Annotated in this window: 123 protein-coding genes, 3 pseudogenes and 1 CRISPR repeat array (2 of these 127 running past the window's edge); of the genes and pseudogenes, 36 read left to right on the forward strand and 90 right to left on the reverse strand. The window is 31.2% G+C overall.

Annotated elements, in window-relative coordinates; translation table 11 throughout:
- On the forward strand, positions 1 to 362 hold the 3' portion of the coding sequence (locus MSM_RS00580) for a hypothetical protein (RefSeq protein WP_011953695.1). Its footprint begins 40 nt before the window's first position; 362 of the gene's 402 nt are visible here — the last part of the coding sequence; the start codon falls outside the window, past its left edge; the stop codon is at positions 360 to 362.
- A gap of 38 nt (positions 363 to 400) precedes the next feature.
- Here MSM_RS00580 and MSM_RS00585 read toward each other — a convergent pair whose 3' ends face one another.
- The 8 genes from MSM_RS00585 to MSM_RS00620 all read right to left on the reverse strand — a co-directional run bounded on the left by MSM_RS00585 (position 401) and on the right by MSM_RS00620 (position 9,725).
- The gene (locus MSM_RS00585) at positions 401 to 3,154 is read right to left on the reverse strand and encodes an AAA family ATPase (RefSeq protein WP_011953696.1); all 2,754 of its coding nucleotides are present in this window, start codon (positions 3,152 to 3,154) and stop codon (positions 401 to 403) included.
- Complete coding sequence (locus MSM_RS00590) at positions 3,151 to 4,374, reverse strand: metallophosphoesterase family protein (protein WP_011953697.1); 1,224 nt, start codon at positions 4,372 to 4,374, stop codon at positions 3,151 to 3,153. Before MSM_RS00590 ends, MSM_RS00585 begins: the two co-directional genes overlap by 4 nt.
- 129 nt (positions 4,375 to 4,503) lie before the next feature.
- The gene (locus MSM_RS00595; protein WP_011953698.1) at positions 4,504 to 6,015 is read right to left on the reverse strand and encodes a helicase HerA-like domain-containing protein; all 1,512 of its coding nucleotides are present in this window, start codon (positions 6,013 to 6,015) and stop codon (positions 4,504 to 4,506) included.
- A gap of 18 nt (positions 6,016 to 6,033) precedes the next feature.
- Positions 6,034 to 7,092 carry a DNA double-strand break repair nuclease NurA gene (locus MSM_RS00600; protein ID WP_011953699.1) on the reverse strand — a complete coding sequence of 353 codons (1,059 nt, stop codon included), beginning with the start codon at positions 7,090 to 7,092 and terminating at the stop codon, positions 6,034 to 6,036.
- A 61-nt stretch (positions 7,093 to 7,153) separates the two neighbouring features.
- On the reverse strand, positions 7,154 to 7,906 hold the full coding sequence (locus MSM_RS00605) for a phosphoglycerol geranylgeranyltransferase (protein ID WP_011953700.1): 753 nt from the start codon (positions 7,904 to 7,906) through the stop codon (positions 7,154 to 7,156).
- A 197-nt stretch (positions 7,907 to 8,103) separates the two neighbouring features.
- The gene (locus MSM_RS00610; protein ID WP_004034072.1) at positions 8,104 to 8,250 is read right to left on the reverse strand and encodes a 50S ribosomal protein L40e; all 147 of its coding nucleotides are present in this window, start codon (positions 8,248 to 8,250) and stop codon (positions 8,104 to 8,106) included.
- 284 nt (positions 8,251 to 8,534) lie between these two features.
- On the reverse strand, positions 8,535 to 9,050 hold the full coding sequence (locus tag MSM_RS00615; protein WP_004034082.1) for a DUF367 family protein: 516 nt from the start codon (positions 9,048 to 9,050) through the stop codon (positions 8,535 to 8,537).
- On the reverse strand, positions 9,051 to 9,725 hold the full coding sequence (locus MSM_RS00620) for a hypothetical protein (RefSeq protein WP_011953701.1): 675 nt from the start codon (positions 9,723 to 9,725) through the stop codon (positions 9,051 to 9,053). It abuts the gene before it with no gap.
- 131 nt (positions 9,726 to 9,856) lie between these two features.
- Here MSM_RS00620 and MSM_RS00625 point away from each other — a divergent pair, with 131 nt between their 5' ends.
- From MSM_RS00625 to tsaA, 5 genes are all read left to right on the forward strand, one after another.
- Positions 9,857 to 10,573: a hypothetical protein gene (locus tag MSM_RS00625; protein ID WP_011953702.1), complete on the forward strand. Its 717-nt coding sequence runs from the start codon at positions 9,857 to 9,859 to the stop codon at positions 10,571 to 10,573.
- Between the two features lie 5 nt (positions 10,574 to 10,578).
- Entirely contained in the window at positions 10,579 to 11,118 is a 540-nt protein-coding gene (locus MSM_RS00630) for a nicotinamide-nucleotide adenylyltransferase (protein WP_004034971.1), read from the forward strand.
- A gap of 3 nt (positions 11,119 to 11,121) precedes the next feature.
- A complete protein-coding gene (locus tag MSM_RS00635; RefSeq protein ID WP_004034088.1) occupies positions 11,122 to 11,559 on the forward strand; it encodes a molybdenum cofactor biosynthesis protein MoaE in 438 nt (145 codons plus the stop codon).
- A gap of 350 nt (positions 11,560 to 11,909) precedes the next feature.
- Positions 11,910 to 12,119, forward strand: a complete 210-nt coding sequence (locus MSM_RS00640) for a TOBE domain-containing protein (protein WP_004034969.1) — start codon at positions 11,910 to 11,912, stop codon at positions 12,117 to 12,119.
- 134 nt (positions 12,120 to 12,253) lie between these two features.
- Entirely contained in the window at positions 12,254 to 12,739 is a 486-nt protein-coding gene (gene tsaA, locus MSM_RS00645) for a tRNA (N6-threonylcarbamoyladenosine(37)-N6)-methyltransferase TrmO (RefSeq protein WP_004034090.1), read from the forward strand.
- Here tsaA and MSM_RS00650 read toward each other — a convergent pair whose 3' ends face one another.
- From MSM_RS00650 to MSM_RS00660, 3 genes are all read right to left on the reverse strand, one after another.
- Positions 12,740 to 13,159: an acyl-CoA thioesterase gene (locus MSM_RS00650; protein ID WP_011953703.1), complete on the reverse strand. Its 420-nt coding sequence runs from the start codon at positions 13,157 to 13,159 to the stop codon at positions 12,740 to 12,742. It lies immediately after the preceding gene.
- Between the two features lie 34 nt (positions 13,160 to 13,193).
- A complete protein-coding gene (locus MSM_RS00655) occupies positions 13,194 to 14,225 on the reverse strand; it encodes a M42 family metallopeptidase (protein ID WP_004034092.1) in 1,032 nt (343 codons plus the stop codon).
- Between the two features lie 67 nt (positions 14,226 to 14,292).
- On the reverse strand, positions 14,293 to 15,372 hold the full coding sequence (locus MSM_RS00660; protein ID WP_011953704.1) for a Coenzyme F420 hydrogenase/dehydrogenase, beta subunit C-terminal domain: 1,080 nt from the start codon (positions 15,370 to 15,372) through the stop codon (positions 14,293 to 14,295).
- A gap of 247 nt (positions 15,373 to 15,619) precedes the next feature.
- On the opposite strand from MSM_RS00660, the gene MSM_RS00665 reads away from it, so the two are divergent.
- Complete coding sequence (locus MSM_RS00665; protein WP_011953705.1) at positions 15,620 to 16,396, forward strand: 4Fe-4S binding protein; 777 nt, start codon at positions 15,620 to 15,622, stop codon at positions 16,394 to 16,396.
- 24 nt (positions 16,397 to 16,420) lie between these two features.
- Here MSM_RS00665 and MSM_RS00670 read toward each other — a convergent pair whose 3' ends face one another.
- Complete coding sequence (locus MSM_RS00670; RefSeq protein WP_011953706.1) at positions 16,421 to 17,944, reverse strand: hypothetical protein; 1,524 nt, start codon at positions 17,942 to 17,944, stop codon at positions 16,421 to 16,423.
- 76 nt (positions 17,945 to 18,020) lie between these two features.
- On the reverse strand, positions 18,021 to 19,076 hold the full coding sequence (locus MSM_RS00675) for a ribonuclease H-like domain-containing protein (RefSeq protein WP_011953707.1): 1,056 nt from the start codon (positions 19,074 to 19,076) through the stop codon (positions 18,021 to 18,023).
- A gap of 352 nt (positions 19,077 to 19,428) precedes the next feature.
- Between MSM_RS00675 and MSM_RS00680 the strand changes: the two genes are divergently transcribed.
- Genes MSM_RS00680 through MSM_RS00690 form a run of 3 tightly spaced genes read left to right on the forward strand, consistent with a single transcriptional unit; the run spans position 19,429 to position 21,117 of the window.
- Positions 19,429 to 19,812: a hypothetical protein gene (locus MSM_RS00680; RefSeq protein ID WP_011953708.1), complete on the forward strand. Its 384-nt coding sequence runs from the start codon at positions 19,429 to 19,431 to the stop codon at positions 19,810 to 19,812.
- A 12-nt stretch (positions 19,813 to 19,824) separates the two neighbouring features.
- Positions 19,825 to 20,559, forward strand: a complete 735-nt coding sequence (locus tag MSM_RS00685) for a 4-phosphopantoate--beta-alanine ligase (RefSeq protein ID WP_004034100.1) — start codon at positions 19,825 to 19,827, stop codon at positions 20,557 to 20,559.
- 15 nt (positions 20,560 to 20,574) lie between these two features.
- Entirely contained in the window at positions 20,575 to 21,117 is a 543-nt protein-coding gene (locus tag MSM_RS00690; protein ID WP_004034953.1) for a nucleoside monophosphate kinase, read from the forward strand.
- A 2-nt stretch (positions 21,118 to 21,119) separates the two neighbouring features.
- Here the strand turns inward: MSM_RS00690 and MSM_RS00695 are convergent, their stop codons facing one another.
- The 17 genes and pseudogenes from MSM_RS00695 to MSM_RS09385 form a co-directional block, all read right to left on the reverse strand.
- Positions 21,120 to 21,800, reverse strand: a complete 681-nt coding sequence (locus tag MSM_RS00695; protein WP_004034951.1) for a diphthine--ammonia ligase — start codon at positions 21,798 to 21,800, stop codon at positions 21,120 to 21,122.
- A 6-nt stretch (positions 21,801 to 21,806) separates the two neighbouring features.
- Positions 21,807 to 22,613 carry a hypothetical protein gene (locus tag MSM_RS00700; protein ID WP_011953709.1) on the reverse strand — a complete coding sequence of 269 codons (807 nt, stop codon included), beginning with the start codon at positions 22,611 to 22,613 and terminating at the stop codon, positions 21,807 to 21,809.
- Positions 22,614 to 22,729: 116 nt separating this feature from the next.
- Complete coding sequence (locus tag MSM_RS00705) at positions 22,730 to 23,479, reverse strand: SseB family protein (protein WP_004034131.1); 750 nt, start codon at positions 23,477 to 23,479, stop codon at positions 22,730 to 22,732.
- A gap of 28 nt (positions 23,480 to 23,507) precedes the next feature.
- Positions 23,508 to 23,936: a class III signal peptide-containing protein gene (locus MSM_RS00710; RefSeq protein WP_011953710.1), complete on the reverse strand. Its 429-nt coding sequence runs from the start codon at positions 23,934 to 23,936 to the stop codon at positions 23,508 to 23,510.
- A gap of 1 nt (position 23,937) precedes the next feature.
- Positions 23,938 to 24,255: a hypothetical protein gene (locus tag MSM_RS09285; protein ID WP_048058661.1), complete on the reverse strand. Its 318-nt coding sequence runs from the start codon at positions 24,253 to 24,255 to the stop codon at positions 23,938 to 23,940.
- Positions 24,256 to 24,477: 222 nt separating this feature from the next.
- Positions 24,478 to 24,807 (reverse strand): annotated as a pseudogene (locus MSM_RS09290) (prepilin peptidase); the annotation flags it as partial.
- A gap of 85 nt (positions 24,808 to 24,892) precedes the next feature.
- Complete coding sequence (locus tag MSM_RS00725) at positions 24,893 to 26,509, reverse strand: CTP synthase (protein WP_004034139.1); 1,617 nt, start codon at positions 26,507 to 26,509, stop codon at positions 24,893 to 24,895.
- Positions 26,510 to 26,780: 271 nt separating this feature from the next.
- Positions 26,781 to 27,911 (reverse strand): aldo/keto reductase, encoded by a 1,131-nt coding sequence (locus tag MSM_RS00730; RefSeq protein WP_011953712.1) that lies wholly within the window; start codon positions 27,909 to 27,911, stop codon positions 26,781 to 26,783.
- 15 nt (positions 27,912 to 27,926) lie between these two features.
- The gene (locus MSM_RS00735; RefSeq protein WP_011953713.1) at positions 27,927 to 28,718 is read right to left on the reverse strand and encodes an alpha/beta hydrolase; all 792 of its coding nucleotides are present in this window, start codon (positions 28,716 to 28,718) and stop codon (positions 27,927 to 27,929) included.
- Positions 28,719 to 29,287: 569 nt separating this feature from the next.
- Entirely contained in the window at positions 29,288 to 29,419 is a 132-nt protein-coding gene (locus MSM_RS09375) for a hypothetical protein (RefSeq protein WP_011953715.1), read from the reverse strand.
- 78 nt (positions 29,420 to 29,497) lie between these two features.
- The gene (locus MSM_RS00745) at positions 29,498 to 30,862 is read right to left on the reverse strand and encodes an MATE family efflux transporter (protein ID WP_011953716.1); all 1,365 of its coding nucleotides are present in this window, start codon (positions 30,860 to 30,862) and stop codon (positions 29,498 to 29,500) included.
- Between the two features lie 124 nt (positions 30,863 to 30,986).
- Positions 30,987 to 32,219, reverse strand: coding sequence for a cofactor-independent phosphoglycerate mutase (locus tag MSM_RS00750; protein ID WP_011953717.1), 1,233 nt, complete (start codon positions 32,217 to 32,219; stop codon positions 30,987 to 30,989).
- A 27-nt stretch (positions 32,220 to 32,246) separates the two neighbouring features.
- Entirely contained in the window at positions 32,247 to 33,266 is a 1,020-nt protein-coding gene (locus MSM_RS00755) for a homoserine dehydrogenase (protein ID WP_011953718.1), read from the reverse strand.
- 7 nt (positions 33,267 to 33,273) lie between these two features.
- Positions 33,274 to 33,759, reverse strand: a complete 486-nt coding sequence (locus MSM_RS00760; protein WP_004034160.1) for an amino acid-binding protein — start codon at positions 33,757 to 33,759, stop codon at positions 33,274 to 33,276.
- Between the two features lie 11 nt (positions 33,760 to 33,770).
- Positions 33,771 to 33,986: an Asp-tRNA(Asn) amidotransferase subunit GatC gene (gatC, locus tag MSM_RS00765; protein WP_004034161.1), complete on the reverse strand. Its 216-nt coding sequence runs from the start codon at positions 33,984 to 33,986 to the stop codon at positions 33,771 to 33,773.
- Between the two features lie 17 nt (positions 33,987 to 34,003).
- Positions 34,004 to 34,444 (reverse strand): restriction endonuclease subunit S, encoded by a 441-nt coding sequence (locus MSM_RS09380; RefSeq protein WP_080513216.1) that lies wholly within the window; start codon positions 34,442 to 34,444, stop codon positions 34,004 to 34,006.
- 8 nt (positions 34,445 to 34,452) lie between these two features.
- On the reverse strand, positions 34,453 to 35,214 hold the full coding sequence (locus tag MSM_RS09385) for a restriction endonuclease subunit S (protein WP_080513217.1): 762 nt from the start codon (positions 35,212 to 35,214) through the stop codon (positions 34,453 to 34,455).
- On the opposite strand from MSM_RS09385, the pseudogene MSM_RS09025 reads away from it, so the two are divergent.
- Positions 35,207 to 35,491 (forward strand): annotated as a pseudogene (locus MSM_RS09025) (lectin like domain-containing protein); the annotation flags it as partial. The gene MSM_RS09385 and the pseudogene MSM_RS09025 overlap by 8 nt on opposite strands.
- Before the next feature lie 119 nt (positions 35,492 to 35,610).
- Here MSM_RS09025 and MSM_RS00785 read toward each other — a convergent pair.
- The 8 genes from MSM_RS00785 to cas8a1 all read right to left on the reverse strand — a co-directional run bounded on the left by MSM_RS00785 (position 35,611) and on the right by cas8a1 (position 47,329).
- Positions 35,611 to 37,038, reverse strand: a complete 1,428-nt coding sequence (locus tag MSM_RS00785; RefSeq protein WP_011953722.1) for a DUF7411 family protein — start codon at positions 37,036 to 37,038, stop codon at positions 35,611 to 35,613.
- Positions 37,039 to 37,159: 121 nt separating this feature from the next.
- Positions 37,160 to 40,047: direct repeats of the CRISPR family, unit length 31 nt; unit sequence ATTTCAATCCTATTATAGTCTTATTTTTAAC.
- 342 nt (positions 40,048 to 40,389) lie between these two features.
- Positions 40,390 to 40,653, reverse strand: coding sequence for a CRISPR-associated endonuclease Cas2 (gene cas2 / locus MSM_RS00790; RefSeq protein WP_011953725.1), 264 nt, complete (start codon positions 40,651 to 40,653; stop codon positions 40,390 to 40,392).
- Between the two features lie 4 nt (positions 40,654 to 40,657).
- Positions 40,658 to 41,626 carry a type I-B CRISPR-associated endonuclease Cas1b gene (gene cas1b / locus MSM_RS00795; RefSeq protein ID WP_011953726.1) on the reverse strand — a complete coding sequence of 323 codons (969 nt, stop codon included), beginning with the start codon at positions 41,624 to 41,626 and terminating at the stop codon, positions 40,658 to 40,660.
- A gap of 14 nt (positions 41,627 to 41,640) precedes the next feature.
- Positions 41,641 to 42,147, reverse strand: a complete 507-nt coding sequence (cas4, locus tag MSM_RS00800; protein WP_011953727.1) for a CRISPR-associated protein Cas4 — start codon at positions 42,145 to 42,147, stop codon at positions 41,641 to 41,643.
- Positions 42,148 to 44,352: a CRISPR-associated helicase/endonuclease Cas3 gene (locus MSM_RS00805; RefSeq protein ID WP_011953728.1), complete on the reverse strand. Its 2,205-nt coding sequence runs from the start codon at positions 44,350 to 44,352 to the stop codon at positions 42,148 to 42,150.
- An 8-nt stretch (positions 44,353 to 44,360) separates the two neighbouring features.
- The gene (gene cas5b / locus MSM_RS00810) at positions 44,361 to 44,981 is read right to left on the reverse strand and encodes a type I-B CRISPR-associated protein Cas5b (RefSeq protein ID WP_011953729.1); all 621 of its coding nucleotides are present in this window, start codon (positions 44,979 to 44,981) and stop codon (positions 44,361 to 44,363) included.
- Positions 44,982 to 45,968, reverse strand: a complete 987-nt coding sequence (cas7i, locus tag MSM_RS00815) for a type I-B CRISPR-associated protein Cas7/Cst2/DevR (protein ID WP_011953730.1) — start codon at positions 45,966 to 45,968, stop codon at positions 44,982 to 44,984.
- 2 nt (positions 45,969 to 45,970) lie between these two features.
- On the reverse strand, positions 45,971 to 47,329 hold the full coding sequence (gene cas8a1 / locus MSM_RS00820) for a type I-B CRISPR-associated protein Cas8b1/Cst1 (protein WP_011953731.1): 1,359 nt from the start codon (positions 47,327 to 47,329) through the stop codon (positions 45,971 to 45,973).
- Between the two features lie 334 nt (positions 47,330 to 47,663).
- On the opposite strand from cas8a1, the gene cas6 reads away from it, so the two are divergent.
- Entirely contained in the window at positions 47,664 to 48,392 is a 729-nt protein-coding gene (cas6, locus tag MSM_RS00825; RefSeq protein WP_011953732.1) for a CRISPR-associated endoribonuclease Cas6, read from the forward strand.
- Positions 48,393 to 48,432: 40 nt separating this feature from the next.
- Here cas6 and MSM_RS00830 read toward each other — a convergent pair whose 3' ends face one another.
- On the reverse strand, positions 48,433 to 50,745 hold the full coding sequence (locus MSM_RS00830; RefSeq protein ID WP_011953733.1) for an Ig-like domain-containing protein: 2,313 nt from the start codon (positions 50,743 to 50,745) through the stop codon (positions 48,433 to 48,435).
- A 311-nt stretch (positions 50,746 to 51,056) separates the two neighbouring features.
- On the opposite strand from MSM_RS00830, the gene MSM_RS00835 reads away from it, so the two are divergent.
- Positions 51,057 to 51,305: a hypothetical protein gene (locus MSM_RS00835; RefSeq protein WP_048058594.1), complete on the forward strand. Its 249-nt coding sequence runs from the start codon at positions 51,057 to 51,059 to the stop codon at positions 51,303 to 51,305.
- A 230-nt stretch (positions 51,306 to 51,535) separates the two neighbouring features.
- Here MSM_RS00835 and MSM_RS00840 read toward each other — a convergent pair whose 3' ends face one another.
- Positions 51,536 to 60,133: a DUF11 domain-containing protein gene (locus MSM_RS00840; protein ID WP_048058595.1), complete on the reverse strand. Its 8,598-nt coding sequence runs from the start codon at positions 60,131 to 60,133 to the stop codon at positions 51,536 to 51,538.
- Between the two features lie 442 nt (positions 60,134 to 60,575).
- Here MSM_RS00840 and MSM_RS00845 point away from each other — a divergent pair, with 442 nt between their 5' ends.
- On the forward strand, positions 60,576 to 61,862 hold the full coding sequence (locus MSM_RS00845; RefSeq protein ID WP_011953736.1) for an O-acetylhomoserine aminocarboxypropyltransferase/cysteine synthase family protein: 1,287 nt from the start codon (positions 60,576 to 60,578) through the stop codon (positions 61,860 to 61,862).
- Positions 61,863 to 61,879: 17 nt separating this feature from the next.
- Here MSM_RS00845 and metX read toward each other — a convergent pair whose 3' ends face one another.
- Together metX and rnc are read right to left on the reverse strand one after the other, a co-directional pair.
- The gene (gene metX, locus MSM_RS00850) at positions 61,880 to 63,355 is read right to left on the reverse strand and encodes a homoserine O-acetyltransferase MetX (protein WP_011953737.1); all 1,476 of its coding nucleotides are present in this window, start codon (positions 63,353 to 63,355) and stop codon (positions 61,880 to 61,882) included.
- A gap of 9 nt (positions 63,356 to 63,364) precedes the next feature.
- Entirely contained in the window at positions 63,365 to 64,036 is a 672-nt protein-coding gene (gene rnc / locus MSM_RS00855; RefSeq protein WP_011953738.1) for a ribonuclease III, read from the reverse strand.
- 181 nt (positions 64,037 to 64,217) lie between these two features.
- On the opposite strand from rnc, the gene MSM_RS00860 reads away from it, so the two are divergent.
- Entirely contained in the window at positions 64,218 to 64,568 is a 351-nt protein-coding gene (locus tag MSM_RS00860) for a hypothetical protein (protein WP_011953739.1), read from the forward strand.
- A 5-nt stretch (positions 64,569 to 64,573) separates the two neighbouring features.
- Here the strand turns inward: MSM_RS00860 and MSM_RS09440 are convergent, their stop codons facing one another.
- The 7 genes from MSM_RS09440 to MSM_RS00885 all read right to left on the reverse strand — a co-directional run bounded on the left by MSM_RS09440 (position 64,574) and on the right by MSM_RS00885 (position 66,873).
- Positions 64,574 to 64,717, reverse strand: coding sequence for a hypothetical protein (locus tag MSM_RS09440; RefSeq protein WP_372581960.1), 144 nt, complete (start codon positions 64,715 to 64,717; stop codon positions 64,574 to 64,576).
- Positions 64,718 to 64,762: 45 nt separating this feature from the next.
- Positions 64,763 to 65,176, reverse strand: a complete 414-nt coding sequence (locus MSM_RS09300; protein ID WP_011953740.1) for a hypothetical protein — start codon at positions 65,174 to 65,176, stop codon at positions 64,763 to 64,765.
- Positions 65,128 to 65,331 (reverse strand): flavodoxin domain-containing protein, encoded by a 204-nt coding sequence (locus MSM_RS09305; protein WP_233144487.1) that lies wholly within the window; start codon positions 65,329 to 65,331, stop codon positions 65,128 to 65,130. Before MSM_RS09305 ends, MSM_RS09300 begins: the two co-directional genes overlap by 49 nt.
- Position 65,332: 1 nt before the next feature.
- Entirely contained in the window at positions 65,333 to 65,725 is a 393-nt protein-coding gene (locus MSM_RS00870; protein ID WP_004034917.1) for a hypothetical protein, read from the reverse strand.
- A gap of 13 nt (positions 65,726 to 65,738) precedes the next feature.
- A complete protein-coding gene (locus tag MSM_RS00875) occupies positions 65,739 to 66,149 on the reverse strand; it encodes a hypothetical protein (protein ID WP_048058596.1) in 411 nt (136 codons plus the stop codon).
- A 246-nt stretch (positions 66,150 to 66,395) separates the two neighbouring features.
- Positions 66,396 to 66,584: a 50S ribosomal protein L37e gene (locus MSM_RS00880; RefSeq protein WP_004034195.1), complete on the reverse strand. Its 189-nt coding sequence runs from the start codon at positions 66,582 to 66,584 to the stop codon at positions 66,396 to 66,398.
- Between the two features lie 58 nt (positions 66,585 to 66,642).
- Positions 66,643 to 66,873 (reverse strand): LSm family protein, encoded by a 231-nt coding sequence (locus MSM_RS00885; protein WP_004034197.1) that lies wholly within the window; start codon positions 66,871 to 66,873, stop codon positions 66,643 to 66,645.
- A gap of 524 nt (positions 66,874 to 67,397) precedes the next feature.
- Here MSM_RS00885 and MSM_RS00890 point away from each other — a divergent pair.
- Positions 67,398 to 67,880 carry an RNA-binding protein gene (locus MSM_RS00890; protein WP_004034201.1) on the forward strand — a complete coding sequence of 161 codons (483 nt, stop codon included), beginning with the start codon at positions 67,398 to 67,400 and terminating at the stop codon, positions 67,878 to 67,880.
- Between the two features lie 13 nt (positions 67,881 to 67,893).
- A complete protein-coding gene (arfB, locus tag MSM_RS00895) occupies positions 67,894 to 68,586 on the forward strand; it encodes a 2-amino-5-formylamino-6-ribosylaminopyrimidin-4(3H)-one 5'-monophosphate deformylase (protein ID WP_004034909.1) in 693 nt (230 codons plus the stop codon).
- Between the two features lie 13 nt (positions 68,587 to 68,599).
- On the opposite strand, the gene MSM_RS00900 is transcribed toward arfB, so the two are convergent.
- Positions 68,600 to 68,968 carry a hypothetical protein gene (locus MSM_RS00900; protein ID WP_048058597.1) on the reverse strand — a complete coding sequence of 123 codons (369 nt, stop codon included), beginning with the start codon at positions 68,966 to 68,968 and terminating at the stop codon, positions 68,600 to 68,602.
- A gap of 73 nt (positions 68,969 to 69,041) precedes the next feature.
- Between MSM_RS00900 and MSM_RS00905 the strand changes: the two genes are divergently transcribed.
- Positions 69,042 to 69,644 (forward strand): YigZ family protein, encoded by a 603-nt coding sequence (locus tag MSM_RS00905; protein ID WP_011953744.1) that lies wholly within the window; start codon positions 69,042 to 69,044, stop codon positions 69,642 to 69,644.
- 11 nt (positions 69,645 to 69,655) lie between these two features.
- Here MSM_RS00905 and MSM_RS00910 read toward each other — a convergent pair whose 3' ends face one another.
- The 3 genes from MSM_RS00910 to MSM_RS00920 form a co-directional block, all read right to left on the reverse strand.
- Positions 69,656 to 69,775: a rubredoxin gene (locus MSM_RS00910; RefSeq protein WP_004034206.1), complete on the reverse strand. Its 120-nt coding sequence runs from the start codon at positions 69,773 to 69,775 to the stop codon at positions 69,656 to 69,658.
- 47 nt (positions 69,776 to 69,822) lie between these two features.
- Entirely contained in the window at positions 69,823 to 69,981 is a 159-nt protein-coding gene (locus MSM_RS00915) for a rubredoxin (protein WP_004034213.1), read from the reverse strand.
- A gap of 111 nt (positions 69,982 to 70,092) precedes the next feature.
- The gene (locus MSM_RS00920) at positions 70,093 to 70,707 is read right to left on the reverse strand and encodes an acyltransferase (RefSeq protein WP_011953745.1); all 615 of its coding nucleotides are present in this window, start codon (positions 70,705 to 70,707) and stop codon (positions 70,093 to 70,095) included.
- A gap of 109 nt (positions 70,708 to 70,816) precedes the next feature.
- Between MSM_RS00920 and MSM_RS00925 the strand changes: the two genes are divergently transcribed.
- Together MSM_RS00925 and MSM_RS00930 are read left to right on the forward strand one after the other, a co-directional pair.
- Complete coding sequence (locus MSM_RS00925; RefSeq protein WP_004034903.1) at positions 70,817 to 71,848, forward strand: ATPase; 1,032 nt, start codon at positions 70,817 to 70,819, stop codon at positions 71,846 to 71,848.
- 20 nt (positions 71,849 to 71,868) lie between these two features.
- Positions 71,869 to 72,090, forward strand: coding sequence for an eL43 family ribosomal protein (locus tag MSM_RS00930; protein ID WP_011953746.1), 222 nt, complete (start codon positions 71,869 to 71,871; stop codon positions 72,088 to 72,090).
- Here the strand turns inward: MSM_RS00930 and argH are convergent.
- The 15 genes from argH to rpl7ae form a co-directional block, all read right to left on the reverse strand.
- Positions 72,087 to 73,505 (reverse strand): argininosuccinate lyase, encoded by a 1,419-nt coding sequence (gene argH / locus MSM_RS00935; RefSeq protein ID WP_004034217.1) that lies wholly within the window; start codon positions 73,503 to 73,505, stop codon positions 72,087 to 72,089. The genes MSM_RS00930 and argH overlap by 4 nt on opposite strands.
- Before the next feature lie 56 nt (positions 73,506 to 73,561).
- Positions 73,562 to 73,717 carry a 30S ribosomal protein S27ae gene (locus MSM_RS00940; RefSeq protein WP_004034219.1) on the reverse strand — a complete coding sequence of 52 codons (156 nt, stop codon included), beginning with the start codon at positions 73,715 to 73,717 and terminating at the stop codon, positions 73,562 to 73,564.
- 10 nt (positions 73,718 to 73,727) lie between these two features.
- Positions 73,728 to 74,036, reverse strand: coding sequence for a 30S ribosomal protein S24e (locus tag MSM_RS00945; RefSeq protein ID WP_011953748.1), 309 nt, complete (start codon positions 74,034 to 74,036; stop codon positions 73,728 to 73,730).
- Between the two features lie 13 nt (positions 74,037 to 74,049).
- Entirely contained in the window at positions 74,050 to 74,559 is a 510-nt protein-coding gene (locus MSM_RS00950) for a GTP-dependent dephospho-CoA kinase family protein (RefSeq protein ID WP_011953749.1), read from the reverse strand.
- 11 nt (positions 74,560 to 74,570) lie between these two features.
- Positions 74,571 to 74,747, reverse strand: coding sequence for a transcription elongation factor subunit Spt4 (spt4, locus tag MSM_RS00955; RefSeq protein ID WP_004034223.1), 177 nt, complete (start codon positions 74,745 to 74,747; stop codon positions 74,571 to 74,573).
- Positions 74,744 to 75,301: a DNA-directed RNA polymerase gene (locus tag MSM_RS00960; RefSeq protein WP_004034225.1), complete on the reverse strand. Its 558-nt coding sequence runs from the start codon at positions 75,299 to 75,301 to the stop codon at positions 74,744 to 74,746. Before MSM_RS00960 ends, spt4 begins: the two co-directional genes overlap by 4 nt.
- A gap of 19 nt (positions 75,302 to 75,320) precedes the next feature.
- Positions 75,321 to 75,848, reverse strand: a complete 528-nt coding sequence (locus MSM_RS00965) for an inorganic diphosphatase (protein ID WP_004034228.1) — start codon at positions 75,846 to 75,848, stop codon at positions 75,321 to 75,323.
- A 47-nt stretch (positions 75,849 to 75,895) separates the two neighbouring features.
- Positions 75,896 to 76,288: a type II toxin-antitoxin system VapC family toxin gene (locus tag MSM_RS00970; protein ID WP_004034229.1), complete on the reverse strand. Its 393-nt coding sequence runs from the start codon at positions 76,286 to 76,288 to the stop codon at positions 75,896 to 75,898.
- A 9-nt stretch (positions 76,289 to 76,297) separates the two neighbouring features.
- The gene (locus MSM_RS00975; protein WP_004034230.1) at positions 76,298 to 77,512 is read right to left on the reverse strand and encodes a translation initiation factor IF-2 subunit gamma; all 1,215 of its coding nucleotides are present in this window, start codon (positions 77,510 to 77,512) and stop codon (positions 76,298 to 76,300) included.
- Between the two features lie 66 nt (positions 77,513 to 77,578).
- A complete protein-coding gene (locus MSM_RS00980; RefSeq protein WP_004034233.1) occupies positions 77,579 to 77,965 on the reverse strand; it encodes a 30S ribosomal protein S6e in 387 nt (128 codons plus the stop codon).
- 41 nt (positions 77,966 to 78,006) lie between these two features.
- Positions 78,007 to 79,797: a translation initiation factor IF-2 gene (infB, locus tag MSM_RS00985; protein ID WP_011953751.1), complete on the reverse strand. Its 1,791-nt coding sequence runs from the start codon at positions 79,795 to 79,797 to the stop codon at positions 78,007 to 78,009.
- A gap of 17 nt (positions 79,798 to 79,814) precedes the next feature.
- Positions 79,815 to 80,267, reverse strand: a complete 453-nt coding sequence (ndk, locus tag MSM_RS00990) for a nucleoside-diphosphate kinase (RefSeq protein WP_004034886.1) — start codon at positions 80,265 to 80,267, stop codon at positions 79,815 to 79,817.
- Positions 80,264 to 80,425, reverse strand: coding sequence for a 50S ribosomal protein L24e (locus MSM_RS00995; protein WP_004034240.1), 162 nt, complete (start codon positions 80,423 to 80,425; stop codon positions 80,264 to 80,266). The genes ndk and MSM_RS00995 overlap by 4 nt, the downstream gene beginning before the upstream one ends.
- Before the next feature lie 14 nt (positions 80,426 to 80,439).
- Entirely contained in the window at positions 80,440 to 80,646 is a 207-nt protein-coding gene (locus MSM_RS01000) for a 30S ribosomal protein S28e (RefSeq protein WP_004034241.1), read from the reverse strand.
- Between the two features lie 32 nt (positions 80,647 to 80,678).
- Positions 80,679 to 81,050 carry a 50S ribosomal protein L7Ae gene (rpl7ae, locus tag MSM_RS01005; protein ID WP_011953752.1) on the reverse strand — a complete coding sequence of 124 codons (372 nt, stop codon included), beginning with the start codon at positions 81,048 to 81,050 and terminating at the stop codon, positions 80,679 to 80,681.
- Between the two features lie 565 nt (positions 81,051 to 81,615).
- Here rpl7ae and MSM_RS01010 point away from each other — a divergent pair.
- The 4 genes and pseudogenes from MSM_RS01010 to MSM_RS01025 all read left to right on the forward strand — a co-directional run bounded on the left by MSM_RS01010 (position 81,616) and on the right by MSM_RS01025 (position 83,139).
- Positions 81,616 to 82,140 carry a DUF134 domain-containing protein gene (locus MSM_RS01010; RefSeq protein WP_004034243.1) on the forward strand — a complete coding sequence of 175 codons (525 nt, stop codon included), beginning with the start codon at positions 81,616 to 81,618 and terminating at the stop codon, positions 82,138 to 82,140.
- 13 nt (positions 82,141 to 82,153) lie between these two features.
- A complete protein-coding gene (locus MSM_RS01015; protein ID WP_011953753.1) occupies positions 82,154 to 82,441 on the forward strand; it encodes a DNA-binding protein in 288 nt (95 codons plus the stop codon).
- A gap of 32 nt (positions 82,442 to 82,473) precedes the next feature.
- Positions 82,474 to 82,653: a 4Fe-4S binding protein gene (locus MSM_RS01020; RefSeq protein WP_011953754.1), complete on the forward strand. Its 180-nt coding sequence runs from the start codon at positions 82,474 to 82,476 to the stop codon at positions 82,651 to 82,653.
- 134 nt (positions 82,654 to 82,787) lie between these two features.
- Positions 82,788 to 83,139: pseudogene (locus MSM_RS01025) on the forward strand (hypothetical protein).
- Between the two features lie 219 nt (positions 83,140 to 83,358).
- Here the strand turns inward: MSM_RS01025 and MSM_RS01030 are convergent.
- The 9 genes from MSM_RS01030 to thsA form a co-directional block, all read right to left on the reverse strand.
- Entirely contained in the window at positions 83,359 to 84,273 is a 915-nt protein-coding gene (locus MSM_RS01030; protein WP_011953757.1) for a hypothetical protein, read from the reverse strand.
- Positions 84,274 to 84,621: 348 nt separating this feature from the next.
- Positions 84,622 to 84,819 (reverse strand): histone family protein, encoded by a 198-nt coding sequence (locus tag MSM_RS01035; RefSeq protein ID WP_004034256.1) that lies wholly within the window; start codon positions 84,817 to 84,819, stop codon positions 84,622 to 84,624.
- Between the two features lie 258 nt (positions 84,820 to 85,077).
- Entirely contained in the window at positions 85,078 to 86,274 is a 1,197-nt protein-coding gene (thrC, locus tag MSM_RS01040; RefSeq protein WP_011953758.1) for a threonine synthase, read from the reverse strand.
- 44 nt (positions 86,275 to 86,318) lie between these two features.
- A complete protein-coding gene (locus tag MSM_RS01045; protein WP_004034260.1) occupies positions 86,319 to 86,978 on the reverse strand; it encodes a stage II sporulation protein M in 660 nt (219 codons plus the stop codon).
- Complete coding sequence (locus MSM_RS01050) at positions 86,978 to 88,066, reverse strand: tryptophan--tRNA ligase (protein ID WP_048058598.1); 1,089 nt, start codon at positions 88,064 to 88,066, stop codon at positions 86,978 to 86,980. Before MSM_RS01050 ends, MSM_RS01045 begins: the two co-directional genes overlap by 1 nt.
- Positions 88,067 to 88,174: 108 nt before the next feature.
- A complete protein-coding gene (gene endA, locus MSM_RS01055; protein WP_004034880.1) occupies positions 88,175 to 88,690 on the reverse strand; it encodes a tRNA-intron lyase in 516 nt (171 codons plus the stop codon).
- Between the two features lie 92 nt (positions 88,691 to 88,782).
- Entirely contained in the window at positions 88,783 to 89,493 is a 711-nt protein-coding gene (locus MSM_RS01060; protein ID WP_004034266.1) for a metal-dependent transcriptional regulator, read from the reverse strand.
- A gap of 128 nt (positions 89,494 to 89,621) precedes the next feature.
- Entirely contained in the window at positions 89,622 to 94,133 is a 4,512-nt protein-coding gene (locus MSM_RS01065; RefSeq protein ID WP_048058599.1) for a pseudomurein-binding repeat-containing protein, read from the reverse strand.
- A 408-nt stretch (positions 94,134 to 94,541) separates the two neighbouring features.
- A complete protein-coding gene (thsA, locus tag MSM_RS01070; protein WP_004034270.1) occupies positions 94,542 to 96,197 on the reverse strand; it encodes a thermosome subunit alpha in 1,656 nt (551 codons plus the stop codon).
- A gap of 190 nt (positions 96,198 to 96,387) precedes the next feature.
- On the opposite strand from thsA, the gene MSM_RS01075 reads away from it, so the two are divergent.
- Positions 96,388 to 97,398 carry an adhesin gene (locus tag MSM_RS01075; RefSeq protein WP_011953761.1) on the forward strand — a complete coding sequence of 337 codons (1,011 nt, stop codon included), beginning with the start codon at positions 96,388 to 96,390 and terminating at the stop codon, positions 97,396 to 97,398.
- An 87-nt stretch (positions 97,399 to 97,485) separates the two neighbouring features.
- Here MSM_RS01075 and MSM_RS01080 read toward each other — a convergent pair whose 3' ends face one another.
- On the reverse strand, positions 97,486 to 98,709 hold the full coding sequence (locus MSM_RS01080) for an FprA family A-type flavoprotein (RefSeq protein ID WP_011953762.1): 1,224 nt from the start codon (positions 98,707 to 98,709) through the stop codon (positions 97,486 to 97,488).
- Between the two features lie 206 nt (positions 98,710 to 98,915).
- On the opposite strand from MSM_RS01080, the gene MSM_RS09190 reads away from it, so the two are divergent.
- From MSM_RS09190 to MSM_RS01090, 3 genes are read left to right on the forward strand one after another with little or no spacing between them, the layout of a single operon-like run.
- Positions 98,916 to 99,071, forward strand: coding sequence for a hypothetical protein (locus MSM_RS09190; RefSeq protein ID WP_004034277.1), 156 nt, complete (start codon positions 98,916 to 98,918; stop codon positions 99,069 to 99,071).
- Positions 99,072 to 99,114: 43 nt separating this feature from the next.
- A complete protein-coding gene (locus tag MSM_RS01085; RefSeq protein ID WP_048058600.1) occupies positions 99,115 to 99,567 on the forward strand; it encodes a hypothetical protein in 453 nt (150 codons plus the stop codon).
- Between the two features lie 6 nt (positions 99,568 to 99,573).
- Positions 99,574 to 100,215 (forward strand): DUF116 domain-containing protein, encoded by a 642-nt coding sequence (locus MSM_RS01090; RefSeq protein ID WP_011953764.1) that lies wholly within the window; start codon positions 99,574 to 99,576, stop codon positions 100,213 to 100,215.
- Here MSM_RS01090 and MSM_RS01095 read toward each other — a convergent pair.
- From MSM_RS01095 to MSM_RS01115, 5 genes are all read right to left on the reverse strand, one after another.
- Positions 100,212 to 100,412 carry a hypothetical protein gene (locus tag MSM_RS01095; protein WP_011953765.1) on the reverse strand — a complete coding sequence of 67 codons (201 nt, stop codon included), beginning with the start codon at positions 100,410 to 100,412 and terminating at the stop codon, positions 100,212 to 100,214. The genes MSM_RS01090 and MSM_RS01095 overlap by 4 nt on opposite strands.
- A 1-nt stretch (position 100,413) precedes the next feature.
- Positions 100,414 to 101,616, reverse strand: coding sequence for a hydroxymethylglutaryl-CoA reductase (NADPH) (gene hmgA / locus MSM_RS01100; protein WP_011953766.1), 1,203 nt, complete (start codon positions 101,614 to 101,616; stop codon positions 100,414 to 100,416).
- On the reverse strand, positions 101,617 to 102,477 hold the full coding sequence (sucD, locus tag MSM_RS01105) for a succinate--CoA ligase subunit alpha (protein WP_004034866.1): 861 nt from the start codon (positions 102,475 to 102,477) through the stop codon (positions 101,617 to 101,619).
- A 15-nt stretch (positions 102,478 to 102,492) separates the two neighbouring features.
- Complete coding sequence (locus tag MSM_RS01110; protein ID WP_011953767.1) at positions 102,493 to 103,218, reverse strand: hypothetical protein; 726 nt, start codon at positions 103,216 to 103,218, stop codon at positions 102,493 to 102,495.
- Between the two features lie 109 nt (positions 103,219 to 103,327).
- Complete coding sequence (locus MSM_RS01115; protein WP_011953768.1) at positions 103,328 to 104,545, reverse strand: DDE-type integrase/transposase/recombinase; 1,218 nt, start codon at positions 104,543 to 104,545, stop codon at positions 103,328 to 103,330.
- Positions 104,546 to 104,732: 187 nt separating this feature from the next.
- On the opposite strand from MSM_RS01115, the gene aroD reads away from it, so the two are divergent.
- Together aroD and MSM_RS01125 are read left to right on the forward strand one after the other, a co-directional pair.
- Complete coding sequence (gene aroD / locus MSM_RS01120; protein WP_004034290.1) at positions 104,733 to 105,407, forward strand: type I 3-dehydroquinate dehydratase; 675 nt, start codon at positions 104,733 to 104,735, stop codon at positions 105,405 to 105,407.
- A 9-nt stretch (positions 105,408 to 105,416) separates the two neighbouring features.
- Positions 105,417 to 106,031: a S24/S26 family peptidase gene (locus tag MSM_RS01125; RefSeq protein WP_011953769.1), complete on the forward strand. Its 615-nt coding sequence runs from the start codon at positions 105,417 to 105,419 to the stop codon at positions 106,029 to 106,031.
- 31 nt (positions 106,032 to 106,062) lie between these two features.
- On the opposite strand, the gene MSM_RS01130 is transcribed toward MSM_RS01125, so the two are convergent.
- Positions 106,063 to 106,401: a P-II family nitrogen regulator gene (locus MSM_RS01130; protein WP_011953770.1), complete on the reverse strand. Its 339-nt coding sequence runs from the start codon at positions 106,399 to 106,401 to the stop codon at positions 106,063 to 106,065.
- A gap of 11 nt (positions 106,402 to 106,412) precedes the next feature.
- Positions 106,413 to 107,630: an ammonium transporter gene (locus MSM_RS01135; RefSeq protein WP_011953771.1), complete on the reverse strand. Its 1,218-nt coding sequence runs from the start codon at positions 107,628 to 107,630 to the stop codon at positions 106,413 to 106,415.
- Positions 107,631 to 107,932: 302 nt separating this feature from the next.
- Here MSM_RS01135 and MSM_RS01140 point away from each other — a divergent pair, with 302 nt between their 5' ends.
- From MSM_RS01140 to MSM_RS01165, 6 genes are read left to right on the forward strand one after another with little or no spacing between them, the layout of a single operon-like run.
- Positions 107,933 to 108,247: a hypothetical protein gene (locus tag MSM_RS01140; RefSeq protein WP_011953772.1), complete on the forward strand. Its 315-nt coding sequence runs from the start codon at positions 107,933 to 107,935 to the stop codon at positions 108,245 to 108,247.
- 5 nt (positions 108,248 to 108,252) lie between these two features.
- The gene (locus MSM_RS01145; protein WP_011953773.1) at positions 108,253 to 109,479 is read left to right on the forward strand and encodes an HD domain-containing protein; all 1,227 of its coding nucleotides are present in this window, start codon (positions 108,253 to 108,255) and stop codon (positions 109,477 to 109,479) included.
- A 9-nt stretch (positions 109,480 to 109,488) separates the two neighbouring features.
- The gene (locus MSM_RS01150; RefSeq protein WP_011953774.1) at positions 109,489 to 110,037 is read left to right on the forward strand and encodes a UbiX family flavin prenyltransferase; all 549 of its coding nucleotides are present in this window, start codon (positions 109,489 to 109,491) and stop codon (positions 110,035 to 110,037) included.
- Positions 110,038 to 110,601, forward strand: coding sequence for a precorrin-6Y C5,15-methyltransferase (decarboxylating) subunit CbiT (gene cbiT, locus MSM_RS01155; RefSeq protein WP_004034305.1), 564 nt, complete (start codon positions 110,038 to 110,040; stop codon positions 110,599 to 110,601). It abuts the gene before it with no gap.
- Between the two features lie 21 nt (positions 110,602 to 110,622).
- Positions 110,623 to 111,378 (forward strand): hypothetical protein, encoded by a 756-nt coding sequence (locus tag MSM_RS01160; RefSeq protein WP_004034307.1) that lies wholly within the window; start codon positions 110,623 to 110,625, stop codon positions 111,376 to 111,378.
- A gap of 11 nt (positions 111,379 to 111,389) precedes the next feature.
- A complete protein-coding gene (locus MSM_RS01165; RefSeq protein ID WP_011953775.1) occupies positions 111,390 to 112,004 on the forward strand; it encodes a molybdenum cofactor guanylyltransferase in 615 nt (204 codons plus the stop codon).
- Here the strand turns inward: MSM_RS01165 and rrp42 are convergent.
- The 5 genes in view from rrp42 to psmA are tightly spaced (at most 30 nt apart) and all read right to left on the reverse strand, a layout consistent with a single transcriptional unit that may run on beyond the window.
- Positions 112,001 to 112,789: an exosome complex protein Rrp42 gene (rrp42, locus tag MSM_RS01170; RefSeq protein WP_011953776.1), complete on the reverse strand. Its 789-nt coding sequence runs from the start codon at positions 112,787 to 112,789 to the stop codon at positions 112,001 to 112,003. The genes MSM_RS01165 and rrp42 overlap by 4 nt on opposite strands.
- A gap of 1 nt (position 112,790) precedes the next feature.
- Entirely contained in the window at positions 112,791 to 113,495 is a 705-nt protein-coding gene (gene rrp41 / locus MSM_RS01175) for an exosome complex exonuclease Rrp41 (protein WP_011953777.1), read from the reverse strand.
- A 24-nt stretch (positions 113,496 to 113,519) separates the two neighbouring features.
- Positions 113,520 to 114,416, reverse strand: a complete 897-nt coding sequence (gene rrp4 / locus MSM_RS01180; protein WP_011953778.1) for an exosome complex RNA-binding protein Rrp4 — start codon at positions 114,414 to 114,416, stop codon at positions 113,520 to 113,522.
- A gap of 30 nt (positions 114,417 to 114,446) precedes the next feature.
- Complete coding sequence (locus MSM_RS01185) at positions 114,447 to 115,148, reverse strand: ribosome assembly factor SBDS (protein ID WP_011953779.1); 702 nt, start codon at positions 115,146 to 115,148, stop codon at positions 114,447 to 114,449.
- 27 nt (positions 115,149 to 115,175) lie between these two features.
- Positions 115,176 to 115,343: the 3' end of an archaeal proteasome endopeptidase complex subunit alpha gene (gene psmA / locus MSM_RS01190; protein ID WP_004034323.1), read on the reverse strand. It continues 585 nt past the right edge of the window; the window shows 168 of its 753 coding nt (coding positions 586-753); its start codon lies off the right edge, out of view; it ends in the stop codon at positions 115,176 to 115,178.

Below are 115,343 nucleotides of genomic sequence, written 5' to 3' on the forward strand. Positions count from 1 at the left end.
TCATCACTAACGGCTATGACAAAAACAGAGAATATGCAAAATTTACCGAGCAAATATATTCTAAAACTGATTTTTTATGGAAAGAATCCATTTCCGGGTCTTATTCAACAGCCAATAAAGAATTTTTTGAAAAAATAGATGTTATAATCCTCTTAGCAGGTTTGTATAACAATAATAAGGAAAATTTTAATGATTTAATTGAAGCTAGTAAAAACTTTGATATTCCAATAGTTCTTGTAAGACCTCACGGACTTGAAGAAGTTCCTGAAAGTTTAGAAAAAGAAGCATCAACAATTGTAGGATGGAATGCAAACTGTATTGTAGATGCAATAAAAAATGCTGAGGAAATGGGCAGAATCTAAATCCCAACATTAATCACTTAAAAAAAAATAAAAAGTATCTAATTAGATACTTTTGAAATACCATTATTTTTTTCTACTTTAACCAAATTATCTGCAGCATTTTCAAGCTGGCTTTCATGAGTTACAATAATCATTTGCGGTAAAACAGTCATATCTTTTAACAAATTAATTAGCTCATGTCTTCTAAAGCTGTCTAAATGTATTGTAGGCTCGTCTAAAAGAATAGTTTCCAAATCACCTTTTGCCTTAGCCTTAGTAATACCTAATCTTAAAGCAAGAGCAATAGCTATTTTTTCACCACCACTTACCATACTCATTGAAGCTTCACCTTCAGGACCGAATACAGTTACTTCATAGTCCTCATCCAATGTTAAATCAGAATAATTAAAGTTAAATTCATCAAAGAAGTCTTTAGTGTATTTCTGAATTACCGGCCTTGAACGGTTCCTCAATTCTTTTTGTATACCATTTTTAGAATACAATGTTCTGATATGATTTAATAAATCAATATAATCAGTAGTGTTTTTGTATTCCTGCTGGAATTTATAGTTAGTTAATATTTTTTCTGCCAAAACATTAACATTAGCTATTAATTCTTTAGCCTGACCTTTAATTTCTGAAAGCTCACCTGCAAATTCATCATATCTTCTTTCATAGACTTCATAGAAGTAGATTACTTTTTCGTATTTTTCTTTATCATAAACAGAAGCTTCTATTTTATTTTTCAGGATTTCAATCTGATTTAATGAAACACCAATATCATCTTTTTTAGAGATTAATTGAGATTCAAGAGCCTTTTTATTTTGAACAAAACCTTTAAGCTGATTAAATTCTTCTTCTTTATTTTTTAAATCAGTAATACGTGCCTGCAAATCAGCAGTACTCATATCCCCACTTAAATGAGGGTCCTGATCAATAGCTAATTTAATGTTTTTAACATGGACATCAACTTCATTATTAACCTGATTTAACTTATATTGAAGTTCAGTTTTACTGCTTAAAACATCAAGAGCTCCTTTTGATTTTATGTATGCATCATAATCCTCTTTATTTTCTTCACGTCCAACTTTCTCTTTAGAGATATCCAATATAAGTTCGCCTAATTTAGTATTGGTGTACTCTTTAGATTCCAGTCCGTCATCAATTTCATTAAGCCTAACCAGATCTTTTTCTAAATTATCAAATTTGTTTTTATATCCTATGATATCTTTAGATAATTCCTGGAGTCTGTTGTATTTTTCTTCAAAACTATCTTTATTTTTATTTAAAAGACGGATATTTTCCTTATTTTCCTCAATAGATTTTTCATTAATCTTAATTTCATTATTATAAGAATCAATCAATTCATTTTTCTTTTGAGGATTGATATCCGACTGACAGACAGGACATTTATTTTCAACATCTCCCAATTCATCTAAAGGTTTTTGTGCTGTTTCAATAGCCTGTTTAAATTTGACAATTTCCTCATTTTTAGAAATAATCTCAAGACTTAAATCCTTAACTTTATTGGAAACTTCTTCACTAAAGTTGTCAGTAACCTCTTCCAACTGAGTGAAATTATCAACATCTGTCAGAATATCCTGAGACAAACCGTTATCATACAGATTATCCTTAGTTACAGAAAAGAACCTTTCAATTTCATTTCTATTTCCTTCAATTGATTTGAGAAGTTGCTTTTTATCTTTTTCAAGCTGGGTAAGAGTAGCCAATTCTTTTTCCAGATTGATTTTTTGATTGTTTAATTTTTCAATCTGCTCATCAGCTGCTAAAAATTTATTATATCCCTCTTTTTTAGTTGCTAAAAGTTCTTCCTGTGTTGCAATTGAATCCAAATCTTTTTCAATTTTTTGTTTATCAAGCTCTAACTGTTGAATGCTTGTAACAGACTTTTCAAAGTCAAGATACAGGGGCAATTTCTTAACAAATTTTTCCAATCTTGCAATTTGCTCTTCAGCTTTTTTTATTTCATCCAAATTATCTTGAAGTGTTCTTTTATCATTTTCAAGAGACTCCAATCTTTTTTTCTCAGCATCCAAATTGTTATTGAAGTTATCAAAGATTTCCTTTTCCCTTTCCATATTGGTTTTTTCATTTTGCTTTTCAGCTTTCATCTCTTTGACTTCTTCAATTTGTTTTTCTAAATCAAGTCCTTTTTCTTTAAGACTGCCTAACAATGCTTTTTTATGATCATATTCCTCTTTTAATTCTTCAGATGAAAATAACTTACCTTTAAGTTCTGACTGGGTTTTTTCATAGTTGCTGATAATTGGCTGCAAGTTTTTCCATGCTTTTTCAAGGGAATCCAAACCTAATAATTTTCCGATTAACTGCTTTTTCTCAGATGAGGTTTTATCAACTAGTTCTGCAATTTCCCCCTGTCTTATGTATATTGCATTTAAAAACAAATCAGAATCAATATCCAAAATAGATTGGATTTCATTAGCTACCTCTTTATCTCCAGCACATGATGGGATAAATTGGCCTTTAGAAGTAGTTTTTTTAAGAAGTGTTGATTTCAAACCTGATTTGGTTTTTTCACGATGAATTTTATATTCTTTACCATTGGAAACAAATTCCAAATCAACATACATATTTTCATCACTGCCATTTCTTACCAGATCATCAATTTTTTTAGCAGTATGCTGTTTAAATAATGCGAAACTAATAGCTTCTAAAATAGTAGATTTTCCAGCACCATTTTCCCCTACAATAACTGTAATCCCATCACCAAACTTAATAACTTCATGACCATAGGATTTGAAATTGTTTAATGTTAATTTTGTAAAAATCATTGAATAGCCCCACTAAATCTTACCTGACCGTCTTCAGCTTTGTTTTCAGTTATTTCCTCACCGGAATCATCACGTATAATATTGTATTTTTCATTGAAAAACTGCCTAATCAAGTCCTCAGATTCCTCTGTTTTATTTTTTGAAAGCAAATCATATAATTCAACAGCTAAATTATTAACGTCTTCACTGTCATATTCCTTTAATTCATCGATTAAAAGCTCTTTAGGACGTAAAGCATTTTCATCATTAATTATGGCATCAACATCCACTTCCCTATCAAGTACATTGAATGTAGGTCTAATCATTAATGCCAAATCACCAAGTTCCCTATTAATGAATTCATAGATTTCACCTAGGTTTGAATCTATATTGTTAATTTTAAGATTTAAAATAGGCCGTTTATCAAAATCTTTTATTGTATTTTTAATGGAATCTATTTCAGCGCCTAAATTTCTATAATCAATTGTTTTTACAATAAATTCACGGGGAATATCCATAGCAACTCTTTTAACATTCATTTTCGGTCCGTCTAAATCAACTACAATAAAACCTTTACCATTCTTTTTAAGGTCTATTAACTCACTAACATTCCAGGTTTCAGTTGAACCTGGATAAACGAGTTTTCCATTACCAAAATCATCACAGATATAATTATGAATGTGGCCTAATGCATAATAATCAAAATTATCGGGAATATCACCAATTTCCAATTCATACTGTAGATTAAAATATTTGTCAATTCCCTGATGTAAAACAAGAATAGATTTTTCGTGATTTTCTGCTTTTTTAGATAATTCATCTAATTTGCTTTTAAGATTTTTGTTTTGGGAAGCAGGATAAAAAGGCAGTCCTGCAATAAAAACATCATCATGCATATAATTTGTATTAATAGGGCTTATTAACTTTAAACCAAATTTTTTAAATAAAACTTGAGGAGGTATAGCTCCGTTACGGTTTACAATATCATGATTTCCTGCAATTGCATACATTGGTATTCCTGCACCTTTCAGTTTAAGCAAACCTTTTTGAAAAGCTAAAAGAGCACTTGGTGACGGTCTTGCTGAATCAAATAAATCTCCACTATGTATTACAAAATCGACCTTTTCTTCGATTATTTTATCTATAATTTTATCAAATACTTCATAAAAGTCTTTTTCCCGTTCAAGCAATCCGAACTGTCTATAACCTAAATGAGTATCTGCCAAATGTGCAAATTTCATTATATTACCTTTTAAAATTTTTATATAACCAATAAACACTCTAAAATTAAAGCATTTAACAATTAATTATATAGTTAATAATATATTTAATACTATGGTAGCATTAGAAAAGTAATATGGAAAAAGGAATCAATAGTCATAACCTAAATTAAAACTGTCTTCTTCCTGTTTTTTGATTTCTTCAGCTTCATCTTCTTTAAAATTAGCTAATATAGACACAACATCCAAGTCTCCACCATGTCTGCGGCCTTTAAATTCATCAATTTTAACCAGTGTTGGAACATTTGTCATAAGTCCTGTTAAAATAGCTTCACCGACATTTAGAGAAGGTAACTGCTTTACCAAATCTCCAGACAGGCTTTCACTAGCTGACTGTACATGTCTTTGGTCTTCAGGTTCCACCAATCTTAAAATAATCATGTTATTCATCTGGGACAATGCGTCATGGTCCACTGTCTTTGGAGATTGACTTACCAAACATAACCCTAAACCAAATTTACGTCCTTCCCTGGCTACTCTTTGAATCCAGAATTTAGAGTTTGAATCCCTTTTGTTAGGAGCTAAAATATGTGCTTCTTCAAGAATATAAAATACCGGAAAATCAAGTGTTTTATTGCTTGTCTTATGAACTGCGTTTTTCCTATACTGAAGGGAATTTCTCATAATGTGACTTACAAGAACTTCAGCAATTGATTCATCAGCCTGACTTAAATCCAAAACATTAGCTTTGCCTATCTGAATAGTTCCTAAAATATTACCCTTATTTATATTGAAAAGATTATCATATTTTTCCCTTAAATCTTCAACCTTATTCATAACATCCATAATTTTATTTTTCTCGTTGGAGCTGCGTGTTTCATCATTGTACCATCCTTCTAAAATTACAAATATAATTTCTAAAAAGTCTCTGGAGCTAGATCCGCCACTGCTTATAACCTCACGGGCTTCCTTAAATGCTTTTCTGAAGTATCTTTCCTGAATGTGGGCTGAACCTTTAATATTAGCTAAATTTTTAATTTCTGAAAAGGACATATATATTGGATTTATTACAGGTTCAATAACGTTTACTTCACCATTTGTAAATGTGGCATCCACATATTCCCCATGCATATCAAAAACAAAAACAGGAGCATTATATTTTAATAATCCGTCAATTAAAACAGATACTGTATTTGATTTACCTGCTCCAGTCATAGCTAAAATAGCTAAATGCCTGTTCATAATAGAGTTTACATCAACATTAACTTCAACATCACTCTGGTTAACTAATGTTCCTAATTTAAGGGGATTTTTTAAATTAAAGACTTTTTTTAGAATTTCATCATCGGCTTTTGTTATAGGTGTTCCAGGAGGTGCTGGGATTCTTGGCAGCTTTAAATTATCCTCTACATCACCAAGTAAACGAACTTTTCCTTTAACATACAAATCATTTCCGCTGACCTGAGTTATTGTTTCAATGTCATCCACATCATATATTTCACTATTTAATGCTACATTACCTCTAACCAAGTTTTCAATCATTCCCAATACATTTTTTCCATCATATCTAATAGAAACATATTCTCCAACCTGAGGCATTGAATTTGAAATAAAATCTACTTCCAATAATGAAATTTCCCCTATACATCTTCCTATAATCATAAATATCACATCTTTAATTTATAACATTTCCCTGCCGGATTTTTCACGAACTTTAGCTATATTAATAAGCTCTTTTATGTTTTTATCTGAAATAACCACATCATTATGTGCTTTTTTAAGCAGATATGGATATCCATTTGTTGAAAACTTTTTAAGTTTGGTGGCAATTTCCTCAATTTCTGCCATAGAAGCCTCATAAGGCAGTTCCACTTTCAATACATTTTTATAATCAGCTAATCTTAAATAAAAAATTGTAAATTTCAAATCTTTAAAAAATTCATCAAAAACCGGAAAAGTGGTGTTGATGTCTTTTGATACTTTTTTACGAATTACCTTTGAAATACCTTCCTTTTGAGTGTATTTATCAAAAATAGCTATATCCGGCATATTACTATGAAAAATATCATTATTTGAAGAACTTTTAGAAATAGCTATCATTTTTCTGGAATTTTTTAAAATTTCTTTCAAGACCACCAATCTTTCGATAGTTGTTAAATACAAAGTGTAGGGATATTTATGCTCCTGATAAATTTTAAAATATTTATTGAATAACTTTGGAGAATAAACACTTTTATCAGACGGATTTTTAACCATTTCTTCAAAATCATTTAATGTAGCAGATATTAAATCTTTTTTGGCTTTGGCAGATGTTTCAACACCTTTTGGAAACGGATTTTGCAAATCACCATAAATAGATCCGTCAATCAAATAATAATCTACATTATATTCTTCAAGAGAGCTTAAACAGCATTTAAGCTCAAAAATAGACATGTAATTACTTAAAAATTCATCCAAATATGGCAAATACGGAAATCTGTCAATGTCGCTTTGCTCAATTGTTTTAAGCTGTCCGTCAAAAATTAATGATTCTGCAGCTACTGCATAAAAGTTGAATCCTAAAAATTTCTTTTTATTGAAACTGCCATCACCTGCACCTATTGAAAACTCATCATCACTGCTTGTAATGTTTTTTTCGCTCCAGTTATCTGAAACAATGGAATTTCCTTCAAGTTCAGGTATGATTTCCTTAATGGATCCCCTTTTACTGGCTGCTTTAATATACAATGAATTTAACATAATCTCTAATAAAAAATAAGTTAGTTAAATAATAAAAAAATTAGCTAAGAGTATTTGAAAACTATTCTATTGAAGCTTTTCTAATAGCTGCTGTAATTTCTTCAATTTTACCCCTAACATCATTGGTTTCTTCTACAACTGTTCCGGTAACAATTATATCCCCGCCAGCTTTTGCTGCTGTATATGCAGCTTCACCATCACGGATACCTCCACCAACAATAATTACCATATCTTCAGTAGCTTTTTTAGTATATCCTACCATTTCTGGTGGAATCGGTTTATCTGCTCCGGAACCTGCTTCAATGTAGAAAAATCTCATTCCTAAAAGTTCAGCAGACATCGCATAAGCTGCAGGTATTTTTGGTTTGTTTCTAGGTACTAATTTGGCATCTCCCACCCATCCAACAGTTCCTCCAGGCTGAACAACCATATAGCCCATTGGTAAAACTTCAATTCCAGCTTGCCTTACAATTGGTGCAGCTAATGCCTGAGCACCATAAATCCAATAAGGATTGGTAGAATTTAAATAGCTCATAAAGAAAATTGCATCTGCATATTTACTTACACTATTAATATTTCCAGGGAATAAAATAATTGGAACTTCTATATTCTCAGATAATATTTTACAAGTTTCATCAACTTCATCATTATTAACAGTTGACCCTCCAATCATAATTCCGTCAGTTCCACCAAGAATAGCTTCTTCAGCTATTTCTAAAGCTTCCTGTGGTGTTTGTTCATCAGGATCAATTAAAGTAAAATGAATTTTCCTATTTTTTAATATACCTTTAATATGTTCTTCGACCATTTCCATAAAAATCCCTATATAAATATCTTAATACAGTTATTTGTGTAAACAATATTATATTAAATTAATGTTTATAGAACTCTTAAATTTAATGTAAAAACAATGAAAACAGATTAAAAATCAAATTAAAATAATAAAATAGCTTATTAAAAAGTACTGAAATAAATTTTATAAAAAAAGAAATTGAAGTAAAGAGAATAAGATTATCCTCTTGGTTCTTTTGCTTTGAACCTTAAACCTGTGTAACCACATTTTCTACAAGTGGTTGCAGCAGCAGGGTTACGAGCATTACATTTTAAACAGATTTTAACATTAAACATTCTGTTTTCTGCTTCTTCAAATCTTGCCATTGATAACTCCTCCTTATAATCATGAAAAACGTAATTTTAATTAAAGAAAATATGTTATGAAACAAAATAAGAATTTTAATTATCATAACTATTAATAAATTATTTTGTTTTAATAGTATTTAAATGTTTAGTTAAAACCCTTTTTATTTCCGGAATTTATAACTCCCATATAAAATCAAACCTACAACAGCAATAACAAAAATCAAATCATGAATATGGAAATAATCAGTAAGAATAAAGCGATTTTACACCTAAATAAATAATAAAAAGAAAGAATCCAAAAATTATTCTTTAGATTCTAAAAATTCATTTTGAACCCTGACAACATCCTTACTAGTATCAGCTTCACTGTAAGCTTCTAAAAGATCATGATTTAATTCCAAAAATGTATGACCCCATTTAAAACCATCCAAAATATCTTTTGCCTCATCTTTAAAACGGGTGATATATAAAGTAGCTGAAACAGCTTCAACTGTAGATAAAATACATGGCTTTCCGTAATTAACAGGATTGGTGGCTATTAAAAAGGGAAGGGATCTGTGATATTTGGATAAAGAGAAGAATTTTTTAGAACTTGACACTTCGTTCCAGGAACAGTCAAGCCCTACAACTCCCCTTCTGTGAACATATCTGTAATCCTCATATGAAACAGCTTTTTGGGCAAACGGGTTTAACACAACAGCTCCACTAGGTATTTTATTAATATTATATACCAATTTACATTTACCTAATTTTTCCATTTTGATAGAAGTGCACTTCTTTCTATCACATTCATTTGCATGAAAAACTGTAACTTTCATTTAAACACTGCCTTCCAATACAGAAGTATTTCCTGCTTCATATTGACGTATCAAATCAATTTGATGGTTAAATTCATCCTGAGACAAACCGAACTGTTCAGCTACAGATGGAACATCCTTACTTTCTTTTAAACTAATAGTTTTGAGCAACGGTTCTACATAATTAATATATGAATCACCATAAGTGTTTTTAGTAAAGTTAACATCTGAATTATTTCCAAAGATTATATTGATTACATAACCCTGGTTTTCTTTTTGAACTTCACAGATGATAATTCCCATTGTACTTTTAGAGTTAGTAGAATTATTATTATCTCCATTATTGGGAACAGCTTCACCAAAGTAAATATTCCATTCCTGACCGTTGAAAGTTCTTTTTTCAGGACCTTCAATACCCTGGAATTCATAAATTTCCATTAATGCAGATGCATTGTCCATTGTAGTAATATTATATTCTATATCATGAGCCTTATCTTTATAAGAATGAACATACTCCAGAGAATCATTTTCCAAAGAAACATTACCTACAAAACTACCTGCCATAAAAGGAGTAGAAAATGAGGTTGATTCTTTGGATGAATCATCAAAGCTACCAGAAATAAAAATAAAACCTGCAACAACTACAACAGCTAAAATAACAACTGCAGCTATTATTATCATATTCTTTTTTTCCATTATGAAAACTCCATTAATCAAGTTTACTATACTTTAATTATTAATCAACCTGTTTTATATAATTTTACAAAAACTTTTATTATACTAAAAATAAAATAAATAACTGAACAAATAATTTTAAGTTGTTAATTATGAATAAAAAAGCAAAGTACGAATTAATTCTAATCATTCTAATAGGTGTTGTGCTGATAAACACTGCAATTGTTATCAGTCACCCTGAAAAGAAGAGTGATAGTGAAAACTGCTATAATATGACAACTGTTGGAAGTAATGAAAACGGGACTGTTTATAAAATTATAGCCGGGAACAATTCTTCCAATGATACTGTCGGGGTAATCCTTGGAGTTCATCCTAGAGAACATGAAATCCACGAAGAAGTAAATAAAACGATTGCCAATATTACAGGAGAAAACGGAACCAATAACTTAACTAAAAAATTCGTAATTTACTATGTTGTTACAAATGATAATTTAACTTCACGTGACGACACAAGACCTGCAGGTGAAAATCTGGCACATGACTTTATTGTCCCTAATATAAAAGCAGACAATCCATTTGTTGTAATTGATGTTCATGAAATTGATCCGAAGTATGAATATTCCAATTTTATTTACTCAATATCAAACAATAGTGCAAAAACAAATGGATATGCCCAAATAATAGCGGATAATTTAAGTATTGAGAATTTTAACTTTACAGAAGGTACAAGCCCCCATAAAGTTACAGAGCCAATAGCTGCTCAGGGAATAAACACCTTATTAATGGAAACATGTATTACAAATTCCATACAAGAAAAGCATGATACTGCAGAAAAATTAATTTACACACTAGACAATTTGAAAAAGTGATTAATATGGAAAAAGTTCGTGGAATATTAATTGGTAGAATGCAGCCAGTCCATAATGGCCATATTGAAGTCATTAAAAAAACGCTAGAAGAAGTGGATGAAATTGTAATAGGAATCGGCAGTGCTCAAAAAAGTCATGAGTTAAAAGATCCATTTACTGCAGGAGAACGTGTAGTGATGTTAACCCAGGCCCTAATTGAAAATAACATAGACCCTGGTAGCTATTACATCATACCTATGGAAGATATTAATTTCAATGCAATATGGGTTGCTCATGTTAAAATGATGACACCTCCGTTTTCTGTTGTTTATTCCGGAAATTCATTAGTAAAACAGTTGTTTTATGAAGAAGGATTTGAAGTCAGAAATCCGCCCCTTTATGACAGAATGAACCTGTCAGGAACAGAAATTAGAAGAAGAATGCTTGAAGATGAAAACTGGCAGGAACTTGTTCCGCAAGCTACAATAGATGTTATAGAAGAAATAAATGGTGTTGAAAGATTAAAAAATTTAGCTATAAAAGAAATAAGTGAAATTGGAGATTAAAAAATGGTTGTTAGAGTTATTGAAGCAAAAGAAGACAAAGTAACAATGGCTGATTTAATAGCAGACTTGAAAAAGTCCAACAAGGTGGATTATTCCGGAGCTATCTTTACTTTTGAAGGTATTGTCCGTGGAAAGGAAGAAAATATGAACCTTGAAAAGCTCATATTAACTACTCCAGATAAAGAAAAAACCTTAAAAGACATTGAAAATATTATTGAAGATGCAAAAATCAAATTTAATGTTTTTGAAATATCTGTAATACATTATATCGGAGAATTTTACACTGGAGACAGTCTGTTTTTAGTTGCAGTATTAGGTGGACACAGGGGAGAGTCACTTGATGCACTAAGAGAAGTAATTGAAAAAGTAAAATATGATGTTGAGTTTAAAAAAGAAGAAATTTCAGATAATGGAACTAAAACCATATTGGCAGGAGGTTGATTTTCATACCTCTAATTTTTTTTATTAAACTAATAATCCTGTTTTTAGTTATTTACTTAATAGTAAAGAACTTTAAGTTTATTTTTGTTGTTCTGGCACTGATTTTCCTATTTTTCGCACTTCAAACAGTCTTTGGATATGATGCAACAGCTATTTTAACTCAAGTATTTTCATACAATTAAATTCATTTTTTTAAAGTTTTTAAATTTTTATTTATATCAATACTTCAAATAGCGATATGTAAAAAAATATGTAATCGATGCAAAAACCTTTAATATTCCCTAAAACGAAAGATTTATATGCAATTCGATACTGATATATTATTAAAAATATTCTAAGGAGATTTTAAAATGGAAATTAGTGCTAGAAATAAAATGAATGGAAAAATAACTGACATTAAAACTGGTGGAGTTATGGCTAGTGTTAAAATCCAAGTTGAAGAACCTGGTGAAATTACAGCTTTAATTACCAAAGAATCCGTTGAAAAGCTCGGTTTAAAAGAAGGAGATGATGCAACAGCTATCATCAAATCAACTGAAATTATTGTAGGTAAAGAATAATTACCTACTAACTTATTTTTTTTAATCAAAATCCACCACCTACCACCAACGTTATAGAAGAACCTACTATTCCCAATATATTTTATATCAAATATTCGATTGTTTTAAATAAATTAAAATTTAAATTAAAAAATATGAAAATCGAACTAGAATCTATCGGAACTATACATACCGAGTTTAAAGATATTGAAGGTATGCCAATACAACCAACAGGTGCAAAAGGCGTTGAAGGAAAAATAGTACTTGATGAAAAATATGCTGCAGGTTTAAAGGATTTAGAAGATTTCTCCCACATTCATTTGCTTTACTTACTTCATAAAGTTGAAGGATACCTGTTAGAAGTAAAACCTTTTATGGACAACAACACACACGGAGTTTTCGCAACAAGATCTCCAAAAAGACCAAACCGCATAGGTTCTTCTGTAGTAAAATTAGATAAAATCGAGGAAAATACCATATACATCTCAAATATTGATGTTCTAGACGGCACACCATTACTGGACATTAAGCCTTATGTTCCCCAATTATATGAAGATACAATTGACGAGTTAAAAATAGGTTGGTTTGAGAGTAACCATAAAAAGGCTAAATCTCAAAAATCTGATGACAGATTTAAATAATTATTCTTTTCCAAATTCATCTGCAGGAATTAAGTGTTCTTCAAGCTGTAATCTGATATCATCAGGTATTGAAACTGATTTCTGTTCCATGAAATCAAAATGAACAAGAACACATGTTCCTTTAACTTTTAACTGACCGTCCTGCCATGCTTCCTGACCTAACGTAAAGGAACTATTTCCTATTTTTAAAATATGAGTTCTTATTTCAACATCCTGACCTAAAAAAATTTGTTTTAAGTAATCATAATCATTATGAACTAAAATTAATTTCCAGTGTTCATAATCAACTTTTAAATCAGGGGTAAAAATTCTGAACAATTCATTTCTTCCTGTTTCAAACCAATCCCCTAATGTATTATTGTTAATATGCCTTAAACCATCAAGATCTCCAAATTTTGGTGTGACAATAGTTCTAAACATTTTTTCATAATCTCCAAAAAAAATTAAAAAAAAGCTATAATGAATTTATAGCTTCTGTAATTAATTGAATAGTTGATTCAACATCTTTCATACTGCAAACACTTACAGTAGTGTGTATATATCTGGTTGGAACTGATAAAACTCCAGTTGGAATTCCTTCCCTTGTTAAGTGAATAGCTGTACCGTCAGTTGTTCCGCCGTCACTTACTTCAAGCTGGTAATCAATTTCATTTTCATCACCTGCTTTAATAAGCAAGTCTTTAATTGACTGCTGAGTAAGAATTCCGCGTCCACTTGCATCAGCTAAAATTATAGCCGGACCTTTACCCATTACTACTGGTGCCTCTTCAGGTTTAATTCCCGGATGGTCACCAGATAAGGTAACATCTAATGCAATAGCCATGTCTGGATTTAATTTAAATGCAGAAGTTTTTGCTCCTTTAAGACCTACTTCTTCCTGTACAGTACCTACACCGTAAACAGTAGCTCTTGTATTTACTCTTTTTAAAACTTCCATCATTACATAACAGCCAACACGATTATCTAATGCTTTACCCATAATCAAATCGTTTGGATATTCTTCAAACCAAGCTCTGAAACTTATTTTGTCTCCAATACGAATCATTTTTTCTGCATCTTCCTGGTCTTTTGCACCGATATCAATAAACATGTCATCTGCTTTTACAACTTTGTTTCTTTCTTCAGGTTTTGTAACATGAGGTGGTTTTGAGCCAATAACCCCCGGAACATCTTCTCCAATGCTGCTGTGAATAATTACAGACTGATTCATTAACATTTGGTCATTAATTCCACCAATTGTTGAGAATTTGACATATCCTTTTTCATCAATATATCTGACCATCAATCCGATTTCATCCATATGGGAAGCTAACATTACAGTAGGTGCTTTTTTCTCACCTTTTTTAGTAGCTATTACATTACCCATACTGTCTTCTTCAATAGAATCAGCGACATCTTTTAATTCTCTTTTAATAATGTTTGCTATTTTTTCTTCAGATCCAGAAACACCTGGAGTTAAAGATAGCTCTTTCATTAATTCCATCATATCACCATTAAATAAATGTATTTTTTATATTATAAATAGTTTAAAAAATAAGTAAAAACAAGAAGATTTACTTCTTATTTGTTAATGCTTTAAATCCAATTGTTGTAGTACTGTATTTAGTTCCAGCAGCTTTAATAACATCCTGGATTTTAGATGTAAGATAAGATTCAGGTCTCCAAGGCGCATCCTTATCTTCACCGACAACAGAAACTTCATCAACAATATTGTTTTCAAGCAGATATACTAAAATAGCTGATACTACACCACCATCTTGTCCCATAATGGAATCTGCTTTTACAGAGTAAATTTCAAGGTATTCGCCTAATGGCTGTTCATCAATTCCTTCAGGATATATTGCATCACTGATAAATGTTCTAGGACATGCAAAGTAACATGCATGACAGTCTTCTTCACATTCTTTTACTGATACAGGTTTTCTGTTGTTTATCTGAACAGCATCAATCGGACAGACATATTCGCAGGCACCGCATAAAACACATGACCCTACACTGATTACATCATTTTGCAGGTTGTCAAACTGACATTTGCCGCATTCATCATAGAATTCTTCTTCGGATATTTGTCTTTTTGATAAAACAGGTCTTCCAATAGCTTCCCTTTTCTTATAGATTCTTGTATTTTTGCTGATTTTTTGATTAGCTATTTTTTCCAGCAAATCCTGACCTTTTCTGGAAATCGCTTCAGCTTCAATATATCCTTCAGCTATACATGCATCAATTATCTGCTTACCTTTTTGGCTTCTTACAATAACTGTTGAGTGATATTTCGGAGAACCGACAGATCCAACAGAAATGTCTGAAACATCAGAAGTATAATCAGTACAAATATGGCAATTTTTACGAGTAAAAGGTTCGGTTTCAGCTATCGGTATTTTAAATACATTACCATCTATCAGATATGCAACAAATTGTCCTTTTTCTATTCTAAATTCCTTAACTTCAAACAATTCAATATCGCGACTTTTCAAATATCTTTTAAGATATTGGTATGAGAAGTTTTCCATACAAAACAAACCTATTTTAACATCAATAGGAGAACCGCCGGTTTTTTCTTCGTATCTGTTAATTTTTGTAGCTGCTAATATTTGGCAAGGTGTTCCCACCATAGCTGTTTTCTTGTTACTCATATTTTTCACCTCTTATGCTAACATAATCATATTAATATAATATATGTGATGTAATATCATTTAAAGTTTTTTATCAAACTAAACAAATCCCTTTAAAAACAAAATAAAACAAAAATTTGTTTAGATAATCTAATTTATTCCAAATAAAACTATACAAAAATACAATTGCAATAAAAAATATTAAAAAATATTTAAACAACACATTTAAATATACATAATAATTAACTAATAAAACAAAGGTGAGAGTATGAAAACATTTACAAAAATTGCTAAAATCTATTTTAGCCCATCAAGTACAACAAGGAAAATAGTAGATGAAATAGCCAATAAATTTGAAGGCACACAGGAAGAATACGACTTATTAAATGTAGCTGGTGGAAATTCTCCAAAAGAGTTTGATGATGACACATTAGTAATTGTAGGAATGCCTATTTTTGCAGGAAGACTTCCGAAAACAGCCAGTACAAAATTAATGAACTTTAAAGGAGAAAATATCCCTGCAATAGCTGTCGTAAACTACGGAAACATAAATATCGGAGATGCACTCATTGAGTTAAACGACATATTAAAAGAAAACGGATTTACCATCGTAGGAACCGGTGCAACAGTCAGCCAGCACTCAATAGTAACAGATGTTGCAGCAGACAGACCGGATGAAAAAGATTTGGAAAAGCTTAATGAATTTGTAGAAAAATGCAGGGAAAAATTAGATTCTGAAGAATTTGAAGACATTGAAGTTCCGGGCAATAAACCGTACTGCGAATATAAAAAAGTTCAATTAACTCCAATCTGTGACGAATCATTATGTACATACTGCTATGAGTGTGTTTCATCTTGCCCTGAAGAAGCTATTCCTGATATGGACCCTGGACAGACAGATGCTGATCTTTGCAGTGCATGTACTGCCTGCATATATACATGCCCTGAAGATGCAAGATACTTTACCGGAGACTTATTTGAAAGAATGAAAGAAAGATTCCTAACTAACTTCAACCAAAGAAAAGAAAGTGAATTTTATTTATAGAAAATAGCCATGCTATTTTCTTTTTTAAATTCTGTTTTTTGCAACGCTTCTTACATATTCGTTTTCATCACTTGCAGCAACTTCTTTTAAAACTTTCTTATTTGAAATATTTTTAACAGCCGCTTCACGAATTCTCCAGGAAGGTTCATTTTTAATCAATTCAATTAAAGGCTTTTGTGTTTTTACTTTAGAAACAGCTCTTACAGACAGCTCTTCTGAAATATTGGCTTCATAAACTTTAAGTAAAATATCCTCATCATCTATTTTATTCAAAGCTTTTAGAGAAAATTCAGCATCTTCATTTTCTTTAATTATTTCAATTAATACTTTGATATCATCAATATGAGATAAAGTCTCTTTTCTAACTTCTTCCAGTTTGGCATTGTGTAAAATCTGAATAAATGAAGATTCATTCTCAATATGTTCAATAGCTTCATCAGCAGTCTCTTTAAAAGGAGTGTTTATAGCTATTTCAACAAAGCACTCTTCATCAGCCAAACTGGGATTGTTGATTGCATGTTCTCTTACAAACTGGTCTTCATCTTCAAGAGCTACAGCAACCAGTGTTTCCTGAGAAGTAAGTTTTTTAACGGCACTCTGGCGGGCTAAGCGGTCTGCTTCAGTTTTAGCTATTTTAGTTAAAATCTCTTCATTATCAAGTTTTTTAATAGCTTCTGTTCTAACAACAGTATCATTATCCTCCAAAGCTATTTTTTCAAGCAAATCCTCATTATCCAACCTTTTTACCAAGTCCAGACGAATATCTGCAGTTTGAGAAGTAAGTGCAATTTCCTCCAGCAATTCAGGATTTACAATTTTACTTAAAAGAACATTTCTCACTTTTGTATTTTCCTCATTTTTAGCTATTTCAACCAGTTTGGATTCATCATTGATTTTATTTACAGCAGCTATTCGCACACCGTCATCCCTATCTTCAACAGCTACCTTCTGAAGTACATCCTCATTATAAAAGTTGCCTTTATTGACTGCCATTTTTCTAATTTCATTATCCTTAGCCTCAAATGCAATGCTTTCCAGTATTTCCTGAGTGTCAATTTTTTCCAATGCCAATTTTCTGAATTTCCTGTCAACGGCACTGACAGCTATATCCTTTAAGGTTTCTTCATCCTCTATTTTTTCAAAGATTTCAGTTACATGCTGGTTTTTCTTTTGATTAATAACAATTTCAGCTATTGACTTATTGTTTTCACCTAATCTTTCATAAGCGAAGCTTCTGACATCATAAAACTCGGCATTTTCAGCTGCATCCCATAAAAGGTCTTCATCCTGAATTTTATTTGCAGCTATTAATCTTATAGCTCTGTCAGTTACATGTTTAGCTATATCCAATGCTACATACTGATTTGTAATTGAATCTGTAGCCTGTGCTCTTTCATGTCTGTTTTTACTGTTAACAGCTATTTCTCTTAAAACTAACTGGGATTCTTCAATGTCCGGCTGTTTATCAATTGCTTTTCTTTTTCTTTCAACCCTTTTTACCTTTTTATTGGCGTTTTTGTTCTTTTTAAATCTATCAAAAAATCCCATTGTAATTCCTCATTTGATAATTATTATATTTTATAATAAAAATAGTTTATTTTACAAACATATCCTGTAAAAATCATCAGCTTTCATTTACTATATCATACATTTTCATCAAAAAGCTGGCCAGGGAAACAATATCCTGTCTGTTGTGTTCTATAATTGGAACTATCGGCCCTATATTCCTTTCAGTCAAGTATGTTTGATAATATCCCGGAATGTACTGGCCTGGAACGTCATCTTTTCTTTCAATTCCAAAGATTTCTTTTTCAATTGTTTGAAGTTGACAGTTAGGCAGAGTATTTTTCCACAGATTTCTTGCAAAATACAATAAATCAAGATGAGGCAAATCCAGCTGAGGATTCATTCTGTAATAGCTGCACCTATTTTTAATAAAGGGAACATCAAACATTGATCCGTTGAAGGTTACATGAATAGAATCATCATCCAAATGAGACAGATAAGCTTCCAAAACTGCAGGTTCCTCATAAATGTCTCTTAAGAAATATTGTGAAGAGGTTATTTTGTTGTTTTTGATTTCAGCTACACCAATCAGAATAACCGGAACATTTGATAAACCCAATGTTTCGATATCCATAAATTTAAAGTTTTCCGCATCAGGAATACTTGCATACTTTATTAGATTGTCCCTGCACTTTTTGCCGTACTTGTTTTTGTTCAGCAGTCTTAAAACATCCCTAAATGACATCTCATCAATACTGGCCATGAATCTGTCAGCATATGATCCGTATCTGTCATGAGCAGTAAGTGATTCAATGGTGTCGTATCCTGCATTTTTAAGGTTCTGTTCTGTTTTAATGCCTATTTTCGGAAGCAGTTTAAGGTTGTGGTTCATTTGTTGTTTAAAATTATTTTCAGCTAATTTGAAGTTTATTTTTTCACTTTCAGTTATACATAATGTTTCACCTGCATCAGTATCAATTATTTTACTTCCGCTAATATCTGACAGCTTTTTATTTTCATATTTAACCAGAAGATTTTCTTCCAATGCCTTAAAATAAGATGGTGAATTTTTCCTAGCTTTTTCTTTAGCTTTTTCAGAAGGATTATCTGAAGATATTGAATCTGACAATATCGCTTCCAACAAATACCTTTCGTGTTCTTCTCTTTGTGTCATTTACATTAATTTAGTCATTTATTGTATATATTATTAATTAAAGTATAATTGAATTTTAATAAAATATAAATAAGTTTATATAGTAGATTGATACAATATTAAATTGACTACTAATAAACTCAGCAATTATTAGTAGTCAGAGATAGATAAAAAAACAGCCAATTTTAAAATTCATTTCTCTAAAAAACTTGTAAAAACAAACACATTATAAGGCAAGGATAAAACTCTCAAATGCTTGCCTTATAATCCCAAAATACTATTTTTAAAAAAAAAAAATTCTTTAGAAAACTATAATAATATTTTAAAACTAATATTAAAATTAGTCAATATATAAAATATTAAGGTTGCAATAATGAAGCTAAAATTAGGTATAATCTATGGAATTTTAATATGGTTTTTTGTATATCTAATTACAGTAATATTTAGCCCATTGATAACCGACAACATTCCATACATCAATATTGTTGCTCCAATAGCTATTATCACAGTAACTGGTTTTTTTGGAATCCTCTACATCAGAGACATCAATGAAAATGAAGTTATTGAAGGATTTAAAATTGGAACAATATTTATTTTGATGGATGTTATTTGTGATTTTGTATTTTTTGTAATTCGCAAGAAAACAAATATCCTGATTGATGATTATCCAATTCATGTAATTTCTATGATTATATTAACTCTTATTACAACTACCTTACTTGGCTATCTAGCACAAATGGAAATAGATTTAAAATAAAGAGGTTTGAATATGATACCTAAATCACATCCACGTTATGAATCATTAGTTTTAAGAGACAAAATAGTTAAAGCCCAAAAAGAAGGATATTTAGCAGAATCTGCAATGATTGCACACGGCAGAGGAGAAGCATTTGACTACCTTCTTGGTGAAAAAACAACATTTCCTGCTAAAAGAGCAATGTATGCAGCAGTAGCTACCATATTATTATCCGAAAATCCGGTTATATCAGTAAATGGAAATACAACAGCTTTAGCTATTGATGAAGTAATTCAATTTGCAAAAACCGTAAATGCCAAAATAGAAATCAATTTATTTTACAGAACTGATGAAAGAGTAGAAAAAATAACCGAACTCTACAAGAAACATGGATACAGCCAGATACTTGGAACAAAAGACGATGACATCAAATACCTGAAAAGCATTAAAAATGAAAGAGCATCAGCCAGCAAAACAGGTATCTATTCAGCAGACACCGTTCTTGTACCTTTAGAAGATGGAGACAGAGCAGAAATTCTAAGTAAAACAGGCAAAAAAACAATCACAATTGATTTAAATCCTTTATCCAGAACTTCACAAACTTCAGACATTTCAATTGTAGATAATGTTGTACGTGCATTTCCATTTATGACAGAAATTGCTAAAGACCTGAAAACTCAGGACAAACAACTTTTAATAAATATGATAAACGACTTTGACAACAGAAAAAACCTTAAAGAAGCACTGAAACTATTTAAAAATAAATAAAACGAGGAATATAAAATGGAAGTAATGGGAATATCAGGACTACCTGGATCTGGAAAAAGTTTAGTTTCTGAAATTGCAGCTAAGAAAGGAGCAGCAGTTGTAAGTATGGGAGACATAATACGTGAAGAAGCTAAAAAAAGAGGAGAAAGCTCAAAAGAAACTGCAACTAACCTTAGAAAAGAACACGGAAAATATATTGTAGCCAAGCTAACTATTGAAAAAATCAAAAAGATGATTGAAGACAAATTAGCTACAACAATCATCGTAGAAGGAATCAGAAGTCCTTTTGAAGTAAATATGTTTAAAGAAAACTTTGATGATTTTATAATTCTTTCCATTTTTGCAAATCCTGCAATACGCTTTAAAAGATTGCAGCAAAGAAACAGAGAAGATGACTCTGAAAATTACGAAGACTTCCTGAAAAGAGACCAGATGGAATTGGATTTTGGTATTGGAACTGTAATCTCATTATCCGATAAAATCATTATCAATGAAAAGGATTTGGAAAGCTATGAAAAAGAAATAAATGAATTTTTAAAAGAAAACACCACCCTCTAAATTCATTTATCTTCCAATTCTGCTTCTTCAATAATATACAAACCACTATCCAAATGCCATGTTTTTTTATCTTTTAAAATATTGATTCTTTTTTTGAAAATTGGACCGTCAACAGCTAGTGTTTCTGCTTCTCCACCTTCAAAAGCTAAATTAATACCAACTTTTTTGTTGATTTCAACCAGTTCATCAATAGCTTTATCATCGATTTTTCTGCCCAGCCATGATTCATCTAAACCATAAGCAAAAACACCACTTATTATAACTTCAAAACCTAATGAAACAATCTCTTTCATATATTCAAGTTCATCCACATGCCAGTAAGGAGATATGATTTCCAGTCCAACTTCATCACCTAATTTTTCAATCCTTGATTTTTGATAAACTGAATAAAGTGCACCGGTATATATGGCTTCAACACCTAAATCTTTAAGTTTTATAAAAGCCATTTTTAAATCTTCAAGTTCCTCTTCTTTAATGCCCTGAGTCTGTGCAGTAATGATTGGAATATTTAATGCTTCTGCAAGCAAATCAGTTATATGAATATTCGGAACATGAAACATGTAAGATTCATCATTAACAGATTTCATAGAAAGAAGATATTTAACATCTTCTCCTGTTTCTAAAGCATTATATAATGCCATAGTACTGTCTTTTCCTCCAGAAAATAAAACAGCTACCTTCATCAAATACTACCTTTTAACCTTTTTATTAAGGAACTTTTTGAATTTTCTATAACTAACAACAACTGCATCGAAGTAAATTCCAACAACAGAAACCATTACACCAACAACACCTGAAACCAGTATGAATTCGTTGTCAGATATCATAGACTGATTGGTTTGATTAACAACCTTTTGAGTTGGTCCTTCAATATGAGTTGCAACAATTCCTCTTTCCAATAGAGCATCTTCAAATTCACCTAAAGAGGCAGATGATACAACCAATTTAGCATGTATCTGAGCATAAGCAATAGAATCACCATAAACTAATTTATACCAATCAGAAAATGACTGCAATGCAGAACTGGATGTGTAACCCGGTTCTAAAGTAATATTAATTCTGCCTGAAGGTTCAACTGTATAATCTGCATAATGAGAATCAATATTGCCTATTACACTATTAAAATAAGCCAATTCCTTATCATTAAAACTCCATAGGAAAAACGTTACTCCAGTTTCATTAAATGATTTAAAACCATCGATTTTAGATAAATTCTGTTCCAATTCACCTACATCTGTGGCGGAAGACAAATCCAAATATAATGTTTCTTCATTTCCGGGAACATTCTTTTCAAGTTCACCGACAAATGCCGGGACCTCCTCATACAAAGGCTCCAGGAAAAAGGCACCACCAATAGACCCTATAAGAAAAGCTACAACAAGAACAAGTGCTATTTCTTTTTTAGGCATAAATGGCTTTAACATACCTATAGAAAAAACAAATACCATCAATATAATGAATAAAATAACATATACAATAGCAATTAAAATATCCATAAATTCACGCGCCAATTAAATAATATTACTATTTAAGATAACAAGTAATTTAAATAAGTTTTGGATAGATTAATGGATTATTTCCCATTGAAAAAAGAAGAATAGATGAAAATTAATCAATCATAAAATTTCTGATTAACACACTTCCAAATCATTGTATGTTCATCTTCCTGACTTACAAATTCAAATTCCGTTTCAGGAGCAAGAAGAATATCGCAACTCATTTCAGGATCCATCATACCACCTAAATAAACAGTTCTGGTGTCTTTTGGAAGTATTAAAACATTCAAATAAGGAATATTGTCATCAAAATGCATATTTACACTGGCTTTAAGTGGATCTGGAGATGAATAAACACCATCAACAGCTTGTTTTTTCATAAAAGGTTCCAATTCACGATAATAAACCCTAATTTCCTGATTTAAAGGCATGGCTTTTTCAAAAATCCAGTCATTAGGATTATTTCTTACTTCAAACAAGTCAAAAAAGGAATCAAGATCTATGCAAACAGTATCCTTACTTGAGGGATTTATCATAATTTCATCAATTTCTGATGAATCTTCAAGCATATCCTTCAAGTCTTTCATAAAAATAGCTATTACAGAAACTGGAGGATTGTCTTTTTTTAATTCTTCATTGTCTGTAAATAATGGAATGCATTTACATCCATTTTCTTCAATTGTAACAGGTTTAAAACTAAGAGGTTCATTTATTTCATCACTTTGAGTTTTAGAATATATTTCAACCGGAAGTAAAAGCTGTGCATTTTTAAATTCAGATACGAAACTTTCATATTCTTCTTTGCTCATAGATTCAGGTTCGATTTTCATTAATTCTTTAAGTTTAGCATTGTCTAGACTACTCATAAATTAACCTCACACATTACATTATAATTTACTTTTTAGAGATAAATATATTTTCACTATCCTCAGGCCATTCAATAACAAGTGTATTTCTGCCTTTATTTAAATTCAGAACACCACTGACATCATCTGCATCATGATTTACTCTAATCAGCTTAGATGACCCGTCATTGAATTTTACACTGACTGAGAGATGTTTTTTGTAGATATTGACATTAATGCTTTGATCCATCTCCAGATTAACAGTCTGCCTTGCGCCATGACCTTCACCATATACCTGATTGATTCCGCCGGCTATTTTATACATCTGGGATTTGACATTTACAGCATCGGAAACATCTGTTGTTTTATCAATTGCCAGACTGGCTAAAGGCAGAGTGAATATAGTCAGAATAATTAAGGCTATTGCAAATATAAACAAATATTCAACTGCAATTTGACCATTATTTTCTTTAAGCATCCTACATCACCAGAAAGAACTTTTTTATAAACAGCAGCATCAAATCACCATAAATAACAGATATCAAGAATCCTGCAAATATTGCAGGTGCAAACGGAAATCCTATTTTTACTGAAATGCTGTTGGATATGATTTTTTGAGCATTCATAATCTTTAAGAGATACATATCCTGAGCAGTTATTCCTCCGGCACTCTGAGATTTAAAGTAATAATTAAAATCAGGATTATTCTTTGTTTTGTAAACTTTTAGATTGCCATTGATGTCACTGATTAAAACAGCTATTTTTTCATTATTGAAATAATAATCATTGACTATCATTCCTTCTTTTAAATCTTTAATCAGTATCAGTTTATTTAGATTTAACTTTAAAAATAGTGATATGGAATTTATATTTAAAAATGAAAATAATATGTCCTTATTTGAGTTAAACATTGTGTTTTTTAATATCAGATAGCCGGTAAATATTAGCAGAAACGGAAATGCTATTAAAATGCTGTTTATAATTACTGTAAATGAAAACGGGTAAACTGACAGCTGAGGATAAATATTTAAAAAGTCAAGATTTATGCCAAATGGTATAACTGTGGCAATAGCTGTAAGTAATTTTACATCTCCTCCACCCCAAATTTTTAATTTCCAAAATAGGAAAGTTACGATATATGTTACAAACATTGAAATTATTGAGCATAAAATGTATTTAATGTTAGCAGAAAGAACTGACAAAAACAGGTTAGATATCAACCCAAAAATAAGCAGAGATAAATTTAACCTGTTGGATATTATTCCTGTTTTAACATCAAAAATTGCAGCCAAACAACAAAATAAAGATGTAACTATAATTTGAACTAAAAATATAATACTAAAATCCATAATTCTAGTATAAACTAAGAAATATATTAATTAGCTAGAAAATAAGAGTGTAAAATTGTTTTTAAAATAAAAAAAATGAAGAGAATCAGTTTTTAGAATACTCATAAATAGCTTCTAAAAATGATTTGAATAATGGATGTGGCCTATTCGGTCTTGATTTAAATTCCGGATGGAATTGGCAGCCGACAGCCCATGGATGATTTGGCAATTCAACAATTTCCACTAAGAAGTCATCAGGACTAACTCCTGAAATAACTAAACCTTTATCTTCCAGGTCTTTCCTGTAATCATTGTTAAATTCAAATCTGTGTCTGTGACGTTCTGCAATATCTTCCACATTATAAGCCTCATATGTTTTAGTTCCTTTAACAAGCTTACAGTCATAAGAACCTAAACGCATAGTTCCGCCCATGTTTTTAACTTTTTTCTGTTCTTCCATCATGTCAATAACAGGGTGAGGATTTTCGCTGTCAAATTCTGAACTGTTAGCTTCAGGATATCCGTTACGTCTTGCAAACTGAGTTACAATAGAATGCATTCCCAAACAGATACCGAACAACGGAACATTGTGTTCAATAGCATAATCTACAGCATCAAGCTTTCCTTCAAATCCACGTTCTCCAAATCCTCCGGGAATAAGAATACCATGGAGATTGCCCATAACCTCTTCATCCAAATTATCAACATCAGAACTGATGTAGATGATGTTGGCTTTTACCCCAACATTAGCTGCTGCATGCTGCAGGGATTCCCTGATACTGATATATGCATCTTCAAGCTCTACATATTTACCGACAATTCCAATATTTACAACAGGACTTTCAATCTTAAGAGATTCTACAATTTTACGCCAGTCATCAAGTTTTGAGGAATCCGGTTTAATATCCAGTCCTATCCTATTAACTATCAATTCACCAATGTTATTTTCTTCTAAAACCAGTGGCACTTCATAGATAGTACCTGCATCAGGAGTGTTTACAACAGCTTTTTGATCCACATCACAGAAATGAGCTATTTTTCCTTCTAAAGCATCGTCAATTGGTTCCTGAGATCTGCATACAATAACATCAGGGTTAATACCCATACTTCTTAATTCTTTTGTAGAATGTTGTGTCGGTTTGGTTTTGAATTCACCGGCGGCATTTAAGTATGGAATAAATGTAACATGAACAAACATGACATTATCATGGCCTTCTTCATTTCTAAGTTGCCTTAAAGCTTCAAGGAAAGGCTGGCTTTCAATATCTCCAACAGTACCACCCAACTCAATTAGAACAACATCATAATCCTCATTATCAGAGATTAACCTAATCATTTCTTTAATTTCATTGGTAATATGTGGAATAACCTGTACACAAGCTCCCAAGAATTTGCCTTCCCTTTCTTTAGAAATAACAGATTTATAAACTTTACCTGTAGTGATATTGGACAATCCAGGCAATTCAACATCTAAAAATCTTTCATAATGACCTAAATCCAAGTCAGTTTCCATTCCATCATTAGTTACAAAAACTTCACCATGCTGATAAGGGTTTAATGTTCCGGAATCCCAGTTCAAATAAGGATCTATTTTAATAGCCGCTACTTTTAAACCATAAGATCTTAAAATACGACCCATAGATGCAGAAGTAATTCCTTTTCCAATAGAACTAACTACCCCACCAGTTATAATAATATACTTTGTCAGAAAAATCCTCTCCATTTTATAAAAAATAAAATTTATATACTTTATAATTTAGTTGTTCATCTTATATATAATTATGAAAAAATCAGATTAAATTAATTGGTAGCTATACTTGGGTGGTGTAATTGTATAGCTACCCTATTTTTACTTAAAAGAATTTTAGTAATTAGTCACTGGGTTGGGTGGTGGAATGACTAATTACCAAAACAAATTTTTTTAAACAAAAATCAGAAGAGCAAAAACTCTCCCGATAGTAAAATTTATAGCATGTGTTATAAATACTTTACTCTCATAACATAGATTCCAGATCAACTTCCAGCAAGTCCCTGACCTTTTTAAGCTCATCAATGATTTTTATATGCTGAGTGCAGTTCTCCTCACATTCACCACATTCCAAACATGAAGATGCAGGTGCATTTTTCTTGGCTAAATTATCATAGTAGAAATAATGTAAAAACTGGAGTTCAATGGATTGTTTAACATCATTATAAAGAGCAAAGAACTTTGAAATTGGAATATCTTCAGGGCATGCATCCAAACAGTAATCACATCCCGTACATGGAATTGCTATTGAATGTTTAATGATTTCAACTACATCTCCAATAACCTTCAATTCATCTTCAGTCAATGGATTGAAATCTTTCATATAACTTAAATTGTCTTCCAGCTGCTCCAATGAACTTACACCAGACAATACTGTTAAAACACCTTCCAAACTGGCTGCAAACCTAATTCCCCAAGATGCAAGTGACAAATCAGGATTGTAGCTAGTTAATATTTTACCGGCATCTTCCGGAATATTTACAAGTGTTCCTCCTTTTAAAGGTTCCATTACAATAATGTCCTTATTGTATTTTCTGGCTACTTCATAACATTTCCCTGACTGAATTCCCTCATTGTCCCAGTCAAGATAATTTATCTGTAACTGAACAAATTCTATAGAAGGATGCTCACTTAATATTTTATCAAGAGTTTCTGCATCATCATGAAATGAAATTCCGAGATGTCTGATAAAGCCTTCTTCCTTTAATTTTTCTGCAAATTCAAAGCACTTTAACTGCGGAATGATTCCATTGTAGAAGTTGTTTGTAATATTGTGCAGCATGTAATAATCAAAATACTCAACACCGCATCTTTCTTTTTGCTCACTGAATATTTCTTCAAGGTTATGTGAAGGTTTAAGCATGTATACAGGTAATTTATCAGCTATTATTACATCTTCTCTCGGATATCTTTCAGTAACTGCTTTTCTAAGTGCCACTTCACTTAATCCGTCATGGTATCCATATGCAGTATCAAAGTAATTGAATCCGCTTTCAATATATTTATCAACCATTTCAAATATCTGTGGCAGGTCAATATCTTTCGGATCATCACTATTACAGGGTAACCTCATAGATCCAAAACCAAATTTTTTCATATTATCTCCTCTTTTTTATAATGGGAGCCATTCTATAAACTCTTTAATATAATCATTGCAAAACTCCCAGGTATGTTCTCCTGAAGAGCATCTGAACTCCACATCAACATTTCTTGATTTTAAGTAATTATAATAATCTATGTTCTCATCATACAAGAAGTCATTATCTCCAACTGCCATGAAAATCTTTGGAATTTCAATATCATTAGCTATCAAATCATCAATTAAAAATTTGGGGTCCATGTCACTTCCGATTACTTTATTCAAGTCTCCGAAACAGGACTGGGCAAAAGATTTTGAAGACAATAAATCATCTCCTTCACCCCAGTTATGCAAATCATCTGTCAGCAACGCTGCAGAGATTGCTCCAATATATCCGAAAGTGTCATGGTATTTTAATCCGTTTCTAATAGCTCCATATCCTCCCATTGAAAATCCTGCAAGATATGTGTCTTCTTTTTTATGAGATAGTGGGAAAATGTTTCTTGTCATTTCAACAAGTTCACGACCTATAAACTCCCCATAATATTTGTGGGATTCTTTTTGGTCCACATAAAAGCTATTTTCTCCACTTGGCAGGACAACTGCAATATTATGGTCTTCTGCAAATTTTTGAATTGTAGTGTTTGCTAAAAATATATCATCACTGCCGAAAAGCCCATGCAGCAGATACAATGTTTTATATGGCTTTTCTACTATTTCTTCAGTGCCCTGCAAGTAATGTATATTGTCTGCAGGTAAAATTACACTTAATGATGTTCTTCTCTGAAGTGACTTGCACTTAATATCTCCTCTAAACAATACCATAATATCACAAACTGTTGCACATTACAACATAATTTTTAATTTTTTTAATATATAACTGTTGTGTTTAACAACCATTTTATTTCTGTTATTTGCAAATTAAAATTAAATATTCCATTCCGCTTTTCATGCCTTTTATGGCTACAAATGAAAAAAATAATGGAACCAATCAAGCATATTCTTAAAATTTATTATAATAATTAAAAAAAATACAATTATTATAATCCTTCCAGGCCAGTTAATATTTATTTTCTTAAAGAAAAGGACACAGTAATAATAAATAGTCAAAATTACTATAATACTAAGCAAAATCACATTTACAACATCTTTAATCATAGAACACATACACCCAAAATAATATTATCTCAAAATTATATACATGGAATAATAATAGCAATTAAAATAAAAGATATATAAAATAGCCTAGATGGCCAATTATCTTTTTCTACAAGAGGATTAGGATTCCAAATTGTATAATAGTTATAACAATGCCATGATAAAACAAATATTACAAAAAAAATAAAAACAAAAACACATTTAACATTAATATCCATAATCATACCACCAAACATCTAATTATTAGAGTACTGTGACTCCCAAATATCTCTCCAAATATAATCTCCCCCAACACCACAAACAGAACCTAAAGATAAAAAAAATAAAAAAAACAATAATAAACATACACCAAAATCAACATCCCTCATCAAAACCACTAATAAAACAATCTATCAAAATAAAAATATAAACATTACTATTTGAATTTTTATGTAAAAAAAGAAAAATTAGGATTCTGCAACCCTATATAATGTCCATTTATTGCTGAAGTATCTGTAGATGTATAATCCGCCTCTTACAAACCAGTCAATGAACATAGCTACCCATGTTCCAAATACTCCCATATTAAAGTTTATGGCTAAAATGTAAGATAAGCCTATCCTGCAGGTAAACATTACTGTTAAGCTTACCACCATTGCCCATTTTGCATCACCAGCACCTCTAAACAGGTTAGGCAGTGTAAATGCTATTGGCCAAATTAAAATTCCAAGTGTACCGTGCCAGATAATCATCTTGCCAGACAGTGCTGCAGTAGCAGGAGACAAATTATAAAGGCTCAAAATAACCGGCAACAGGGCAAATATTGCTGCATTGACAATAATGTGACATACAACAACAATTAAAATAATCTTTTTATTGTAATATCTTGCCTGTTCATAATCATTTGCTCCAACACATCTTGAAATTACTGCAGTCATTCCCAGATTAATTGCAAAACCAGGCAATACTGAAAATATTCCAATTGCATAACCTACAGAATTAGCTGCAATAGCTACTGTTCCAAAAGTTGAAACCAAACTTAAAACCAGCACACGTCCAAACTGGAACAGTCCGTTTTCAATACCGTATGGAATACCTACATTCAGCACGTTTTTAAGAACTTTCCAATCAAATTTATGTTTTAAAGTTCTTTTAATATGGAGTTTGAAGTTTTCATTTAATGTAAAATGCATTATAGCAGCTGCTGCAATCAGTCTTGAAATTACAGTGGGGACAGCTACTCCTTCAACACCTAAACCCAAATAATAAATACCGAATGCATTACCTACAACATTTAAAATATCGCAGATAACCATTATCTTCATTGGCAGAATTGAATTTCCGCTGGTTCTGTAAATTGCAGCACCTGCATTGTAAATAGCTATAAATGGTATTGAAAAAGCCATAAACAGCAGATATGTATTTGCATAATTCCATACGTCTGCTTCAATCTGGCCAAATAATGTATTAATTAAAAAGGATTTGGCTATTAAAACAACCACCATTAAAAGAGCTGATAAAATTCCTGAAAACCACACAAGCTGATTGCATGCTCCTCTAGCTTTTTCCGGCTTATTGTTTCCTAAGTACTGGCCAGCTATTACCGCTCCTCCAGTAGCCAGTGCAGAAAATCCAAAAATCAGCAGCTGCATCAGAAAATCAACTAATGAAACACCGGAAATTGCTGCTTCACCTAAAGATGCAACCATTACAGAATCAGCAAACCCTACAAAAAATTCCAGTCCCTGCTCAATAAGCAAAGGTAAAAACAGAACGAATAATGCTTTATTGGAAAATAAATAATGTTTTGGGGTTTTAATTAAAGATTCCATATTTAGTACACCATAAAAAAAAATAAAATTATTGTTGCAAATTACAACATAAATTATAAATTTCCAGATATATAACTGTTGCGATTAACAACATTAAAAGAAAATGATTAATGAGATGATTTATCTAAAAATCATCATTAATTAGCCTTGACATTAATTTATATCCTTCTTTTTTATCCAAACTGCCTTTAAGAACACTCTGTTCATCAAAGGATTCACATTCATCGCCTGTTTTATCAGAAGAATATATTATCAAAGGCACATCATCTCTTGTATGGGTTCCAACTGAAACCGGAGTTGGATGATCAGGCAAAATAGCTGCCTTAAAGTCCTGACCTTTTAAACTGTCTAAAACCGGACCTACAATATGCTTGTCAATTTGTTCAATAGCTCTAACTTTTTCAGCTGTGTCTGATGCATGTCCTGCTTCATCAGGAGCTTCAATGTGTACAAACACTACATCATGGTTTTTTAAAGCTTCAATTGCATATTTTCCCTTAGCTTCATAATCTGTGTCAAAGTATCCTGTAGCTCCTGGAACATCAATAATGTCAAAGCCTGCAAAAGCACCTATTCCTTTTAACAAATCAACACCAGTAATTACTGCTGCATCCAATCCGTAAACATCTTTAAAGTTAGGTAAAGTTGGTGTTACCCCCTGACCCCACAGCCATACCATATTTGCCGGTTTTTTACCATTTTCCACTCTTTTTTTATTGACTTCATGATTTTCAAGAACTTCCCCTGATTCCCACATGATTTTCTTAATGAATTTGGGTAATTTTTCATCCCATCTGTCGCCGGAGGTGTTTTCATCCAGATTCTCACCTGCAATATCATGAGGAGGCATAGTCTTCAAATCAGCCAATAGCTTAGCATCTTCAGCACTGTCACAGGAATATACAAACAGATGTCTGTAACTGACTCCTGAATAGAATCTGCCTTTAAAATCATCATATTTTCCATTGAAATAATCATTTAAGCTGTCCATAAGTATTTCAGCTTCTTCAGAAGTAATATGGCCTGCATTAAAATCATCCATATGATTGTCCTTCTGGGTAATGGTATTGCATCTGAAAATTACGTCCTTATCTGTGGTTTCAATACCCATGCTTCCTGCTTCCAGAGGTCCTCTGCCTGTATAATAATCTGCAGGGTTAAATCCGAAAATACTCATATTGGCTACATCAGAACCTGGAGTATATGCATCAGGAACATTATTGGTTAAACCTCCAAAACCCTCTTTTGCCATTTTATCAATATTTGGAGTATCAGCTGCCATAAGTGGAGTCATGCCGTCCAATTCGTCGATTGGATAGTCACTTGAACCGTCAGGAATAAAAATTACATATTTCATACTATCATCAAAAAAAGTAAAAGTAAATTAGTATTTAACTTTTAAAATACTAATCAAATCAGTCAACATCGCAGAAGCAGTTTCAAGAGATCCTGCTCCAAGTCCAATAACACTAACATCACCTGCAAGGTCAGTGCGGACAGTAGCCATATTTAAAGTTCCGCTTAAATCATATGCACTGCCTTTTTTAACTAAACGTGGTGATACCTGCAGTTTGTCTTTAGAAACTTCAGCTATTAATTTAATTAAATAACCTTCTTTTCTGGCTAAATCCATAGCCTGTGAAGTAATATTTGAAATACCTTCAACATCAACATCACTATAAGTGGCATCAATTCCTAAAAGTGAATTAGCTAAAATTACAGTTTTACAAGCTGCATCAATACCTTCAACATCCTGAGTTGGGTCTGTTTCAGCTATTCCCAACTCTTGAGATTCTTTTAAGGTTATATCATAGGAGGAACCTTCGGATGCCATTCTTGATAAAATGTAATTGGTGGTACCGTTCAATATTCCTACAATTGATTTGATTCCACAGGATGAAAGTGTTTCTTTTGTGAAATTAATAATAGGCATTGCTCCACCAACACTGGCTTCATATTTAAATTCAACATTGTTTTTCTCAGCTTCGGATACAACTTCTCTGAATTTTAAAGCTAAATGTCCCTTATTTGATGTTACAACATCTTTTCCAGCTTTAAATGCTTTTAAAGTTAAAGACAGTGCAGGTTCTGCATCAGTTATATTAGTTGGAGTTGCTTCCATCAAACAGTCATATTCCACAGCATCCAACACATCCAAACCTGAAATGGTACTGCCGTATTCAGGATAATTGGATAATTTTCCAAATTCATTTTTAGTGTTTACAAGCAGTTCTTCATCCAATCCGTCAGCACAGATTGCAGAAGATGAAGAATCTGCAGCAGCTACTATTTTTAATTCTACATTAAATCTTTCTTTAATCATGTCTTTTTTTAATGAGATTGCCCTAGCCACACCCTGACCAACTGCACCAAATCCCATTACTATGACTTTACATTCTTTCATACTATCCCTAAACTTCATTAATCATAAGTAAATCTTTTTCTGCAGCTATTTTACCAATCTTATCAAATATAAATTCTTTCATGCCAAAGTCTGTTTCAATATTAATTAAGGCAGAGGATTTGGATTCCCCGTCTAATTTAATATCAAATCCAACTACATAAACACCGTCTAAAGAATTAATTTTATCCATAGTGTCTCTAATGTCATTATCAACAATATGGCCAATTAAAATAGTGCTCACAACTTCCTTTTTAACGACTCCATCCATTGCAATAATTGAAACTCCCAACTCTTTGAACCTTTCAATAACCCTATCAAGGCTATCACGTTCACCTTCAAGAGTAAGCTGAACCGGAATCATTCCTTTTTCATTTTTAGAATCTCTTTTATGGATTACAGTAACCAGGTTTGCACCAAGGCCACTAATCGGATCCAAAACAGAAACAAGCTGTCCAGGAACATCCATAAGTTCTAAAACCAAATCCATTTTCATAAAAAATTCCCCTAATTAACCCAATCTGCTCTTTTAACAACAAGTTTGCCTTCTTTATCAATATGAGCATTCCTTAAAATTTTTTCAGGATGTTTCTCATGAGATTTATCTTCACGAGTAAGATTTAAATTGTCAGTAATATACCAAGTTTCTTCAAGATCTGGAATATTCTCTAAAGTTTTTGAAAACTTGTTTAAAATATTTTCTGCATCTTTTTCAATTTTCATAAATAAATCTCCTATGATTATTTGATAATAATAAAAATAATTTTGTTTTTTAATATTAATAAATGTTTATTAAAACTTGGGCTTTTTGCCAACTTAAAATTACATCGCCAGTTAATCCTGACAACAAACATTTGTTGGAGAAGTCCTTTTTTAAATTTTTGAGTTTTATTAATCAATTCTTCTATAGCAAATATCTTATTATCTATGTTAGAAAGCATGTTGCTTATTTGTTTTTGTTCATCGAATGATGGAAATTCAAATTTCATGTTTTCAAAGCTTTTTTTATTTAATATTGGAGTAGCAGTTATTCCAGCATAGTTTTTCATTTTTTCAGAATTGTAATCTATTAAATAATAAATAAAATCTAAATCAAAACTTTGTGATGGAGTTATAGAATTAATTTGTTGATTAAAATATCCATCTTCTAGAATAATACAATTTTTTCCAATACTGGCTATGCATGTGACTAATACACTATTTTTTTAACAAAGCGTCCTTTTTTAGCACCTTCGTCAGATAATCTTTTCGCTGTGTCAAAAATGTATTTTGAGGATATATCTGATGGAGTTACCCATAAATATTTTTTAGGAGAATAATATTCATTAACTTTAGTTGAAGGAGTGTTTCCAGTATTTATTTCGCCAACATCTTTTAGTTTTATAGTTTTCCACTCCTCTATGTAATCTGTAAATCTTAATTTCTGTGTGAAAATCTGCTGCATTAAATACTTCTTGAAATTCTGGCACATTTGTAGTTTATTATCTAAAATTTCTATTTTTGCATCTAGATTCTTAAGCAATATTCCTATTTTTTTCTGTTCATCATATTTAGGTATTTTGACTTTTTCAATTGAATAATCTTTAAAATATATGTGGGGGATTGTTGACCCTGTTTTATATTTATTTAAATTAATTGTTTGAAGTAAATAGAAAATAAAATGAATATTTAGATTTTCCTTAGGCAAAATATATTGTGATGTATTAACAACAGATGTGTTTTTTTCATGAAAACTGATATTTCCAACACCAGATCCATCTTTAACAATAGAAATATAATCACTATCCATTTCATAAAAATCTATGCATTTTAAAAATCCACTAGCGCCATATAAAGGATAATTGCCAACATTATCATCCAATTGATTAATAGATATGCTAGATGATTTATTATGCAATAAATCTTTTAGTTTGTATGTTTTCCATTCATCATCAAATCCGCTAAATCGCAATTTAAGCCAGGTTTACTATGCCAATGAATTTGAAGCACTGGGAAATAATCTGATAGCTGCAGTTGGAACCTACTTCAGCAGCAGCTGTGGAAAATACGAAATCAGCATTTATGTAAATGATATATTAAAACACACACAAAACGGAACAAGTGCATTTGGCGGTTTTTCAACTGTCAAATTAAATAATTACATTCCAGTTAACAAAGGAGACATTTTCAGAGCTGTAATTAAAGGTGTAAATGTCCCATTATCCATAAATACCAGAGTTCATAATGACGATTTAGCTACTTTAAATATAAATCTGATACCTGGAAAATATATCATAACAGCTATTGAACCGGTAACCGGATTAGATATGGGGTATGGAGTAACTGTCCTTAAATAGAGTTTTAAACTCTATTTTAAATACTCCTCAATATCAGTATCCTTTAAAACTTTTTTTCTTAAAATTTTGTCAATACCCGTGCCGTACTGGGCTGCCTTTTTAGGTCTGTAAGCAATCTGCTTATCCAGTCCCAAATTGAAAGCCGTTTTTCTTAAAATATTTTTGCGCAGCTTATCATCAGAACCTGAAATCTTATATCTGACCGGAATATTGAGGGCAAATTCAACAAGATTCTTATCTAAAAAAGGAAGACGCAGCTCAACGCCATTTGCCATTGAGCATGCATCATCACGTTCCAGATTAACATGATACATATTAGCCATATCATATCTTAATTCATCATCTAAAGTATTTTCCATATAGCTATTCAGATATCTGTTATAGCCCCCAAACAGCTCATCAGCACCCTGACCGGAAATAGCTACCTTAATATTATCTTCAACTATCATTTTAGAAGCAAGATAAACAGTCATTCCCACTCCAATCTTCATCAGATTGTTTTCACCAATTGCCTGAACAACATCTTTAAGACTGTCCTTTACAATACTTTCCGTAATGTCATGAACCTTTAGAGGAAGACCCAAATACTCGGCTACACACTTAGCTGCAACCACATCCTTGGAATCCTTTTTACCGACAGCATACAAAGTAACTTTAAGATTTTTATTTAAAGATATTTCCCGAAGCAGCAAAGCTATCAAAGAGCTGTCAACACCTCCTGAAAATATTACTCCAACTTCATTCAAATCCTCAACCCTTTTTAAAACAGCCAGTTTAAGAAGCTTTTCAAGTTTTCTGTTGTCGGTTTCAAACCTCTTCTGGAAAATATCCGTTTTAGGAGGTATCTCTTCCCAGTTGTAAAGTATATGTCCCGGCTTTAATGTTTTGATATCTCCTTTCAAGCACTGTTTTGAAGAAGCAAAAGCATTATGTGTGTAAAATAAAGGTTTGACACCTAAAGGATCTCTTGAAACAGCCAAGTTAATGCCATCTGTAACAGCATAAGCATAATCCCCATCCAAAAGATTATTGACCTGAGTTACTGCTCTTAAAAGGTCATCCTTATAATAAAAATCAATCAGATTAATTAATAACTCAGAATCAGAATTTATATTGTCATTTTTTGTCAGTTTAGCCAGCAAATTCTTTAGGGAAGAATAATTATAAATCTCACCATTGAAAACCAGAGTCAGAGTGTTTTTAGCTATCGGCTGAGTATGGGAAGTTCTGTTTTCCAAATTATGGACAGCCAGCAGATTATGGCCTAAACCTAAATAATAAGCGTTTTTATCATTGAAATCATTTAAATCAATACCTTTTTGTATTTTACCATCTAAAAATATTCCTGAAGCATCTTTTCCCCTATTTTTTGATGTTTTTAACATAGCTATTAAATCATCAGCTTTGAAATTACCTTGAAGACCAACTATTGAACACATGATTTAATATTAAATTTTGGAGTTTAAAAAAATAATGATAGTACAAAGTAAACATTTGATTATTTCAATTCATAGTGCATTATTTTAACTGATTACATCCAAGTTTTTAAAAGATATTAAGATTTAAATCCTATTATAGTCTTATTTTTAACAGTTGACCTAAGTTTATATAATTGTGCAAATCCAGCATTTCAATCCTATTATAGTCTTATTTTTAACAGATGATGTTTTATTGGAGAATGGATATGCAGTACAATTTCAATCCTATTATAGTCTTATTTTTAACCAGGTTATCATTTTCCATGATTACTTTATCATGTGTAATTTCAATCCTATTATAGTCTTATTTTTAACATTATATGATGCTGTAGACTTAAGATGACTTTCTTGATTTCAATCCTATTATAGTCTTATTTTTAACACTCACAAAAGAAACAGTGATCCTTATATTGCTCAATTTCAATCCTATTATAGTCTTATTTTTAACTTGAATTAGAAATCACAGTTAAAGAAATACCTACATTTCAATCCTATTATAGTCTTATTTTTAACTCCTATTTTGGACAATTTTGTTTTAATACCATCATTTCAATCCTATTATAGTCTTATTTTTAACATCACCATCATACCATTTTCATTTATATGAATATTATTTCAATCCTATTATAGTCTTATTTTTAACCTACAAAAAACCATTCAAGCAATAAACCTGACTAATTTCAATCCTATTATAGTCTTATTTTTAACTATCTAAATCATTCCTTTTATAAATCACTTCACTGATATTTCAATCCTATTATAGTCTTATTTTTAACCTGTGTCGTTTAATAATAAATCATTTACGTAACTAAATTTCAATCCTATTATAGTCTTATTTTTAACCTAATACATCTGACATCATAAAAACACCTTTCATAATTTCAATCCTATTATAGTCTTATTTTTAACGACAGTTAAAACATTTGCCATTACAAATTATATATTATTTCAATCCTATTATAGTCTTATTTTTAACCCATACATTATCATACCAGTAAACCAATTTGGATTTCAATCCTATTATAGTCTTATTTTTAACTTCCACACTATCAAATTTGTTGATTTTTTCCATTCTATTTCAATCCTATTATAGTCTTATTTTTAACAAAAGTATACAAATAATCTGAAAACCATGGGTTCTATATTTCAATCCTATTATAGTCTTATTTTTAACATCTTCCTTTTTGATAACAAGATTTGTTTCCTCGTATTTCAATCCTATTATAGTCTTATTTTTAACACTGGTTTAAATGGTGCTGGAATATCTAATAATCCAATTTCAATCCTATTATAGTCTTATTTTTAACAATATATTTATATAGTAGACGGTATAAAGTAATATAATTTCAATCCTATTATAGTCTTATTTTTAACTTTGATGTAGTTCTTCTTCAGTTATGTTGAATGTGTATTTCAATCCTATTATAGTCTTATTTTTAACACATTCACCAACCTCAATTTCCATTTCAATAGTTTTATTTCAATCCTATTATAGTCTTATTTTTAACTGCTCCTGCAATCAAAATTAAAATCTTGTAAACTTCATTTCAATCCTATTATAGTCTTATTTTTAACCATCACGTCTTAACATTCTAATGTCATCTTCACTCCAATTTCAATCCTATTATAGTCTTATTTTTAACTTACTAATATGGCCAATGGTGTTAAAAGTTTACAAGATTTCAATCCTATTATAGTCTTATTTTTAACTTGTACATGCATTGTCCTGCATGTACTTTTAATGTTATTTCAATCCTATTATAGTCTTATTTTTAACTTTAGTTTATGATACTATGACCAGTGAATCCGACAGAATTTCAATCCTATTATAGTCTTATTTTTAACTAGTTGCAAAAGCTGTGGACACTGCAAGGTTAATTCTATTTCAATCCTATTATAGTCTTATTTTTAACACCTCCTTTGTAACCTACAGGGTCACGACTGCCAGATTTCAATCCTATTATAGTCTTATTTTTAACTACTGAAAGGCATATCAGAATTAGTATCCAGTACATATTTCAATCCTATTATAGTCTTATTTTTAACCAATACAGTTGCCTTCTACAATCCCGTTTTTAGTTGATTTCAATCCTATTATAGTCTTATTTTTAACTAGGAAAAGCAATGGGAGCATTGTCTGATGTTAATATTTCAATCCTATTATAGTCTTATTTTTAACTGTATATGTGAATAATGCTTGTCCATTATTATTCGATTTCAATCCTATTATAGTCTTATTTTTAACATTCTAATTGCATTGCGTTAGGATAATCGCTAACCTGTATTTCAATCCTATTATAGTCTTATTTTTAACTATTAATAAATCTTGTACTATTACTCATTGTCATAAATTTCAATCCTATTATAGTCTTATTTTTAACTCTAAAATCAGTGTATCCTGGTTCTTCATAGTAATTTCAATCCTATTATAGTCTTATTTTTAACCAAAGGTATCTGTGATGGATTTACTAATCATTTCCATTTCAATCCTATTATAGTCTTATTTTTAACAGTTGCAGTAGTATAAGTAGAAGTTCCTTTATACGAATTTCAATCCTATTATAGTCTTATTTTTAACTTGGTTACAAACAAGGTAAAGTTTTTCTACCTTTATTTCAATCCTATTATAGTCTTATTTTTAACTTTAGTAGTAGAAATAAGAAAAACTGAAAAAGTAAAATTTCAATCCTATTATAGTCTTATTTTTAACATTTAGATATTATGATGTTAATGCGGAAGTATGGTAATTTCAATCCTATTATAGTCTTATTTTTAACATTCCTGCATATAGTACAATTACTGGAGTTAAATTTCAATCCTATTATAGTCTTATTTTTAACATCGCAGTGCTTGTAGCAATTATTGGTTTCGTATATTTCAATCCTATTATAGTCTTATTTTTAACAAGTAGTGTTGAATTTACATGGTACAAGTAATACATTTCAATCCTATTATAGTCTTATTTTTAACAGGCCACATTTTTTCTCAAAACGGGCAAAACCAATTTATAATTTATTTATTCATGCACTTAAATTTGTTGATTATAAAAAATGTTTTTTATTTATATGTATCAACAAAGAAGACAAAATAATTGAAAATAAAAAATAAAACTTAGAAATTTATAAAATAAAATATCAACCTATTTAAAAGAGAAGTATCCCATTTAAATAAATAAAACTTAAAAAAATAATCAAAAAATAAAATTTTTTAAATAGCTAAAAAATAATCAAAAAATAAAACATGTGATAAACAAAGCTTTTAAAATTTATTTTATCAAATTTAACAGTTTAAATAAAATTAAAAATATCAAATTTATAAAATTTCATCGATAGGTGCTTTTTCAATACCTAAAACCTCACGATTCATCACATCAGCCATTCTTAATTTATAAATTATAACTGAATCAACCTCTGTATCAATTATTTTCATTAAACCATCATGAATTATCTTAAACTCGCTTTCACTAGCTTCTCCTTCAAAAACAGAATTTTGAATCCAAAAGAGGTACTGCCTTAAAAATGACTTTACTTTATTGACCCGCTCAACCTTAATATCATAAACTATAATTACATACATAAAGTCACCACCAGCTTACGAATGGATCATATTTTTCAATGCCTAAAATATGTTTTTTAAGTTTATATGCTTCTAATCGGATTAATCTTTGGTAAGAAACATTTTTCTTTAATTTTTTATGTTTAATCGTTTTTTCAAGTCGTTTATTGTATTCTTTTATGAATTTATTTCGTCCTTTATCATTTAAAAGACAACAGTTTAAATCTTCATTAAAATCTTTTTTAGACAACATTCTTTTGTTAACCATATAAAAAATCAACCTATCAACAAAAATCGGCTTAAAAATTTCACTAAGATCCAAAGATAGTGAAAATCTTCTTTCAGAAGGTTCATGAAGATAAGATATTGTAGGATTTAATTGTGTATTATACAATTCTGTCAAAACTGTAGAATACATCATTGAATTTCCAAAGCTAATTAAAGAATTTATCATATTTTTAGGAGGTTGTCTGGATCTGCCTTCCATTTTAAAATCATCGGGAAGAATTTCATCAAATTTAGAATAATATTCCGAGCGAATCCTACCTTCAATATTCATTATTTCAGTTATTTTATTTGTTGAATTTAACTCTGATAATGTTTCTTTAATATTGTTTTCAATTTTATAATATGCTAAAACCTTTAAAATATTATTTGCTGCTCCTTCAACAAATAATTTAGCTAACTCCAACCTTTTTTGAATATTTAAATAATAATCTGCCTGTTTTACTAACAAATCACCAGACAATAATGTTTCACGAGGATAATAAGATCCGCTATAAAAACCATAATAATTGAAAAAATGAATAGGAACTCCATTTTTAGATAAAAGACTCATTACCTGTGAAGAAAATGTTATCTGACCATATGCATAAATTGAATATACTTTATTGATTGGGATTGGTTTTTTACCTTTTTCATTGACAAAATAAATAGTATTTTCTTTCCTTTTAAGAATCCCTTCAGACAGGATATAATAATTCTTTTTTGACATTTTAAAAAACACCTCTATGAAAAACAAAACTCAAAATAAGCACATTTACTGCAAATTCTTTTCTTTTTAGGTTTTGGCATCGAACTATCAACAATATTTTTGATATTGTCAATTATTTCAAATAAATCTCGCTCTTTTTCTTTTGTTAAAGTAATTTTCTTCTTTTTGCGACTATCTGGATAATTTAAAAAACCTACAACATTTTTTATATCTTTTTCATGTTTTAAATAAAACATATAATATAAAAGTTGATATTCATTAGCTAAATTCATTTTTTGTGACTTTTTTACTTCATGAATTTCAACAGAATCAGTTATTTTAATAAAATCTACATTAATTAAGTTATCAATAAGAAAATCTTTTTCTCTTTTAAAACTAGTTTCATGTAAAAATTTACCTAACTTGACATTCTCATGCTCATCTTCTAATTGGATATTATGAGAAAATAACCATAGTTTAGTTTTACATATGAAATAGTAATTAATTTGAGTTCCATTAATTTTAGAAATCATAAAATTCATTTATAAAATTGTGGATTCTTCATCCGAAAGTTTTAATCCCAATTCCGAATCATATTTTACATCGATAAAGTAAGTATTGCTATTACAATCAAATTCAACATTATTATCCTTTTGAAGTTTAAAAAATTGACCTTTACTAATTGACAAACAATAACTCATAGATTTATAATATCGTTTATTATTTATTTCATCCAAATATTCTTCCCTAAATTTTTGAGGAACAACCTCATAAGAATCAAAAAGATTATAAAAATCATTATCTTTATTAAAATTTATAAAAGGGACAATATTTTTTAATAACCTGTTAAAAGAGAGTTTTACTTCATCAAAAGTTTCTTGATTTTTTGAATCATAACCCTCACTGTATACATGATCAATAATCTCTTGAATTTTACTTTCTGGTAAAATATCAAAATTATTTAAAACATCTAATGTTTTATTAACCAAATTTTGATTATAAATATATTTATCATTATCAGACCCTATTTTAAAAATATTAACCTGTTTAATAATATCATCTTTCCATCCTCTGCGATTAACCCTACCAAATCTTTGAATTAATGCATCCAATGGAGCTGGCTCAGAATATAAAACATCATAATCAATATCTAAAGAAACTTCAATAGCTTGAGTACCTATTAACAGATTTAAATTATCTAAATTTTTTTCTATTCTTTCCCTATCTTTTAATATAAATCTACTATGTAATAATGCAGAATTATCCACATCCTTTTCCTTAAACCATTCATAAATAAATTGGGCTTTATCCACAGTATTGCAGACAATCAATACTTTTTTACCAGAATTTATATCATTTAATATTTTATCGCAACAATTCTCAATACAATTATTAATTATATTAACTTTATGGCGAGTAAATGAATCTAATTCTTTTGAATCTAAAGATATGAAATTAGAAATATCCAATTCCTTAGAAAAAAGATTTTTTAAAAAAGACGGAAGTGTAGCAGACATGATAAAAATATCTACATCAAATTTACTTTTTAAAATTTTAAGAGATTCTAATAACAAACAAGTGACTCTAGCATCATATGCATGAATTTCATCTAAAATTAATAAACTGTTTGTTAATTCAGATAATCCCATTTCAAAACCTTTAACTCCAAAAAAGAATTTAATAAGTTGAAAAGGTGTTAAAATTTTATAAGGCCTATATATTTTCTTTGTTAAATTTTGAATTCTTTTAGTTTCAAAGTTAGACTCATCATAATCTCCAGACTCAACAGATTTATAAATAAAATAAGATGCTTTACCATGAGAAATGCCTACTAATTCATCAGAGCCCAAATCTTTGACTAATCTATTATACATAGCATTTATGCTTGCAGTAAACGGCAAAACATAAAAAATCCTTTTAGAAAAATTATCAGTCTGATTATTATCCGCCCATAAAAAAGAAGCTTCTGTTTTACCACTACCAGTTGGGGCTATTAAGAAACTACTTCCTTTTGTTTTAGAAGCTATCAGTTGTGTTTTTCTTAATGAATCAAAAGTATATAAATCTCCATTTTTTACTGCTGAAAGTATTTCATATTTAGATCCTGAAGCTAAATAATCACAAGCATTCATAAAACCTTTTAAAAAATAACCATAAATACCATGTAATTCATTATAATTACCTATCTTAAAATCTTTAAAATAATTAAGCACTGTTTGATTATAAACACTTCTTAAATCTTCAAAAGAAATATTATTAGGCGTTTTTAATTTATATCCCAAATATTTTTCGCTCAATTTTGGAACTAAATTTAAATAAGATATTAACTCATCAAAATTAGGTTTTAACTCAAATAATTTTTCGTCAAAAACACGTTTAGCTTCTTTATTTTTTATTTGATAATCTTTCCTTAACTTTTTAACATCTTTATGGTGAGTTATAATTGTTAAACCAATTGCATTTATTGTAACTTCTGGAAAAATATCATTTAAAGAAATAATAAAACATGCAGATAGTATTTCATGCCTATATCCCCAATAATTATTTGAATTTAAAGAATTTTGAAAACCTACTGCTGCTTTACCAAAATCGTGGAAAAATAAAATATAAAAAAGATGTTCCCAAAAATCAGGAACACCACATATTTTAGGAACATCAGGATAACATTCTTTAATACATTTAAAAACTTTTAAAGTATTTTCCGTATGCTCCATTAATGTTTCATTAGGTTTAGCTAAAATAACCATAATATAACCTACTTATGAATCCAAACTCCCCAATTTAACTCAGAATCAAAATAACAATCACCAGAATAATCAAAAAATTGATTCATCAATAGATATGGTTTGGTTCCAATTGCTTTTCTAGGAATTGAATCTGAAAAATGTGTAGGTAATGCTTGAATAATTCCAAATGCACCTTCAATACCAAATGGTAAAATTGTTTTACCTAACTTAACATTATTCTTTTTTTCCATCTTAATTTCTTTAATTTCACTAATAATAGCTAAATCTGAAGATCTTCCAAGTAAAATTGGATATGTTGGATTTTTAAAATATTTTTTAAATTTCAAATCATCAGTATATAAATATAAACTAGGATTAAATAGAAACTCTCTTTTAGCTACATTAGATTTGTTTCCTTTTAATCCTTTTAATTCATAAATTGTCTCTAAATCTACTGCTTTTGCATCATAATCAAAAACAAAACCAACATTTGTTTCATCAGGAGTAACTAACTCCCCTTTAGCAGCAGACAATAATCCATAAATTGTACTTAAAGGAGGAACTGGCAATGTTGGCTGAAATCCACTTATAAATGCAGGATATCTAAATGAAGCAGTCCACCCCTCAATTAAAATCCTTAAATATTTCATTTAAATCAACTTAGGAATTTCATCAGAAAATTTATCAGTTATCTCTTTAATAGTTCCAATATGAACATTTTCTTTATTTTTAGCATATTCAATTATTTTATCTTGAGTATCTTTTAAAAATCCTGTTCTAACACCAATGAAAATATCTGATTTAATAATATCAGAATAATCTGAAATTACTTCATCTAAAGCATTCAAATCAAATATAAGTTCTCCTTTTTCTTCACGGACAATATTCATGAAAATATGATTCCCACCATCAATAGCAGCAAGAACTATTATTTTTGGAGTTACATCTGTTAAATGGGATGCGGATTTAGCTCCTCCAGACAAATAAGGTAATGCATTAATAATATCTTGTGTACGTTTAATTCTAATGTCTTTATCCATTATCCATTTATCTTCTTCGTGTTCCAATCCTTTTTCTTCAGCTAATTTCAATAAATCAGCAGACATATTTTTATATCCTGTTTTTTCACTTTCGGAAAATATTCCAACAGCCCCTAAATCAATTGAAAAAATACCTTTTAAAATATTTGAATAAAATTCATGTTCATAAGGAACAGGATCTCCTTCATGACGAGACATTACTCCAAAATCTTCAGTTGGATTCTGACCAATTACTGCAATTAGAGGTGAATTTTTTAAAGGAGAAATTCTTGTAACAGTTCCTCCTTCTTTTTTAGACATAGCCCTCATATATCCAAAAACATCATCATCAGGATATTCAATAGGATTAGCACTTGTGAACGCAATCTTTTTTTCACGACTAATAGGAGACATTTCCCAATCAAATTTATCTTCCAAAGTTTCTCTCCACCAATACCTTAAAGCTTGACCAGAAACATAAGGATACCTAGTCATTCCTTTTCTAATAGTTTTAACTCTAACAATATTATCTGTTCTATCTCCAGCATCAGATCCTGCATTATTAAGCGCAGAATGAGGTGCATCAATTAACATTAAACCTACAACATTATTTGTCATTTTTATTCCTCCAATAATTCTTCTTCTGAAACTTCTTCAACAAAATCATTTTCAACCATCCAATCATGCAAGTTTTCATATATTCTAAAAAGCAACAAATCTTGAGTTTCTCTCCAAGTTAAATTACCTTCAGGAAATAAATTAACTACATAATCATCAAAAGTAAATAATAATTCATTATCATCTTTAATTTTACTTTTAAGAATTTTTCTTAAAACATTCCTAAAATTATTATATGAAGATGCATTCTCCAAACTAGATAATGTTTTTTTACTATCATTAATTTCAATATATTTTGATAATTTATCTCCAACAGTTTTTATTGCATCAATTCTTTTTTCATCCATTTTTCTAACCTCTCTTATATATGCATTAACTAATTTCCATGAACAATAAGTTTTTTTATATTTAAAATTGTAAAAGTACTTTAAAATAGATTTATTCAATAATAAATTGTTATAAACAACATTTGGTTTGTTTTTGTAATAATAATTTTTTTTATCCTTGTTAAAAGTTTCTTTTTTATCCCATTTAACAAATTGATATCCTTTTTTAAGAATAAAATTCCAATTATGTTTATCTTCTAATGGAATATCTACTAAAAAATTAAACACCTCCATAGGCAATGTATAAATTTCAAGTTCTGGTCCTTGATTATAATTAGTAAAATAATAAAAATTCAAAGATGGATTTTCATCTTCCCACAAATCAGATAAAGAAATCACTTTTATAATAATTTCAAAAATTGCATTGACTGGTCTTGTAATTCCATCATTACAGCAACCCGTGTAATCTTTCAATGCTATTTGATTATCCACATTTTGAATCGTTTCTTTAGCCCATAAACTCATTACTAATTCTGAATCAGAATGCAATAAAATAAATTTTCCTCCACATGTATACATTAATAATGGAGAAAATTGAGTTAAAATAGCACATAATGAACAATAATCTGCTCCATCATTAGCAAATGAAAAATAATTTTTTAAAGATCCAGATCCAGTTAATGGAATTGTACTTTTTCCAAACACATTAACTGAATTTCTTCTACCACAACCTATACAAGAACCTTCATCTTGAATATCTTGAATATTTTCAATTTCACATTTTAAATCATCAAAATATTTTTCTGAACGATTTCCTTTAATGGCATTATTAACTAAAGAAGAATTTGGAAAAATACTATACATATTTTTATTCCAAGCATCATTAAGATAAAGTTTAGAAATGAATTTTGCTTCATTCTCAATATCTTCAATCGTGATATTGTTGATTGATTTATCTAGCATACCTTTAAGTGCAAAAATACCTGCATCAATAAAAGGATTCCCAGTTATTTTTAAATCTAAATTTTTAGACATGCTTTTTCTCCTTATTAAATTTATTTATCCTAAAATAGACTGATTTTAAGAATATGTTCATTTTTTCAATCACAAAATGTACTTATTATACAATTTAATATTTTGTAACTCCAACTATTTAAAAGTAACCTAATGAACATATACTTAGTAAAATTATTAATGAAAGATAATAACTTGTTAATAAATAATATTATAATCAAATATTTATAAATATATCTATTTTAATCTTAAAAAATAAAAAACAATCTCTAAAATATTATAAATAATGTTCAAAATTGATTTTAAATTCAAAAACAAAAGATACTTTAATTATCCAAAATAAATAAAAATATTAATGAGACTCGAAATTATCTTAAAAGGAAAAAACAACTTTAAAGTTCCATTTAATTACAATCATATTTTATCAGCCATTATTTATAATAAAATAGCTGATTTGAATTTTGCCAATGAATTGCACTCATCAAAATCATTTAAATTTTTTACTTTTTCTCAAATTTATATTCCTAAAAGAAGAATAGTTAAAGATGGAATAATAGCTAAAGACGGAGTTATTAGTTTTTATATATCTTCACCTAATGATTTTTTAATTAAAAGTCTTGTTGACGGATTTCTTGAAGATTTAGAAATAAGCTTTCAAAACCAAAAATTAACAATTCAAAAAATTGAAGCATTAAAAACCCCTGAATTTTCATCTAAAAGTGAATTTAAAACCTTGGCACCAATAATTGTCAGAACTAAAAAAGAAATTAATGGTGAACTTAAAATTTGGGATCTTGCACCTTCAGATAAGTTTTTCAAATCATTGGAAAATAATTTAATAAAAAAATATATTAAATTTAATAATTTAACAAAAACTGATAAAAAAATCAATATATATTCAGATATGAATTTTGTAAAAAGAAAACGAATTTCAATAAACAAAGGCAATGCTACAACTCATCACAGAGCTTATATGATGGATCTTATTTTAGAGGGTGACCTGGACCTGATTGAATTTGCTTATGATGTCGGAATAGGTGAGAAAAATTCAATGGGCTTTGGAATGATTAAATTATTGGAATAAATTAATAAAAATAAAAAAAAGAGTTAAGAGAAGATTTCTCCTAACTGATTGTAATTTTATTTCCAATTTGATAACTGTTCCATATTGAAGTGATGATATATTCTCCCCTGAGAAGTCGGATATTTAAACTTGCAACACCATTATCTGCTGTTGTTTTATTGTAAAATACTCCGTTTACATTGAATATCACTGTCTGATTAGCTAAGGGTTTTCCCTGACCGTCAAGAACAGTTGCATTAAACTTACTGCCGTCCTTAAACTTCATGGACAAATCATCAGTAAGCAGAACACTTTTAACAACCACATTGTTTCCCACATCATATCCTTCATATATTGCAGTTACAATATATTTTCCGGGATTCAAATTGATGTTTAGTGTTACTGTACCATTTTCATCAACTGTCCTTTTATAGAATACCCCGTTTATGTTAAATGTTACATTTTTACCAATAGCTAAGCTTCCGTCTTTATCATAGACTTTTGCTGTGTATTGTGTGCTGTTTTTATAATATTTAACTATATCATGGTTTTCACAGATAAGAGCTTTGACAGTTATGTTGAAACCTTTTTTCTCATTGTTTACAGGGTTGTATGCCGTTAAAATGTAGGTTCCGGGTCTTAAGTTAATGTTTAATTTTGCATAACCTGAATCATCAGTGTTTCTTGTGTAAAACACACCATTGATATTGAATGTAACTGCCCTTTTAGCTAAAGGGTTTCCTGAACTATCAATGAATTTTGCATAAAACTGGGTTTCATTTCTGAACATCTTTACAATATCATTTCCTGAGATAGTTTCATATACTTTTACATTGGCTTTTTTGGAATCACTGCCGAAACGTCCATTATAACTTACTTTGGCAAGATATTCACCAGAATCCAGATTAATGGCCAGTGAAGCAGTGCCCTTATCATCACTAACTTTTTTATAATCAACACCATTGATATTAATAATAACATTTTCACCAACAATAGGATTGCCATTAACATCCTTTAAGCATATGCTAAACCTTTCAGGACCTCTATAATATTTGTTTACGTCATCTGCACAAAGTACAGCACCATAATCATTTGCAAATAATTTATCGCTTCCGACAAAATTGTTGTCCAGTGAATGGTATAAATCAAACTGTCCTGATTTAAGTGCCTTAAGAGAAATTGTGATGTAATTATTCATATCACAGTCATTTAAATTCCAAACTACAATACGGCCAGAATCCAATCTGTAATTTCCCCTAGATACACTTGCATTATTAAAATCAAATCCTTCAGGAAGAGCAAACTGAACTACAGGGCTTGAATGAGCAATATAGTTAACCTGATATTTCAACTCAATATTATCTCCAACAGGACATGAGCTGACGGGAGTCAGTAATCTGAAAACTTCAATACTGTTTTCAAAAACATGAGTTCCCAAAAATAGTTTATCTCTAGCTAATGGAAGGGAATTTCTTGAATGGAAATTACTGAAGTAATAAACATTATCTGCCATATTGGATGTTGAGCGGCCAACACCTCTACCGTCATCATTTGATGCATAGGAATCTACTCCATAGGACAGTCCATTAGAAGAAGCAGTCAGCTTCCAGTGATAAGTCATTATATTTCTCCTATTGACACCATAGCTGTCAGTATAAACTTTTTTAATGGCTGCATCAACCGGATTCAGACTGCTGTCATAACTGCCTTTTTGAGACATGGAATAAATATTAGGACATAAAACATACTGTCCAGGCTGCAGTTTAGAAACATGATACAAATTACTGAAAACAACACCATAGGTTCCGTCAGCTGCCTTAATTACAAAATGACCTAAAGAATATCTGGACATTATCTTATAAATTCTTGAAAGATAATCATTTGTAATCTGATTGGTGACAACCATTTCAGAAGCTATGCTTTCAATCTGGCGAAATACAGAACCGTCTGTTACACCACCATTACCAATAAGCCAGCCATTGGATGTGACAATTGCATGTGAAAAATAACCCCCGCTGGTTTTATATTGCTTCAGATAACCAATATCTCCCCAGCTACCGCTTTCAATATAAATATCAGCGGCATTTGCAGCATCACGCCTGATACAAATAACTCCTTCATTATCACTTACCTGAAGAACAGCTGAACTGCATTCACTTAAATTAATCAAATCATCAGCAGTCTGACCTGTGTCCTGCCTTACTCCACCATCTGCATAGTGTTCTGCATCAGTGTTAGTATCCAACACCACATTATCATTAAATGACAATTCATTTAAATCCTGACTAGCTACAGCATCATCCTGCGCACTGACTGAAGTTATAGCTATCAGAAAAACAAAAAAAACTAAAATAAAATACTTTTTATTGAACATGAATTCACCTGTAACCTATTAATTAACAGATATTTAATGATTGTATGTTAAAATATAAACATTTTTATGAAATTCAGATGTGTTTTTAGAATATAAATCAGTATACGGATTCAACTAAAAAACAGAAAATATCCGAAAACTAAAAAATTCAACTGTGGTTTTTTTATAATTTCATGCATAAAAATAGCTTTTTTAATGATCATTAAATAAGATTTAAAAATAATAATTGCGATTTAGCGGATTTGATGATGAATGGATAGAAGATTATTTTATTAATTTTTATTATTTTTCTAACTATAATTGTATCAATTTTGATTTCAATTATCGTTATTATTAAATATAGAAATAAGGATATTGGTATTCAAATTTCCGCTTTGATTCTAATTTCAGTAGCTAGTCAATTTGTATCAGGAAATGCTCCGTCTTCAATAATGTTTTATCCAGAATATCCCGGCAGATACTGGATAATTTTCAATGGAATTTTAATGATTATAATAGGATTACTGATTTATGATTTATTGGAAAACTGGGAATTTTCAATAAATAAACTTCAAAAGTAATGCATATCTAAAACAATTATATTTTTTAGTTTTAAAAGATTAATATGACTAGCCATATTACCACAACAATACCCAAATTATTTTTAATATTTATTGTGCTCTTTATATACAAGTTACTGTTAATTTCCAAGAAAATAATAAGAGCAATCCATTAATAGCAATGAAAAAATAGCTAATCTTAAAAAATAAAAAAAGCTGATTTGAGTAGTTAAACCCAAACCACAAATAAATTATAATTTTCTTTTTCTAGATCCGACAAATATTACACTTAAAATACATAAGAGCAACATTACAAGTGGATTTCCTGTATTCGGTAAGTTTACAGATTTGCCACATTCATTATCTGAAGATGAACCATCTGGATGAACCTGTTTATCCGGACCGATCGGAGCTGCTTTTTTAAGGACTTTAACAGTTACATTGTCGTAGTTGTTTTCCATGATTACTTCGAAGGTTTCGCTTGTTACATTGACATGTACTGTTGAATTGCCTTCGTTTAATGCTTTAGCTACAAATGTTAATACGACTTTTTCACCATTTGTTAAGTTTCCTATAGACCAGTTGCCCGAAGTTATGTCAAATGTTCCTTTTGTTGCATTATATGAGAGAATGCTTAATGCATTTGGTATTAATATATTAGCAATAGTATTTATTGCATCGCTTGGTCCATTATTTATGACAGTAACAGTGTAGACAACATTGTCTCCAACATATATTTCGGATTTGTCAGCAACTATGTGTATTTCCAGATCAACAATATCTCCGGATTCTATAGTGCAGTTGGAAGTTTTGTTTCCAACATTTACAGTATTTGTAATATTTCCTGATTTGTTTACACATACATCAGCAGTCAAATCAACAGTTGAATTAGCTGTGATGTTTAAAATCCATGTAATAATTCCAGTAACAGGGTCATATACTCCGCCGTTTGAAGCATTGATGAATTTTAATCCTTCAGGAAGAATATCTCTAATTACAACATTTGTTGCATTGATTTTTCCAGGGTTGGAAACTGTAATAGTGTAGGTTATTTCATCTCCAATATGAATATCAGAGGAATTAACTTCTTTTACAGTGATTATTTCAGGAACTGTTATGTTTCTGACAGCTGTTTTATTACCAACAGCAACAGTGTTAGGTAAAACACCATAACCTAAAACAGTAACATTTACATTGAATGTTTTGGTTTCGCCTTTAGCTAAATCAACAATCCAGGTAATTATGCCTGTTTTTTCATCATATGTGAAGTTTCCAGTTGCATTTAAGAATTTCAATCCTTTATCTAAAACATCTGTAATAACTACATTGTTAGCATCACCGATACCATCATTAGTAACAGTAACAGTGTAGGTTACATTATCACCGAAATTAGGAATTTCGTTGTCAACTGTTTTGTCCGGATTGATTTCAGGAACAGTCACATTAACACCAGCAGTCTTATTACCAACAACTAAAGAGTTAGTAACATTTCCATAACCTACAACAGTAGCAATCACACTAAATACTTTACTTTCACCTTTAGCCAAATCAACAATCCAAGTAACAGTACGTGTAGCTTCATCAAAGGAGTAATTACCAGTTGCTGAAACAAATTTAAGACCTTCACCTAAAACATCACGAACAACAACATCCTTAGCATCACCGATACCATCATTAGTAACAGTAACAGTATAATTTACATTGTCCCCAAAGTTAGGATTGGAAATATTAGCAGTCTTATCAGGAATAATCTCAGGAACAGTCACATTAACACCGGTTGTTTTATTACCAACAACTAAAGAGTTAGTAACATTTCCATAACCTACAACAGTAGCAATCACACTAAATACTTTACTTTCACCTTTAGCCAAATCAACAATCCAAGTAACAGTACGTGTAGCTTCATCAAAGGAGTAATTACCAGTAGCATCAACGAAAGTTAAACCTTCACCTAAAACATCACGAACAACAACATCCTTAGCATCACCAATTCCATCATTAGTAACAGTAACAGTATAATCTACCTTATCACCGAAATTAGGATTAGTAATATTAGCTGTTTTATCAGGATTAATCTCAGGAACAGTCACATTAACACCGGTTGTTTTATTACCAACAACTAAAGAGTTAGTAACATTTCCATAACCTGAAACAATAGCATTAACATAGAAAGTTCTGCTTTCACCTTTAGCCAAATCAACAATCCAAGTAACAGTACGTGTAGCTTCATCAAATGTGTAATTACCAGTAGCATCAACAAAAGTTAAACCTTCACCTAAAATATCTTTAACAACAACATTATTAGCATCACCAATTCCATCATTAGTAACTTTTACAGTGTAGGTTACATTATCACCGAAATTAGGATTTTCAATACCTACAGTCTTATCTGGAATGATTTCAGGAACAGTCACATTAACAGAAATGGTTTTATTACCAACAACTAAAGAGTTAGTAACATTTCCATAACCTGAAACAGTAGCAATCACACTAAATACTTTACTTTCACCTTTAGCCAAATCAACAATCCAGGTAACAGTACGTTTTACAGGATCCCAAACACCATTATCAGAAGCACTTACAAAGGTCAAACCTTCACCAAGCATATCAACAATAACAACATTATTAGCATCCCCCATACCATCATTAGTAACAGTAACAGTATAATCTACCTTATCACCGAAATTAGGATTAGTAATATTAGCTGTTTTATCAGGAATAATTTCAGGAACAACAACATCAGCAGAAGCAGTGTTATCCCCAACAGTTACATCATTGATTAAAACACCATAAGCTTCAGCAACAGCAGTCACATAGAAAGTTTGAGACTCACCTTTAGCCAAATCAATAATCCATGTAACAGTATGACTATCTTCATCAAAAGTATACTCGCCAGTAGCTTTAACAAATTTCAATCCTTTATCAAGAATATCCTTAACAACAACCTGTTTAGCATCAACAACACCATTATTTGTAACAACAACAGTATAAGTTACAGTATCGCCGAAATTAGGATTTTCAACATCAACAGACTTACCCGGAATAATTTCAGGTACTGTAATGTTTTTTGTAGCTGATTTGTTTCCTACAACTACTGTGTTATTTATGTTTCCATATGCTTCTACAGCAGCATTTACACTAAATACCGCACTTTCACCAGCACCCAAATCAATAATCCAGGTAATGGTTCTTGTAGATTCATCATATTTGCCGTTATGGCTTGCATTAATGAATTTTAAACCTTTGCCAAGAGTATCAACTATGACAACTTGTTTTGCATCTTTATTAGCATTATTGTTAACAGTTATAGTGTATTCCACTTTATCTCCAAAGTTAGGAGTTGTATTGTTAACATCCTTAGCAGGAATGATTTCAGGTATATCTACAGTTACAGCAGCTGTTTTATTACCTACAGTTACTTCATTGGTTACATCTGTGTATCCGACGATTTTAGCAACAACAGTAAATGTTTTAGTTTCTCCAGAAGCCAGGTCAACTTTCCAGGTAATTGTATTGGTTTTATTATCATAGTTACCAGTAGAACTGACATATTCTAAACCTTTGCCAAGAGCATCAACAATAATTACATCATTAGCGTTTCCATTACCTTCGTTTTTAACAGTAACTGTATAAGTTAAATCATCTCCGAAGTTAGGGTTTTCATTGTCTACTGTTTTGTCTGGAGTGATTTCAGGTACGGTTACATTTTTATTGAATGTTTTGTTACCGACAACTAAAGAGTTGGTTACATTACCATAGTTGATAACAGTAGCTACAACAGTAAATGTTTCTGTTTTACCTGCATCTACATCAACAGTCCATGTAATAGTATTGGTAGCTTCATCAAAGGTATAAGTACCGGTAGCTGAAACAAATTTAAGATCTTTACCTAAAACATCACGAACAACAACTGCTTTAGCATCTGCATTTCCGTCATTAGTGACTGTTACAGTATAAGTTACATTGTCACCAAAGTTAGGATTTTCAATGTCTGCAGTTTTGTTAGGAATAATTTCAGGAACATTTACATCTACAGAAGCGCTTTTATCTCCAACAGATACAATGTTGGTTAAAACACCATACTCATCAGCAACAGCAGTTACAGTCAAATCAAGAGAACTGCCTGCAGCAATATCAACTACCCATGTAACAGTATGAGAAGCTTCATCATAAACACCATTATGAGAAGAACTGACATATTTCAATCCATTATCCAAACGGTCTACAACAACTACATGTTTAGCATCTGCTTTGCCGATGTTATTAACAGTAATTGTGTAATCTATGCTATCACCAAAGTTAGGATACTTATTGTCCGCATCTTTACTTGGGATAATTTCCGGAACATCAACATCTACAGCAGAGGTTTTATTACCTACAACTAAAGAGTTGGTTACATTCCCGTATCCAATTACTTTAGCAACTACTTTAAATGATTTTGTTTCCCCTGAATTTAGATTAACAGTCCATGTAATAGTGCGGGTAATCGGATTATATACTCCTCCGTCTGCTGAAATAAGTTCTAAACCTTCACCTAAAACATCACGAACAGCTACATTGACAGCATTGGATTTGCCGACATTTGTAATGTTAACAGTGTATGTTACTTCATCACCAAAGTTAGGATTTTCAATGTCTGCAGTTTTGTTGGGAATAATTTCAGGTACTGTAATGTTTACAGAACTTGTTTTATTTCCGACAGTTACATTGTTGGTTAAAACACCGTAATCTTCAACAATAACCTTAATAGTTAAATCAACATGACCTTTAGCATTAACATCTACAATCCAGGTTACAGTACGGGTAAGTTCATCATAAACACCACCATAATTAGCTTCAATGAACTTGAAACCAGGAGCAAGAATATCTTTTACAACAACATTCTTAGCATCAGCAGCACCATCGTTAGAAACAACAATAGTATAAGTTACATTGTCGCCAAAATTAGGGTTTTTGTTATCTACAGTTTTATTTGGAGTAATTTCAGGAACATTAACGTTTATTTTAGAAGTTTTATTGCCTACAGCTAAAGAGTTGGTTACATTACCATACCCTACCACAGTAGCTACAACATTTAATGTTTTGGTTTTGCCTGCAGCCAAATCAACAATCCAAGTAACAGTGTTGGTTTTTTCATCCCAAACACCACCATCTGAAGAACTGACATATTTAAGGCCGTTACCTAATTGGTCAACAATGACAACCTGACTAGCATCCACATCACCGTCATTAGTAACAGTAACAGTGTAGGTTACATTGTCACCAAAGTTAGCATCAGTTACATTAGCTGTTTTATCAGGGATAATTTCCGGAACTGCAATATCTACAGAACTTGTTTTATCTCCAACAGTCACCCTGTTAACTAAAACACCGTAATCTTCCACAGTAACATTTACTTTTAATTCTACAGTTTTACCTGAATCAATATCCAAAGTCCATGTTACAGTATGTGTATTTTCATCATAAACACCATTGTAATTAGCTCCAAGGAATTTAAGACCTTTCGCAAGAGTATCTGTTATTACAACTTGTTTTGCATCACTAATGCCGTCATTAGAAACAACAATAGTATAAGCTACATTTTCACCGAAGTTAGGAGTTGTATTGTTAACATCTTTTTTAGGAGTAATTTCAGGTACATCCACATTTTTAAAGATTGTTTTATTTCCAACAACAACTTTGTTAGATATATTTCCATAGCCTGAAACAGTAGCTTCAACAGTAAATGTTTTTACTTCGTTTTTAGCTAAATCAACAATCCATGTAATAGTATGGGTAATCGGATCATATTGACCGTTATCACTAATATCAGTAACGGTTAATCCGTTCCCAACAACATCCTTAACAATAACATTATTAGCTTCAAATTCGCCATTGGTAACAGTGACAGTATATGATACTTTATCACCGAAGTTAGGTGAATCATTATCAATAGTTTTATCAGGAGTAATTTCAGGAACAGTTACATTTCTTATAACAGTATTGTCTCCAACAGTAACTGTATTGTTTAAAACACCATAAGCATCTACAGTAGCATATACATAGAATGTTAAGTTTTGACCTACAGCTAAACCATCAATATTCCATGTAACAGTACGTGTGGTAGAATCATATTCATAATTACCACTAGCACCAGTAAATATCAAACCTTTATCAAGAATATCTGTTAAAGTTACATCAGCAGTAATCTTACCGACATTACTTACCACTATAGTATATTTAACTTTATCACCATAGTTAGGGTTTGTAACATTTACATCTTTTGTAGGAACTACCTTAGGCAGTTCTTGTATGTATATGGTTTTAGTAGCTACATTGTTACTTATGTTAGTATCTTCAGTACTGTTTACTGCATTAACAGTCAGAGTAACAGTACCTAAACTGGTAGTTTTTGTTTTAACTTTAAGAGTAACAACTTCATTTTTGGCTAATTTTCCTACTTTCCATATACCTGTAGCTGCATCAAAAGTACCTTTTGAAGGAGTAAAACCAACAATATCCTCAAGTTTAATTCCATTTACATAACAATTATTGTCAGTATGCGGACCATGGTTAGTTAAACTGATAGTCCATTCAACTTCCTCGTCCAATCCATAATAATTTTTATCAGTTGTAATATCAACATCCAAATCAACAAAACCAACTACTTCAAAATTAGTTTCATTTTTGATAGCTTTATAGAAGAGATCTTCAGGGTGTTCTGCTTTAATGGTATAATTACCCGGAGCAAGACCGCTTAATGAAAACCTGACATCACCATAAATTGAAGAGATTAAAGTTTCATTGTAAATAATGTTTCCGTCTTCATTATAAATAACAATCGGATTGATTGACTGAGTATTTTCACGTTCATCCCTATAGATTAAAGTACCGTTTTTACTGTTTTCCACACCATCAACCGGATGAATTTCATCTGCTCCTGTTGTTCTGTTCATGATTGTTCCGTTTACATTAAATAAGTAAGTTACATTATCAAATGAAATATCATTAAGCTGACCTACATGATGTATTGCATTTGCAATATTGTTTCCACCAATAATCACTACAGTAACATTAACAGTTACTCCATAAGGAGTTTTCGGATTTTGAACAATAATAGGCAATACATAAGTGTAAGCCTGGTTTCTGTAAAATACAATATTTTTAAGAGAAGCTACACCGTCTACAAATAAAGCAGAACCGTTAACAGCTGTATTATATCTGAATATTGCATTATCATAAGTTACATTATTACCCATAGTATATATAGCTCCACCTAAACCAGTATTTAAATCATTGTTAAATGGATTAGCATGGTTGGAGTAGAACTGTGAATTGGTTACTTTTATATGACTTCCTATTACACATATAGCTCCTGCATCACCTTCTACAGTGTTATTTGCAAAGTAAGAACTGTCTATATTAACATTATTTCCACTGATTCCTAAAGCTCCTGCTTGAGATTTTGAAACACCATCAGAAATAGCTTTATTTCCTATAAAAGTAGCGTTCAAAACATTAACAGAACTTCCTTCCACCCTCACAGCACCTGCGAAGTGTGCAGAATTATTTACAAATGTTGCATTTTGAATTTTAACATTATTTCCTTTTACATAAATAGCTCCGGCATGGTTTTTAGCAGAGTTATTTCCAAAATTAGAATTTAAAACCGTGATTCCATCATCAACAACATAAACAGCTCCACCATCATCAGCAGCTTTATTTGATATGAATGTGGAGTTATCTACAGTTATATCGTTACCGTGAGTAGTAATAGCACCACCGATAGGTGCAGCGTTTCCTTCAAAATAAGAATTTGAAATTTTTACCTTTTGACCTGTAGTACCGTCATATCCGGTAGAGATTGCACCACCAAAACCGGTTGCAGTGTTGTTAATAAATATACAATCTTTCAATTCACCGCTTGCATGGAAAGTGGTAGCCGCTCCCCTATATGCAATATTGCCTATAAAAGTACAGTTATAAACAGTACTTCCAGGTCTGAAACAAAGTGCACCGGCATGAGAGTTATTAACATCCGAATTTGCCTGATTATATTCGAATGTACAATTAGAAACTGTACCCAATACATGTAATGCAGCACCAAAGGCATTTCCATTTGTTGATGTGGCATAATTGTTCATAAATTTAGTGTTACTTACTTTATTGCTGCTGGAACCAACAATTGTAATTCCAATAGCCATTGCCCCTATAGAAGAAACATAATTATCACGAACAATACAGTCAGTCATTGACCCGTCAAAACTTGCAGTTCTGACAACATAACTATTTGTTACAGTATTGTAAGTACTGGTAGCTTTATTGTTAACCAAAGTACAACGAGATAATGTTACTGTATTTTCTGAATATAATGCAGAATGAACATCTCCTCTTGAGCTAGATGATGCTTCACAGTTACTGATAACACAGTTTTCCAAAACAAGATTAGAACCTGAACTGTAAACACCAGCACCATTTGCATCACGTCCTGAATATTTACCATTAGTTATTATAATGTTCTTCAAAGTTATGCTGCTGGCTCCAATGTTAAACACACGGGAACTTGATTTTGCATCTAATGTAGACATTTCATTACCGGTTCCACCTTTGTTTGGATTAATAGAACCGTCAATAGTAATCTCATCTTTATTAGAAAACCATCCGCCAGCTACAGAAATCTCACTGCCGGATCCTGTGAACGTGTGATTGTTTAAATAAATTGTATCACCAGACTGAGCCTGATTTATTCCATTCTGAACATCGCTAAATGTTCCATCATTATTTATATCAATGTCTGCTGCAGAACTAGCTCCAATTATTAATAAGAATAATAAAGCCGATCCAACAACAGCAAATATCTTTTTAACCATTTTATCAACGCACCAATTATAGAATTCAAAAAATTTTCTCATGTAAATTATTATGTGAACATGAAAATTCTACAGGATTATATTTGGAACATATGATGTATATATGTTTCTATTCAGCTATACAAAATATTATAATTAAAAAAATTAATTATATGAAACATTATAAATAACCTCAATTAATTAAACAATATATAATTTCCCCCCCCCCCCAAATATGACAAAAATACCATACATAATCAGTTTTAACTATATATTATTCAAAGTAACAATAATATTTAAATTATGTTATAACTAAAAAATATGAAAAATAATTATGAAATGTTTAACAAAAAAAAATAATGTATATAAAATTCGTTCAGAATATTAAGTTTACCTAATAATCCATAAATTATACCATAATTAATTAAATAATTGATTAACAAAAATAAAGTTGAGGAATAATATGAATAAACAAAGAAAATACAAACAACGAACTCTGGAAGTTCATGCAGGTGAAAAAGTGGACCCTGTTACCGGAGCCAGAGCTACACCTATATATCATACCAGCTCATATGCTTTTGAAAGTGCTGAAAAAGCTAAAAAATTATATGCTCTTGAAGAAGAAGGTTATCTATACACCAGAATATCCAATCCAACATTGGATGTTTTGGAAAAAAGAGTGGCTGCAATTGAAGGAGGTGTTGGAGCTCTTTCACAGTCAACCGGTATGAGTGCAATTTTACTGTCTATTTTAAATATAGCCAATTCAGGAGATGAAATTGTAGCATCAAATAACCTTTACGGAGGTACATTTACATTATTTAAAAATACCATGCCTAACTGGGGAATCAAAGTAAATTTCGTACCTACCCATGATCTGGAAGCTTATGAAAATGCAATTAATGAAAATACCAAAGCAATTTACTGCGAATCTATAGGAAATCCGAAATTAAACATTCCTGATTTTGAAAAAATAGCTAAAATAGCACACAAACATGATTTGCCTTTGATTGTTGACAATACTTCAGCTATTACAATGGTGAGGCCTCTGGAACACGGTGCAGACATTGTTGTTCATTCCGCCACCAAATTTTTATCAGGAACCGGAACCAGTATGGGTGGAGTTATTGTTGACGGCGGTACTTTCAACTGGGCAAACGGCAAGTTTCCACAGTTTACTACACCTGATCCGGCATATCACGGTTTAATTTATAGTGAAGCATTTGGAAACAAAGCATATATCACCAAAGCCCGTGTGCATTTAATGAAGGATTTGGGAACTGTTTTAAGTCCTATTAATGCATTTTTAATCCTGCAAAGTATTGAATCACTATCACTAAGAGTTAACCAGCACTGCAAGAATGCTTTAGAAATAGCTAAATTCCTGAAAAATCATGAAGCTGTTTCCTGGGTTAATTATCCGGGTCTTGAAGATAATGAAAACCATGAAATGGCTGAAAAATACTTAAACGGCAATTACGGTGGAATTGTTGGTTTTGGAATTAAAGGTGGTTTGGAAGAAGGTAAGAAGTTTATTGAAAGTGTTGAGCTTTTAAGTCATGTGGCTAATATCGGTGATGCAAAATCTCTAGTTATCCATCCTGCCAGCACTACCCATTCCAACATGACTGAAGAAGAACAGCTTGAAGGGGGAATCACTCCTGACTTTATCAGAATGTCTGTTGGTATTGAGGATGCTGAAGATTTAATAGCTGATATTGACCAGGCATTAAAAAAAGCAGTTAGCTAGAAAGGATTTTTACCTTTCTACCTATATTCTGATACTAAATGACTTATTTGATCAGTAGAGATTATTCCTTTTAATTTAAAGTCATCATCTACAACAGGAAGACATGAAATATCCAATTTTCTCATTCTGCGTGCTGTTGATTCAATAGAATCGTCTGCATGACAGAATTTAACTGTTTTTGTCATTATTTCTTTTAAATCATTGGAATTTGTAGCTATTGCTTTAGACAAATCCCAGCTAGTTACGATTCCAATCAGCTTTTTGCCATTTGTAACAACAGGAATATGTGTAACATTAAGATTAAACATTAATTTAGCGGCTTCCTCTATCTGTGCCTGTTCGGTAATTGTAACTACATCAGTAATCATCAAGTCTTCAACTATGTTGTCTGACAAGAATTTTGATAAAATATAGTTAAGCTGACCTTTTTCAAGTAAAAATGCATCATGACCATAATTAGATTTAAGTTCTGAAAAGCTTACCTCAACATCATTTGCATTAAGTGCTGTCAGGATTTCTGTTCCCTGTTCAACAGGATATAGCCAGTCTGAATCCACTGAAATAATTTCCACTTTTGCCTTTACATCTTTAAGTCCGTCAATCAGAGAGTTGTTTTGGGCAAGGTCAAATAAATCCACTGCTTTTGTAATATAGAGATAACTGTTTGCATCAAAACGTTTTACAAAACTTGCTCCCTGATGGTGCAGGTAGCTTTCAACCTGGAAATCCATTGACAAATCATATGTAATTTCATCTTTATCCTGCAGATCCCTACCAAATTTAAGATACATTGATTCATCACTTAAATAAGTAATATGAGCTATCATACGGGCTACAGACAACCCTTCTTTTGGAATTTTGTCAGTTCCATAATAGTTTCCACCGTTCCAGTTCGGATCGCCTACTATTGATTGGCGGCCCACTTCATTAAATGCTATTTGCTGCGGTGAAGATCTTGCTGTTGTAGCTATTGCAACTGCTTTTTTCATCATTTCAGGATATGAAACAATCCACTGCAGGGTTTGCATTCCTCCCATTGAACCTCCAACAACTGCTGCCAGTTTATCAATTCCAAATGCATCAACCAGTTTCTTTTGAACATTTACCATGTCCTTTATTGTAATAACCGGAAAATCTATACCATATTCCTTACCAGTTTTTGGATTGATTGATGATGGGCCTGTTGTTCCTTTACATCCTCCCAATACATTAGAACAGATTATAAAGTACTTTTCACTATCCAGAGCTTTTCCGGGACCTATTACTATTTCCCACCATCCAGGTTTTTTATCTCCTTCATGCCATCCTGCAGCATGTGCATCTCCGGATAATGCATGACATATTAAAATTGCATTGTCCTTTTCCCTGTTAAGCTCACCATAAGTTTCATAAGCTACTGTGATGTTATCAAGAGTCTTTCCACTTTCTAGTTCAATTGGCTCTTCAATATTATAATACTTTGTTTGAACAACTCCAACTGATTCTTTTTTCATTTAAAACACCTAATATTTCTGTATTTTCAGTTTTTTCATAGCCTGTTTTGAAGCAGCCTGTTCAGCTTCTTTTTTGTTTTTACCTTTACCAACACCCATTTCCTTTCCGTCAATCAATATAGAGATTATAAATGTTTTATTATGAGGCACACCGCATTCATCAATTATTTTATATTCAATATCCACTTCCTGGGCATCCCCGTATTCTTTTATTACTGATTTATAATCAAAGAAAAACACTTTTTTTGCATCGATGTATGGGAATATTATTTTTGAAATGTAATCCTTTGCAAATTCTATACCCTGATCCAAGAATATTGCTCCTAAAAATGATTCAAAAACATCTGCGGTAATTGACAAAACCTCATTTTCAGTTATTTTGCTGTCATCACCATATATTTTGATATGCTTATCCAAACCCAGTTCATGTGAATAATAAATTAATGCTGTTTGACAAACATAATTTGCTCGCAGTTTAGTTAATTTACCTTCTTCATAATCCGGATACTGTTTATATAAATATTCTGAAACAATCATGTTCAAAACAGAGTCACCTAAAAACTCCAATCTTTCATATGTATAATCTAAACCATGTTTTGTTCCATAAGACCCGTGAGTAAATGCAACATCATATAGATGCCTGTCCTTTGGGAGTATGTTAAATTTTTCTAATAAATTCATAATAAAGACCAAATTTCTTTAAATATGTTAATACACTTTGTTTTTAGGCTTATATAAATTTATAGTTGTAAAAAGAAGTATATATAACTATCGTTATAAAAATTATTATTTTTCAAATGCTCTTGCTTTCTTTTTATAAGCCAAAAATAACCAATATTAGAAATAACAGGATTTGGTAATCATGAAATTAAACTGGTTCGAAGAAATAAAAAGAATAGACCCTGACATAAAATTCAGAGCACAGGGCGGATGGTTAAAAACTGTTGAAAAACTAGATAAAACCGTTAAAAACGGATATTCACTTGTTGGAGACTTTGTAAAAGCAGGAGACTTTGAAGAGGAATATGATGAAGGCTTATACCTTGACTGCAATAAAGAAGGAAGTACCAAAAAATCCCAGCAGGACTACAGACTATTCCGTTTTAAAGATGGAAAAGTAAGACTTCTGGATATGGTAATTGACGGTTCACAAGGATGGGCTACTGAATTGTGGGATGCCGTAGAAGATGAAGTTCCAAGTGTAATCGAATAATTTTCTCAATCAAGAGAAGATATATGTGGATTTAAATACTGTCCGTGATTTTGAGTTTTGTTATCATATTGAATTGCAAACTTAGGGCACAAATGAAGACACCTCAAACACATAACACACTCATTTTTAACCCATACCGGTTTTTTCATTTGTAAATCAATAGCCTTAACCGGACAGCTTTTTCTACACAATCCTCATCCAACACATTTATCATCAACATTTAAATGACTGGTTTTTCTATAAGATGTGGTAATTTTTCTAAAGATATCACAGACAAACTTAGGCAATTTTCTTTTAACGAAATCTCCCGGTTCTTTTCTTTCAATTTTAGAAATTACATCCCCAATCTGTTTATCAGATTTTAAAGTTTTCTTATTAATCTTATCTTCATTCGACAGATTAAAAACCGGCGTCCAGGTATCAACCATCAGAATACTGAATTTGGCAGATACATTAAAGCCTTTAGATTCAATTAAATCAGCAAGATAACCGCAGCAGTACCCAGGACTTGATCCGAAAGTAGCAATTAAAAAAATGTAAGGATTTTTATCTTCAGATTTTATATCTGTTCTGACAAAAACTCCGTGACAAATGCAGGAAGACCCCAAAAATGAACAGGAACTACAATACCTAAAGACTCGCCTTTTTTTAAATAAATGGAATAATCATGTCCAATCATAGACACTGCAATATCTCGTGTTTTATCGGCTATTTTCTTTGCAACGTATTTGCAGTTTCCGGTTGCAGAATAATAGATTATCATATTATTTGGATTTTTGATTTACTTTAGGTACAAACCTGGAAGACCTTTTAGGAATAGTATATTCATCTTTTTTAGGGCATTTGTACTCTTCCAAAAGTATTATCTTATGGTCAATATTTTTGCTGAAATTCTTTTGACCCCCTTCAATAATACCTCTGAAATTTACTCCAACACTTCCTGTTCCTCCAATATTAAATTTTATTTTTTCGGAAGGAGGAAAATTTTCAAAGAACCTTTCAAGTTCAATTATTTCATAAATTGGAGCCTGATAACTAACTGCCATTACTTTATTTTGCCCTTCTCTGATTTTAACATATTTCTGTTCAATTTGCAGTCTTTCACCAGAACGAACTTTAGTCAATGTTATATAAGGACTTATATCAGTATCATCCATCTTTTACACCTGTTTATTTTATATAATGAAACACACAGCTATCGCAGACAGGTTCTTCATAAGTATCTTTAGGGATAGTGACAGCAGGATCTACCATAACAGTTATTGAAAATGTTTCTTCAGGATTATGTGTTACATTTTTAGAAATCGGCAGCATTCCCCTGTAGTTTACAGGAATATATCCTGTCTGACTGATATTGTAATAGATTCTTTCACCGGAAGTTAAGGAATCAAAAAACTCGTTAACCTCTTTTAGCTGTTTAGGATTTATAGTAAATGTTATACCCATCAAATGATCTTGCCTTTGTTTAATCTTTACATATTTAACATTAGCTGCCAATACTTTCTGATTATCTGTTACAAAGGTTACATATTCATCCAAGTTTATGTTTTCTTTTTCAACAATCTCCTTTAATTGAGTCATAACTGAAACCTCCATGAAATTTAATGAAATAACATGCTCATTGGATGACTTTATTAAATAACTTATTTATAAATGTAACGATTTATTAGGTATGCCAAAATATTGGCAAATATCAAAAATTACGCAATATCTTCAATTGAATCAAAAAACAGGAAAAATCCAATAAAACAGCTGAATAAGTTTTTATAAAAATAGAAAAAATAGAATTGATGAAGATTAAATAAATAATCTTCCGCTTTTACCAACTTAAACTAATCTTTTTCTAGTGGTTGGTTTTTTGTTTTGCCAGCTGTATCTTCTAATCCTTTTAGATTTACCGAATCCACAGGAAGCACAAACTTTTTTATGAATGTGGTAAGTGTTTCTTCCACATCTTCTGCATCTTATATGGGTCTTTTTATTCTTTTTACCCATTGATGGAGTACCTTTTGACACTGATACACCTCCTAATTAATCAGTTCGTTTATTACAAATATTAGAATTAAAATAGTACTTATGGTGAGATATAGACAATATTGTCTCCTCTAATGAGCACAACACCAAGTCTTCTAGTAACTTCTCCGTCTTGGAGTTCTTCTGCATCATTAAGAACTAAGTTCATATGTAAATCAAAACTTTTAAGTATTCCTCTAAATTCACGATCTCCTTTAAGTTTTATTAAAACAGGGGAGTTTACAGATTTGCCTAAAGCATCAAGTGGCCTTTGAACATTTTGTCCGCTCATTTTATCACCTTATATTACTATAATTTTTTATTGTATTTTATAATTTAAAAGCAATTAATGATAATCACTTTTTTAAATATTAGACATAATATAATCAAGTTTAGATAAGACAAAACCTAATTAAAACTAATATTAAATTATATGCTTCTACTACTATATAAATGTTTAGTTTGTTTTAAGACCAAAACTAATATAAATCACTGAATTAACAGTAATTTACACTATATAAGACATCTAACTTTATTTTAAACAAAGTTATTAAAAAATTTAACTGATTTCATTTTAAAAAACTGCATTTCATCATTTTCTAAAAAGGCAAATTCCAATCATCCAGCCAGCCCCCAAAAAAATATTTTACAGACATAATATGCACCATATAAATTATTAAAGAAAATTCAGCATCTGAAAAACAAATCAGTGCAGTCAAATCACTTTTTAAAATTAAATTTGAATTTTGTAACCAAAGAATATAATAAATAAAAATCAGATAATAAATCATATCAAAATTAAGGTATGGAAAAAATATGACTATAAAAGTTAAAAAAAGAAACTTTCTGAAAAAAAAGAAAATTAAAGAAATCAAAAAAGAATTGGGAGAATATGGTGAACTGCTCCAAAATAAGAAAAATGTGGAAATACTTGAAGCCGAACCTGATTCATTTATTTTAGTTGATGGTGAACCTTACATCATATTAATTGATGAAAAGCCATTTCCAACCTTAAAAGCTGCACTGGCTAATGAAATCCATGGAAAAAAAGTAACAGTGGACATGGGTGCAATTCGCTTTGTAAGTAATGGTGCCGATATTATGAGTCCTGGAATTGTAGCTGCTGATGAGAATATAAATCCTGAAGATATTGTTCTAATCATTGATGAAACACATGGAAAACCATTAGCTATTGGAATAAGCTTAATTACTGGAGAAGAAATGGTTGAAAATGATTCTGGTAAAGCTATTGAAACAAAACATTATGTTGGAGACGACATTTGGAACTTTGAATTATAATTTGGTGATTTAAATGGCAGAATTAAGATACAGAGCAGGAAAAATTAAAAATCCAAGAGTTCACAAAATCGGAGTGATAGCTCTTGGGTCACATCTGGAAAATCACGGTCCTGCATTACCTATAGATACTGATGCCAAAATCGGTGCACACATTGCATTTCAGGCATCACTTGAAAGCGGAGCTAAATTTTTAGGAATAGTATTTCCTGCTTATGAATTAGATGAAATAGATCATGGAGTGCATGTTTCTTTAGATGAATTAAAGGCAAATGTAATCAGCACCCTTAATTCTGCGAAAAAATATCTGGATATTGAAAAAGTGGTTATTGTAAATTCACACGGGGGAAATATTCCTCTGATGACTGAACTCTATGACATTGAAGACAAAACAGATCTGACTATTATCTTTAATAACAAGATTATTTCAACAGAAGGTCCTCACGGAGGCAGCGGTGAGCTTTCAATGGCAAAGGTTTTGGGAATAATTAACGAAGCTGAAATTGAAAACCAGACAGATTTAAGTAAATATGAAGAAGTTGGTCTATATGGTTTTAAACAAGCTCGTGAAAATGATCCTAACATTGAAGAAGGTGCAAGAGATGTTGAAGAAAACGGAGTTTATGTTGATGAAGTCTATGGAAAACAACTCTTTGATTTAGCTATTAACTCTGTTGTATTTGATATTGAAAAGCTTTTAGATTTTTAAAAAAAAATAAAATTTAAGGAGTTCTTCCTGCACCACCCTCCTCAGTTCCAGAAGTACCTCCACTTGAATCATCGTGAGTACCTCCGTCAGGATTATGTTCAGGAGTGCTTGGAGAATCATGATTATATCCGGAATCCTGACTTTGAGATGAAGTTGATTCAGAACCACTTGATGAAGAATAGCTGTAATCATTTCCGGAATCGTCAGCTGATGAATCACTTACAGAAACATCATCAGTACTGTTATCTGATGAATTCAGCAAATCTGTTTCATTTGGTAAAATGTTTATTTCTCCAGTCATAGCTGCAAAAACACTAGCTATACAAAATGCTCCAACAGCTATTACAAAAACCACCAATAATGTAGCTGATTTACTTGACAAAATACCACCTTAATATTGTTAATTTAATTAACTTAAATTATGTCTGCAAGAATATATAAAAGTATTTGATATTATGAAAACTATTGAAAAAGCTGTTCAAAGTGAAATAAATATTAAAAAATCCCAGTTTATCTGCTCTTTATTTCCAACCAAAAGCAAAAAGGAAAGCAAAGAGATTATTCAGAAGTTAAATCAGCAGTATCATGATGCCACCCATAACTGTACAGCATATATTACAAATGACGGTGAGGGATATGACGACAACGGCGAACCTGGCGGAACTGCAGGCAAACCTATGATTAATGCATTAAGGAAAAATGATTTGCATAATGTTACAGCAGTTGTTACAAGATATTTTGGAGGAATCAAACTTGGAGCTGGAGGTTTGGTTCGTGCATACAGCAAATCAGTTCTTGAAGCTATTGAAGCTAGTGAAATAATTGAAGTTGAATATTATGATGTTTACAATATTACATTTGATTATTCTGATTTAAAGGATATTGAAAGAGAAATCAGAAACAGCAAATTAACAATCATTCAAAAAGATTTTGGTGAAAAAATTAGCTATGATTTAGTTTCCAAAAACAATAAGAATATAAAAGAAATATTTGAAAAATTCCACAATAAGATTAAGGTTAATTTTAAAAATAAGCAGGTTTTAAAAAAGATAAAATGAAGAATAAATAATTATTGTTCTTCAAATTGGTCTTTTCCTACACCACAAAGAGGACATACCCAGTCATCAGGTAAGTCTTCAAAATCGTCGCCTTCGTAAACATATCCACATACTTTACATACATAAGCCATAATAACTCCTCCTTAAATAATTTAGAATCAATTTCTTTTGTCCAAACCTACAACTGTTTAAACAAAGCTTTGCCGGCACCACATCTTGGGCATTTAAAGTCATCAGGTAAATCTTCAAATTCTGTACCTGCTTCAATGCCTTTTTCTGGTATGCCTTTTTCACTGTCGTAAATATATCCACATACACTACATTTCCATTTAGACATAATATCTCCTTTCTAAAATTTATTCCTATTTAAATTATTTAATTTAAACAATTATTTATCTTATTAAAACTAGTATATAATCCTTTCGAAATTTGTTCGAAAATATGCAAACTATAATTTGTTTGGAACTTTCAAATGGTCAGGAAGAGGCTTGATTCTTGCAGGAGTTCCAATAGCCAAATAAAACGGAGGAACACTGTGAATAACAATGGCTCCTGCAGCTACAATAGATCCCTCACCGATTTCAACATTGGATAAAAATGTAGTGTTGCCACCAATAGAAGCTCCCCTTCTTATTTTAGGCCCCTGCAATTCATAATTAATTCTTACAGGATACTTATCATTAGTAAAACAGGCACAAGGTCCGATAAAAACATTATCTTCAATTACTGAATTGGTAGGAATATAAACATTAGACTGAATGCTGACGTCATTTCCGATTATAACCTCACCTTCAATTACAGTGTTTGTTCCGATTAAAACATCATCCCCAATATTTGTATTCTCACGAATAACAACATTATGACCTGTTCTGAAATTATCCCCAATTACAACATCATTATAGATAATTGAATTGGAACGAATTGTATGATTTCTTCCAATAACCGGAGGTCTGGAGTCCGGAGAATATTCTACACCGAATCTTATATTGTCCTCAGGTAGAAAGGTAGGTGTTTCTACATTTTTTACTCGATTATCACCCAATCCTCCTAAAAACTTAACCATTTTATCGCACCTTCATTTAATTTAAAAATATGATATCTGTTAAACTATATTTAATAATATCTTAGTATATATTATTTACTAGACAATCAAGAAAAATATTGCAAATTTGGTGAAAAACTTGTATACTAAAGAAAAACTGACAGAAGAAATAAATCAGGTAAGAAAACAGATAGGTCATGAAGAGCTTGAAATCCATATTGAAGACATTTACTACAACGAAAAGGAAAACGAATTATGGATAATAACCCAGGACAGACCTGACAAATCTGCAATTATCGGAAAAGGCGGATGGGTAGTTGGAAAGCTAAGAGAAAAATTAAAAATAAACAGCATCCATGTGGAAAGCTACGGAGATTACCTGACCAAGGAATACAAACTTAAACTTTCCAAAAAAACATTGGATGAATTTAACTCTGATTTAACAGGAATCCAGAACCTGAAAAAAATTCTAAGCTCCAAATTAGAAAACATCTACAGCTTTGACTATAACAGCTATTTTGAAAGCAATGTATTTAAAGAATCTGAAAAAACAGAAGCAGTAGTTGCCCTGTCCGGTGGAGTTGACAGCAGTTTTTCATTAATTTTAGCAAAATACCTGGGATTCAATCCCACAGCGGTTACAATTGATCCGGGAACTATTATTTTACCAAATCAGTATAAAAGAAACATCAAAAAATTAACTGACCAGCTGAATGCAGGTCATGAATATATAAAAGCAGATTACAGTGAAATAATCAGGGAATCCCTAAACGGAAGATTCCATCCCTGCGGAAGATGCTCCAAACATACTGAAGAACTAATAAATCAATATGCAATAAACAATAATATCCCAATAGTCATATTTGGAGATATGCTCTCAACAGGAACACAATGCATAACCCCGCAGGAAAAAGGCCTGTACCGCCTTAACTTACCTGCAAGTTTAGCTGTTGGAAAACAGGAAAACAAATCCCTAACACAGCAATTTGATTTGCAGTCATTTAGCGGATTCGGATGCCCTCTGTTATACGAAGTCCATAGAAAATACCCATATTTAAAAAAATACTCCATTCAAAGAATATTACGGGAAACAAGGTCTTCAGCTCTGGAAGTAGGGGAAGCTCTTGATTTGATATGGAGTTTCTACAATACAAAAGATTAAATAGAGCATAGGTAAAATTAATGAATATGTTATTTAAAATCTGCCCACGTTGTGGATCAAAAAAAGTAAAATGGATTATTCCTCAAAACTGGTCAACCTGGGAATGCTATGACTGTGATTACACAGGTCCGATTATAGAAGGTAATGAGGAGTTATCTGAGGAAATACGTGAAGCCTATCTTGAATCACAAAAACATCCTCAAGAAAACACAGATGAAGATGAAGAATTGGAAAAGGATTAAATTCCTTTTTTCTCAAATTCTTCATTTAAAAATTCTTTAATATTGTCTCTAGCTATTTCAACCATAGCAGGAGAAGGACCACCCGGAACAGTTCTCATTTTAACATTTTCTAAAGGATTTAAAGCTTTCTGAACCAAATCATCTTCAAGACCTAATTTTTCAAAACCAAGTTCTGAAGCTATATCATCAATATATTCTGATGTAATGTCTGCTTCTTTTAATCCGCTGGCAGTAGCTTCATTGACTATTCTGCCTACAATTTTATGAGCTGTCCTAAATGGAATCTGTTTTTCACGAACCATAATATCTGCCAAATCAGTAGCTGTAGCAAAATTAGTTCCGGCTAACTCCAAACATCTGTCTTCCTTAAATTTAACAGAAAGCAACATTTTTGTAACTATTGATAAAGTGTCTTGAGTTACTTTAACTGCATTCCATAAGTGAGGAGTGATTTCCTGCAAGTCTCTATTATAGGTGTAAGGAATTGCTTTTAAAATAGTTAAAATAGTTACAAGTTCACCGTTGACAATTGTTGATTTTGCTCTTGCAAGTTCAGCAACATCAGGATTTTTCTTTTGAGGCATAATAGATGATGTAGATGAATATTCATCAGCCATTTCTATAATACCGAATTCATAAGTACTCCATAAAATAAGTTCTTCACAGATTTTGGATAATGTTGTACATAATGCAGATAAATCAAAAACTGTTTCTGAAATGAAATCCCTTGAAGAAACACCATCCATTGAGTTTTCAAGATAAGCATCAAAACCAAGCAAATCAGTGGTTAACTGTCTGTTGATCGGGAAACTGGTTGTAGTCATAGCTGCTGAACCTAAAGGATTTAAATTGACACGTTTATAAGTATCTTCCAAACGTTCATAATCTCTTTTAAGTGCCTGTACATGAGCCATCAAATGATGAGCTATTGTAATTGGCTGTGCATGCTGAAGATGAGTATAACCTATAAAAACAGTTTCCAAATGCTCACCTGCTTTTTCAACCAGCCCTTCCATAAATTCCAAAATACCGATTTGGGTTTCGGTAATTTTATCACGAAGAACCAGTCTGACATCAGTAGCTACCTGGTCGTTACGTGATTTGGCTGTATGCATAAAACCTGCAGTTGGACCTATTTTATCAGTAACATAATTTTCAATAGCCATGTGAATATCTTCAACAGAAGGGTCGAAAACAAGCTCATTATAGCCATCTTCTTTTAACTGGTCAAGAGCACCTAAAATATTATCTGCTATTTCATCATCAATAATATTTTCTTCTTTTAACATCAAAGTATGTGCAAAATTGGTTTTAATATCAGCTTCAAAAATAATTTTATCAAATTCAAGTGATGAAGTATATTCAGCGGCTTCATCAGTCATTTCTGTTTTAAGTCTACCACTTCTTAAATTCACAAGACTCCCTTCTTAAAAATAAATTTTATAAAAAAAATAGTTAAAAAAAAGATTGTTTAATCTTTTTTCATTTCAGTGTATCCACATTTACCGCATGCGTATCTATTACCATGATCAGCCATAAATACACCGTCAGAACAACGAGGACAAACTGGGTTTTTTCTTTCGATTTTATCTCCGTCTACTTTGTAAAGATCAGATTTTTTTACCATTAGAATCACCTTATTCTTCGTCTTCTTCAGCTTCTTCAGAAGCTTCAGTATTTTTAGCTATTACACTTTTAGTTTCAATGTATTCTAAATCTTCTACAGTTTCGTAAACTTTAGCATAACCTAATGCTTTAGGTTCACCGTAGTGAGGTTGTACATTATCTACAACAGTAGATTCTTTTTTAGAATTTAATAAAGCTACTAATTTACTTTTGATATCGGTAATTTTTGGAGTAGCTTCTCCTTCATATTCAACATAGAATTTTATTTCTCTTCTGTTAAAAACTTTATTTTCCTTATCTTCAAAAATATCAATTTCCATAATTAACCCTCTTTTATTCTTTAATAAAGGTATCAATAAGATTTTGAGCATAATCTTTAGCATCACAAACTTTTAAAAGTACCAAACCTTCATTTGGTTGACCGTACAAGATAGTAGTCTCATCACTAGCCATTAAGATGCAAGGAAGAACTGCAAGATCTTCTTCCCCGTCTACTTCAATTACATGACAATTTCCATCACCAGATAACTTCATAGCTTGGCCTATGGTTTCCCATAGATCATCTGTAATGGTCCCTGCAGGGTTTTTAGCTTTTAAAATATTTTCTGCCTTGATAACTTCATGATTATGATTTTTTCTTTGAATTAAATTATCAATTATACCAATGTCAGGATATAATTCATATTTGGTAAGATTATTAAAAGTTGCATCACCAACAGAAATTAAAAACTCAGAAGATTTAATTTCTTCAATAGCATCTTCAAAGTGAGGATATAATTTACCTAACGGTTTTTTAAGCTTTGAAATAGTATCCTTATTTAATTCTGCATCTAAACGTAACACAATAAAACCTTCTACCTTACTCTTAAACAATATTCGCCAGCTAAATCTATATTTAATTCATTAGCTAACTCAGATTCTTCAGGTTTTGTAATTATTAAAAGACCGCTCCAGTTATCTGAAGTTGGGTTACCGCAGACTGGACAACGTTCTTTATTAGTAATATATTTACAAACTGTACATGCATTCATGATTTAGCCTTCTTATTTTTATTTTTAGCTTCTTCAATCCATTCAAATCTACCTAAATTATTTTGTCTCATGGTAAGACCTATTTTAGTATTTTTGGTAGAGTTATCTTTAAGACTGATAGCTACAATTCTTGTTCTAACTAAATCTCCTTCATCTAAAGTTTTATTAGATTCTTTTGCAAGGAGTGCTCCTCTTTTAGAATCGTAATTAATATAATCATCAGTGACTTGGGAAACATGAACCAAACCGTCCATAGGTCCAATTCTGACAAAAGCACCAAATTCAGCTATTTCTATTACTTCACCATCAATAACTTCTTGCTGTTCAGGTTTGAAGAATATTGCATTAAACACAACATTATGGTAAGAAGCTCCATCTCCCATGATGAGTCTACCTTCACCAATTTCTTCAATTTCATTAACACAAATAAGTAAACCTAATTTTTTATCTAAACGGCCGTTATATGTATCATTTAAAGTTTGAATAGCTACCTCTTCAAGAGGATCATCAAATCTATAAGGTGGTATTCTTACAGTATCCTCAATTTTAGTCATGTAATACAAAACAATCCCTCTATTCGTATTTTTCTTTATACATTTCTAAAGATCTTAAAAGTTCTTTTTTAGCTGACTCTTTACCTTCCCAGCCTTTAGTTTCAACAACTTTTCCTTCAAGATTTTTATAAACTGAGAAAAAGTGTTCAATTTCTTTTAATAAATGAGATGGAACATCACTGATGTCTTGAACATCACTGAAACGTGGATCGTCTTCAGGTACAGCTAAGATTTTGTAATCTTTGTCTCCACCGTCAATCATACCCATAATTCCAATAGGTCTTGCTTCAATAAGACATCCTGGGAATGTAGGTTGTTCCATAAGAACAAGAATATCCATAGGGTCGCCGTCATCATATGTAGATTTAGGTATAAAACCGTAATCTGCCGGATAAACAACAGGAGAGTACAATACTCTATCTAACATGAAAGCTTCTCTTTCCTTATCATATTCGTATTTATTTCTTGAACCTTTAGGCACTTCAATAACTGCTGTTACAACATCAGGAATATCAGAACCTGATTCAATTTCACTCCATAAATTCACTTAAATCACCTATAATTAATTTTATGATAAATTAATAAGTCTAATTTTTATATTTTTCCATCAATAGCTATATACTTTTTCTGTCTTAGATATGCTACTGTTATACCTTTCTTTCTAGCACGTTTTTTTAATTCAATATCGTTTGTAGCTAAAACTTCTGAAACTCTAAGTAACGCATCATCCACAGTTTCATTATTTTCTAATGAAATATCCTTTATTTCAATGTTGGAAGAATTAGCTAACTTTAGAGCTAAATCTGCATTTAGCCTAATTTTACCTTTATTATTTCTTTTTAAACCTTTCAATTCATTAATAACAAAGATCGGAGTAGTTAACTTATATGAAGGCAGTGCTTTTTCAAGTTCATCGATTATATCGACGTTAAATTGAAAAGGAACCATAAAAAAATTGGTATCAATCACAACTTCTTTAGACTCCATTATTTCCCTCTATATAATAATTCCATAACCAATTAATCTCCAACGAGCTCCCACTCTACGGCTTAAAGCTACCCTAGTTCCGGGACTGGCACAAACAGGCAATTTAAGAGCAACTTCAATATTCTTTTTCTTAGTAGAAGTAACAACACCAATAGTTGTTGTAGTACCACAATTAATCATTAAAGGTTCTTTAAGTTTAATTGGAGCTACATCACGTTCTTCTTTTGTACCTACTACTCTGTCAAGTAAATGTGCTTCCATTGTAAAACTATCTAAAACATCAGGTAATGTATCTACTGCTCCAGCAACAGAACCTGATAATGAATCAGCTTTAGTTAATGAAGGGTCTAATTTTGTAGCTACACCAATAAGTCCTCCGGGACCTATTTCTTCAACGTCTTTTCCATTAGCTTCAAGACCAATAATTTCGGATTTCAAGGTTATTCTTTTATTGTTATTTGTAATTCCCGGCCTTATTTCAATAGTGTCTCCAAGCTTAAAAGTACCCTGAACTAAAGTTCCGCCAATAACTCCACCTTTGATTTTAGCAGCGCCGGAACCAGGTTTGTTAATATCAAAAGATCTTGCAACATGCATTAAAGGAGTTTTATCCAAACTTCTTTCTGGCGGTTGGATTCTTTTAAGCATAGCTTCAATTAAAATATCCATATTTGCTCCTTGCTGAGCAGATACAGGTATAATTGGAGCATCTTCTGCACAAGTACCTTTTACAAATTCTTTAATTTCATGATAACTTTCAATAGCTCTTTCTTTTGAAACAATATCAATTTTATTTTGAACTACAATAACATCTTTAACACCAATAACATCAAGAGCCATTAAGTGTTCTTTAGTTTGTGGTTGTGGGCAATATTCATTTGCAGCAATTACTAAAACTGCACCATCCATTATTGCAGCACCAGATAACATAGTCGCCATTAAGGTTTCGTGACCTGGAGCATCAACAAATGATACTTTTCTAACTAATTCTGTCTCGCTTCCACAGTTTTCACAAGTTTTAGAAGTAGTATAACACATAGGTTCATCACAATCTGGACATTTTCTGAATTCAATGTCTGCATAACCTAAACGAATTGAAATACCTCTTTTTGTTTCTTCACTGTGAGTATCAGTCCATATTCCTGATAATGCTTTGGTAAGAGTAGTCTTACCGTGATCCACATGACCAACTAAACCTATGTTTACATCTGACTGTATGTTCACAGATAACCACCTTTTTATTATAATTTTAAATTTAACTTAAAAGTTAAAATAAGAAAAATAGTAAAACTATTCTTCTTCCTCTTCATCGCCAACACCAAGAATATCAGCTATAGCTTTACTTCCAGCTGAAACAACAACAGTGTTAACTTGTACGATATCATCAGCAATGGTATTTCCTCTTACGGTTTTTCTCCTTTTTACACCGTCAGATTTAGGATGATAACCAATACCACCACTTAATAAACTTTTGATTCTTCTAGTACCTGGTACATCTTTTTTCATGGTAAATCCATTTTTATCAGCACCACCAGTTACTTTTAAAGTGTAACCGTCTAAACCAACGATTCCACCATCAAATTCATCTCCAATAACTAAACCGTTAAGAGCTTTGCCATCTTCAACTTCAATTTGATGAGTTACCTCTTTTTGAGATACAACTACTTTGAATGCCATGGTATTCCTCCTTTAAATTGTTTTATAAAAAATATTAATTATTATTCAAAAAGACCAAAACTTCCCCAATCAGAATCCTGCTTACGTTTAATTTCCAAAAACTCATATAAGGTTTCAAATTCATCTTCAGTCAATTTATCCTTAAATTCCCTTTCAATGTATTTGTAATGTTTTTCAGGAATATCAACATATAACTCGTCTCCCTCTTCAAAGTCTTTTCCAACTATAGCATCTTTAATAGCCATAGCTACCCTTTGACCTCTGGAAATATCAGGTAATGTTTCACCCTTATCTTCCATACTAGCTATTGAACCAACAACATGCCCATCTTTATTAATCAATTGTTGACCTTGTTTAAGAGTTCCGCTTAAAGATTCAATACCGATAATAGCAGGTTTACTTTGACGGAACACTAATTTTGGAAGTGAAACAAATTTTGCAGGTTTAATTATAGCATCATAAAATGACTTTTTCTTATCTTCTTGCTTTTGCTTGACCCATTCCTCATACTCTTCAAGAATCTGATAAATTACATCTCCTGAAAAGAGCTTGACTTCAGAATTATTAAGATCTTCTTCAGAATTTGGATGAACATCCACATTAAAAGCAATAATTGCTCCGTGAAGTTCATTTTCATCATAAGCAATTGAAGAATTAATAATATCCCTACGATTTACATCACCGATATCAGCTGCACGAATTGGAATATCCATTTCCCTTAATAGCTTAACAACAGCTTCCAGTGAACCAATAGTATCTGCTTTAACTAAAATACCTTCATCTTCTGTATCAATAGTAATGTTGTCAATTTCATTTAAAATCTCCTGTTCAACATCAGTATCTTCACTTAAAACTCTAAGAGGAGAACCTGAAACAACATCATCTAAATGAGGTGCAGCTACTTTAATACCTGCCGCTGCAACAACTTCATCTAATTTTCTAAATTTCTTTTTAGAATCCCTCATTTCCTCAAGAGGAAGAGGTCTTAAAATAGATCTAATTTTAGTTACCAATACATCTTCTGAAGATAACATTAAAGCTATTTCATCATTGGTTCTTAAAACACCATCATAAATAATAGCATCAAGAGTAACTCCCAAACCAGTTTCTTCCTTAATTTCTAAAACTGTACCTTTAGCTGGAGCATTTTCATCGATTTCAAGTTGTTCAGTTAAATATTCTTGAGCAAGCCCTAAAAGCATAGCTAAAACTTCTATAACTCCTTCACCAGTTTTAGCACTAATCGGAATAATACTAATCTGGGAAGCAAAATTGCTTACTCTGTCAAATCTTTCAGACTGGAATCCTTCCTTGTGAAGTTCACCGACAATTTCATAAATCTTATTGTCCAAATCCTGCTGAACACTTTTAGCCTGATTGGAAAATGTTTCCCTAAAAGAGGCACCTTCATGAACTTCCCAACCAAAAAGCCTATCGATTTTATTAGCTACAACAATAAATGGAGTTTTATACATTTTAAGAATGTTTAATGCTTCATAAGTCTGTGGCTTAAATCCGTCATTAACATCTAAAATCAATACAGCCAAATCAGCTAATGCACCACCACGTTTTCTTAAACTAGTAAATGCGGCATGTCCAGGAGTATCAATGAAAAACAAACCAGGAATTAAATCTTTAATAGCTAATTTGGATATGAAATCTCCACAGATATTTTCAATGGTATCATTAGGAATCTCAGTAGCACCAATATGCTGAGTAATACCTCCAGCTTCCTTAGCTGCAATAGTACTTCCTCTAATATAATCCAATAAAGTGGTCTTACCGTGGTCTACATGTCCTAAAACTGATACAATTGGGGATCTGATTTTCATGTTATCTTAAATAATAATTATTCGTAAATTAATTTGTTATCAACGATTTCGTAATCGCAAATTTCATCTTCATTAAAGAATAAATTGATTTCTCTTTCTGCAGAATCTGGAGAGTCAGAAGCATGAATAATGTTTCTACCAGTGTCCATAGCAAAATCTCCTCTAATAGTTCCGAGGTCTGCTTCTAAAGGATTGGTTGCTCCAACTAATTTTCTGATAGTACTGATAGCTTCTTCTCCTTCAATTACCATAGCAAGAGATGGGGAAGATGTAATGTATTCAATTAAACTACCGAAAAATGGTTTATCTGCATGTTCTCCATAATGAGTTTTTGCTAAATCTTCATCAATTTGCATTAACTTTACAGCAACGATTTGAAGACCTTTTTCTTCAAAACGGGATAATATTTTACCCATAAGACGTCTTTGAACTGCGTCCGGTTTCATCATTACAAAACTTTTTTGAATCATTCTTTAACCCATTTAACTTTTCTTGGAACTCTACCAAGTTTAATCATGTTTTTTTCACATTTACTGCTACAAAAGAAATAAATAGAACCGTCTTTTTTAACATACATTTTTCCGGTACCTTCTTCTATTTCTTTATTACAGAATGAACAAGTCCTCATGTTCTTACACCTTCTTAAGGAGTTTTAATTTCCTTAGCTTCTCTAATAGTATCAAGTAACATTAAAATGTCCCCTTCTCTTACAGGACCCATAATGTTTCTTGTTAAAATTCTTCCTTTGTCTCTACCATCGAGGATTCTGCATTTAATTTGCATAACCTCTCCAGTCATACCAGTTCTTTTTAAAACATTAATGACTTCAGCAGGAGTAGCTTCTTCCATATAAATCACCTTTTAATCCTCAAAAAGAAGATTTATTCTTTTAATTCTGCGATTTTTTCAACAATTTCAGCTACGTCGCCTTCAGCATCTCCAGCGTCAACAATACAAGCGGATGCGGTACCGACAGTTAAACCTGCAGCTCCACCAACTTGTTCTTTAGTAGGTAAGTAAATGTAAGGAATTTCTTTTTCATCAGCGAGAACAGGGATGTGTGCAACAATTTCAGCAGGATCAACATCTTCTGCGATAACAACAAGTGCTGCGTCTCCTCTTTCGATAAATTTAGTTACTTCGTTAGTTCCTTTTGCTACTTTACCACTGTCTTGTGCGGTTTTTAATGCTTCTTCAGCTTGATTAGCTAATTCTTCAGGTGTATCAAATTTTACATAAATTGCTTTTGCCATAATATATACCTCCTTTTTCATCTGGCTATGCCATCCATCGGCAGATATTATAATTCCTTGAATTATAATATTCGTAATTATATATAGTTATATTATTTTAACTATAGAAATTACTCAAATTATTCAATGAGCGAATAATTTTATAGTTTTTAATAATACTAATTCTTGAATACATTCATATATCACTAAATATAATCCCATTAAATAAAAAAAAGAGGGATTAAACTTTCAATACAAATACTTCTGAATTTCATATAATTTTTAGCAAAACTAAAAATAAAAATTTAGTAATTAATGAAATAATTCTAGAGAACTAGACAGTATTAAGTATGTTTTTATTACATATAAATGTTTTCCATACTTTTTCCTAAAAATAAGTTTACTAAGTTAATAATAGTAAGTTATACTTTTTAATACTTTTGAAAAAAGCTAATCATAAAGCTGTCAAATACTGCAATTTCAGATTTTAAAAATTTTTAATTTAATTTTCACAGACATAAGATAACATTTATATAGAGTTATGAATATATATTCATAATACCTAAAGACATTTGGGGATAGAATTATGGTAAGACCTAAAAGAATGAGAAGAGTAGTTACATGTCACAGACATGAATTAAATAAAAATCTGAAACCGATAGAACTGTCTGTAGATGAATTTGAAGCTATCAGATTCAAAGATTACCATAACATCAAACAGACAGAATCTGCAGAGTTCATGGGAATTTCACAATCAACATTCCACAGAATTCTAAATTCTGCAAGACATAAACTGTCTACTTCTTTAATTGAAGGCCGACCAATAGTTATTGTCAAAGGTGATACAATGATTGATCCAAATAAATATTTATGCGAAGACTGTGGTTTTCAATGGTCAAACCCAGAAAAAGAATATGGAGAATGTCCAGACTGCAAATCAAAAAATATCCGTAAATTAAATGCAAATAATAAAAATAATGTATCAGATGACACCTGCAGCTGCCCTAATTGCGGTTACAGTGAAGCAAAAATTATGGGAGTGCCCTGCAGAACTAAAATATGTCCCAAATGTGGTTCATCACTACAAAGAAGATTATGCAATATGCAATAAGGAGATAATTTAAATGGCTGACAATTTAGAATATGTTTGTAAAGAATGTGGCTTCAATTGGATAACATTAAATGGTGAGCACCATATCTGTCCAAAATGCCACAGCGAAACAATTGAATATATTGGTGAAGTAAATGATTTGGATATTGATTCCATATTAAACCACAACAAAAGAATGGGTGGATGCTGCGGTTCTGCTCGTGGAAGAGGACCTTTGACCTGTGGAAAGCCACATCCTGACCACCACGATCCAAATACCCCACACAACCCTAAAAAATGCTGTGGCCACAGAGTATGCTAACATACCAGTTTTTATTTATTGGAGATTAAAAAATGGCTGATATTATAATAGACAATAATGAATGTGATAATTGCGGTGACTGTGCAGATGTTTGTCCTATGGAAGTTTTAATTCTTGAAGATGAAAAATTAACTGTCAATGAACCTGACGAATGCAGTTACTGTGAAAGCTGTGTGGACATATGTCCAAATGAATGCATCACAATCGAATAAACTTTAAAACTTTTCTTTTTTTATCTATTTTTCACAAAATCTCACCAGATTAACATGACTTTTTTTTACTTCATTATGTCTTACAAAATTATATAACCGATTAAATATTAAATTATACCTACAGATGTGATTGTATGATTTTCGATGAAGAATTGACATTGTTAAAAGAAAAAATTGCAAATGCCGAAGATGTAGATGAATTAAATTATATAAGAACTACTAACCAAAAAAAAATACTGGTGGACCAGCATATTTATTGCAGGTTTATTTTATGGTTTGAACGGAAAAGTGGGAAAAATGATTATAACATGGTTTGTTAGTGTTATAACCTTAGGAATCTATGCACTATACATCATTTATAGAAGCTATAAAGATGAAACCGAATTCAATAATCAAATGGAATATTATATATTACAAAGAAGCAAAGAATTAAAAGGGAAAATCAATTCATCTGAATTAAAACTTCCTGAATCCGACATAAACTGAATTTGTCAAAAATACAAAAACACAATTTATAAGTGTAAAACACCCATTGATTCACAGACACAGGAAAAAAATATTTTTTTCACTTTCCTGTGTTTTTTTATGAAACAGATTTTTTTATTTTAACTGTCTTTAGTATTTTCCCAAATAATCTCAGCTAGTGAAATTAAATGAATTTTTCAGTAACAAAAATATCCCTAAACTTTCCAAATCTAAAAAAAGTTAAGGTATCAAATTTTCATGAAAAACATATTTTATTTCTTCCTCAAATTCTTCAACAGGAATTATAGTCATGTCAAAAGTTTTACTCAAAATATATGTAGTGTTTGGGTTAATTACATCAGTTAAAACCAAAAATGAATGATTTTTATCCAAATTTAACATATTTGCCACATGAGAGTACTTGTTGATATAATGCTGATAATTTCCTGTTTTTCCTTCAACCCAATATATTTCACCATTTATTAAAAAAACAACATCCAATTCAAAATCATTTCCATTTGGAAGAATAATCTGAGGATTAATTAAATATGTATATTCAATAGTTGCAGGTAATGACTTTAAGGAATCCTGTATTGTTTTTCGAATAAAGATCTCCAGCCAGTGCCCGGTAAGGAAGTTAATTGCAATCGGAATTTTGTTTGGTGTTGCATGAATAAAATATCTGGGTGACTTATCGTATTTGTATTCTGATAAAAATGCTATATCATAAAGAGTGGTACACAGCTGGCAGGAAGCTGAAATTTCGCTTTGTGTTGCATTCTTTAAATCCAAATGAAATCCATTGGGTTTATTTAAATGACGTTTGATAGTTTCATAAACTTTTCTGATGTCATTGTACCGGTTTCCCATAAAATATGCAACATTGTCAAGTGAAGTGTTTTCTGTTATAGAATCAACATAGGTTTTAACAGTAATGTTTTTCTCCTGCAGTTTATCAATCAGTATATTGACATCAATTTCCTTGACACTGCAACCATAATCCATATTTTCATTTTCATTTGTATCATCACTAGATTCAACAGCCACATCAACTTTATCATCAACTTCATTATGTGCATTTTTTTCTAATGAATCAGCAATTCTTTCTAATGATAATGCAATGCTTTTTAATAACAAAAACTCTTCTTCATTCATACAATCAATATATAATTTTAGTAATTAATATTAATATTATTAACTAATTTCCATGCTGAATATTTTTTTGCAGACATAACTTCAAATTAACAACAATTAAATTCTTATTTTCAAGGATAGTACATCTACACCACCATAAATTTGACAGAATAACAAATTAATCCAACGAAAATCATAAAAAAAATAATTAATATTGTATACAATTTGTGTTTTTAGATGAAAAAAATAGGTATTCCCTTTTAAAATCAGTTGAAATTAGAAAAAAAGTACAAAAAATAAGACAATATAATAAAAAAGAAGATAGCAATTAAAAAATTACTATCTAAAACAGATACTTAATTAACAAATCTATTTGATAGCTAATTTAATATCTTCTGCTTTAACGGTTTTTCTACCTGCGTGACGTGCAAATCCAACAGCTTTTTGAGCGATTTCGTTTCCACATTCTTCGATAGCTTCGGTTAAAGCGATTTTTGCGTCATCACTGACTCTTTGAGCGCCAGCGTTTTTTAATATCCTGCCTACAGGAGCGATTGGTAATTCCATAATTAAACACCTCATTTTTTTATATAGATAGTTTAAACTTTCCCATATATAAATATATTGGTATATTTTCCTTAAATTTACAAAATTTCAATACAATAAAGTGAATTATCCTATCATTAAGGTGCTACTTACTGAAAAGTGAAATGTTTTTCAAAGAGTAACCAAAATAAAAAATCAGATGAAAATATGAAAATATAAAGTATTTATAATAAAATTAAAAATAAAAAAAGAGAAAAAAGATTAAAAATAGCTATAAAACTATTTATTCATTAAAATTTTTCTTAAAGTGTCAATATCTGCATCCACTTGTTTTGGTTTAGTACATGCATCAATTGCAGTATTCGGATCTTTAAGTAAATGACCGGTAACAACACAGGTTACAGTTTCTCCATTATCTACAACTCCTTCGTCACATAATTTTTTAAGACCTGCAATTGAAGCTGCAGAAGCCGGTTCAACACCTATTCCCTCTTTTCTAGCTAATAATTTTTGAGCATCCAATATCTCTTCATCACTTACAGTTTCAGAATATCCGTCAGACTCATAAATAGCCCTTAAAGCTTTAATGTCACTTACAGGAGCACCTATACGAATTGCAGTAGCTATTGTTTCCGGATTTTCTACTGGAACAACCCTATCAGCATGTTTTTTAAATGCATTTGTAACTGGACATGCACCTTCAGCCTGAATTCCGGTCATCATAGGTACACTATCTACAAAACCTGCTTCGTAAAACTCTTTAACACCTTTCCAGATAGCTGAAATATTTCCTGCATTTCCAACAGGCAGAATAATCCTGTCTGGAGATTGCCATCCTAAATCCCTTAATATTTCATATCCGATTGTTTTTTGACCTTCTAATCTGTAAGGGTTAATTGAGTTTAATAAGTAAAGATGTTTTTCTAATGCAAGAGCAGTCATAGCTTCAAGTGCTTCATCAAAGTTTCCGTTAATGGACATTACTTCAGCACCGTGGAACATAGCCTGTGCCAATTTTCCTAAAGCTACTTTTCCGGAAGGTAAAAATACAATACAACGTAAACCTGCTCTAGCTGCATATGCTGCAAGAGATGCTGATGTATTTCCTGTTGAAGCACAGCCAACAGTATGAACTCCAAGTTCCATAGCTTTGGTCATACCAACAGTCATTCCCCTGTCCTTGAAACTTCCTGTCGGATTTGACCCTTCAACTTTAACATATAAATTGATACCTAATTCATCCCCCAATTTGTCGCATTTGCAAAATGGAGTTCCACCTTCGTTGAGTGAAACAATTTTAGATTCATCAACAGGTATGCATTCTTTAAATTTCCATAAAGTATCTTTTCTGCCGTCAAAGATATCTTTAGAAACATCAAAATCACTAACAAGTTCGAGAACAGATCCACATTTTTCACAAGTGTAAATTATCTCATCATTATCATATTCTTCTCCGCATGAAACACATCTAATCATAAAAAATCACTACATATTATTTTAATAATCATCAATATAAAAATTTAACCAAAAATTGAAAGAATAAAATTTGCAATAGGTACAGTTAAATAAACTTCAATAACCCCAGCTATTGCCATTAAAATAACTGCCACACCAAGTAAAACCAATGACTGTTTTAATTTATCATAATTTTTCTCAAGTGAGTATACCAGTTTATCCTTAAAAGTCAAATTATAAAATTTATCTTCAAGTTCAATATAGTCAAAATCTGGCTTTGCTATATTATACACCAGTCTGAATAAAAAATGGAACAGCACAAATCCGGATGCAGTAGCTATTATACATGATGAAAATTCGAAAATCCCGTGAGGTATAATGTATAATAAAACCCTAAAAAGATTTTGGGAACTGGCTATATAATAACCTACAAAAAAGCCGTTGTATGCAAGAATAACTCCTGAAAAACAAAAGAATATTCCAAGTACAAACATTCTGAAAACAATTAAAATGTTATTTGTAAAAATTGTCTGAAATGTTAAAGTTATAACACCATTTTTTACATCTTCAGTTAGCTTATCCACAACAGGATCAAAGATACTTTGCAAATAAGGCTGCAGAACATAACCTGCAATTAATGTACCTAATAAAAGGATAATTGAAATATAAACAGCAGTTTTGTTTTCTAAAAAAGCTGATTTAATTTCATTTTTAATATTTAACATTATATCAGATTATTAGCTATTTCACGAGCTTCATCCTGTTTGTCATGAATTTCATCAAACATTTCAACAATCAATTCACTGGCTTTTGCTTTACAGTCTCCACAGCGTAAAGACCCGTCCAGACAGTCATGACGTATTTTTTCAAGTTCTTTGTCATCATCAATCAGGTGGTATACAAACATTTCATAAATTACACAGTTATCTACCTGACCGCCTAATTCCTGCTGTTCTTTTAAGCTTTCTCTACCACCAGTTTTAGCTGTTTTAACTTTTTTAGCTGCAGTTTCACTATCTTCATTTAAATAAATTGCTGTAGAAGGTTTGCTGCTGCTCATTTTATCTCCGCTTAAACCAGTAAGGAATCTGTGATAAGTGGAAGACGGAGGGATGAATCCGTATTCATCATTAAGTTTGTGAGCTATATCTCTTGTTAATCTTATATGAGGGTCCTGATCTACTCCAACAGGAACTACAACTCTTTTAGGACCTCCAAATTCTTCAAGCTGCGGAAGCAAAATATCCGCCACCTGAACAAGAGGTGCCTGAATATGAGCAATGTTTGTTGATTGGGTAAATCCATAAATAGCTTTTAATTCATTGAAATTTGTTTTTTTAGAAGCCTTAAAAGCCAAGTCCCTGAGAGTATCATTTTTGGATTGAAGATAAACATTAACATTATCCTCTTCCAAATCCAGACCTAATGCAATATAATTAGTTAAATATTCATTGACAGCTATATCTCTTGCCTTTTCAAAACTCATGTCTCTGGCAGCATATGATTCCAAATCAGCTATTAAAATAGATAACATTGCACCTTTGTCCTGATACCATTTCAACTGGTCAACAACCATTTTATGACCAATATGCATTTGGCCACTTGGCATCATTCCACCAACAACTGCAAAGTCCTCTTTTTTATTAATTAAATTATTGACCTTATCAAAGTCCCTATGTCCAAAAATTACTCCTCTTTTCATTAATCTGTGAGGGTTTTCCACATCATCAATCAAGTCTGAAAATTTTTGAATTCCAAATTGATTGACTAATTTATCATAATCTACACTTGATGATGCCCATGGATCTATCAAATAAATCACCTTATCTACAGTAAATACATTAAATTAAATATATAATTAAGAATTATAATGGTAAATCTAATTACCTATAAAAATATAAATCATTTCTTTAATTAAAACTTATGGTCTTGTCCATTCAACATTGTAGTATGTAATATCCAAATCGTCATCTACAATAGCCAGAAGAAGTTTCTTGTTAACACCATGAGAAACTCTAACATAACTTGAGAAATCCAGTGCATCAATCTCATAAGTTTCATAAATAATTTTAACAAGATAGTCGGAATGTCCTTTTCCAGGACCTCCTCCACGATTATACAAACGGAAATCTGAACCATATTTAAATCCGGTTTTAATAACATAACCACGGTCTTTCAAATCACGAAAAACAATGTATTTTCCATAAATCTCCTTATTTTTCAAAAGGTCAATAAGATAATCCAAACTGCATTTGATTTCATCTTCATAAACATCCAAACGACCTTTCTCATGTAAATAACAAGCTTCAATTAAAGAAAGATTCAAAGTATCTGCTTCAATTTTACCAAATAGACTTTTTTCATGTAAAGCTATCGGTCTTTTACTACCTTCTTCAATTTTTATAGATACAATATCATTAGATAAATTTCCGCGCATTAAAACACCATCAAAAGAAAAAAATTATATTTAATGGAGTTATTTATGATTACAGTATTATATATACCTTTAGAAAAAAAAAGAAATAAGAGCTAAACTCTTATAAAAATATTATTTGCCATATCTTTTGACAGTTCAATGTTTTTATCACCAATAGATATTACAAAAACACCGGAATCATCATGATAATCGCGATAATAAATATCTGACCCAACAGATATCCCCAAAGCAGAAATTTTATCTAAAAGTTCAGAATTTCCACGAATAAAAGATACAATACCTTCAGTACTTGAGTTTAATTCTGAAATAGACAATAAATTAAATTTCCTGTTTATAACTTGATCAAAATCTTTTACTGAGAAACATTGGCTGCAGTTACTGAATTCCAAATCACAAGCAGGAATAAGACCGTCGCTAGGACCTAAATCTGGATGATGTAACATTGTACAAAGTGCTCTTTCAGCTTCATCAGATAAAGTATGTTCCATCTTACAGGCTTGCTCATGGACATTTTCCTGTTTAATATTTAAAACTTCAATTAAAAATTTTTCAAGAATCCTATGCTTCCTTGTTATTTTTTGAGCAATTTTCATCCCTTCATCAGTTAAAGAAGCTCCCTTATACGGAACATAATTAACATAATTTAATTTTTCTAATTTTTTAAGCATTTGAGTTACACTACCAGGTGCAATCCCTAATTCCTTAGATAAAGTTGTAGTAGAGATTTGTTCTTTATTACTACCATTACGATAAAGAACTTCCAAATATTCTTCAATATTTTCACTAATTCCATCATTTGCCATAAGATTTCACCTAGATTAAACAATTATATATTGGAATTAAGAGTATAAAAAGTTTGGGATAGCCTAAATATAATAGTGAAAAATAAATTTTAAAAATAAAAAAAGAAGTATTAACTCAAAAAATTGAGTTAATAAGGTAAAACATCATAAGTTCCTCTGTCAGTGTAAGAATTAGTGTTCCAATTCTTGATTACACCTAAAGAGTTTCTGGTACTTGTTGGATCAGCAACAACCCATTTTCCATCTATGTAAAATTGAACCCATACATGACCAACATTTAAACCACTTGTAAATGAACAGTATCCAGTAGCAAATCTGGCAGTCAAACCAACAGACCTGGCCATTGCCACTAATAACTGTGCTTGGTCACAACAGTTTCCATAACCTTTGATTAAAGTACCTTCAGCACCGTAAACAGTATTGAAATATGAACTATAACTTATTTTATCTCTTACAAATTTAAATAAAGCATCAGCCTTATCCCTTGTAGAGTTTATGCCTTTGACCAATTCTTTTGCTTTATCAGCAACCAATGCTGAAGCTCCGGAACCTCCAGTATTATTGATCAATACGAAATTAGGTAATGTTTTACTGTTGTCCGCATAATAAGCCAATATTCTTGAAAATGCATCCAATAAATCAGCATAGCTTATTTTACCTGCACTTGAAGATGCATAATTCGGAGCCTGTCCGTTACTAATGATATACTGGGAAACTCTAGATGCAACATCCAAATATTCAGTTTTATTAATGTTGGTTGATATTTTGTCACCATTTGGAGTACCTGGACTGGAAGCTCCAACAACAGTAATATTTCCCAAATTACCGTCATTAATATTACCAATAGCTTTACTCATCAAGTATAAGAATTGAGATAAAGTGTACTGTTCATCGTTTACAATTACATAATCGGGCAATGCATTATTTGCCTGAATATGTGCTTTTAAAACCTTAGCAGCATCCAATATAGCATCTATAGATATGTTATCTCCCACTTCACCTGAAGATTCTGGAATACTTTCAGTTAATCTGGTCAACACTCTGGTAGAAGATGAAAGTTTCTCATTACCAGAAACACCACAGTAATCACAGTCACAGTATGCACAGGTAAGTTCTCCTTCTGCAGTACCTTTAGGATTAACCAGCAAAGTTCCGTAATAACCGCAGTTAGGGCAGTAATTTAACCAGACAGTAGTATATAACACATTAGGTTTGTAAGATGTGCCTCCTACACTTACTTTCATTGTAACAGTTAAAGAGTAATTGTCCAATAAATTTGTAACAAATACAAAGTTAGGAAGTGCACTGTTGGATTGATAATAGGATAATACCCTCGCATATGCATAAATCAATGATTCATATTTGATATCACCTAAAGTACTTGAAACATTACCTGGAGCTATACCATTTGCAGACATATAACTAGACAATGTTTTAGCCAATGATACAAATTCAGATTTTACCAACTGCTTATTGATTACATCACCAGAAGTTTTAGATGAAGCATTGACTAAAATAGCTGTAATCGCTTTTAAATTACCGTTAGCTATTCCTTCAGTAGCCTTAGTCATCAAGTATAAAAACTGAGGTACAGTATAATTGAAATTGCCAACAGTTACAAACTTAGGCAATACCCCTTTATCTTCAATATACTTTTTCAAAGATGCTGAAGCAGCCAAAATGGAATTTATAGATACAGAATCACCATAAGATGGAGTGATTTCATGAGTGTTTAATTTATTGAAATCAATGAAGTTAGATAAACCCCATCTAAACATCATAACACCCTTTGCACCGGCATCATATGCTGTTTGAGCATCTTTTGACAGTTCTGAAACTGGCAGTTTTGTAATGTCATTATCAGATACATATGTTTGTAAACCTACCCAAACTGCTGCTCCATTGGAAGTTTCAACAAACCATTGAGTAATTGATGAAATCCAGCTGGTTCCTGAATTATAATTTCCTTTATAAACCATAGGAACTATAATATCCAGATATTTGCTGATAACCGCAATATCCTGACCATATACATATGCATCATTTTTTTCAGGCATTACTGCTGCAGAAATTAAACAGTTAGGATTAACACCACGTATAGCAGTTGTAGCTAATTTTACAAATTCACTTATAGCTGCAGTTCCGCCAGGATGTTTATATGCAGTACCTGGATATCTTAAGTAATCAAAGTGAACACCTGCTACTCCTGGAAGTGCAGCATATTTTTTAGCTTCAGCTATTCTCTCATTGAATAAAGCAGTGTTGATGGATCCGTCACTATTTAATGGGGAAAGCCATCCTCCGTCATAAAATACCTGCATCCAAATATGAACTTTAATACCATGAGAATTAGCCTGTTTAATCCATGACAATACACTGGATTCTCCGTATTTAGTAAATGCATAGAAATTTAAGAAAATATTACCTGTTCCTGAAGCTGCTAAACCAACCAAATCCACATTGTACATGTTAGCTCCCTGAACCCAGTATCCATTTCCATTATTAATATATTTGGTTATTACAATTGAACTGCTGCCTTCACAGCCTAAATTTTCATTATTGCCTGCAAATTTATATGATATTTCATATGTACCTACAGTTACCAATTTTATACTTAAACTGGCAATTCCATTAGCATCAGTTGTGCTGGTATAATCTATACCGTTAACTGTGAATATAACTTTTTCATTAGCTATAGGACTGCCGTCACTATTTTTAAGTAAAACTTTAAATTCTTCAGTTGAATTTTGAGTAAATACTGTACTTCCATTAACAACAAATAATGAATTTTTTCTGTCTACAACAGTACAGTATGCTTTACCATTACTTGGAGCTAATTTGGAATCTCCGTTAAATGAATAAGTTACAAGATAAGTACCTGCATCCAAACGAATAGTTAAACTGGCAACACCATTATTATCAGTAATTCTAGTATAACTTACACCATTCACACTAATAGTTACAGTCTTATTAATTAAAGGAACTCCACCTGCAGTTAATGTAACATTGAACTGCTGATATGCATCTTTACCTACAGTAATATCACTACCCTGAATAACTGTTGCATTAGTAGTTATTACAGATACCATAGTAGAGCCTGTAGATTTTTTGTAACCTGTATCATTTAATGTATATGAAATGTTGTATACATTAGGATCCAATCTAAGACTTATGCTAGCAACACCATTTTTATCAGTTACCATTACATAATTAATACCGTTTATATTAAATAGAACAGTTTTATTGACTACTAAATTACCGTCTTCATCTTTTACTAAAACTGAAAACAAATCAGTTTTAAATACCACATTATTTTCAGGTATGAAAATTACATCCTTACCTTCATAAACAGAAATAGTATTTGATGCACTTGATGCCAAATATCCCCCATTCTTATTAAAGGTATAAGTTGCAGTATAATTACCTGGAGTAGTCAATTTAATATTATATTTAGCTATACCATTATCATCAGTAGTACTTGTATATGTAACACCACCTACCTTAAGATTAACAGTCTGATTACTTACAGTATGATTAAACTGATCATACAATACAATACTTACAACATTACCTTCACCAGATATGAAATCATAATGTTGTGTTTTGATAACAGTACTGACAGAATCAACAACTGTAACAGCGAAACCTACATCATATCCATCAAGTGGATTATATGCAGTTAATATATATTTTCCAGGGAATAGTTTAATGTTAAGTTTAGCTACACCATTGTTATCAGTAACACGATTATAAAATACACCATTAATATTAAACTTAACAGTAGTATTAACTAAAGGAGTGCCATCATTATGTAAGAAAGTAGCATAAAACTGATTTTTATCCAAATATAATTTATTTAAATCTTCAGCTACAACTGTAGGCAATACCTTAACAGTATTTCCACATTCATAACCGTCATTAGGATTATATGCAGTTAATATATAAGTGTCAGGACGAAGCTTGATACCTAAACTAGCTACACCTTTATCATCAGTAACACGACTATAAAATACCCCATTAATATTAAACCTAACAGTAGCATTTATTAAAGGATTACCACGGCCGTCTAAAAAAGTGGCATGATATGAAGTCCCGTCTTTATAGATCATTACAATATCCTCACCTTTTATAGTTGGCAGTACATTAATATCTGAAGTAATGCTAGCCGGAGCATATTCAGTTGTTCCTTTGTAACTCACAGTAACATGATACAAACCAGAGTATAAATTTATACCTATAGAAGTTGAACCATTTTCATCAGTAATCTTATTATAAGTAACACCATTAATTAGGATACTTACAGTTTGATTAGCTAATCCGTTTCCATTTTCATCAGTTAAATTAATCATGAACCTAGTACCATTCTTATAATACAATTCTATACTAGGTGCATCTAAATTAACAGCTTTTTGCTGGTTGCCATCCCCAATTACATTATTGTTATTTTCTTCAATAACATTACTACTGGAGAAAGAAACATTACTATTTGATTCATCAACAGATAATGAATCATCAGCAGCTGTTAATACTGTAGAATTTGAGTCAACAGTATTTGCATCCATTGCAGAGACTGCACTAACTGACAAAAATACAGTCAGAATCATCAATGCAAAGATCATTACACGTTTTTTCAAAATCACTTACCTCCATTATAAATTTAATTTAACTATAAATTAAAAAATTATTTTCAGTACTTAATTATATTAAGAATATTGTATATAAATCTATTTATTTAATAAAACTGCTTAAATAGCTTTAATTTAAAAAATTAAGCATTAAAACCCCAGAATATTAAGAAATTAATAAAAATTATATTGATTTAAGAGATAATAAGTTAAAATTACAATAAGTAATCTTTTAAGTTTTATAAGATTATGAAATTATAAAAGATTATAAAAATTTCGTTTAAAGTAAAATAAAATAACAAACAAGTTATAAAAACCAAAAAGATAAATTTGAATGGAATTATAGTAAAAAACAAACAAGTAAATTTAGTAAATTGAAAAATAAGCAATAAAAATAAAAAATAAAAAAAGATGTAAATAATTTTACATCATAGGTGGCATTCCACCCATACCTCCAGGCATTCCACCCATCGGAGGCATTCCGCTAGCATCATTTCCGGACTCGTCAGGACCTGAAGAGTTTAATGCATTTCTAGCTGCAATCATATCATCAATACGTAATATCATTTCAGCAGCTTCACTAGCAGCTTTGATAGCTTGTGTTTTAATCCTCAGTGGTTCAATAACACCTGCTTCTTCCATGTCAACAAGTTTGCCGGTAAATACATTAATACCGATTTTTGAAGAGTCTTCATGAGCAGCTTTTAATTCTGCAATTAAATTAATGGTATCTAAACCAGCATTTTCAATTAAAGTTCTTGGAATAACTTCAACTGCATTTGCATAAGCTAAAATAGCTAATTGTTCTCTTCCACTTACAGATTCACCATATGCTCTTAATCCTTTTACTAAATCAATTTCACAAGCTCCTCCACCAATGAGAACTTTGCCGTCTTCAATAGTAGCTGCTACAACACCTAAAGCATCATCTAATGCTCTGCTAATTTGTTCAGTTACATAACGGGTACTTCCCCTAAGTACAATGGAAGATGCTTTTGGATTTTCACATTCTTCAATGAAAGTTAATTTGTGGTCGAATATTTTATCAACATATACATGACCTGCAGAACCTAATTTGTCAGCAGTTAAATCTTCAATATCAGTTACATACTGAGCACCGGTAGCTTTGTTGATTCTTTCCATGTCTGATTTTTTAACTCTTTTATAAGCCATGATTCCTGCTTTGTTTAAGTAGTGTTGTGCCATATCGTCAATACCTTTTTGACAGAACAATACATTTGCTCCGGATGCAACAACTTTATCTACTAAATCTTTAATCATTTCTTCTTCATTGTTTAAGAAAGCTTCAAATTGTGCAGGGTCTGTAATATCAATTTTAGCATCAGTGTTGATTTCTTTTAATTCAATAGGATATTTAATTAAAGCAATTTTAGCATCTTCAACATCAGTAGGCATGTTTTTAGATACTGGATCTTTATCCATAACAATACCTTCAGCTAAAAAGGAATCTTCAACTGAATCTCCGGAAATTCTTTGGATATTAATGTTGTCAATATCTATTTCACCGTCTTCGGCTATTCTTAAAGCTGCATCTACTACTAAATCAGCTAATTTATCTTTAGCATAATCTGATCCTTTACCTGTCATAGCAGTCATAGCTACTTTTTTAAGAGTTTCCCTATCATCTGCATCCATAGCTACATTGTTTAAAATTTCAATAGATTTAGCTGCTGCATTTCTGTAACCTTTTACAATAACAGAAGTTGCAATTCCATCTTCTAATAATTCTTGAGCTTTAACTAATAATTCACCAGCTATTACAACAACGGAAGTGGTTCCGTCTCCAACAATGTCTTCTTGTTTTTTAGCTGTTTCTACAAGCATTCTAGCAGCAGGTTGAGTGATATCCATTTCTCTCATTATAGTTGCACCGTCATTAGTAACAATAACATCACCTAATGAATCAGTTAACATTTTGTCCATTCCTTTAGGACCTAAAGTAGTTCTTACAATATCTTTTAAAACTTTAGCTGCTGTAATATTCATTCTTAAAGCATCTCTTTTGGAATACCTTTCAGTACCTTCAGGAAGAATGAATATTGGTTGATTTGCCATCATATCACCTTAATTAATAAATTTCTATAAAAAAACAATATAAAATCAAAAAGTTTTATATATTAATAATGAGTTTGAGGTTATATAAAAACTTTAGCATATTCAAAATTGCATAACATATATATATACTATAAAATGTAACATATACATTACAGAATGTAAAAATTAATTTACATTAAAAAATGTGATTATTATGAAACTTAAGAAAATAGTTTTAATATTACTATTAACATTAGCACTATTTTCCATTTCAAATGTAAGTGCACAAAATATTGATGTTAATACTACAAACAATATTAATCCATTAAATGAAGTTTTAATAGATGAAACAATAGCCACATCTAATGAACTTACAAATAAATCATCTATAATCTCAAATGACTTAGAGAAATATTATAAAGATGATAAAGGATTCTGCGCTACATTTTATAATGAAAATGGAACTCCACTAACTAATAAAAATATAACTTTTAGTGTTAATGGAGTAAGTTATATTAAAACAACTGACAATAATGGTACCGCCAAATTAAATATTAATTTAGAATCAGGTAACTATACAATAATATCATACAATCCAATCACCAATGAAACAATAACTAATAATATAACTGTCCTATCAAGTATTAACGGTAGCGACCTTACAAAATATTTTAAAAATGCAACACAATATTCAGTTACATTGTATGATAAAACTGGAAAAGCTTTAGTTAATAAAACCGTACGTTTCAATATAAATGGAATATTCTACGAACGTAAAACCAATGAAAAAGGAGTAGCCCAGTTAAATATTAACCTAGATCCTGGAAACTATATTGTAACGGTTTACAACCTGATTACAGGTGAAGAAAAATCCAATAACATTAATGTAGTGTCAAGAATACAACTGCTAGATTTAAATAATGCATCAAATGTAATACTGCCTGAAGGATATGTTATACCTGTAATGTTTATTGGTAATGGAAAGGCTTATGCTCAATGCAGAGCAACAACTCTTGACGAAAAAGGAAACCCCTTAGCTAATCAACTAGTAACATTTAATATAAATGGAATCATTTATAAAGGCACTACTGACAAATTTGGTATAATCGATGCCATTATATATGTTAATGCAGATTGGGGAAATACATACCATATATGTACTGCAACATTCGGAGAATCATTTGCTTCCCAAACTGTTATAGTTAAACGTTTTGTTATGGGTTAACTATAAAATAAAATTAAATTTTGAAAGTTTATAAAAACTTTCATTCTTATTTTTTTAAAAAAAAAAGTATAAAGACAAATAAAAAAATTATTCATCTTTTAAAGATTGGGCTAATTTTTTACCTAAATCATAACATTGATCTAAAACATCATCATCAGGTATGAAAATAGTGTCAAATTGATCAACAATATCAAAACCAGCTGCTTCCAAATCAGCACTCATTTTTTTATTAGCTCCTCCACCCCATCCTTTAGAACCGAATACTACTGCTTTTTTGGTGTATCCCGTTGCTTTAAAGTTAAGAGCATCCAAATAATAAATAATGTCTCCAACACTTGGATATGCCTTGTTCATAATGGTAGGTGCACCTAAACAGATTGCTTTACTGTCTAAAACATCAGTTACAACATCACTTCTGTCATCTTCATGCAGGAAGTACATTTTAACTTCAAATCCTTCAGACATAATACCTTCTGCAATGGATGCTGCCATTTTTTGGGTTGAATGATGCATAGTGTCATAAATTAAAGTTACCTTATCCTTACATACACCGTTAGCCCATTCATTATATTTGTTAATAATTAATGAAGGATCTTTAAAGATTTGACCGTGAGAAGGTGCAATCATCTTAACTTTACTGACTAAATCCAGATCAGCTAATTCTTTCATCTTATTATTATACATTAAAGAAGAGTTAACAACCAGATTAGCATAGAACTTTTGTGCATTATTTAATAGGATTGTTTCTTCTACCTCATCACTAAACCTTTCACTAAAACAGATATGTTGACCAAATGCATCATTAGAGAATAATATTCCGTCTTCAACTAATAATGTAAACATGCTGTCCGGCCAGTGAAGCATTGGTGCATTTACAAATGCTAAAGTTTTTCCACCTAAATCTAAACTGTCTCCAGTTCCTACAACATTAAAATCATAGTCTTTTAAAGATGGTAAATGATTTTTTAATCCGTTTACAGCCATCTGTGAACAATAAACTTCAACATCCGGGAATTTTTTAACAAATTCAGGAAGGGAACCGCTGTGATCGTTTTCAATATGGTTTTGAATAATTACATCTATTTTAAATTCTCTTCCTTCTTGCTGGAATGCATCTTTTACTCTACCCCATAACTGTGCAGAGGTTCCAGGATATACGTTATCAATTAAAGCTACTTTATCTTCACCAAATACCAAATAACAATTGTATGTAGTTCCATCTAAACTGTAACCGTGATAATCTCTTAAATCCCAATCCAATACACCGACCCAATATACTCCATCAGTAATTTTAGTAGCATCTGCTTTCATAAAAAAATCACCTAAATATAAATTTATCAAGATATATTCTGTTCGTAATTATATTAATAATTAATGGGACATTAACAAAACATCCAGAATGCACAAATAAATATATATCTAATAATACTATTTACCTTGATTAAATTAAAATGGCAAATAATAAATAGTAACATAATAACATATATTATATATATTGAAATAATAGGTGATTTACAATGTGTTCTACAGGAGGTCCAATGGCGGACATTGATTTGAAAAAATTAAAAACAAAAAGATACAGATGTTTAGATTGTGGAAACGATTTCAAAGGCCTTGGCAGAAAAGTAATTTGTCCATCCTGTCAAAGCGACAATGTTGAATGTAAAGAGTAAGCTTCAAACCTGTTTACTCTATTTTTATTTTTTAGGTGGTACTTTGATTATTGAGTTTAATAATGATGAAATCCTATTTCTGGAAGGTGAAACCGGGATGGTAGGAATCATAAAAGTAGCCTATGAAAATAAAATGTTATTTATAGCTACACAGAACAATGAAGAAATTGTCCAATTTTTAGAAAAAGATGACTTAATAGCTGTATCTAACTTTAAAAAAGACAAGCGAGCTATCCGCTCTCAGGCATATTTAACCCGTGAAGAAAATTCTCCACTTGTAATTCTAAACAAAGAACATCCCTCCACCAAACGACTGGAGACAGTTTTATCTGTAGGTGATAGAGTCTGTCTAAATTGTAATATCACTCCTGGAACACACCCCGAACAGGATGTTTTATGTTCCTGTGATTCACTATCCGGTTTAGAAATCAGCAAAACAGAAACCGGAATTAAATTAAACCAATACTTTGACAAATACACAATTGAAAAATTTTAGATTAAAATGAAACTTTTAGAATTTATTTACACATTACTTGGACAGGGAATAGTCTTTATAATCATACTAATTATTATATTATTTATAATAGCTATTACCCTTGGTAAAATCCTGCTTAAAAAGAACATAATCATATTTCCAAGGTTTATTCTTTTTGTTGTAGATGTATTTTACTCACCTTTCAAAACAATAGCTAGACTGCTGAAAATAGACGATGATATGATTGACAGAATCAGCATTGAAGTCAGGGATGATGTAAATAAGGAAAAATTCAAAAAAATACCTGCTGAAGAAACTTTAATCTTTTTACCTCACTGTTTAAGACACAGGGACTGTCAGGCTGCACTTCAAAAAGAAGGAGTAATCTGTACAGAATGCGGCAAATGTTCCATTGGCGTTATCAAGAAAAAGGCAGACAAACTGGGATACAGTTTATATATTGTTCCCGGATCAAGCTTTGTTAAAAAAATAGTTAAAGAAAACAACTTCAAAGCAGTTATTGGAGTGGCATGTCATGAAGACTTAAATCAGATGATGATGCTGCTTTCTGATTATTGTCCTCAGGGTGTTTTACTTTCCAAAACAGGATGTTTTGAAACAAAAGTAGATATTAAAAAAGTATTTGAAAAATTAAATTCCAAATACTAATCATCATAATATTTTATAAAGTCCAAAGATTCATCAGCCTGACTGAATTCATCAATAAAGTCATGCAAATCCTTTATAAATTCTTCTTTTCTTTTATCTGAATCTCTGATTTTAGAATAATCTTTTTTTATAGCCAATTCCATTATAATATCATCAGTTTCTAAAGTTAATTCTGGATAAAATATATTTTCATCCATATTATCCTCTTCCAAGTTCCTGATGAGCTCTAGCTAAATGACCTGCTGCAAGAGCACCAACTAAAGATAATTCTCCAGCCAAAACAGTAGCTGCAACAATTTCACCAAATTCACGAGCCTTATTGGAACCTGCAACACCAAGAATATCCAAACCCTCATGAGCAGTTTCTAAGCTTGTACCTCCACCAACAGTAGCTATCGGTACATCCGGAAGGTTTACTGAGAAATACAAATCTCCGTTTCTGTTTTCAGCTGTTGTAATACCTAAAGAACCTTCCACTGCATGAGCTGCATCCTGACCTGTTGCCAAAAAGATAGCTGCAACCATATTTGCATAATGAGCATTATATGCCATAGAACCTGCTGCTGCAGATCCTATTAAATTTTTAGCTATATTTACTTCTTCAATAGCTTCAGCAGTTGTTTTAAGTTTTTTATTTACTATTTCTTCAGGAATTAAAATATCTGCAACAATACTTTTTCCCCTTCCTTCAATCATGTTAATTGCCGCAGGCTTTTTATCAACACATACATTTCCGCTTAATGCAATGTGTCTTCCAGTTGTTTCATCAGCCAATTTATCTAAAATCTTTTCTGAAGCAATAGTAACCATGTTCATACCCATACTGTCTCCAGTAGAGTAAACAAAACGTGGATAAACATAAGTTCCAACAATTAGAATCGGATCAATTTTTAAAAGCTTACCATGAGATGTGGTGGATTCTGCAATTTCTTTAAGTTCTTGGAAATTATCAATAAACCATTGTTTAATTTTTAAAGCATCACTTGCTGAAGAGGTTTTAATTACCGGTGCTCTGGTCATAATATCTGAAATAACATGAGCATTTACTCCTCCAGATGATGTAATTGTTGATGCACCTCTGTTAATTGATGCTACAAGTGCTCCTTCAGATGTAGCTAACGGAACATAAACCTCTCTTTTACAGTAATCTCCGTTGATTTTTAACGGTCCGGCTACACCTACAGGAAGCTGGATTGTTCCAATTGGATTTTCAATGTTTCTTGCAGATGCCCTTTCCATGTCTAAAGAATAATTAGCCATATGCGGTAATTCACAGCCTGCTGTTTTTTCTATAAATTCCCTTCTAATATCTGTAGCCTCTTTTGGTGAAACATATTTGTCTACCTGGTATAATTTCATTTCACCATTTAACAATTTATCAATAATTTCTTTAGAATTCATTTAAATTGACTTCCTTACTAAATCTACAATTTCTGATGGCATTTTAGCTACACTTACACCGGCATCAGTTAATGCATTAATTTTACTTTCTGCAGTACCTGAACTTCCATGAATAATAGCTCCTGCATGCCCCATTCTTTTACCAGGTGGTGCGGTCCTACCTGCGATATATGAAACTACCGGTTTGGAGATATTGTCTTTAATAAATTCTGCTGCATTTTCTTCAGCATTACCTCCAATTTCACCAATTAAAACAATAGCTTCAGTGTCATCATCTTCTTCAAATTTTTTAAGAATATCAATATAATTTGTACCGATTACAGGGTCTCCACCTATACCTACACATGTACTTTGACCAATTCCTCCACGGGTAAGCTGGCTGGCTACTTCGTATGTTAAAGTTCCGCTTCTTGAAATTACTCCGACATTACCTTCTTCAAAAATATGAGTCGGCATAATTCCCAGTTTACCAACACCAGGAGTTATAATTCCAGGAGTGTTTGGACCTATAACTGTAGTGTCCATTTCACGAGCATAATTCATTATTTTTAAACTGTCATGAACAGGAATATGTTCTGAAATAATAACAACCAAATCCAAATGTCTTATAGATTCAAATGCCGCATCTTTTGCAAATTTTGCAGGTACAAAAATAATTGAAGAGTTAACGCCAGTTTCCTCTTTTGCTTCTTCAATTGAATTGAAAACAGGAACACCTAAAAAGTCTTGACCCCCTTTTCCAGGAGTTACACCTGCCAAAATATTTGTATTATATTCCAACATTTGTTCGGTGTGAAAAGATCCCTGTTTTCCGGTAATCCCCTGAACCAAACATTTTGTATCATTATCTAATAAAATCATAAAACAACCACCTTTTTAACGTAAAATTCTTGTTTTGTTTTCAAATGGAACTGCCAAATCAATTACATTTCCATTCATAAAAGCTGTAGCAGAAAATATAACACTTCCAGGCAATACATTACAGTTAGTGCCTCTTTTAACCAAATACACATTTTTATTTCCAAGTGCTGCTCCAATCATCGCACCTGCTATTACACCGACAGATTCTATATTTTCAACAGTAGCTACTACTACAGGATCATCAGTTTCCGGTGAAACATAACCTACACCAGGAATTTTTTTGGATTTAGGTTCTATCAAATCAGAAACATCAGTCATGTTTTTCATTCCTTTAGCTGCTTCAATAGCTGAATTGGCAGCATTTCCTACAAACGATTCCCCACCATATGTATCAAAACCTAAAACAATAGCATCAGGATATCTGTCTTGGCGAATGCTAGCTTCAGCATAAGATATACCTTCCCCTGCAGTATCCGGACTTTGAGATATTCCTGAAAGGTCACCTAAATTTTCAGCATTGTCCTTTAATATATTTACAATACCTTCATTAACACTTTCAAGTAAATCGTCCTCTACAAATGCACTAACAACTACATCATCACCAGTTACATTTGTCAGGGCAGCATCTCTAGCCCCTAAAGCTTTAAGTTTGTAAAGGTCGGACTCAATATTTTCTACTAATGTATTACTACAGGACACGTCATTCCTAGAAATGTCTGCACCTATAGCTGTAATTTTCAAAATAACACCTTTTATAATTGATTATAAAAATAAATAAAATAATTTTTATTTTATTGTTATATATTATGTCTTTTATTTAATATATAATTTAAGGAACGAAAGGGCTCTTTCAAAAACTTGTGTGATTTTTTTCTTTTTCATTGTTTAAATTCCAATAATTTAGTTTTAGCATGAATCTGGCTAGAAGTCCTTGTTCTATTTTCATTGTTCTTTTTATGTGTTTTGGGAATACTTTTTGGAAGATATTTTCGATTTTATTGTTTGTTGATGGGATGTTCGTGTTTTCCAGGTGTGTCGTTAATTTTTTGAAGTAAGGAATGATGAATTTCCAAAGAATTTTGTTTGTGAACTTGTTTTTTGTATATTTTTTGTTTATTAATTCGTTTCTAAGTTCTTTAGCAGTATTTAAGTCTTTTGCATCCAATATTTTATAAATGTCCTGTTTTAAACAATTTAATATGTCTTTTTCGTCTTCAGATAATGGATTTTTGTCAAAGTAATCTTTAAATCTTTTGTTTACTGCTTGTTTCACGTGAAATTTGCAGAAATGGTGTTTTACTTTTAATTTATCGATGGCTTCACGATATTCGTGTTTTAAGTCTGTGCCTATTGATATTTTTTTCTGATTTCTTAGAGATTCGTTTAAAAATTGATAAATGGTCTTAGAATCTTCTGATTCGACCAATTTAACGGAAACGAGAGTATTCAATTTAACGTCGAATAAGGCTAAAATATAGTTCCATTCACCATTAATTTTAACCCAAAGACTATAAAATAAGTAATATCCAGAATAAGTCCAATTATCATAGTTAAATTGATAATTAGAGTTCAATAAGATGTTTTCAATGCTTTGATGTGAGATTTCAATGTTATGTTGTTGTTTTAAATCAAATCGTATTTTATGGAGCCCTGCTCCATAAATTTGATATAAATTCTCAATACATTCAATAACAGGCAATGTAATATTTGAATTTGAATAAACAAGAGATAATAAATCAGTATAAAAGACTTTACCGCATTTTATGCACTTATATTTTTGAATAGTGCAAATTTGTTCTCCAATTCTTAAAAAAATAAGTTTACGTTCATAAGTACCATTTTTAACAGCATTATGTGATTTACAAGATGGACAAATTGCAACTCTATTCTCAAAATGTATTTTACCTCTTTTTTCCAATCTGATAAGATTATTCTCAATATTTTCGCAACCAAATCGAGAAAGATCATCAAATTGACGGAATTCAGAAAACTCAGGAACAAAATCGAAAAGTTTAAATTGTTTTGACTCCATAAATTCATATGGAGCTTTTATTTTGATACTAGACATATTAATATATTAGCTCCACTTAATATATTAATTTTACTGCTTTTAAATTAAAAATAAAGAAAAAATAGAACGAAAAAAATTCGTGACTCAAAAACTAGTGAAAATTCAAATCACACAAGTTTTTGAAAGTGACAACGAAAGTTATTTAAAAAAATTAATTAATAACATCACTCAAAAAATATAATTGATGTATTCACAAACTAAAATAGCAATACCAATTTTTCAAGCAAAAAAAGAAGATGTAATTAAAGTAGCTGAAGATTGTATTGAAAAAGGTGCTGATGTACTTGAATTTAGAATAGATGCACTGGACAATCCTAACTTTGATGATATTAAAGAAATCATTGAAGAGATTAACTTTCCAATAATAGCTACCAACAGAATTTCATCTGAAGGCGGTTCCTTTAAAGGATCAGAAGAAGAAAGAATTGATATTTTATTAAAATGTGCTCCTTTAGTTGATTATGTGGATATTGAACTTCAAAGTGATGACAGATATATAAAACAGATACATGATACTGGAGTAACTACCATTGTTTCATACCATGACTTTCATAAAACTCCTGAAATTAATGAAATCATGTATATTGTTGAAAAAGAACAAAAACTTGGAGATATCGCTAAAGTAGCTTTTATGCCTAATGATTTGGATGACACTTTAAAAATATTGGCTATTCTTTCACATTGCGAAAATACAATAGCTATTTCAATGAGTGATTTAGGCAGCTACACCAGAGTTATGGCTTCCAAATTTGATTCCCCAATTACTTTTGCTGCAGGACGAGATGTGACCGCCCCGGGGCAAATTGATATTGAAACCATGAAATCATTGCTTAATATGGATTTGAATCTTATGGAATAGGTGATTAGAATGGCTAAAAAATGTATTTTAGCTTTTATTTTAATAATTATCTTAGCTATTTTTTTAGGAATATTTTTAACAGAAGATAATGGGTCTGTTGATGTTTATATAGATGGAGAAAATGTAACTGCATCAACAAATCCAGGATTAAACACTGAAATTAATACCAAGGAACTGAATGATGAAATTTGCAATTATTCTCTTGAATCAATGAATATGCCCAATACCAATATAAATACCCTAAAATCAGGAATTCATGATATTTGTTTAAGTTATGGTCTTGATACATCCAATATTAATATCGATTCCACTTTAGGTGAAAACAGTATTCCTGTTATTTATCAGGTTGACGGAACTTCAATGCTTCCAACACTGCAGGACGGACAAAATGTTTTAGTCAATAAAACACAGGATGTTCATGTCGGAGATATTGTAGTTGCCAATTCTTCAGAATATGGAAACATTATAAAAAGAGTTGACGAAGTTAATAACAATCAGATTCACCTTGTAAGTGACAACAAAAATATAGAATACACTCAAATCAATGGAGTTATATATGAAACAAAGGGAATAAGTACATGGGTTGATTTCAGTGATATTTATGGCGTGGTTATAAAATATTAAAAAAAATAAGGATATAAAAAAAGAGATGTGCCTATACAGCACTGTCTCCTTCTTCACCTGTTCTAATCCTTATTACATTGTCAATTGGATAAATGAAGATTTTACCGTCACCAATGTTGCCTGTTTTTGCACCTTTTTGAATGGCTTTAACAATAGTATCTACACCTTCATCTTTTGTGACAATCTCAATACGTGTTTTTGGAATTAAGTCAATGCAGTAACTGGATCCCCTGTAAGATTCTTTGATACCTTTTTGACTGCCTCTTCCTTTAATTTCAGAAACATTCATTCCTTGACAGCCCACGGCTGTAAGTTCATTTTTAACGTCCTGATACTTTTCCTGTCTAATAATTGCAACAATACTTTTCATTTTTAAACCTTCTAGTTAAAATTGTATGCAGATTCTTCGTGAAGTTTTGTATCTAATCCTACAACTTCAGCTTCATCTTCTACTCTGATACCGCCCATAGCTTTGTCAAGTACTTTAGCTAATACATAGCTTATTACAAATGCATAAACAATAGTAGCTACTACACTTATTATTTGTATTACAACTTGATATGGGTTTCCATATAATAATCCTGCTGCTTCATTAATATATGGTGCTGCAAAGATACCAGTAGCGATTGCTCCCCATATACCAGACATACCGTGTATACCGAATACGTCTAATGCATCGTCGTAACCGAGTTTTGCTTTTAAGTAATAAATTGCAAAGTAAGATACTAAAGGAGCTACTGCACCAATTACTAATGCTCCAGGAACATCAACAAATCCTGCTGCAGGAGTAATAGCTACTAAACCAGCAATTCCTCCAGAGATTGCACCAAGAACAGTTGGTTTACCAACAACAATTGTATCTAATATAGTCCAGACAATTAAAGCTGCTGCAGCTGCAACATTTGAAACAATAATTGCATTTGCTGCAAGACCATTTGCACCTAAACCGGATCCTCCGTTGAATCCCATCCATCCGAACCATAGAAGTGCTGCACCTAATACTGCATATCCTAAGTTATGTGGTAATAATGAAATGTCTTTTCTTTTACCTAATACAAGTGCGATAGCTAATGCAGAAACCCCTGAGTTAATGTGTACAACAGTACCACCTGCGAAATCAAGTGCTCCCATATTCATTAACCATCCTCCACCCCATACCCAGTGAGCAATAGGGATATAGACAAGACAAGCCCAAATCGGGATAAAAATTACCCAAGCTTTTGTTTTCATTCTTCCAACAACACCACCAGAAATCAATGCTGCTGTTAGACCTGCAAATGCAAGTTGGAACATAACAAACAATAGTGTTGGAATAGTTCCGCTTAAATCATCAAGTCCGATTCCACTTAAGAAGAAATTAGAAGGGCTTCCTATAAATCCTCCCAGTAACGGAGTTCCAAAGGCAAATTGATAACCGAAAATAACCCAAATAACACTTACAATTGAAAATGCAATAAAGGTTAAAAACATAGTATTTAAAACATTTTTACGTTTACTTAAACCACCATAAAAGAATGCAACAGCCGGAATACTCATTAAAAGTACTAAAAGACTACAAACAAGAACCCAAGCTGTATCACCTGCGCTAAATATATCCATTATATCTTTTCTCTTTTTAAATAAATTAATAACAATAAATCAAAATTATTTTTTAAAATTTTTATGAATTTTGATTAAACGGAAGTCGGAAGTCGGAATCCTTCTTCCGATATATAGTAGTTGAACTTACAGCTATATAAACATTTCGGTGAAACGGATTTACAAAAAAATAGGTTATTATAAAAAAATTCAATAAAAAATATTAATAATATATAAATATATAAATAAATAACAGTTAATCTTTAAAATTAAATAAAAGAAAAATCTGAATTTGTAAATTCAAAAAGGAAAAATGTGTTATTATGAAAGGGCAAACAAAAGCAAAATTAATTGTGTTTTTTATTGTTGCAATTATTGCATTTGCTGCAAGTTCAATGGCTGCAAATATTATTCTGATAAAAAATCCGAATGACAATACCCTGCTGGCTATTGAAGATGATAATTTCACACCTCAAAAGGTGGATTATGTTCCTACATATATCCCGGAACCTAAAATTATTAATGATACTAATCTAACTAATAAAACCGACTGGATAAATAATGCAAATATTACAAACATTCTAAATAAAACAAAAGGAAATTTAAGTAATTTATGGAATGAATATTCACACTGGTGATTATAATGGGTGAAAAAAAGAAATTCATTAGGGATAGTGTCTATGGAGACATTAGCTTAAATAAATTTGAACAAAAAGTATTGGATATGCCTCAATTCCAACGTTTAAGAAGAATTAAACAATTAGGATTAATTAACTTAATTTATCCCGGTGCAAACCACACCCGTTTTGAGCATTCAATCGGAACAATGAATCTTGGATCCAAACTGGCTAACGAACTAGAATTAAGTGAAGATGAAATTGAACTTGTTAGAATCTCTGCTCTGCTTCATGATGTTGGACATGGTCCCTTTTCACATGTGTCTGAAGGAGTATTGTCATTTCCTCATGAAGAATTAACAAAATATGTTATTTCCAAAACATCAATGAGAGATTACCTTGAAGAAAAATTCGACATTAAGGAAATAAATAAAATAATTTCCGGAGAAGGGAAACTAGGTCCGATTGTATCCGGAGAATTGGATGTGGACAGAATGGATTATCTTTTAAGAGATTCCTATAATACCGGAGTTGCCTACGGAGTCATTGATTATGAAAGAATAATCTCCAATTTGAAGCTAACTAACAACTTAGTATTAGATATAAAAGGAGTTCAGGCTGCTGAAGGGGCTTTAGTATCCAGATATTTTATGTATCCCAGTGTATACCAGCACCATACAACACGTATTGCCAATTCAATGTTTAGAAGAGGTTTGAAAAAGTTAATAAACTCAAATGAAATAGACGAAAACGATATGTACAAATATGATGATATGGATATGGTCAGCATTTACAGAAATAGTGAAAATCCCTTTGTACGGGATATGATTACCCGTCTGGACAACAGGGACTTATTTAAACGGGTAAAAGTTATTCGGCTGGAGAACTTTAAAAATCCTGAAAAATTATACAAAACTTCACAGGAAACCCTAAGAAAAGCTGAAGAAGAAATAGCTTATGATTTTGATATGGATAAAGATTATTTAACTATCAATATAGCTGAATATCCCCGTTTTGATGAAATGAAAACACAGGTAAGCGTTGACGGGAAATTATACCCCTTAACTAAAATTTCAAATATCGTTGGAGCACTAAGTAAAGCAAGATTCAATATTCCTGACATTAGTGTTTATGTGCCAAAAGAAGACAAAGCCAAATTCGAGAAACTTAAACTAGAAAATTACCTGGATTTACCTGAAATAAATAAGGATAAATTCCATGGCATTCATTATGATCAAATCAAACTATTTTAGGAGAATAATATGATAGTAGTTGGAATTACCGGAGCTAGCGGAGTGATTTATGGAATCAGATTGCTTAAAGCTCTAAATGGATTAAATATTGAAAACAGCTTAATTATAAGTGATGCTGCTAAAACTGTAATAAATCATGAAGTAAAAGAACCTATTGAAGATATAATCACTCTGGCAGACAATTATTATGAATTTGACGATTTAACTGCATCCATCAACAGCGGATCATTTAAATTTGACGGACTGGCTATTGTACCATGTTCCATGAAAACATTATCATCAATAGCTAACGGATATGCCTCAAATACAATTACAAGAGTAGCTGATGTAAGCCTAAAAGAACACAGAAAAACAGTTATTGTTCCTCGTGAAACTCCCCTCAGAAGCATACATTTAGAAAATATGCTGAATTTATCAAAAGAGGGTGCTGTGATTTTACCTGCAATGCCCGGATTTTACTCTGACAGCGATACTGTTGATGACCAGATCAATTTTATTGTAGGTAAAATATTAGATTCACTGAATATTGAAAACAATATATATAAAAGGTGGGAATAAATGTTAAATGATATGGACTTTATTAAAACTTGTGATGTTCCTGGCCCTACCAAAGAAGCCATAAGAGCAATCATATTATATAAATCAGCTGTAACACCCAATGACGAAGTGGTGGATGTTGGCTGCGGAACCGGAGGAATTACATGTGAATTTGCCCAAAGAGCAAAAAAAGTAACTTCAATTGATACAAATCCTGATGCCATTAGCGTTACCAAACAAAACCTTGAAAAATTTAATTTGGGAGATAATGTAGAGTTAATAAATGATTCAGGAAGTAATGCTCTGAAAAATATTGACAATATGGACATAGCTGTTGTTGGAGGCAGCGGCAGAGAACTTGAAGATATTTTGGAAATTATAGATTCCAAATTAAATCCTAAAGGAAGAATAATTGTTACAGCCATTCTTGTTGACACTAAAATAGAAGCTATAAACAAATTAAAAAAGCTGAATTATAATCCTAAAATCATGGAAGTCAATATTTCAAATGGGAGAGTTCTTGACCGTGGGGTTATGATGATAAGCGAAAATCCAATAGCTATCATTAGTGCAAATAAAAGATAAAAAAATTTTGGAGATTATAAAATGAAAAGAGACTGGAAAATAAAGTTTTCAATATTGATGATTATTGCAGCTATTATTATTTTTGGAACCAATTACCTTGTCCTAAAAGACACACATAGTATTGTTTCATATGTCTGGCTGCACATAGGATTTATTCCTATAGACATTATCATTGTTGCATTTATACTTGAAGATATAATGAGCAGAAAAGAAAAAGAAGCTATTTATGAAAAGTTAGATATGCTTATCAGCACTTTCTTTACTGAAATAGGTAATGAATTAATAGAAGAATTCAGCAGTGCAAATGAATTTAAAGCTAGCACCAGTTATTTAAAAGCTATTCCTAATTGGGACGATGCAGAATATGACAAACAGCTGAAAAAATTAAAAAATGCAAATATTGACTTTAATGTAGATATTGAAGGAGGCAAAAGAGCAGAATTTTTAATAAATCTTAGAACATTATTAAAATCCAAAAGAGAGTTTTTAATAAACTTAATCAACAATCCCCAATTATTTGAAAAGGAAGAGTTTTCAGGATTATTAATTTCAATATTGCACCTTGATGAAGAATTAGAGCACAGACCAGATTTAAATCAGATTACAGATGCTGATTTTAATCATTTAAATGGTGACATCAAAAGGATTTATTCAAAATTGATATATGAATGGATTTATTACCTAAAATACCTCAATACTCATTATCCATATATGATTTCATTAATTATCCGTACAAATCCATTTGATGAAGATGCTGATGTTCATATAAAAGATTAGGGAAATGCATCATGAATAGTAAAAAACAGCATTCCTGTATCATTTTATGTGGCGGGCAAAGCAGAAGAATGGGTCAGGACAAAGGATCTATGATTATTCAGGATAAACCTATGATTAATCATATCCTTTCAACATTAAATAATGAAATAAATGAAGTGATAATTGTTTTAAATAATAAAGACCGTATTGACAAATATAAAAATTTCATTAAAAAAGAGGACTATAATTTTAAAATAACCTTTGCTGAAGATGAAATAAAAAATATTGGGCCGATGTCCGGAATATTGACCGGGCTGAAGCACATTACATCTGATTATGCTTTAATACTTCCCTGTGACAGTCCATATGTAACAGAAAAATTAATTGAAAATATTTTTAATGAACTGGACTCAGACCATCAGGCTATTGTTCCCTATCATGACAGCAAAAATAAACTGAAAACAAGCGAACCCCTTCATTCCGTTTACAATAAAAATATCATTCCTGAAATTGAAAAGCTGATATCTGATGATATATTGCATATTAAGGGATTAATAGAAAAAATAGATGCGAAATTTATATTAATAGACAATAAAAAATTATTAAAAAAAGAATTTAGAAATCTTAATCGTCCATCAGACGTTTAAAGATATTCAACTAATTCTTTTGTTTTTGAAACTGCTTTATCAACACAGTAAAATATGTCTTCTTTTGTTAACGGTGAAATTCCACCTTTCTGCATAGCGCAAATATTACCATCTTTAGTAACACCTACATTTAAACGAGCACTAGCTACTTTTTCTTCATTTAAAGTAGGGTCTAAAATCAATTTATCCCCTATTTTAACAAAAGTACACATAGCCACTTCATTATTGATAGGTAAATCTATAGTGTTTTCATGGTCAAGTACAACTTCATCATCAGCAATACTTGCAGAAGGTAATTTGGTACTTTTTAGAGCAGCCATTACAGCAAGTTCACAGGCATCAAAAAGATTTCCACAGTTATCTATAATATGCAAATCTATAAATAACATCCAAACATGTTTGCCTTCTTCAACACATAACTTATCCAAATCAACAAGTTCACTTTCACGAATTCCCCTGTCAACAACACGTGCAAGTTCAATTGAATCTTCACTTGGTGGTCCAGGTTCAAAAGTAGGATCAGCCATTGGCAGCATTTCACAGTTAGTCATTAAAACTCCCAAATCCGGAGTATCCGGAAATGGTGCACCAATTTGCGGTTTAATACCAACAATAACCTGAGTATCTCCTATTTTAACTCTTGCAGAACCTTCAGCTTTGGATATCACATCAGTTTCAATAGAAATATCCCTGTATTCATCAAGTTCCCTGCCATCTTCCCTTTTATCATTGACAGCAAGATTAATTATACTTTCCTTTGTAATTTCAGGTACAATATCAACCATATTAATCACTCATCTCAGCAGAATATTTTTTCATTAAAGCTTCTTTTTGGATTTCATTTACTTTCCTGCATCCTTCCATAGCTAAATTAATTGCTTCTTCAAATTCCTCTTGAGATAAATCACCATCACTTTGTAATAAAGTAATTTCACCAGTTCTTGGCATCATAGCTATAGGAACATCAGCCTGTCCTTCCTTATCTTCAACTTCAGATAAATCAAGAATAATTTCATCATTTACCTTACCTGCAGCACATCCTACAACAATATCTTTCATAGGAATTCCAGCATCAACAAGTGCAACGGAAGCTGCAGTAATTCCAGCACAGCGTGTTCCCCCTTCAGCTTCAATTACTTCAATGTAAATATCCACCATGGATCTAGGATAATTTTCCAACATTAAAGCAGGTCTTAATGCATCCGCAGTGATTTTGGAAATTTCAGAAGACCTTCTGTCTGGTCCCGGTCTTTTCCTATCATCTACAGAAAAAGGAGCCATATTATACCTGCACCTTATTACACCAGTATTTGGTTCAAGTAATCTTCTAATATATGATTCTCTAGGCCCGTACACTGCCACTAAAATTTTATTTCCACCAACTTCCAAATAAGCAGACCCATCTGCACGTTCAAGAACACCTGCTTCAATTTTTATAGGGCGTAATTCATTATATTTTCTGCCGTCCTCTCTTATCATTTCAGACATCATATCAACCTCATAATCATCAAAGAATTATCTGTTATTCAATATATAAGAATTGCCAGAATTATTACCATAGGACAAAGGTTTATCCTTTTTATTTTTCTTTTTTAATTCTTCAATTACTTTATAAAAATCAGTACTATCTTTTTTTGACTGTTCTTCTTTTTCTTCCTGTTCCAATTCTTCTTTGAAATTTTGAAGTTTAGGTTTTTCTAATTCTTCATAATCATCACTATAGTCATCTTCTTGTGGCAATTCACCATCAATAGCTAAAGATAGTTTATTTTTAACTTTATTTGTTAAACCGGAAGTATGAGCCTCAGCTTCAATCATATGGATAATATCTTTAGTAAGCTGTTCCATATCTTCCTCACCTTTAACCCAAACAAGACCATTTTGACCAACAATTATCTTACAATTGGTTTTATCCTTAATCATGTTGATCATAGAACCTTTTTTACCTATTAATCTAGGAACTTTGGTTGGAGTAATATCTACAATTATTCCTCCTCTAAATTTACCCATTCCTCTGCCTTTTAAGCCCAGTTTGACTTTTTTAACTTCATCAACATCAACAACTCTTAAAAATAGAACATCCCCAACATCAAATACCTTGTTGAGTTCTTTTTTCTCTCTTCCAAACACTTCAAAAGCAGGTAAAATTCCGGAATATGGGGAATTAATATCTACATCCCACATGGAGAATCTGACATCTTTAATTTTACCAATAACTACATCTCCTTTTTTAGGAACATATTTACTTTTAAGAGGAATAACTCTAATTTTTTTATTCCTTAAAGAAACTAGTCCCATTAAAGAAGAACAAATTTTACCATTCTCTTTAAAGGTACCTCTTCCTGAGTAGTATTCGTCATCTGCCAATACTTCACCAGGAATAACTAAATCTTTATTTTCCACATATATCATAAAAATCCCATAAGTTGAAAATTAATTTAATTATTTGATAGTTTTCGTTTCTGCTTCACCACTTGAAATTTCAGCCATTTTAGCGGCGAAATCATCTTGAAGGCCACCAGGCATCTCAACAATGCCAATCCATGAACCGTCTTGCTGCCATTCTTCATTAAGAATTTCACCAAAATGATGGATTGCAGAGTAGGCTCCTCCTGCTGAAGAACCCGGAAGGCGAACAGCTACTTTAACTTTTTCAAACCTAATCGGAATAAGTGGTTTAATAGCTTTCAGGGCTGTTTGTACTTGTTGATCAACTGAAACAAAAGGATCAAATTTAACTTTAGCTTCATTAACAGCATTTTCAATCCTTTGTGCAGGGTGAGGAAGACCTGATTGGGGATTAATAGCTTCTCTAGAAATTTTATTAATAACAAGTCTTCTTTTATCTTCCTGCATTTGTCTTTTTTGTTCAGCAGTTAATTGAACATGTCCTTTTTCAAGTATAACTTTAGAAACTCCAATAGGGTCTGTAGTTTCAAATATTTTAAGCATAGCTTCTTCAGAAGCTTTATCTCCTTTTTTAGAGTCCTTAAAAATTTCTTCAACAGCTAGAAGATCTTCAATGGCCACATCCTGCCCATCAGGATTTCTAAATTCTGCTGCTAAATCCGGATCGACCAATATTTCAAAATGTTCCCCACAATATTCATATTTAGCTATTATTGCTTCATCTACATTTACCATTGAAAAAACCCCTAACCAATTAATTATTTATTCTTCACTTTCCTCTTCACTTTCTTCTTCAGATACAACCTCATCAATGAAAGTCTGTACTTCTTCCTGAGAAAGTTTAGTGTATACTTCTTCACCACATTTAATAACAGCAATTTCAACATTGTTTGCAGTAGTTTCATGTTCAGTTGCTTCATTGATTGCTGT

Origin of the sequence: Methanobrevibacter smithii ATCC 35061 (assembly GCF_000016525.1) — an archaeon.
Taxonomy (GTDB): Archaea; Methanobacteriota; Methanobacteria; order Methanobacteriales; family Methanobacteriaceae; genus Methanocatella; species Methanocatella smithii.

Excerpts from the sequence above, each read along its gene's own strand:
- MSM_RS00585 (WP_011953696.1), bottom strand. The coding sequence starts at position 3,154 with ATGATTTTTACAAAATTAACATTAAACAATTTCAAATCCTATGGTCAT.
- MSM_RS00590 (WP_011953697.1), bottom strand. The coding sequence starts at position 4,374 with ATGAAATTTGCACATTTGGCAGATACTCATTTAGGTTATAGACAGTTC.
- MSM_RS00595 (WP_011953698.1), bottom strand. The coding sequence starts at position 6,015 with ATGATTATAGGAAGATGTATAGGGGAAATTTCATTATTGGAAGTAGAT.
- MSM_RS00600 (WP_011953699.1), bottom strand. The coding sequence starts at position 7,092 with ATGTTAAATTCATTGTATATTAAAGCAGCCAGTAAAAGGGGATCCATT.
- MSM_RS00605 (WP_011953700.1), bottom strand. The coding sequence starts at position 7,906 with ATGGAAATGGTCGAAGAACATATTAAAGGTATATTAAAAAATAGGAAA.
- MSM_RS00610 (WP_004034072.1), bottom strand. The coding sequence starts at position 8,250 with ATGGCAAGATTTGAAGAAGCAGAAAACAGAATGTTTAATGTTAAAATC.
- MSM_RS00615 (WP_004034082.1), bottom strand. The coding sequence starts at position 9,050 with ATGAAAGTTACAGTTTTTCATGCAAATGAATGTGATAGAAAGAAGTGC.
- MSM_RS00620 (WP_011953701.1), bottom strand. The coding sequence starts at position 9,725 with ATGGAAAAAAAGAATATGATAATAATAGCTGCAGTTGTTATTTTAGCT.
- MSM_RS00625 (WP_011953702.1), top strand. The coding sequence starts at position 9,857 with ATGAATAAAAAAGCAAAGTACGAATTAATTCTAATCATTCTAATAGGT.
- MSM_RS00630 (WP_004034971.1), top strand. The coding sequence starts at position 10,579 with ATGGAAAAAGTTCGTGGAATATTAATTGGTAGAATGCAGCCAGTCCAT.
- MSM_RS00635 (WP_004034088.1), top strand. The coding sequence starts at position 11,122 with ATGGTTGTTAGAGTTATTGAAGCAAAAGAAGACAAAGTAACAATGGCT.
- MSM_RS00640 (WP_004034969.1), top strand. The coding sequence starts at position 11,910 with ATGGAAATTAGTGCTAGAAATAAAATGAATGGAAAAATAACTGACATT.
- tsaA (WP_004034090.1), top strand. The coding sequence starts at position 12,254 with ATGAAAATCGAACTAGAATCTATCGGAACTATACATACCGAGTTTAAA.
- MSM_RS00650 (WP_011953703.1), bottom strand. The coding sequence starts at position 13,159 with ATGTTTAGAACTATTGTCACACCAAAATTTGGAGATCTTGATGGTTTA.
- MSM_RS00655 (WP_004034092.1), bottom strand. The coding sequence starts at position 14,225 with ATGATGGAATTAATGAAAGAGCTATCTTTAACTCCAGGTGTTTCTGGA.
- MSM_RS00660 (WP_011953704.1), bottom strand. The coding sequence starts at position 15,372 with ATGAGTAACAAGAAAACAGCTATGGTGGGAACACCTTGCCAAATATTA.
- MSM_RS00665 (WP_011953705.1), top strand. The coding sequence starts at position 15,620 with ATGAAAACATTTACAAAAATTGCTAAAATCTATTTTAGCCCATCAAGT.
- MSM_RS00670 (WP_011953706.1), bottom strand. The coding sequence starts at position 17,944 with ATGGGATTTTTTGATAGATTTAAAAAGAACAAAAACGCCAATAAAAAG.
- MSM_RS00675 (WP_011953707.1), bottom strand. The coding sequence starts at position 19,076 with ATGACACAAAGAGAAGAACACGAAAGGTATTTGTTGGAAGCGATATTG.
- MSM_RS00680 (WP_011953708.1), top strand. The coding sequence starts at position 19,429 with ATGAAGCTAAAATTAGGTATAATCTATGGAATTTTAATATGGTTTTTT.
- MSM_RS00685 (WP_004034100.1), top strand. The coding sequence starts at position 19,825 with ATGATACCTAAATCACATCCACGTTATGAATCATTAGTTTTAAGAGAC.
- MSM_RS00690 (WP_004034953.1), top strand. The coding sequence starts at position 20,575 with ATGGAAGTAATGGGAATATCAGGACTACCTGGATCTGGAAAAAGTTTA.
- MSM_RS00695 (WP_004034951.1), bottom strand. The coding sequence starts at position 21,800 with ATGAAGGTAGCTGTTTTATTTTCTGGAGGAAAAGACAGTACTATGGCA.
- MSM_RS00700 (WP_011953709.1), bottom strand. The coding sequence starts at position 22,613 with ATGGATATTTTAATTGCTATTGTATATGTTATTTTATTCATTATATTG.
- MSM_RS00705 (WP_004034131.1), bottom strand. The coding sequence starts at position 23,479 with ATGAGTAGTCTAGACAATGCTAAACTTAAAGAATTAATGAAAATCGAA.
- MSM_RS00710 (WP_011953710.1), bottom strand. The coding sequence starts at position 23,936 with ATGCTTAAAGAAAATAATGGTCAAATTGCAGTTGAATATTTGTTTATA.
- MSM_RS09285 (WP_048058661.1), bottom strand. The coding sequence starts at position 24,255 with ATGATAGTCAATGATTATTATTTCAATAATGAAAAAATAGCTGTTTTA.
- MSM_RS00725 (WP_004034139.1), bottom strand. The coding sequence starts at position 26,509 with ATGGAGAGGATTTTTCTGACAAAGTATATTATTATAACTGGTGGGGTA.
- MSM_RS00730 (WP_011953712.1), bottom strand. The coding sequence starts at position 27,911 with ATGAAAAAATTTGGTTTTGGATCTATGAGGTTACCCTGTAATAGTGAT.
- MSM_RS00735 (WP_011953713.1), bottom strand. The coding sequence starts at position 28,718 with ATGGTATTGTTTAGAGGAGATATTAAGTGCAAGTCACTTCAGAGAAGA.
- MSM_RS09375 (WP_011953715.1), bottom strand. The coding sequence starts at position 29,419 with ATGAGGGATGTTGATTTTGGTGTATGTTTATTATTGTTTTTTTTATTT.
- MSM_RS00745 (WP_011953716.1), bottom strand. The coding sequence starts at position 30,862 with ATGGAATCTTTAATTAAAACCCCAAAACATTATTTATTTTCCAATAAA.
- MSM_RS00750 (WP_011953717.1), bottom strand. The coding sequence starts at position 32,219 with ATGAAATATGTAATTTTTATTCCTGACGGTTCAAGTGACTATCCAATC.
- MSM_RS00755 (WP_011953718.1), bottom strand. The coding sequence starts at position 33,266 with ATGAAAGAATGTAAAGTCATAGTAATGGGATTTGGTGCAGTTGGTCAG.
- MSM_RS00760 (WP_004034160.1), bottom strand. The coding sequence starts at position 33,759 with ATGAAAATGGATTTGGTTTTAGAACTTATGGATGTTCCTGGACAGCTT.
- gatC (WP_004034161.1), bottom strand. The coding sequence starts at position 33,986 with ATGAAAATTGAAAAAGATGCAGAAAATATTTTAAACAAGTTTTCAAAA.
- MSM_RS00785 (WP_011953722.1), bottom strand. The coding sequence starts at position 37,038 with ATGTGTTCAATAGTTGGTCTTCAAGGTAATTTCAAAGCTGATGATTTA.
- cas2 (WP_011953725.1), bottom strand. The coding sequence starts at position 40,653 with ATGTATGTAATTATAGTTTATGATATTAAGGTTGAGCGGGTCAATAAA.
- cas1b (WP_011953726.1), bottom strand. The coding sequence starts at position 41,626 with ATGTCAAAAAAGAATTATTATATCCTGTCTGAAGGGATTCTTAAAAGG.
- cas4 (WP_011953727.1), bottom strand. The coding sequence starts at position 42,147 with ATGAATTTTATGATTTCTAAAATTAATGGAACTCAAATTAATTACTAT.
- MSM_RS00805 (WP_011953728.1), bottom strand. The coding sequence starts at position 44,352 with ATGGTTATTTTAGCTAAACCTAATGAAACATTAATGGAGCATACGGAA.
- cas5b (WP_011953729.1), bottom strand. The coding sequence starts at position 44,981 with ATGAAATATTTAAGGATTTTAATTGAGGGGTGGACTGCTTCATTTAGA.
- cas7i (WP_011953730.1), bottom strand. The coding sequence starts at position 45,968 with ATGACAAATAATGTTGTAGGTTTAATGTTAATTGATGCACCTCATTCT.
- cas8a1 (WP_011953731.1), bottom strand. The coding sequence starts at position 47,329 with ATGTCTAAAAATTTAGATTTAAAAATAACTGGGAATCCTTTTATTGAT.
- cas6 (WP_011953732.1), top strand. The coding sequence starts at position 47,664 with ATGAGACTCGAAATTATCTTAAAAGGAAAAAACAACTTTAAAGTTCCA.
- MSM_RS00830 (WP_011953733.1), bottom strand. The coding sequence starts at position 50,745 with ATGTTCAATAAAAAGTATTTTATTTTAGTTTTTTTTGTTTTTCTGATA.
- MSM_RS00840 (WP_048058595.1), bottom strand. The coding sequence starts at position 60,133 with ATGGTTAAAAAGATATTTGCTGTTGTTGGATCGGCTTTATTATTCTTA.
- MSM_RS00845 (WP_011953736.1), top strand. The coding sequence starts at position 60,576 with ATGAATAAACAAAGAAAATACAAACAACGAACTCTGGAAGTTCATGCA.
- metX (WP_011953737.1), bottom strand. The coding sequence starts at position 63,355 with ATGAAAAAAGAATCAGTTGGAGTTGTTCAAACAAAGTATTATAATATT.
- rnc (WP_011953738.1), bottom strand. The coding sequence starts at position 64,036 with ATGAATTTATTAGAAAAATTTAACATACTCCCAAAGGACAGGCATCTA.
- MSM_RS00860 (WP_011953739.1), top strand. The coding sequence starts at position 64,218 with ATGAAATTAAACTGGTTCGAAGAAATAAAAAGAATAGACCCTGACATA.
- MSM_RS09440 (WP_372581960.1), bottom strand. The coding sequence starts at position 64,717 with ATGAAAAAACCGGTATGGGTTAAAAATGAGTGTGTTATGTGTTTGAGG.
- MSM_RS09305 (WP_233144487.1), bottom strand. The coding sequence starts at position 65,331 with ATGATAATCTATTATTCTGCAACCGGAAACTGCAAATACGTTGCAAAG.
- MSM_RS00870 (WP_004034917.1), bottom strand. The coding sequence starts at position 65,725 with ATGGATGATACTGATATAAGTCCTTATATAACATTGACTAAAGTTCGT.
- MSM_RS00875 (WP_048058596.1), bottom strand. The coding sequence starts at position 66,149 with ATGACTCAATTAAAGGAGATTGTTGAAAAAGAAAACATAAACTTGGAT.
- MSM_RS00885 (WP_004034197.1), bottom strand. The coding sequence starts at position 66,873 with ATGAGCGGACAAAATGTTCAAAGGCCACTTGATGCTTTAGGCAAATCT.
- MSM_RS00890 (WP_004034201.1), top strand. The coding sequence starts at position 67,398 with ATGACTATAAAAGTTAAAAAAAGAAACTTTCTGAAAAAAAAGAAAATT.
- arfB (WP_004034909.1), top strand. The coding sequence starts at position 67,894 with ATGGCAGAATTAAGATACAGAGCAGGAAAAATTAAAAATCCAAGAGTT.
- MSM_RS00905 (WP_011953744.1), top strand. The coding sequence starts at position 69,042 with ATGAAAACTATTGAAAAAGCTGTTCAAAGTGAAATAAATATTAAAAAA.
- MSM_RS00910 (WP_004034206.1), bottom strand. The coding sequence starts at position 69,775 with ATGGCTTATGTATGTAAAGTATGTGGATATGTTTACGAAGGCGACGAT.
- MSM_RS00915 (WP_004034213.1), bottom strand. The coding sequence starts at position 69,981 with ATGTCTAAATGGAAATGTAGTGTATGTGGATATATTTACGACAGTGAA.
- MSM_RS00920 (WP_011953745.1), bottom strand. The coding sequence starts at position 70,707 with ATGGTTAAGTTTTTAGGAGGATTGGGTGATAATCGAGTAAAAAATGTA.
- MSM_RS00930 (WP_011953746.1), top strand. The coding sequence starts at position 71,869 with ATGAATATGTTATTTAAAATCTGCCCACGTTGTGGATCAAAAAAAGTA.
- MSM_RS00940 (WP_004034219.1), bottom strand. The coding sequence starts at position 73,717 with ATGGTAAAAAAATCTGATCTTTACAAAGTAGACGGAGATAAAATCGAA.
- MSM_RS00945 (WP_011953748.1), bottom strand. The coding sequence starts at position 74,036 with ATGGAAATTGATATTTTTGAAGATAAGGAAAATAAAGTTTTTAACAGA.
- spt4 (WP_004034223.1), bottom strand. The coding sequence starts at position 74,747 with ATGAATGCATGTACAGTTTGTAAATATATTACTAATAAAGAACGTTGT.
- MSM_RS00960 (WP_004034225.1), bottom strand. The coding sequence starts at position 75,301 with ATGACTAAAATTGAGGATACTGTAAGAATACCACCTTATAGATTTGAT.
- MSM_RS00970 (WP_004034229.1), bottom strand. The coding sequence starts at position 76,288 with ATGGAGTCTAAAGAAGTTGTGATTGATACCAATTTTTTTATGGTTCCT.
- MSM_RS00980 (WP_004034233.1), bottom strand. The coding sequence starts at position 77,965 with ATGGCATTCAAAGTAGTTGTATCTCAAAAAGAGGTAACTCATCAAATT.
- infB (WP_011953751.1), bottom strand. The coding sequence starts at position 79,797 with ATGAAAATCAGATCCCCAATTGTATCAGTTTTAGGACATGTAGACCAC.
- ndk (WP_004034886.1), bottom strand. The coding sequence starts at position 80,267 with ATGATTCAAAAAAGTTTTGTAATGATGAAACCGGACGCAGTTCAAAGA.
- MSM_RS00995 (WP_004034240.1), bottom strand. The coding sequence starts at position 80,425 with ATGAGGACTTGTTCATTCTGTAATAAAGAAATAGAAGAAGGTACCGGA.
- MSM_RS01000 (WP_004034241.1), bottom strand. The coding sequence starts at position 80,646 with ATGGAAGAAGCTACTCCTGCTGAAGTCATTAATGTTTTAAAAAGAACT.
- rpl7ae (WP_011953752.1), bottom strand. The coding sequence starts at position 81,050 with ATGGCAAAAGCAATTTATGTAAAATTTGATACACCTGAAGAATTAGCT.
- MSM_RS01010 (WP_004034243.1), top strand. The coding sequence starts at position 81,616 with ATGGTAAGACCTAAAAGAATGAGAAGAGTAGTTACATGTCACAGACAT.
- MSM_RS01015 (WP_011953753.1), top strand. The coding sequence starts at position 82,154 with ATGGCTGACAATTTAGAATATGTTTGTAAAGAATGTGGCTTCAATTGG.
- MSM_RS01020 (WP_011953754.1), top strand. The coding sequence starts at position 82,474 with ATGGCTGATATTATAATAGACAATAATGAATGTGATAATTGCGGTGAC.
- MSM_RS01030 (WP_011953757.1), bottom strand. The coding sequence starts at position 84,273 with ATGAATGAAGAAGAGTTTTTGTTATTAAAAAGCATTGCATTATCATTA.
- MSM_RS01035 (WP_004034256.1), bottom strand. The coding sequence starts at position 84,819 with ATGGAATTACCAATCGCTCCTGTAGGCAGGATATTAAAAAACGCTGGC.
- thrC (WP_011953758.1), bottom strand. The coding sequence starts at position 86,274 with ATGATTAGATGTGTTTCATGCGGAGAAGAATATGATAATGATGAGATA.
- MSM_RS01045 (WP_004034260.1), bottom strand. The coding sequence starts at position 86,978 with ATGTTAAATATTAAAAATGAAATTAAATCAGCTTTTTTAGAAAACAAA.
- endA (WP_004034880.1), bottom strand. The coding sequence starts at position 88,690 with ATGCGCGGAAATTTATCTAATGATATTGTATCTATAAAAATTGAAGAA.
- MSM_RS01060 (WP_004034266.1), bottom strand. The coding sequence starts at position 89,493 with ATGGCAAATGATGGAATTAGTGAAAATATTGAAGAATATTTGGAAGTT.
- thsA (WP_004034270.1), bottom strand. The coding sequence starts at position 96,197 with ATGATGGCAAATCAACCAATATTCATTCTTCCTGAAGGTACTGAAAGG.
- MSM_RS01075 (WP_011953761.1), top strand. The coding sequence starts at position 96,388 with ATGAAACTTAAGAAAATAGTTTTAATATTACTATTAACATTAGCACTA.
- MSM_RS01080 (WP_011953762.1), bottom strand. The coding sequence starts at position 98,709 with ATGAAAGCAGATGCTACTAAAATTACTGATGGAGTATATTGGGTCGGT.
- MSM_RS09190 (WP_004034277.1), top strand. The coding sequence starts at position 98,916 with ATGTGTTCTACAGGAGGTCCAATGGCGGACATTGATTTGAAAAAATTA.
- MSM_RS01090 (WP_011953764.1), top strand. The coding sequence starts at position 99,574 with ATGAAACTTTTAGAATTTATTTACACATTACTTGGACAGGGAATAGTC.
- MSM_RS01095 (WP_011953765.1), bottom strand. The coding sequence starts at position 100,412 with ATGGATGAAAATATATTTTATCCAGAATTAACTTTAGAAACTGATGAT.
- hmgA (WP_011953766.1), bottom strand. The coding sequence starts at position 101,616 with ATGAATTCTAAAGAAATTATTGATAAATTGTTAAATGGTGAAATGAAA.
- sucD (WP_004034866.1), bottom strand. The coding sequence starts at position 102,477 with ATGATTTTATTAGATAATGATACAAAATGTTTGGTTCAGGGGATTACC.
- MSM_RS01115 (WP_011953768.1), bottom strand. The coding sequence starts at position 104,545 with ATGTCTAGTATCAAAATAAAAGCTCCATATGAATTTATGGAGTCAAAA.
- aroD (WP_004034290.1), top strand. The coding sequence starts at position 104,733 with ATGTATTCACAAACTAAAATAGCAATACCAATTTTTCAAGCAAAAAAA.
- MSM_RS01125 (WP_011953769.1), top strand. The coding sequence starts at position 105,417 with ATGGCTAAAAAATGTATTTTAGCTTTTATTTTAATAATTATCTTAGCT.
- MSM_RS01130 (WP_011953770.1), bottom strand. The coding sequence starts at position 106,401 with ATGAAAAGTATTGTTGCAATTATTAGACAGGAAAAGTATCAGGACGTT.
- MSM_RS01135 (WP_011953771.1), bottom strand. The coding sequence starts at position 107,630 with ATGGATATATTTAGCGCAGGTGATACAGCTTGGGTTCTTGTTTGTAGT.
- MSM_RS01140 (WP_011953772.1), top strand. The coding sequence starts at position 107,933 with ATGAAAGGGCAAACAAAAGCAAAATTAATTGTGTTTTTTATTGTTGCA.
- MSM_RS01145 (WP_011953773.1), top strand. The coding sequence starts at position 108,253 with ATGGGTGAAAAAAAGAAATTCATTAGGGATAGTGTCTATGGAGACATT.
- MSM_RS01150 (WP_011953774.1), top strand. The coding sequence starts at position 109,489 with ATGATAGTAGTTGGAATTACCGGAGCTAGCGGAGTGATTTATGGAATC.
- cbiT (WP_004034305.1), top strand. The coding sequence starts at position 110,038 with ATGTTAAATGATATGGACTTTATTAAAACTTGTGATGTTCCTGGCCCT.
- MSM_RS01160 (WP_004034307.1), top strand. The coding sequence starts at position 110,623 with ATGAAAAGAGACTGGAAAATAAAGTTTTCAATATTGATGATTATTGCA.
- MSM_RS01165 (WP_011953775.1), top strand. The coding sequence starts at position 111,390 with ATGAATAGTAAAAAACAGCATTCCTGTATCATTTTATGTGGCGGGCAA.
- rrp42 (WP_011953776.1), bottom strand. The coding sequence starts at position 112,789 with ATGGTTGATATTGTACCTGAAATTACAAAGGAAAGTATAATTAATCTT.
- rrp41 (WP_011953777.1), bottom strand. The coding sequence starts at position 113,495 with ATGATGTCTGAAATGATAAGAGAGGACGGCAGAAAATATAATGAATTA.
- rrp4 (WP_011953778.1), bottom strand. The coding sequence starts at position 114,416 with ATGATATATGTGGAAAATAAAGATTTAGTTATTCCTGGTGAAGTATTG.
- MSM_RS01185 (WP_011953779.1), bottom strand. The coding sequence starts at position 115,148 with ATGGTAAATGTAGATGAAGCAATAATAGCTAAATATGAATATTGTGGG.